The organism is Emticicia sp. 17c, from assembly GCF_037153985.1.
Classification (GTDB): domain Bacteria; phylum Bacteroidota; class Bacteroidia; order Cytophagales; family Spirosomataceae; genus Emticicia.
The window spans coordinates 173015-288357 of record NZ_JBBAYI010000005.1; the positions used below are offsets into that span (position 1 = coordinate 173015).

82 protein-coding genes and 1 CRISPR repeat array (2 of these 83 running past the window's edge) are annotated in these 115343 nt (G+C 44.9%); of the genes, 47 read left to right on the top strand and 35 right to left on the bottom strand.

Going from position 1 to position 115343, the window contains the following annotated elements:
- The 3 genes from WAA15_RS12160 to WAA15_RS12170 form a co-directional block, all read left to right on the top strand.
- Positions 1-576, top strand: the 3' end of a protein-coding gene (locus tag WAA15_RS12160; protein WP_337043032.1) for a metallophosphoesterase family protein. It extends 645 nt beyond the left edge of the window; the window shows 576 of its 1221 coding nt (coding positions 646-1221); the start codon falls outside the window, past its left edge; its stop codon occupies positions 574-576.
- Positions 577-597: 21 nt separating this feature from the next.
- Positions 598-3246, top strand: a complete 2649-nt coding sequence (locus tag WAA15_RS12165) for an SMC family ATPase (protein WP_337043033.1) — start codon at positions 598-600, stop codon at positions 3244-3246.
- Positions 3247-3346: 100 nt separating this feature from the next.
- Positions 3347-4801: a S41 family peptidase gene (locus WAA15_RS12170; protein ID WP_337043034.1), complete on the top strand. Its 1455-nt coding sequence runs from the start codon at positions 3347-3349 to the stop codon at positions 4799-4801.
- Positions 4802-4918: 117 nt separating this feature from the next.
- On the opposite strand, the gene hemC is transcribed toward WAA15_RS12170, so the two are convergent.
- The 3 genes from hemC to WAA15_RS12185 all read right to left on the bottom strand — a co-directional run bounded on the left by hemC (position 4919) and on the right by WAA15_RS12185 (position 8328).
- Positions 4919-5863 carry a hydroxymethylbilane synthase gene (hemC, locus tag WAA15_RS12175; RefSeq protein WP_337043035.1) on the bottom strand — a complete coding sequence of 315 codons (945 nt, stop codon included), beginning with the start codon at positions 5861-5863 and terminating at the stop codon, positions 4919-4921.
- A gap of 163 nt (positions 5864-6026) precedes the next feature.
- Positions 6027-7124 carry a DNA polymerase III subunit delta' gene (holB, locus tag WAA15_RS12180; protein ID WP_337043036.1) on the bottom strand — a complete coding sequence of 366 codons (1098 nt, stop codon included), beginning with the start codon at positions 7122-7124 and terminating at the stop codon, positions 6027-6029.
- 22 nt (positions 7125-7146) lie between these two features.
- On the bottom strand, positions 7147-8328 hold the full coding sequence (locus tag WAA15_RS12185; RefSeq protein ID WP_337043037.1) for a putative sugar nucleotidyl transferase: 1182 nt from the start codon (positions 8326-8328) through the stop codon (positions 7147-7149).
- A gap of 276 nt (positions 8329-8604) precedes the next feature.
- On the opposite strand from WAA15_RS12185, the gene WAA15_RS12190 reads away from it, so the two are divergent.
- Positions 8605-9483, top strand: coding sequence for an SDR family oxidoreductase (locus tag WAA15_RS12190; RefSeq protein ID WP_337043038.1), 879 nt, complete (start codon positions 8605-8607; stop codon positions 9481-9483).
- On the opposite strand, the gene WAA15_RS12195 is transcribed toward WAA15_RS12190, so the two are convergent.
- Positions 9480-10883: a serine hydrolase gene (locus WAA15_RS12195; RefSeq protein ID WP_337043039.1), complete on the bottom strand. Its 1404-nt coding sequence runs from the start codon at positions 10881-10883 to the stop codon at positions 9480-9482. The genes WAA15_RS12190 and WAA15_RS12195 overlap by 4 nt on opposite strands.
- A 183-nt stretch (positions 10884-11066) precedes the next feature.
- On the opposite strand from WAA15_RS12195, the gene WAA15_RS12200 reads away from it, so the two are divergent.
- Positions 11067-11504 carry a thioredoxin family protein gene (locus WAA15_RS12200; RefSeq protein WP_337043040.1) on the top strand — a complete coding sequence of 146 codons (438 nt, stop codon included), beginning with the start codon at positions 11067-11069 and terminating at the stop codon, positions 11502-11504.
- 64 nt (positions 11505-11568) lie between these two features.
- Here the strand turns inward: WAA15_RS12200 and WAA15_RS12205 are convergent, their stop codons facing one another.
- The 3 genes from WAA15_RS12205 to WAA15_RS12215 all read right to left on the bottom strand — a co-directional run bounded on the left by WAA15_RS12205 (position 11569) and on the right by WAA15_RS12215 (position 14900).
- A complete protein-coding gene (locus tag WAA15_RS12205; protein WP_337043041.1) occupies positions 11569-12774 on the bottom strand; it encodes an RsmB/NOP family class I SAM-dependent RNA methyltransferase in 1206 nt (401 codons plus the stop codon).
- A 184-nt stretch (positions 12775-12958) separates the two neighbouring features.
- Positions 12959-13654, bottom strand: coding sequence for a hypothetical protein (locus WAA15_RS12210; RefSeq protein ID WP_337043042.1), 696 nt, complete (start codon positions 13652-13654; stop codon positions 12959-12961).
- A gap of 136 nt (positions 13655-13790) precedes the next feature.
- Positions 13791-14900 (bottom strand): hypothetical protein, encoded by a 1110-nt coding sequence (locus WAA15_RS12215; RefSeq protein ID WP_337043043.1) that lies wholly within the window; start codon positions 14898-14900, stop codon positions 13791-13793.
- Positions 14901-15429: 529 nt separating this feature from the next.
- On the opposite strand from WAA15_RS12215, the gene rpoB reads away from it, so the two are divergent.
- The 3 genes from rpoB to WAA15_RS12230 all read left to right on the top strand — a co-directional run bounded on the left by rpoB (position 15430) and on the right by WAA15_RS12230 (position 24537).
- Positions 15430-19287 carry a DNA-directed RNA polymerase subunit beta gene (gene rpoB, locus WAA15_RS12220; RefSeq protein WP_337043044.1) on the top strand — a complete coding sequence of 1286 codons (3858 nt, stop codon included), beginning with the start codon at positions 15430-15432 and terminating at the stop codon, positions 19285-19287.
- 83 nt (positions 19288-19370) lie between these two features.
- Positions 19371-23687 carry a DNA-directed RNA polymerase subunit beta' gene (gene rpoC, locus WAA15_RS12225; protein ID WP_337043045.1) on the top strand — a complete coding sequence of 1439 codons (4317 nt, stop codon included), beginning with the start codon at positions 19371-19373 and terminating at the stop codon, positions 23685-23687.
- A gap of 292 nt (positions 23688-23979) precedes the next feature.
- Entirely contained in the window at positions 23980-24537 is a 558-nt protein-coding gene (locus WAA15_RS12230; RefSeq protein ID WP_337043046.1) for a fasciclin domain-containing protein, read from the top strand.
- 72 nt (positions 24538-24609) lie between these two features.
- On the opposite strand, the gene WAA15_RS12235 is transcribed toward WAA15_RS12230, so the two are convergent.
- Positions 24610-25113, bottom strand: coding sequence for a methylated-DNA--[protein]-cysteine S-methyltransferase (locus WAA15_RS12235; protein ID WP_337043047.1), 504 nt, complete (start codon positions 25111-25113; stop codon positions 24610-24612).
- A gap of 145 nt (positions 25114-25258) precedes the next feature.
- On the bottom strand, positions 25259-28585 hold the full coding sequence (gene secA / locus WAA15_RS12240) for a preprotein translocase subunit SecA (RefSeq protein WP_337043048.1): 3327 nt from the start codon (positions 28583-28585) through the stop codon (positions 25259-25261).
- A 309-nt stretch (positions 28586-28894) separates the two neighbouring features.
- Here secA and WAA15_RS12245 point away from each other — a divergent pair, with 309 nt between their 5' ends.
- The 3 genes from WAA15_RS12245 to WAA15_RS12255 all read left to right on the top strand — a co-directional run bounded on the left by WAA15_RS12245 (position 28895) and on the right by WAA15_RS12255 (position 33382).
- On the top strand, positions 28895-31816 hold the full coding sequence (locus WAA15_RS12245) for an FAD-binding and (Fe-S)-binding domain-containing protein (protein ID WP_337043049.1): 2922 nt from the start codon (positions 28895-28897) through the stop codon (positions 31814-31816).
- A gap of 405 nt (positions 31817-32221) precedes the next feature.
- Positions 32222-32782: a hypothetical protein gene (locus WAA15_RS12250; protein WP_337043050.1), complete on the top strand. Its 561-nt coding sequence runs from the start codon at positions 32222-32224 to the stop codon at positions 32780-32782.
- 225 nt (positions 32783-33007) lie between these two features.
- Positions 33008-33382 (top strand): hypothetical protein, encoded by a 375-nt coding sequence (locus tag WAA15_RS12255; RefSeq protein ID WP_337043051.1) that lies wholly within the window; start codon positions 33008-33010, stop codon positions 33380-33382.
- A 252-nt stretch (positions 33383-33634) separates the two neighbouring features.
- Here WAA15_RS12255 and WAA15_RS12260 read toward each other — a convergent pair whose 3' ends face one another.
- The 3 genes from WAA15_RS12260 to WAA15_RS12270 all read right to left on the bottom strand — a co-directional run bounded on the left by WAA15_RS12260 (position 33635) and on the right by WAA15_RS12270 (position 37458).
- Positions 33635-34609, bottom strand: a complete 975-nt coding sequence (locus WAA15_RS12260; RefSeq protein WP_337043052.1) for an aldo/keto reductase — start codon at positions 34607-34609, stop codon at positions 33635-33637.
- A gap of 80 nt (positions 34610-34689) precedes the next feature.
- Positions 34690-35259 carry a Crp/Fnr family transcriptional regulator gene (locus WAA15_RS12265; protein WP_337043053.1) on the bottom strand — a complete coding sequence of 190 codons (570 nt, stop codon included), beginning with the start codon at positions 35257-35259 and terminating at the stop codon, positions 34690-34692.
- A 282-nt stretch (positions 35260-35541) separates the two neighbouring features.
- A complete protein-coding gene (locus WAA15_RS12270) occupies positions 35542-37458 on the bottom strand; it encodes a RecQ family ATP-dependent DNA helicase (protein ID WP_337043054.1) in 1917 nt (638 codons plus the stop codon).
- 278 nt (positions 37459-37736) lie between these two features.
- Here WAA15_RS12270 and WAA15_RS12275 point away from each other — a divergent pair, with 278 nt between their 5' ends.
- The gene (locus tag WAA15_RS12275) at positions 37737-40430 is read left to right on the top strand and encodes a T9SS type A sorting domain-containing protein (protein ID WP_337043055.1); all 2694 of its coding nucleotides are present in this window, start codon (positions 37737-37739) and stop codon (positions 40428-40430) included.
- A gap of 127 nt (positions 40431-40557) precedes the next feature.
- Here WAA15_RS12275 and WAA15_RS12280 read toward each other — a convergent pair whose 3' ends face one another.
- Positions 40558-41052 carry a DinB family protein gene (locus WAA15_RS12280; RefSeq protein WP_337043056.1) on the bottom strand — a complete coding sequence of 165 codons (495 nt, stop codon included), beginning with the start codon at positions 41050-41052 and terminating at the stop codon, positions 40558-40560.
- 54 nt (positions 41053-41106) lie between these two features.
- Here WAA15_RS12280 and WAA15_RS12285 point away from each other — a divergent pair, with 54 nt between their 5' ends.
- From WAA15_RS12285 to WAA15_RS12330, 10 genes are all read left to right on the top strand, one after another.
- Positions 41107-41262, top strand: a complete 156-nt coding sequence (locus WAA15_RS12285; RefSeq protein WP_337043057.1) for a hypothetical protein — start codon at positions 41107-41109, stop codon at positions 41260-41262.
- Between the two features lie 138 nt (positions 41263-41400).
- A complete protein-coding gene (locus tag WAA15_RS12290; protein WP_337043058.1) occupies positions 41401-42705 on the top strand; it encodes a D-alanyl-D-alanine carboxypeptidase/D-alanyl-D-alanine-endopeptidase in 1305 nt (434 codons plus the stop codon).
- Between the two features lie 123 nt (positions 42706-42828).
- A complete protein-coding gene (locus WAA15_RS12295) occupies positions 42829-43281 on the top strand; it encodes a hypothetical protein (protein WP_337043059.1) in 453 nt (150 codons plus the stop codon).
- 450 nt (positions 43282-43731) lie between these two features.
- The gene (locus tag WAA15_RS12300) at positions 43732-44148 is read left to right on the top strand and encodes a hypothetical protein (RefSeq protein ID WP_337043060.1); all 417 of its coding nucleotides are present in this window, start codon (positions 43732-43734) and stop codon (positions 44146-44148) included.
- A gap of 261 nt (positions 44149-44409) precedes the next feature.
- Entirely contained in the window at positions 44410-45492 is a 1083-nt protein-coding gene (locus tag WAA15_RS12305) for an efflux RND transporter periplasmic adaptor subunit (protein ID WP_337043061.1), read from the top strand.
- Positions 45493-45506: 14 nt separating this feature from the next.
- Positions 45507-48665, top strand: coding sequence for an efflux RND transporter permease subunit (locus WAA15_RS12310; protein WP_337043062.1), 3159 nt, complete (start codon positions 45507-45509; stop codon positions 48663-48665).
- Positions 48666-48668: 3 nt separating this feature from the next.
- A complete protein-coding gene (locus WAA15_RS12315; RefSeq protein ID WP_337043063.1) occupies positions 48669-50105 on the top strand; it encodes a TolC family protein in 1437 nt (478 codons plus the stop codon).
- 315 nt (positions 50106-50420) lie between these two features.
- On the top strand, positions 50421-50573 hold the full coding sequence (locus tag WAA15_RS12320) for a hypothetical protein (protein WP_337043064.1): 153 nt from the start codon (positions 50421-50423) through the stop codon (positions 50571-50573).
- Positions 50574-50602: 29 nt separating this feature from the next.
- A complete protein-coding gene (locus WAA15_RS12325) occupies positions 50603-51127 on the top strand; it encodes a GNAT family N-acetyltransferase (protein ID WP_337043065.1) in 525 nt (174 codons plus the stop codon).
- 100 nt (positions 51128-51227) lie between these two features.
- On the top strand, positions 51228-54284 hold the full coding sequence (locus WAA15_RS12330) for a T9SS type A sorting domain-containing protein (RefSeq protein ID WP_337043066.1): 3057 nt from the start codon (positions 51228-51230) through the stop codon (positions 54282-54284).
- Between the two features lies 1 nt (position 54285).
- Here the strand turns inward: WAA15_RS12330 and WAA15_RS12335 are convergent, their stop codons facing one another.
- A complete protein-coding gene (locus tag WAA15_RS12335; protein WP_442892795.1) occupies positions 54286-55965 on the bottom strand; it encodes a GH39 family glycosyl hydrolase in 1680 nt (559 codons plus the stop codon).
- Positions 55886-56233: a hypothetical protein gene (locus WAA15_RS12340; protein WP_337043067.1), complete on the bottom strand. Its 348-nt coding sequence runs from the start codon at positions 56231-56233 to the stop codon at positions 55886-55888. The genes WAA15_RS12335 and WAA15_RS12340 overlap by 80 nt, the downstream gene beginning before the upstream one ends.
- A 39-nt stretch (positions 56234-56272) precedes the next feature.
- On the opposite strand from WAA15_RS12340, the gene WAA15_RS12345 reads away from it, so the two are divergent.
- A complete protein-coding gene (locus WAA15_RS12345) occupies positions 56273-56800 on the top strand; it encodes a histidine phosphatase family protein (RefSeq protein WP_337043068.1) in 528 nt (175 codons plus the stop codon).
- Positions 56801-56804: 4 nt separating this feature from the next.
- Here the strand turns inward: WAA15_RS12345 and WAA15_RS12350 are convergent, their stop codons facing one another.
- The 4 genes from WAA15_RS12350 to WAA15_RS12365 all read right to left on the bottom strand — a co-directional run bounded on the left by WAA15_RS12350 (position 56805) and on the right by WAA15_RS12365 (position 59144).
- A complete protein-coding gene (locus WAA15_RS12350; RefSeq protein WP_337043069.1) occupies positions 56805-57002 on the bottom strand; it encodes a hypothetical protein in 198 nt (65 codons plus the stop codon).
- Positions 57003-57045: 43 nt separating this feature from the next.
- Positions 57046-57888 carry a PIG-L deacetylase family protein gene (locus tag WAA15_RS12355; protein ID WP_337043070.1) on the bottom strand — a complete coding sequence of 281 codons (843 nt, stop codon included), beginning with the start codon at positions 57886-57888 and terminating at the stop codon, positions 57046-57048.
- Positions 57889-58005: 117 nt separating this feature from the next.
- The gene (locus WAA15_RS12360) at positions 58006-58701 is read right to left on the bottom strand and encodes a helix-turn-helix domain-containing protein (RefSeq protein WP_337043071.1); all 696 of its coding nucleotides are present in this window, start codon (positions 58699-58701) and stop codon (positions 58006-58008) included.
- 299 nt (positions 58702-59000) lie between these two features.
- Complete coding sequence (locus tag WAA15_RS12365; RefSeq protein WP_337043072.1) at positions 59001-59144, bottom strand: hypothetical protein; 144 nt, start codon at positions 59142-59144, stop codon at positions 59001-59003.
- Between the two features lie 15 nt (positions 59145-59159).
- Between WAA15_RS12365 and WAA15_RS12370 the strand changes: the two genes are divergently transcribed.
- The 11 genes from WAA15_RS12370 to WAA15_RS12420 all read left to right on the top strand — a co-directional run bounded on the left by WAA15_RS12370 (position 59160) and on the right by WAA15_RS12420 (position 66269).
- Positions 59160-59465 carry a hypothetical protein gene (locus tag WAA15_RS12370; RefSeq protein ID WP_337043073.1) on the top strand — a complete coding sequence of 102 codons (306 nt, stop codon included), beginning with the start codon at positions 59160-59162 and terminating at the stop codon, positions 59463-59465.
- Between the two features lie 397 nt (positions 59466-59862).
- Entirely contained in the window at positions 59863-60102 is a 240-nt protein-coding gene (locus tag WAA15_RS12375; RefSeq protein ID WP_337043074.1) for a hypothetical protein, read from the top strand.
- A 20-nt stretch (positions 60103-60122) separates the two neighbouring features.
- Positions 60123-60443, top strand: coding sequence for a recombinase RecT (locus tag WAA15_RS12380; RefSeq protein ID WP_337043172.1), 321 nt, complete (start codon positions 60123-60125; stop codon positions 60441-60443).
- A gap of 261 nt (positions 60444-60704) precedes the next feature.
- Entirely contained in the window at positions 60705-61337 is a 633-nt protein-coding gene (locus tag WAA15_RS12385) for a recombinase RecT (RefSeq protein WP_337043075.1), read from the top strand.
- Between the two features lie 15 nt (positions 61338-61352).
- Complete coding sequence (locus WAA15_RS12390; RefSeq protein WP_337043076.1) at positions 61353-61679, top strand: hypothetical protein; 327 nt, start codon at positions 61353-61355, stop codon at positions 61677-61679.
- Entirely contained in the window at positions 61676-61942 is a 267-nt protein-coding gene (locus tag WAA15_RS12395; RefSeq protein WP_337043077.1) for a hypothetical protein, read from the top strand. The genes WAA15_RS12390 and WAA15_RS12395 overlap by 4 nt, the downstream gene beginning before the upstream one ends.
- 66 nt (positions 61943-62008) lie before the next feature.
- Positions 62009-63667, top strand: coding sequence for a hypothetical protein (locus tag WAA15_RS12400; protein WP_337043078.1), 1659 nt, complete (start codon positions 62009-62011; stop codon positions 63665-63667).
- Between the two features lie 376 nt (positions 63668-64043).
- On the top strand, positions 64044-64526 hold the full coding sequence (locus WAA15_RS12405) for an AAA family ATPase (RefSeq protein WP_337043173.1): 483 nt from the start codon (positions 64044-64046) through the stop codon (positions 64524-64526).
- A 193-nt stretch (positions 64527-64719) separates the two neighbouring features.
- A complete protein-coding gene (locus WAA15_RS12410; protein ID WP_337043079.1) occupies positions 64720-64932 on the top strand; it encodes a hypothetical protein in 213 nt (70 codons plus the stop codon).
- 193 nt (positions 64933-65125) lie between these two features.
- Positions 65126-65806 carry a CRISPR-associated endonuclease Cas6 gene (locus WAA15_RS12415; protein ID WP_337043080.1) on the top strand — a complete coding sequence of 227 codons (681 nt, stop codon included), beginning with the start codon at positions 65126-65128 and terminating at the stop codon, positions 65804-65806.
- 154 nt (positions 65807-65960) lie between these two features.
- Complete coding sequence (locus WAA15_RS12420) at positions 65961-66269, top strand: CRISPR-associated endonuclease Cas1 (RefSeq protein WP_337043081.1); 309 nt, start codon at positions 65961-65963, stop codon at positions 66267-66269.
- Between the two features lie 400 nt (positions 66270-66669).
- Positions 66670-68618: a CRISPR direct-repeat array (repeat unit 37 nt; unit sequence CTTCAAAAGCATAATCCAACAAAACAAGGATTGAAAC).
- Between the two features lie 189 nt (positions 68619-68807).
- Here WAA15_RS12420 and WAA15_RS12425 read toward each other — a convergent pair.
- The 5 genes from WAA15_RS12425 to WAA15_RS12445 form a co-directional block, all read right to left on the bottom strand.
- On the bottom strand, positions 68808-69596 hold the full coding sequence (locus WAA15_RS12425; RefSeq protein WP_337043082.1) for a 3-keto-disaccharide hydrolase: 789 nt from the start codon (positions 69594-69596) through the stop codon (positions 68808-68810).
- Between the two features lie 283 nt (positions 69597-69879).
- On the bottom strand, positions 69880-70695 hold the full coding sequence (panB, locus tag WAA15_RS12430; protein ID WP_337043083.1) for a 3-methyl-2-oxobutanoate hydroxymethyltransferase: 816 nt from the start codon (positions 70693-70695) through the stop codon (positions 69880-69882).
- Positions 70696-70785: 90 nt separating this feature from the next.
- The gene (locus tag WAA15_RS12435; protein ID WP_337043084.1) at positions 70786-72063 is read right to left on the bottom strand and encodes a murein hydrolase activator EnvC family protein; all 1278 of its coding nucleotides are present in this window, start codon (positions 72061-72063) and stop codon (positions 70786-70788) included.
- Positions 72064-72079: 16 nt separating this feature from the next.
- Positions 72080-72916, bottom strand: a complete 837-nt coding sequence (locus tag WAA15_RS12440) for a DUF4292 domain-containing protein (RefSeq protein ID WP_337043085.1) — start codon at positions 72914-72916, stop codon at positions 72080-72082.
- 107 nt (positions 72917-73023) lie between these two features.
- The gene (locus WAA15_RS12445) at positions 73024-74748 is read right to left on the bottom strand and encodes a tetratricopeptide repeat protein (RefSeq protein ID WP_337043086.1); all 1725 of its coding nucleotides are present in this window, start codon (positions 74746-74748) and stop codon (positions 73024-73026) included.
- Positions 74749-74898: 150 nt separating this feature from the next.
- Here WAA15_RS12445 and WAA15_RS12450 point away from each other — a divergent pair, with 150 nt between their 5' ends.
- Both WAA15_RS12450 and WAA15_RS12455 read left to right on the top strand, forming a co-directional pair.
- Positions 74899-75042 carry a hypothetical protein gene (locus WAA15_RS12450; protein ID WP_337043087.1) on the top strand — a complete coding sequence of 48 codons (144 nt, stop codon included), beginning with the start codon at positions 74899-74901 and terminating at the stop codon, positions 75040-75042.
- Positions 75043-75077: 35 nt separating this feature from the next.
- Positions 75078-77123, top strand: coding sequence for a tetratricopeptide repeat protein (locus WAA15_RS12455; protein ID WP_337043088.1), 2046 nt, complete (start codon positions 75078-75080; stop codon positions 77121-77123).
- Here WAA15_RS12455 and WAA15_RS12460 read toward each other — a convergent pair.
- From WAA15_RS12460 to WAA15_RS12490, 7 genes are all read right to left on the bottom strand, one after another.
- Positions 77117-77950: an NAD(P)H-binding protein gene (locus tag WAA15_RS12460; protein WP_337043089.1), complete on the bottom strand. Its 834-nt coding sequence runs from the start codon at positions 77948-77950 to the stop codon at positions 77117-77119. The genes WAA15_RS12455 and WAA15_RS12460 overlap by 7 nt on opposite strands.
- A 331-nt stretch (positions 77951-78281) precedes the next feature.
- On the bottom strand, positions 78282-79787 hold the full coding sequence (locus WAA15_RS12465; RefSeq protein ID WP_337043090.1) for a lipopolysaccharide biosynthesis protein: 1506 nt from the start codon (positions 79785-79787) through the stop codon (positions 78282-78284).
- A 34-nt stretch (positions 79788-79821) separates the two neighbouring features.
- Positions 79822-83130, bottom strand: coding sequence for a VCBS repeat-containing protein (locus WAA15_RS12470; protein WP_337043091.1), 3309 nt, complete (start codon positions 83128-83130; stop codon positions 79822-79824).
- Between the two features lie 166 nt (positions 83131-83296).
- The gene (locus tag WAA15_RS12475; RefSeq protein WP_337043092.1) at positions 83297-86626 is read right to left on the bottom strand and encodes a VCBS repeat-containing protein; all 3330 of its coding nucleotides are present in this window, start codon (positions 86624-86626) and stop codon (positions 83297-83299) included.
- A complete protein-coding gene (locus WAA15_RS12480) occupies positions 86623-89985 on the bottom strand; it encodes a VCBS repeat-containing protein (RefSeq protein ID WP_337043093.1) in 3363 nt (1120 codons plus the stop codon). The genes WAA15_RS12475 and WAA15_RS12480 overlap by 4 nt, the downstream gene beginning before the upstream one ends.
- 93 nt (positions 89986-90078) lie before the next feature.
- Positions 90079-91554 carry a RagB/SusD family nutrient uptake outer membrane protein gene (locus WAA15_RS12485; RefSeq protein WP_337043094.1) on the bottom strand — a complete coding sequence of 492 codons (1476 nt, stop codon included), beginning with the start codon at positions 91552-91554 and terminating at the stop codon, positions 90079-90081.
- 50 nt (positions 91555-91604) lie between these two features.
- Positions 91605-94619 (bottom strand): SusC/RagA family TonB-linked outer membrane protein, encoded by a 3015-nt coding sequence (locus WAA15_RS12490; protein WP_337043095.1) that lies wholly within the window; start codon positions 94617-94619, stop codon positions 91605-91607.
- A 798-nt stretch (positions 94620-95417) separates the two neighbouring features.
- Between WAA15_RS12490 and WAA15_RS12495 the strand changes: the two genes are divergently transcribed.
- The 4 genes from WAA15_RS12495 to WAA15_RS12510 all read left to right on the top strand — a co-directional run bounded on the left by WAA15_RS12495 (position 95418) and on the right by WAA15_RS12510 (position 102446).
- Entirely contained in the window at positions 95418-98351 is a 2934-nt protein-coding gene (locus WAA15_RS12495) for an FAD-binding and (Fe-S)-binding domain-containing protein (protein ID WP_337043096.1), read from the top strand.
- A 450-nt stretch (positions 98352-98801) separates the two neighbouring features.
- Positions 98802-99326 carry a hypothetical protein gene (locus WAA15_RS12500; protein ID WP_337043097.1) on the top strand — a complete coding sequence of 175 codons (525 nt, stop codon included), beginning with the start codon at positions 98802-98804 and terminating at the stop codon, positions 99324-99326.
- Positions 99327-99693: 367 nt separating this feature from the next.
- Positions 99694-100785: an alpha/beta hydrolase gene (locus WAA15_RS12505; protein ID WP_337043098.1), complete on the top strand. Its 1092-nt coding sequence runs from the start codon at positions 99694-99696 to the stop codon at positions 100783-100785.
- Positions 100786-100943: 158 nt separating this feature from the next.
- Positions 100944-102446 carry a leucyl aminopeptidase family protein gene (locus tag WAA15_RS12510; protein WP_337043099.1) on the top strand — a complete coding sequence of 501 codons (1503 nt, stop codon included), beginning with the start codon at positions 100944-100946 and terminating at the stop codon, positions 102444-102446.
- Here WAA15_RS12510 and WAA15_RS12515 read toward each other — a convergent pair.
- Entirely contained in the window at positions 102397-103128 is a 732-nt protein-coding gene (locus WAA15_RS12515; RefSeq protein ID WP_337043100.1) for an RloB family protein, read from the bottom strand. The two genes, WAA15_RS12510 and WAA15_RS12515, sit on opposite strands and share 50 nt — an antisense overlap.
- A complete protein-coding gene (locus WAA15_RS12520; RefSeq protein WP_337043101.1) occupies positions 103112-104479 on the bottom strand; it encodes an AAA family ATPase in 1368 nt (455 codons plus the stop codon). The genes WAA15_RS12515 and WAA15_RS12520 overlap by 17 nt, the downstream gene beginning before the upstream one ends.
- A 180-nt stretch (positions 104480-104659) precedes the next feature.
- On the opposite strand from WAA15_RS12520, the gene WAA15_RS12525 reads away from it, so the two are divergent.
- The 3 genes from WAA15_RS12525 to WAA15_RS12535 all read left to right on the top strand — a co-directional run bounded on the left by WAA15_RS12525 (position 104660) and on the right by WAA15_RS12535 (position 109177).
- Positions 104660-106177: a serine hydrolase gene (locus WAA15_RS12525; RefSeq protein ID WP_337043102.1), complete on the top strand. Its 1518-nt coding sequence runs from the start codon at positions 104660-104662 to the stop codon at positions 106175-106177.
- Between the two features lie 195 nt (positions 106178-106372).
- Entirely contained in the window at positions 106373-106759 is a 387-nt protein-coding gene (locus tag WAA15_RS12530) for a BlaI/MecI/CopY family transcriptional regulator (RefSeq protein ID WP_337043103.1), read from the top strand.
- Positions 106760-106798: 39 nt separating this feature from the next.
- Complete coding sequence (locus tag WAA15_RS12535) at positions 106799-109177, top strand: M56 family metallopeptidase (protein WP_337043104.1); 2379 nt, start codon at positions 106799-106801, stop codon at positions 109175-109177.
- 101 nt (positions 109178-109278) lie between these two features.
- Here the strand turns inward: WAA15_RS12535 and WAA15_RS12540 are convergent, their stop codons facing one another.
- Positions 109279-110268 (bottom strand): aldo/keto reductase, encoded by a 990-nt coding sequence (locus WAA15_RS12540; protein WP_337043105.1) that lies wholly within the window; start codon positions 110266-110268, stop codon positions 109279-109281.
- A 750-nt stretch (positions 110269-111018) separates the two neighbouring features.
- On the opposite strand from WAA15_RS12540, the gene WAA15_RS12545 reads away from it, so the two are divergent.
- Complete coding sequence (locus WAA15_RS12545) at positions 111019-112764, top strand: DUF262 domain-containing protein (protein ID WP_337043106.1); 1746 nt, start codon at positions 111019-111021, stop codon at positions 112762-112764.
- Between the two features lie 110 nt (positions 112765-112874).
- On the opposite strand, the gene WAA15_RS12550 is transcribed toward WAA15_RS12545, so the two are convergent.
- Positions 112875-113780, bottom strand: a complete 906-nt coding sequence (locus tag WAA15_RS12550) for an OmpA/MotB family protein (protein WP_337043107.1) — start codon at positions 113778-113780, stop codon at positions 112875-112877.
- A gap of 8 nt (positions 113781-113788) precedes the next feature.
- Here WAA15_RS12550 and WAA15_RS12555 point away from each other — a divergent pair, with 8 nt between their 5' ends.
- The 3 genes from WAA15_RS12555 to WAA15_RS12565 form a co-directional block, all read left to right on the top strand.
- Complete coding sequence (locus WAA15_RS12555) at positions 113789-114193, top strand: hypothetical protein (protein ID WP_337043108.1); 405 nt, start codon at positions 113789-113791, stop codon at positions 114191-114193.
- Positions 114193-115098: a helix-turn-helix domain-containing protein gene (locus tag WAA15_RS12560; protein ID WP_337043109.1), complete on the top strand. Its 906-nt coding sequence runs from the start codon at positions 114193-114195 to the stop codon at positions 115096-115098. The genes WAA15_RS12555 and WAA15_RS12560 overlap by 1 nt, the downstream gene beginning before the upstream one ends.
- A gap of 119 nt (positions 115099-115217) precedes the next feature.
- On the top strand, positions 115218-115343 hold the beginning of the coding sequence (locus WAA15_RS12565) for a crotonase/enoyl-CoA hydratase family protein (protein ID WP_337043110.1). 657 nt of this gene lie beyond the right edge of the window; 126 of the gene's 783 nt are visible here — the first part of the coding sequence; its start codon is at positions 115218-115220; its stop codon lies beyond the right edge, outside the window.

Below are 115343 nucleotides of genomic sequence, written 5' to 3' on the forward strand. Positions count from 1 at the left end.
ATTCTGCACATTGGCGGGGCGTCGGTTATTTACTCCGAAAACATACCAAAGGGGCTGCACTATGTAGCTTTAGGGCATTTGCACAGGTATCAGACAATTGATACCGAGCCTTGCCCCGTGGTGTATTCGAGTAGCCCGCTGGCGTATAGTTTTTCAGAAGCTAACCAAACCAAATATGTAGTACTGCTCGAAACCGCCGCAGGGCAGTTGCTGAGCCACAAACCCATTGCCTTGCAGAAAGGAAGAGTACTACTGAAAAAGAAATTCGATACCATCGATGCCGCCCTTGTGTGGCTGGCCGAAAACCCCCACGCGCTGGTTCAGCTAACAATGGTTTCAAACAAATACCTTGAAGCAACAGATAAAAAACGCCTGCTGGATGCCCACGACGGGCTTATACAGATTATTCCTGAAATAAAGAATCTGGGCGATGATGACCCCCACAGCCCTAAACTTGACCTTTCATTAGGGCTTGAGAAACTGTTTGAAGAGTATTTCAGAAGCAAAAAAGGGCAGGAGGTTCCGCAAGACCTGCTATTGCTGCTGAAAGAAGTGCTGGCCGAAGGAGAAGAATAAAATGCTTAACCCAGAACAACCATGATTCCGCAATATCTTAAAATAAAAGGGCTTTACTCGTATAAACACCAACAGGAAATTGACTTTAATAACCTGACAAGCGCGGCTTTGTTTGGTATTTTCGGGTCGGTGGGTAGTGGTAAGTCGTCAATTCTGGAAGCCATTATGTTTGCCCTCTACGGCGACACCGAACGGCTGAACAAATCGGGCGATGAGCGTTATTATAACATGACCAACCTCAGTTCGGACGATTTAATGATTGATTTTACGTGTCTGGCCGGAAAAGAAGACACCCGTTACAGGTTTGTGGTACAGGGCCGCAGAAATAGCCGGAACTTCAGGGATGTAAAGGTTGAAAGAAAGGTTTACCAATGGATGGACGACAACTGGAGCCCCATTATGACCGAAGATGTAGCCGAAAAAGTTATAGGGCTAAACTACGAGAATTTCCGCCGGACGGTTATTATTCCACAAGGAAATTTTCAGGAGTTTATCGAACTGAAAGGCAGAGAACGCTCTGAAATGATGAAGGTTTTGTTTGGTCTTGAAAAGTTTGATTTGGCCGAAAAAAACAAACGGCTGGCCGAGCGTAACATTCTGGCCTTAGAAAGCATACACGGGCAATTGATGAATTTGGGCGAAGCAACCCCCGAAATGATTGCCCAGAAAGAACACGAGCTAAAGCTCACCAAAGAGTTAATCAGAGAGGTAGAGGCAGCCCTTGTGCAACAGCGCAATGAAGAAAAACAGCAGGACGAACTCCTGAAACTTTTTACGAACCTTAACCACACCACCCAGAAACTGGATTTGCTGCAAGAAAAACAGAACTGGTTTAAAATGCGTGAGGAAAAACTGAAACTTTACGAACAATGTGTGCTTAATTTTAAGTCGTTGTTTGAACAGAAACAGGCCAGAGAGAAAGAACATCAGCAGGTAAAAACCGAAATTGCCCGAAATCAGGCATTGCTTGAGCAAAATCAGGTGCGCTTGCAGAACATGGTGAGCGAACTGGAAAAAGTAAGACCCTACTACGATAAACGCGACGAGTACCAGCTGAAATCTCAAGAGCTTAAACGCCTGAAAGACCTCAAAAAACTTGAGCAGGAAAGCGCAAGCCTGCAAGACCGCATCAGGAACGGGGCAGTGGTACTGAAAGAAAAAGAAGCCCTGATTCAGCACCTTTTGAACGAGAAGCAACTGCAAGAAAAACAACTCGAACAACGCAAAGCCGACCTCATAACCCAGCAAACAGAGCATAAACTGCAAGACGAACTGGTGCATTTGCAGGTGCAGAAGTCGTTACAGAAATTTGCCGATGCCCTCAAAGATAACGAGCCTTGCCCGCTGTGTGGGTCGGTGCATCATCCGGCCATTTTAAGTTCTGACGAAGACTTCGATACCAAAATAAAAGCCCTGATGGCTAAAAAAGAAGGTATCAGAACCGAACTGGAACAGGCCGAAAAACACATTAAACAGCTAGGCAAAACAATAGACGACCACACGCAGGAAAAAACCGAGAAATTCGAGAAGGCTTTAGCTCGCTTTACTGAGCAAATGGCGGGCTTCGATGCCCAGAAACAACTCTTGTTAGGGCAGTTACAGGTATTCAGGTGGGAGGATTTCGCCGAAAAGAGTATCGAAGAAATTGACGAACAACAACGCAAAACAGATAACGATTACCGGAAAATTGTTGAAACCTTTACCCGACTTGACAAAGACCACCGCGAACTGGAAGGCAGCATAAAAACCACACAAGGAAGCCAGCAAACCCTGCTCAATAGCCTTAACGCACACACCCATGCGTTGGCACAAATGCAACAGGAAATAGATGCTCAGCTTGGCAAGGTGGGGTTTGGCACGGAAGAGGAGGTCTGGAATGTGTTAAGGCAAAACCTTGTGATTGAAACCGAACGCAACGAAATACAGGCTTACCAGACCGACTTGCAGGCTACCCGCCAGATGCTGGAGCAACTCACAAAAGATGCCGCCAGTAAGGTGTACGAACCCGAAAAACACGCTTTACTGAAAGAAGGCATTAAAGCCAACGAAACCAGATTCAATGGCTTGAAGAAGGAGGAAGGAAGCCTCGAAAATGAAATTCAGAAAGGAAAAGAAAACCTGAAAAGCAAAGAAAAACTTTTGCAGGAAAAACAAAGGCTCGAAATCAGGAAAGAGAACCTTGAAACCTTACAGAAACTTTTCAAGGCTAATGGGTTTGTTGATTTCGTGTCGAGTATTTATCTGAAAAACCTGTCGAATGCGGCCAACGAGCGGTTCCACCGCATGACACGCCACCAGTTACACCTCGAAGTAAACGCCGATAACGATTTTGAAGTGCGCGACCTGCTCAATGGCGGCAAAACCCGTTTGCTCAAAACATTGTCGGGCGGGCAGAAATTTCAGGCGGCTTTGTCGCTGGCACTGGCATTGGCCGATAATATCCATAACAGGGTGCAATCGAGGCATAATTTCTTCTTTCTGGATGAAGGTTTCGGCTCGCTCGACCGTGATTCTCTGCAAATTGTTTTTGAAACGCTCAAATCGCTTCGGAAAGAAAACCGTATTGTAGGCATTATTTCACACGTTGACGAACTACAACAGGAAATACAGACCTTCCTGAAAATAGAAAATACCGACGAAGGCAGCCGTGTATTTACAAGCTGGCAATAATTTTAGGCACGATTTTGGTAAATGCTTCTGAGAACAGGCAAGCCCTGACACAAACCCATCTCTGAAAGCAGGGCAATTGGCCTGCCAATATCTGAAACCAATGAAAAACATAGTATTTGCTTTCTTGTTTTTGCTTAGTAGCTCCGTGTTTTCGCAGCAGGCGTGTGTCTGTTCGCAAAATTTCGACTTCGCATATCAGAAAATAAAAGACAATTACGCTGGCTGGGCCGATAAAGTAAGACCCGATAATCAGGCAGCTTTTAATAAACTTACTGCCGACACAAAAGAAGCCGCCAAAGGTATTTCCAACGAGTGGGACTGCTTCTTTCTGTTAAAAAAATGGTTCGATTTCTTTCAGGATGGCCATTTGTTTATTACGCCAATTTCTCCTTACAGCATTAAAGAATCACCGCAGGTAATTGCCCAGCGCGTAGCCAAGGCGGCGGCGGTTCCGTTTAACGAAATCAGTTTTGCCAGTTATCTTAAAACCAATAGTGCTGCGCTTGGTAGCATAGAGGGTATCTGGGAGAGCGACGACCAAGCGTATAGGGTGGGTATTATAAAAGACAAGAAAAATGCCAATAAATATCTGGGTTTTCTGCTGACCGATAAAGACGCTGACTGGAAGGCCGGAAAGGTAAAATTCGAGTTGCTGCAAGTGGCTCCGTTGCGTTATAGCACCACTTATTATTATGCCGACTTCTCGGCAGAAACAACGCTTACCCGCGAGGTAAAAAACGTGCTGGTACTGGAAAACATTTATAAGTTCAGTAAGGTTTTGCCCATTCCTACCGAGGTGGCCACTGAAGAAGACGTGGTGCAACGAATTGCCGATTACAGGGTTGAAAAGCTCGATAACGAAACGGCACTGGTAGTATTGCCTCCGTTTACGTTAGTTAATGGCCCCGAATACGTGAAAGACATGATTCAGAAGAGCCGTCAGATACTGGAAACATCGCCCAACCTGATTATTGACCTGCGAAATAACCCCGGCGGCGACGATGCCGTGTATGAGCCTTTGTTTCCGTATATCAATACCAGCCCTGTGGTGCGGAAAGGTGGGGTTTTCAGGGCAACTTATGAAAACATTGTGTCGGTGCGGCACGAACTGGAAGCTATACAGGGGTATCCGGGTTATAAAGAACGCCTCACCCCGAAACTACAAATGATATTGAGTACAATGGGTGCTAATCAGGGGAAATTCGTGAGTGGCCCCGATAAGGAGTTTCCGGCGGGGAATTTGGCAGGGAACCCCAAAAAAGTAGCCTTTATTGTGAATAAAAATACGGCTAGCACCGCCGAGCAGTTTGTACTGGAAGCCAAACAAAGTAAAAAAACGATAGTATTTGGCGAAAACACCAAAGGCTTGGCCGATTACATTGAAGTGCGCGACTGGGGAATGCCTTGCTATGGCTGGCGGGTGGCTTATGCGTTGGCTAAAAGCCCACGTTTGCCACAAAATCCGATTGATAACGTGGGTATCGGCCCCGACGTGAAAATTACCGAAAAAGAAGCCGATTGGGTTGAATTTGTCAGGAATTATATAAAAAAGTAAAGGTGTATTTTGCAAATGGCTTCTGCCTGACCTTGTTACGATAAGGTTGAGCAGAAGCCATTTTATTAGTAACCTGTGAAAACGAAAGCGTTACCCTCTCGGTGGGGTGGCAAGGTTTTAGTTGCCAAGATTCTCCCGAATCCCTTTCAGGATTTCTGTTCCGCCGTTAGCCAATACGTTTTCGGCTATTTTTACGCCCAATGCTTCGGGGTCGTCGATGGCATCTTCTTCAATTACTTTAATGAGTTTTTGTCCGTCAAGGCTAATAAGCCCCGCGGTCATTTTCAGGTGAAGCCCTCCGTTGGGGTTTTCTTCCAGCGTAGCCCGCCCAAACGACGGAATAGAACAACCACCTTGCAGTTTTTTCAGATAGGCACGTTCGGCCAGCAGGCACTTTTCGGTCTGGGCATCGTTTATGAGTATCCGTATCATGAGTTTTTTTTCTTCCGACAAACTTTTGGCGGCTTCAATGGCTACGCAGCCTTGCCCTACTGGTGATACAAACTCTGCCGATGGCAGGTGTTCAACAATGAGGTCGTTGTAGTGCATACGGTGTACGCCCGCATAAGCTAGTAGCAGGGCATCGCATTGGTTTTCTTCGAGCTTGCGCAGGCGTGTTTGCAGGTTGCCGCGCATATCAACAATTTTAATATGCGGGTAATAGTGCCTCAGCATGGCTACTCTACGCGTAGACGACGTGCCTACTACGAAGGTTTGGCCGCTTTGTAACGACAAGCCTTTGTTATAACTCAGCAGTACGTCGTCGGTTTGTTCGCGCTCGGTAAAGGCAATAATTTCGAGGTCTGCGGCTAGTTCAGACTGTAAGTCTTTGGCCGAATGAACCGCAATGTCGATGGCCCCGCTCCGAAGTTGGTCTTCGAGTTCTTCGGTAAAAACGCCTTTGCTGCCAATTTTCGACAAAGAGCGGTCGAGTATTTTATCGCCTTTGGTTTCTATGATAACAATTGCTGTTTCAATGCCTTTGGCTTTGAGTTTTTCTTCTACGTAGTAGGCTTGCCATAGAGCCAGTTTGCTGCCGCGTGTACCAATTTTTATTTTCATAGAGGCTTCGCTTTTTTAATTATAACAGGCACTTGCGGGTGCCATTTATACAATTGGCTTGTGCTTGCCGAATGCGGTGTGTTGATACATTGCTGTAAAACTCATTAGCCGGCACTCCAGACAAATAACAAGCCGTTGGGGTAATTTATTCAAACAAATTAATTTATTTCATGAGCCGCGCAATGATAAGCGAGATGTCGAGAAACACGATTTTGGCGCGTGCATTGCGTTCAATATGATAAAATGCTTCGCCGAGGGTGTCAATGATTTGCTCCAGATTATTCATGTTAATGGCTGTTGAAAACCGTTGTACAAACACCAGTTCGTCGTTTTCGAGCCTTATCAGGTTTTGGCCGCCGTTGCTGTACAGGAAAATCTCACGAAAAATACTGAGGCCATACTCAAGCAAACCTTTTTGTTGTTCTTTGCTGCGGGCATCGAACTCGTCGGCCATTGGCACCAGTTTTTGCAGGTTCAGGGCGTAGCACATACGCATCCAGTTGGCAAACCAAGCGTGGTCGGTGTCTTCGGCTTTTTCCAGAATTTCGAGTGCCTTGTGCATATTGCCTTCTGACAAAAACGCTATCTGGCGCGCCCGCTCTTGCGATACGTCTTTTGTGGCGAGGTACTGCACGAGTTCGTTCTCTGAAAACTTTCGGATAGCTACCCGTTGCGTGCGCGAAATAATGGTGGTCAGGAGGCGTTCCATGCTGCTTACCACGAGCAAAAACAGGGTTTGTTCGGGTGGTTCTTCCAGAATTTTCAGGAGGGCATTGGCGGTGGTGTTGTGCAGGTATTCGGCTTGCCAGATAATAACAATCTTGTAGCCCCCTTCGTACGACTTCAAGGCTAGTTTCTGAATTAACTGGCGGGCTTCTTCGGCCGGAATATTGCCTTGCTTTACGCCTATTTTTTCGAGCCAGTCAGACAAATTGCCGAAGGGTGTTTCTTTTACAAAACTCCGCCATTGGGCCATGAAGTTCTCGGAAAGCACACTTTTACCGCCGGCCGTCGGGAAAATATAAGTTACGTCGGGGTGGGCCAGTTTGCTCATTTTGAGGCAACTGGGGCATTTTCCGCAGGCGTCGTCGGCTTGTTTGTTTTCACAGTTAACATAAGTGGCATAGGCCAATGCTAAAGCCAGATTGGCTGTGCCTTCGCCCCCATGAAATAATTGTGCATGGGCCACATGGTTATTGGCTACCGTGCCGACGAGCGACTGTTTGATGTCTTGAAGACCTGTGATTTCACGAAAAAGCATGTGCAAAGGTAAGACTTTCCGTTCAAATTGACGCTTCCGACTCCTGAATGTATCGAAGAATTTGCAGGTCGGTATCGGTCAGGTGCTTGTTACGCCTTTTCATGGTTTCGTTAATAACCTGCGTGGCTTTTTCAAAGCGGTACGGCTCATAGGCGGTGTCGGCCCCTCCCCACCTGAACGAAGGCACGTGTTTGTCCTGAAAACCCGCCCCGAAAACATTTGCGCATACGCCTACCACCGTACCTGTGTTAAACATGGTGCTAATGCCTGCTTTGGTGTAGTCGCCCATGAAGAGGCCACAGAAAAGCTCTCCGCTTTTTTCGAGTTGGCGGGTGGCATAGCTGTATAGTTTTACTTCGGAGTAATCGTTTTTGAGGTTTGAATTATTGGTGTTTGCCCCCAGATTACACCATTCGCCAATGACCGAGTTGCCCAGAAACCCATCGTGTGCCTTGTTTGAATAGGCCGTCAGGATAGAGTTGCCTACCTCGCCGCCTGCGCGGCAAAAAGGCCCCAATGTGGTGTTGGCGCGCATTTTACTGCCCCACGCTACAATGCTGCCTTCGTCGGCCGAAAATGGGCCTATAATTACGGCTCCTTCCTGAATAGTGGCATTTTTGCCAATATACACCGGGCCGTTTTCGGCGTTAATGATAACGGCCTTGATGCTGGCCCCTTCTTCAACAAATACGTTTTCGGGCGCGTAGATACGCGTAAAGGGGTCGGTAATGGTTTGTGACTGCCGCCCTTTGGTTATAAGCTGGAAATCGGCCCGTATCTGGTCGCCGTTTTTGAGGTAGAGGTCGGGCAGGTGTTGTAAAATTACGGCCTCTTGCTGGCTGGCTTGGCTGCCTGTAAACTGGCTGTAATCGATAGGGAAACTGAGTTGGCGGCTGGTTTTAATGGCTAGCGGAACCTTGCCCGCCCACAGGATTTGGCCCTCGGTTAGGGCTTCAATTGCTGCCAGTATGCTGGCGGTAGGGCATAGGCCCCCGTTAATATAAATATTGGTGTTGGTGCTGGTTTGGGTAAACTTCTGTTGCAGGTAGTTTTCGGTGAGGTGCGAAAGTGGCTGGCCCAGTACTTTTTCCCATTTTTCCCTGATAGTTAAAATGCCGCATCTGATTTCGGCCACGGGCTTGGTAAAAGTAAAAGGTTTAAGCTGGTCTCGTAATTGTTTGTCATCAAAAAGAATGTAATTCATCTTATTTTCTTTAGTTTTTCCGACGGTAAAGATACAGAAAAAATAAAATTTCTATGGAAACTAAATTTCTGCGCCTGTGTAGTAACTTTGGCAGACAGACGAAAACAATATTGCCGTACCCAAAAGGATGGCGGTGTTTTTAATGTGTAGCCCCCTCTTGCCTGTTTAGCTTCTGTGGCTCAATAGTATCTTGGCAACTGATATTTCCTGCTTACTGGGCATAGCTTTACAGTATTTCAGTAGTTTCGAGTTTACGTTAATTTAAAAGCATATTCTATGAAAAATATAGTTGTTTTTGGTGCTACGGGCTTGCTTGGCAAACCTGTTACAAAGGCATTGATTGCCGCGGGTTTCAGGGTAACTGTTATGGCGCGCAACCCCGAGCTTGCCCGCGGGCTTTTTCCTGAGGCAAATGTAATTAAGGGCGATTTGAGTAAACCTGCCGAGGTAGCAACTGCCATGCAGGGGCAGGAGGCCGTTTTTATGAGCCTTTCGGTAACACAGACCGAGAAAGAAACCGACTGGCACGCCGAAGAACAGGGAATTGAAACAATTATTGAATTGGCTAAGCAAATGGATATTAAGCGGTTGCTTTATCTTTCGTCGCTGGTGCATTTGTATCAGGACATGGATAATTTCGATTGGTGGGTGTTCAGGCTGAAACGCAGGATTGTGAAGAAAATAAAGGAGTCGAAGATACCTTTTACTATTTTCTACCCGTCTACTTTTATGGAAAGTATTTTTTACCAATCCAAACAAGGAAGTATGATTGCTTTAGGCGGGGAGTCGAAATATCCGCTTTATTACATTGCTGCTGACGACTACGCCCGCCAAGTTGTGAATTCGCTTAAACTACTGAAAGACGAAAACCGTGAGTATGTTATACAAGGCCCGGAGGCTTTCAGGCAAGATGTAGCCGCCAAAGAGTTTATCAGGCATTATAGTAAACAAAAACTGCGCACCATGTGGGCGCCCATGTTCATGATGAAGCTGATGGGCTTTTTCAGCCAGAAATTTAACTATGGCTACCATATTGTAACGGCTCTGAACAATTACCCCGAAGAATTTGAAGCCACCCAGACATGGAAAGAGCTAGGCAAACCCCAAATAACGCTGAAAGAGTTTGCCGAGCGCATGAGCCAGCGTGAGGGCTAAAACAGGAGGTCGAACCCGATGGCCGATACTTCTTCGGCCGAGTTTGCTAACACTACTACGGCAGTCTGGTGTTCTTTATCGAACCCAACAAAAGTGCGGAAACCACCCGTACCACCCGAATGATGGTAAATAGTGAAGGCTTTCCGGCGGAGTAAGTTCCAGCCTAGCGCAACTACGTCTTTACCTTTGTCGAAAGTAATCTGATGGCTTAAATCAATGGCTTGTTGTAGGGTTTCGGGGGCTTCGGTCATGTTGGCCTGAAGATACCTGACAAGGTCGGTTACGGTTGAGCGTATACCGCCCGCACCTGCTAGTGTGTTAAGGTCCCATGCTGCAACGGCCTCGCCTTTTTCGTTGTAGCCTTGTGCGAAGTCGGCAGTGCGGTTGGCAGGTATGTCAATAAAGGTGTTACTGAGCATGAGGGGCTTACAGATTTTCTCATTCAGCAGGTTTTGGTAGGTAGTCTGGTGCTGTTGGGCCAGTATATTACCTAGCAAGCCAACGGCAAAGTTCGAGTAGTCGTAGGTAAGCCCTACTTCGCGGTAGGGTTTAAAATTTCTCAGGTAGGTATACATCCGTTGCAGGTCATAGTTTTTATAGGGGTTGTCGGCGGGGTCTCCTTTTTTATAGAGGTTAAATGGCAGGCGCGGAAAGCCCGACGTATGGTTGGCAAGGGTTTTCAGGGTGATGGGCCTGTCTTTATAAGCCATTGGTGGAATAGAGTCGGGCAGGTATTTGTTGATGGGGTCTTCGAGCGACATCCGGCCATTGGCTACTTCGTCGGCCAGCAGAATTGACGTAAATGTTTTGCTGATAGAGCCAATTTCAAACAGGGTTTTGTCGGCGTTGGGTAGTTGGTGGTTTCCTTGCCTGGTTTCGCCATAATTGTAAGTAAAGGTTTCACCGTCCTGCACAACGGCTATGGCAATGCCTACTGTATTTTTTAATTGTATGTAAAGCCTTGCGAGGCTGTCAACTTTCAGGTCGAGGGGGCTTTGCATGGGGTTGTCAGAGGCCACCTGATAATCTTTGTGGGGTTTGTCGGCCGTATATGGCTGAAACAACAGGCCCGAAATTTTGTTCTGGGTATCGAGGCTTAGAAAAATGTTCTGATTACTTTTTTCAAAGATACCTTTATAGAGGGCTGTGCCGTTGGTAATTTGTTTAAACTCGGAGGTTTTCCATTTGCCTAACTGCGAGTATAACATACCAATTACATGCTTTAGCTCCATTTCTGAGATTTCTTTCCGAAAAGATTCGCCCGTTAGGGTATAAATCTTTGTGCCATCGTTCTCATTAAAGGCTTTTTCGAGTAACACCCTCACAGAATCAATTTTTTGCTGGTTCGACTGCCCCAGTACCGCCAAAGGCAAGAGCAACAGCAAGAGTATTTTTTTCATAAGCGGTCAGATTAAGAGTAATTGTTTCGGGAGCCTAACGTTCGTATAGTGTTGGCACAAGTTAAAATAAAATTGTGTAATATACCTCTGGTTTTTAGATACAATTTGCTTTTTTTTGGGCTAAGAAACTAAATGTCAGAATTTTATCGTTAATGTTGTGTAAATTTCAAATTCTTTCGTACAATGAACAAAAAATTATTGATTACTACCCTTGCACTATTTATCGGGTTAGCAACCTTTGCGCAGCATAGTTCTTCAGGAATTAAATTTGAAGAAAAGGCTTCGTGGAAAGATATAGTTAAAAAAGCTAAAGCAGAGAAAAAACTTATTTTTATGGATGCCTATACTACATGGTGTGGGCCTTGCAAGATGCTTCAGGCGAGAGTGTTCCCGGATAAACAACTGGGCGAATATTTTAACCAGAACTTTGTGAATGCGGCTATTGATATGGAAAGCGACGAAGGGCTGAGGTTATCGAGCATTTATGAGGTAAGAGGCTACCCGACTTTGTTTTTTATTGATCCTAATAATGGCAAGGTGGTGCAATCAATTTTAGGATATACAGAAATTGACCAGTTATTAAGCACAGGCAAGCGTGTAGCTACCAAAAAGAAAAGCTAATGCCCTAATGCCTTTGCTGCATAAAAAAAGTAGTGCCGTAAACGCACTACTTTTTTTTGTGTGCTTAGCGGCGTTCGATGAGTGCCATATAGAAACCGTCGAAGCCATCTTGCGCGGGCGAGGTGCGTAGCTCTTTCAGGAGTGTGTATTCGGGGTTTTGTGCCAGAAAAGCCTGTACCTGTGTTTCGCTTTCGGAGGGCAGAATACTACAAGTGGCGTAGACCATCTTGCCGCCGTGTTTGAGCATTTTTGAGTAATTGGTGATGATTTCGCTCTGGGTTTTTCTGATTGTTTCCAGAAACTCCGGTTTGAGTTTCCACTTGGCATCGGGGTTGCGGCGCAATACCCCCAAGCCCGAACAGGGCACATCAAGCAGCAGGCGGTCGGCACTTTCGCGGAGCCTTTTAATGGTTTTGGTTTCGATGAGTTTGGTTTCTACGTTTCCGATACCATTGCGGCGGGCGCGGCGTTGGAGTTCCTGCAACTTGTAGTCTTCTACGTCTAGGGCAATAATGCGGCCTTTGTTTTGCATGAGTGTGGCCAAGTGCAATGTTTTGCCACCTGCCCCTGCGCAGGCATCAATTACGCGCATACCGGGCTGTACGTCTAGCAAAGGCGCAATTAGCTGGCTTCCGGCATCTTGAACTTCAAAGAGGCCGCCTTTAAAGGCTTCGGTTGCAAATACGTTGGCGCGTTTTTGTAGCACCAGTGCCTCGTTTACCTGAGCGAGGGTATCGGTTTCGATACCAATTTCATGGAGTTTTTTGCGTAAATCGGTTACGGTGGTTTTCAGGGTGTTGGCGCGTAGCACTACGGGGGCCTGTTTGTTCATGGCTTGTAGTTCGGCGTTCCAGTGGTTGCCTAGTTCTTGTTCGCCGAGGGTATCGAGCCAGTCGGGTACCGATTCTTTTATTTTTCTTATCTGTTGGGCTTCTTGCAGGCGGGCCGATATTTGTTTGGCATTTATGTGGCCAAACTCCTGCCAGTCGGGGAGTTTATCGCCTTGCAGCACACGCCACGCGGCAAATAGCTGCCAGAACTGGTCAGGCTCGGTAACGGTAATGCCCGAAAGCTGCGTTACGAATTTCAGTAGCCGCCACCAGCGGACAATCTCGTAGGTGTTTTCGGCAATGAAGGCGCGGTCGCGGCTGCCCCATTTTTTATTCGATTTCAATACGTATTCAATTACTTTGTCGGCCTGCCGGTTTTCTATAAAAATCTGCTGCAAGGCGTATACAATGGCTTCGACCAGTACGCGGTGATATTTCATGTGATGCTAACGGTGTTCTTAAAAAACACAAAGGTCAGGCTTTTTTGTGGGATGATGAAATGGCGGAGTGGATTTTCTTCATTATTTAAGGTAGGGTATTGCACAAATGGGCAATAGAATTGCCGATGCTGAGGGTTATAGGGTTAGCCCGCTTGCTACAAGTTAAGGTTGGGGGATGTATTTTCTACGGAGTCCAATTGTGTAACTTATATTTTGTTGTGTCGAGCTTGGAAACTGTTTTTTTGAATTTTATGTCCATATTTAGCCAAGTAAATAATGAGTCTGTTCGAGTTACTTTGGTAGAATCGTCTAAATCATAGGCTATATCTCTGTATAGAGTAACTATGTCAATTCTTGTGTCATTATTTAAATCTTTCAACCATGCGTCTTGTACAAAATACCAACCCTCGTCACCAAAAGCATCTGCTAAGCCATTGATGCCAATTATTTTTTTTAGCGAATTGTCCCAAATCAGTAAGTCAATTGCAGACTCTTCATATTGGCTTGGAGTTCGTATAATTAAACCTGTTTTTGTATTCGACAGTTTGAATTTAAAGCAGCTATAAAAGTGCGAAATTTTGTCGTTAACGGAAAACTTTGAGTTATTTTCAAAAGCCAATAATTTATAAAACCTTTGGTCAATAATTTTTCCTTTAAATTTATCTCCGTTTGTCAAGTCGTCGGGTGAATAAACATGTAAGTTTTCGGGCTCAATTTCTTCAAATAAATCTAAGAATTGTTTAGCGTTGTCAGCTTCTTGTTGTTGAGTAGCTAATTCTGGCGAGGTCTTGTTCTCGGTTGAATTTTGATTTGTACAAGCTACAAAAAAGTTCAATAGGGTAAGAAATGTAATTGTCTGTTTCACGGTTAATATAGCCATTAAAGGATGGGGTATTGTTGAAGTGGCAGATTTTTTAGCGCAAAAGGTCATTAAAAGCACAAAGCTAAAATCTTGTACTAAACTGTCTTAGAAGCACATAACCCGCCACTATTGCAAAACTGGTGTTATGCACAGTTTATTCTTTCGCACTCTCATAATATACGTAAACAGTTGCAATCTGTTTCCATCTATTGTTTTCAAGTATGTAGAAGCCAAAATCTAACTGAGTATAGTTAGTTCTATATCTTTTTTGGTCTAAATATAATGCTATTGCCCCATTACGAATATAAATTGGTTTTGAAAAGGTGTAAACTATTGAACACATATTCTTTTCCTTTTCGGTTGGTAAGTTTTCGGTTTTGTCAAAAGTTGGTTGAATCTCGCTTTGTTCTAAGCGCCTTGAATAAGGAAAAATATTTTCTTCCCATCTATAATTTTTCAATGATTCAAGTTCTTTTACCAAGTAATCTTGTTCTTCTTTGGAGATAGTAAATTTCTTTGCTTTGTTACCTTGGTAAAGGAAATGAAAGTCAAATGACTGATTCATACTGATTGCATTAATAGCTGAGTCTAATAGATTTGTTTCAACTTGTGCTGTGTAATACATTGAATCACATTCAAATCTTTCATGTTTCCACCGATAAACCCAATCGGAATAAGGATTTTCTATCAAATTATATTTGTTTTCAGGAATTTTTGCTTTTTCTGAATTTTCATTACTTGACTTAGCATTTTTGTTAATATAATGAAATGCTTCAATGCTTACTTTATCAAATCTCGCCTTTTTCTCTTGAAGTATTTTTTCTGCTTCCTTCAGCTGTGCTTCATTCAGGTATTGTCGAATCAAGTAACGAGTTGAAGTAGCATTAAAAACAGGGTCATATGCACCTGCAATTTCGGCCCAAACTAATGCGTTTATTTTTAATTTTTCATTATCAATCCCTTTTTGAAAGTAATAAATCGAAAGAAGTCCCATTGCCTTAGAGTTGTATTTTTCGGCTGAACGAATTAGGTACATTTCAGCTAAGGAATCGTTTTTTATATTAGATTCAGGATTTAAATAGCAAAAACCAATTACAAATTCAGCCATTGAGTCGCCTGATTCTGCAAAAGGTTTTAAGAATTTATATGCCTTTGTATAGTCTTTAGAGTCAAAAGCCTTTAATCCTTTTTCATAGTTATTGTTTTGGCAATATGAAAAAACTGATGTCAATAGGAATAAAAATGTCAAAAAGTATTGTCGCATCTGTGGGTCTTTAAATTGCACCTAATATACGAAAACTTTGTAGTGTTTTTTGCATTGTTTAGTATATTTCAGACATAAAATTAAGCTATTCTTGGCGTACTTTTAAATTGCCAGACATTCATCTTGAACATATAGCTTATATTTCATAAATATAATAGCCTGTTTAAAAAGAAGCTATTAACCATTGATTGAATCTCATACAAGCAACCCGATATAAATTTTTTTCAAACAAAGTGGCTATTCCTGCAACAAAAATTTGTTTTTTATGTTATTATTATGTAATTTCGCACCTTATTTAGCGATACTCTCTTAAAAACGCTTATCATTCATGAGATTTTTGTCCGATACACAACCTGTTTTACGTAGGGCAGTTGCACAGGGGCAAATATTTTCTTCACTACGAAATATATATTTTCAGCTTGTTTTATAGCCATAAGTACAGACTTCTTGTCAGGAGTGCGTGTCTGCTTGTCGCTAGTATTTAACAGTTGGAGCTTAAAAAAATTATAAACTTAAAACTTTCAAAGCCTTGAGTCTGACAGTAACCGGTAGAAAGAGTTTTGCAACGATTCATCCAGCTATTGATTATCCAGATTTTCTGGATGTTCAGGTAAAATCGTTTCAGGATTTTTTCCAGATTGACACACCAGCCGAAAGCCGCAAAAAAGAAGGGCTTTACAATGTGTTTGCTGAAAACTTCCCAATCGCCGATTCACGCGAGAACTACGTGTTGGAGTTTGTTGATTACACCATTGACCCGCCAAAATACTCAGTCGATGAGTGTATTGACAGAGGTTTAACGTATGCAGTGCCTTTAAAAGCCAAATTACGTTTAATTTGTAACGATGCCGACAACGAGGATTTCGAAACCATCGAGCAGGAGGTATTTCTGGGCAATATTCCTTATATGAACGAAAGAGGCTCTTTCGTTATCAACGGCGCGGAGCGCGTAATCGTGTCGCAATTACACCGCTCTCCGGGGGTATTCTTCTCTATGAGCAAGCATACAAACGGAACCAAATTATACTCGGCCCGTGTGATTCCGATGAAGGGTTCATGGATTGAGTTCTCAACAGACGTTAACAACGTGATGTATGCGTACATCGACCGTAAGAAAAAATTCCCCGTAACTACTTTGCTTCGTGCAATCGGTTTCGGTTCTGATAAAGAAATCCTGAACCTGTTTGGTCTTTCAGAAGAAATTCCGGGTACCAGAGATGCCTTGAAAAAGGCTATCGGCCGCCGCCTAGCTGCGCGTGTGTTGAGAACCTGGACCGAGGACTTCGTAGACGAAGATACAGGTGAGGTGGTATCAATTGACCGTAACGAGGTAATTCTTGAGCGTGACTCGCTTATTACCGAGGGTGACATTGATATTATTCTGGGTACAGAACAGAAGTCGGTTATCTTACACCGCGAAGACGCTAACGTGTCGGAGTTTAATATCATTTATAATACACTACAACGCGATAGCTCAAACTCTGAAAAAGAAGCCGTTGAGCAGATTTATCGCCAGTTGCGTAACACCGAAGCACCTGATGAAGCAACAGCCCGCGAAATTATTCAGGGTTTGTTCTTCTCCGACAAACGTTATGATTTAGGAGAAGTAGGCCGCTACCGTGTAAACACCAAACTTAGCTTAACAACGCCACTTGAAACAGGTGTGTTAACAACTGAAGACATTGTTGAAATTGTTAAGTTCTTAATTAGCCTTATTAACTCTAAGGCGGTAGTCGATGACATCGACCACCTTTCGAACCGTCGTGTTCGTACCGTAGGCGAGCAGTTATATGCGCAATTCGGTGTGGGTCTGGCTCGTATGGCGCGTACTATCAAAGAACGTATGAACGTACGTGATAACGAAGATTTCAAACCAGTCGATTTGATTAATGCCCGTACGCTTTCGTCGGTTATTAACTCATTCTTTGGTACCAACCAGCTATCACAGTTCATGGACCAAACCAACCCATTGGCCGAAATTACGCACAAACGTCGGATGTCGGCACTAGGGCCGGGTGGTCTAAGCCGTGAGCGCGCCGGTTTCGAGGTTCGTGACGTACACTATACGCACTATGGCCGTTTGTGTACCATTGAAACACCCGAAGGGCCAAACATCGGTCTGATTTCGTCGCTTTGTACGTATGCCAAAATCAACAGCATGGGCTTCATTGAAACCCCATACCTGAAAATTGAAAATGGTAAACTAACCAACGAACTGGTTTATTTAACTGCCGAAGAAGAAGATGGTAAAAATATTGCCATGGCTACGGCAGACGTAGATAAAGACGGTAATTTCTCGGTTGATACATTGAAATGTCGTTACGAAGGGGACTTCCCGATGAAAACGCCTGATTCAATCGACTACATGGATATTGCCTCAAACCAGATTGTATCGGTAGCTGCATCGTTGATTCCGTTCATCGAACACGATGACGCCAACCGTGCCCTGATGGGTTCAAATATGCAACGCCAGGCCGTACCATTGTTACGCCCTGAAGCACCAATTGTAGGTACAGGTCTGGAAGGCCGTCTGGCTCGTGACTCGCGTACCCTTGTAGTGGCAGAAGAAGACGGAGTGGTTGAATTTGTTGATGCCAATGTGATTAAGGTTCGTTATAACTGGACCAAAGAGCAATCGTTGGTGAGCTTCGATTCAAACCTTACTACTTATGAATTAATTAAGCATCGTCGTACCAACCAAGATACCTGTATCAATATCCGTCCGATTGTATTGAAAGGACAGGAAGTGAAAAAAGGCCAGATTCTGGTAGAAGGCTATGCCACACAAGGCGGTGAACTTGCACTAGGACGTAACCTTCTGGTTGCCTTCATGCCTTGGCAGGGGTATAACTTCGAGGATGCCATCGTAATCTCGGAAAGAGTAGTACGTGAAGATATCTTTACTTCTATTCATATTGAAGAATACGAACTGGAAGTACGTGATACCAAACGCGGTGAAGAAGAATTAACGGCTGAGATTCCGAACGTTTCGGAAGAAACCGTTAAAAACCTTGACGAAAACGGTATTGTACGCACCGGTACAAGAGTAAAAGAAGGCGATATTCTGATTGGTAAGATTACACCAAAAGGTGAGTCAGACCCAACACCAGAAGAAAAACTATTGCGCGCTATCTTTGGTGACAAAGCCGGCGACGTGAAAGATGCCTCTAAGAAAGCACCACCATCAATGGACGGTGTGATTATCGACACAAAATTATTCTCTCGCCCAAGCAAAGAAGAACGCTCGAAACACAAAGACGAGTTAAAAGCCCTGATGAAAAAACACAGCAAGGCTTTACTTGAACTACGTGAAAGAATGTTGGATAAATTGTTTGAATTGCTTGATGGTAAAACATCGGCAGGCGTGAAACATAAATTCGGTGATGAACTGATTTCGAAAGGTATGAAGTTTAACCGTTCGAACATCACCAATAACTTGTTCCCAGATAAAAACAATTACGTTGACGAAAGCCAGTATAATGTACCGGAAGAGGTAAACCTTTTGGGTGACGTGATTCTGGACGGCTGGACAGACGAGTACGAAACCAACAAACTGGTAGTAGCACTTTGTAAAAACTATCTGGCACGCCGTAGCGAAGTAATTGGCCGTTTCAAACGCGAAAGATTCGTGCTTGAAGTGGGCGACGAACTACCTGCGGGTATCGTGAAATTGGCGAAAGTATACATTGCCAAAAAACGTAAACTGAAAGTGGGTGATAAAATGGCGGGTCGTCACGGAAACAAAGGGGTTGTTGCCCGTATTGTACGTGATGAAGATATGCCTTTCCTTGCAGACGGAACCCCGATGGATATTGTGTTGAACCCACTAGGGGTACCTTCACGGATGAACATCGGTCAGCTATACGAGGTTGTGTTAGGGTTGGCGGGCCGTAAGTTAGGTCGTAAATATGCTACGCCAATCTTCGACGGTGCTACCGAACAACAGGTATCTGATGAGTTGAAAGAAGCAGGTTTACCACCATTTGGCCGTTCGCAGCTATACAATGGGTTAACAGGTGAGCCATTCGACCAGAAAGTAACGGTAGGTATCATGTACATGATGAAACTGGGCCACTTGGTTGATGACAAAATGCACGCCCGTTCGATTGGGCCATACTCACTTATTACGCAACAGCCGTTGGGTGGTAAAGCACAATTCGGTGGGCAGCGTTTCGGAGAGATGGAGGTTTGGGCGTTGGAGGCCTTCGGTGCGTCACATATCCTGCAAGAAATCCTGACTGTGAAGTCGGACGACGTAGTGGGCCGTGCCAAAGCATACGAAGCCATCGTGAAAGGCGAAAACCTTCCGAAAGCCAACATCCCTGAGTCGTTCAACGTATTAGTACACGAGTTGAGAGGCTTGGCACTTGAGATTACCTTGCAATAAGCAATAAAAAGGTGTGTGCCGGTTTAAAAAACAAGCACACACCACGATTTTAAAAAATCATTTTCACATCAATCATAAGGAAAATGTCTTTAAAGAAAAATAAAAAACTTAACAGCGACTTCAACAGCATTACCATCAGTTTGGCTTCACCGGAGTCAATCCTGGAAAGCTCGTTCGGAGAAGTAACACAGCCTGAAACCATTAACTACCGTACCTACAAACCAGAAATGGGCGGTTTGTTTTGTGAGCGTATCTTCGGGCCTGTGAAAGACTGGGAATGCCACTGTGGTAAATACAAACGTATTCGCTACAAAGGGATTATCTGCGACCGTTGCGGGGTAGAAGTAACCGAGAAAAAGGTTCGTCGTGAGCGTATGGGGCATATCGAATTGGTAGTGCCGGTTGCACATATCTGGTATTTCCGTAGTTTACCAAACAAAATCGGGTATTTATTAGGGATGTCGTCGAAGAAACTCGACCAAATTATTTACTACGAACGTTACGTGGTGGTACAGCCGGGTGTAAAAGCAGAAGATGGTATCTCTGCTAATGACTTCCTGACAGAAGAAGAGTATCTGGATATCGTTGACAAACTGCCAAGAGAAAACCAGATGCTTGACGATAAAGACCCTAACAAGTTTATTGCCAAGATGGGTGCAGAAGCATTGGAAATGATGCTTTCTCGTATTGACCTCGACAGCCTTTCGTATGATTTACGCCACGCAGCGGCTACTGATACTTCTCAACAACGTAAAGCTGAGGCTTTGAAACGTCTGAAAGTAGTGGAGGCCCTTCGTGATGCCAATACACGTATCGAAAATAAACCAGAGTGGATGGTTATCCGTATGGTTCCGGTTATTCCGCCAGAGTTACGCCCACTTGTACCTTTAGATGGTGGCCGTTTTGCAACTTCTGACCTGAACGACCTTTACCGCCGTGTGATTATCCGTAACAACCGTTTGAAACGCTTGTTGGAAATCAAGGCTCCTGAGGTAATCCTTCGTAACGAAAAACGTATGTTACAAGAGGCTGTCGATTCATTGTTCGACAACTCACGTAAAGTAAACGCCGTTCGTTCGGAAGGTAACCGTGCTTTGAAATCCCTTTCTGATATGTTGAAAGGTAAACAAGGCCGTTTCCGTCAGAACCTTTTGGGTAAACGTGTCGACTACTCTGGCCGTTCGGTAATTGTGGTAGGCCCAGAATTAAAACTACACGAGTGTGGTTTGCCTAAAGATATGGCAGCCGAGCTTTTCAAACCGTTTATTATCAGAAAACTGATTGAGCGCGGAATCGTGAAAACAGTGAAATCTGCTAAGAAAATCGTTGATAGAAAAGACGCCGTAGTGTGGGATATTCTTGAAAACGTTCTGAAAGGACACCCTGTTCTGCTAAACCGTGCCCCTACGCTTCACCGCTTGGGTATTCAGGCTTTCCAACCTAAATTGGTTGAGGGTAAGGCTATTCAATTGCACCCGCTTGTGTGTACGGCCTTCAACGCCGACTTTGACGGTGACCAGATGGCGGTACACGTACCACTTGGGCAGGAGGCTATCATGGAGGCATCTATCCTGATGCTTGCTTCGCATAACATCCTGAACCCTGCCAACGGTGCGCCAATTACGGTACCTTCGCAAGACATGGTGTTGGGTCTGTATTACGTAACGAAAGGAAAGGTATCATCAGAAGATGATAAAGTTCCGGGCGACGGAATGACATTCTACTCGGCAGAAGAAGTAATTATTGCGCTAAACGAAGGTAAAATCTCGAAACACGCACACATTAAATGCCGCGTAAAAGTAAAAGACGAAAACGGAGCTTTAGTTGATAAAGTTGTTAACACAGTAGCTGGCCGTATCCTATTTAACCAATGTGTGCCTGAAGAAGTAGGTTATCTGGACGAACTATTGACCAAGAAAAAACTTCAACAGTTGATTGGGCGCGTATTTAAAGAAGCCGGATATGCCCGTACAGCGAAATTCCTTGATGATATTAAAGAACTAGGATACCAGACGGCCTTCAGAGGTGGTTTGTCTATCGGTCTGGATAACATCATTGTACCAGAAGAAAAAACCAAGTTGATTCAGGATGCCAAAGCAGAAGTTGAAGAAGTACAAAACAACTATATGTTTGGTATTATTACAGAGCGTGAGCGTTACAACCAGATTATCGACATCTGGGGCCGTGTAAACACACGTATCCGTGAGGTATTGCTGAAACAATTAGAGTCAGACCAGAAAGGTTTCAACCCAATCTATATGATGATGCACTCAGGGGCGCGTGGTTCGCAAGAACAGGTGCGTCAGTTGGGTGGTATGCGTGGATTGATGGCGAAACCACAGAAAAATATTCAGGGTTCGGTGGGTGAAATCATCGAAAACCCAATCTTGTCAAACTTCAAAGAAGGTCTTGACGTACTAGAGTACTTTATCTCTACCCACGGTGCGCGTAAAGGTTTGGCCGATACCGCCCTGAAAACAGCCGATGCGGGTTATCTGACCCGTCGTCTGCACGATGTTGCTCAGGACGTAGTAGTGAACGAAGTAGACTGCGGTACGCTTCGTGGTATTCAGGTTTCGGCCTTGAAAGACAACGAAGATATCGTTGAGCCGTTATCAGAGCGTATCTTGGGCCGTACATCGGTTTATGATATTATTGACCCACTTACCAAGAAACTGATTGTGAAATCGGGTGAGGAAATCACAGAGGAAATTGCCGCTATCATTGACGACACCGCCATCGAAACGGTGGAAATCCGCTCGGCGTTAACCTGTGAAACACAAACAGGGGTTTGCTCGAAATGTTACGGACGTAACCTAGCCACAGGCCGCATGGCCGACATCGGTGAAGCAGTAGGGGTAATTGCCTCGCAGTCAATCGGTGAGCCGGGTACACAGCTTACACTTCGTACGTTCCACACAGGGGGTACTGCCCAAAACGTTGCTTCTGAGGCTAATATCAAGGCTAAATTTGCCGGTACTATCCAACTAGAAGAAATGCGTACGGTACAATCGCTTGACCGTGAAGGCAACGAAATTACCATTGTGTTGGGTCGTCGTGGTGAGATTCGTATCGTTGAAGAAGGAACCAACAATATCCTGATTACCAATAACGTACCTTACGGGGCTACGCTTGAAGTAAAAGACGGCGACAAAGTGAAGAAAGGTGACTCTCTTTGCCATTGGGACCAATTCAATGCCGTTATCCTTTCAGAGTTAGACGGTACTATCGAGTACGAAGCAATCGAGGAAAACATTACCTTTAAAGAAGAAGCCGATGAGCAAACCGGTTTCCGCGATAAAGTAATTATCGAGTCGAAAGACCGCTCGAAAAACCCTGCTATCGTTATCAGAAGCAATAATGGCGAAGAAGGTAAAGCCTACAACCTACCAGTAATGGCGCGTCTGACTGTTGAGAATGGTCAGCAAATCAAGGCGGGTCAGGTTCTGGCCAAGATTCCTCGTGCCATTAACATGAACCGCGATATTACCGGTGGTTTGCCTCGTGTAACCGAGTTATTTGAGGCACGTAACCCATCGAACCCAGCGGTTGTTTCTGAAATTGATGGTATTGTGCAGTACGGTTCTGTAAAACGTGGTAACCGTGAGATTTTCGTAGAAGCGAAAGATGGTGTTAAAATGAAATACATGGTGCCTTTATCAAAACTGATTCTGGTACAGGATGGGGACTTCGTGCTTGCGGGTGACCCACTGTCAGACGGGGCCATTACACCAGCCGATATTCTACGTATTAAAGGGCCTACCGCTGTACAAGAATACTTAGTAAACGAAGTACAGGCCGTTTATCGCCAACAAGGGGTGAAGATTTCAGACAAACACATCGAGGTAATTGTACGCCAGATGATGCAAAAAGTTGAAATCGTTGATTCGGGAGATACCTTATTCCTTGAATACCAAATGGTTGATAAATGGGTGGTTCGTGCGGCTAACGATAAAATCATGGATAAGAAAGTAGTAATGGATGCCGGTTCTTCTGATAAGTTTAAACCGGGCCAGATTATTACAGCACGTGAAATGCGCGACGAAAACAGCCGCCTGAAACGTGCCGACTTAGCCCAGCTTCAGGTACGTGATGCAATGCCGGCGGTGTCTCGTCCGACACTACAAGGTATCACCACGGCTTCGTTAGGTACTGAGTCGTTCATTTCTGCGGCATCGTTCCAGGAAACTACCAAAGTGTTGTCGGAGGCTGCCGTAAGAGGTAAGCGCGATATGCTTGAAGGTTTGAAAGAAAACGTTATCGTGGGTCACTTGATTCCGGCCGGAACAGGTAACCGTAGATATCAGAACATACTCGTAAACGGTAAAGGCGAAGCTGAAAGTGGCGGAGAGAAACGCCGCTCGCAAGAAAACGCCAAACAACGTAAAGAATATGTTTAATACAATTTAAGCGGTGGGCATTCGGGTTTCTTCGGGTGTTTGCTGATAGCTCCTCCCTGTCGTCAGATGGGGAGGAGTTTTTTTTTGCCCGCTCCGCACGGGGCTTGCTATACTGCATGGTTGCCCGCCCAAGCAACGTGGAAAAAACTCCCCACAACTAAGGGGTAGGTTTAGGACTTTTGCTTGTTTTTGGGCTTAAAACGTGCTGTTTTGCCTACTGGAACAGTTTCTTCACCTGTATTAGCGGGCTGTAAGGCTCACAAATAAAATATTCACATAAACTAACAAAAGCATGAAAACTATCTCATTATTATTAGTGTCTGCTTTGATTTCTTTCGGGACATACGCTCAGAACACAGGCGAAAGAAAAGTAATGGTTGGCGGTGGTGAAATGAGTTCTTATAAAAATGCCATGGCCAATGTAATGAACTCAGGCGACCACACAAGGCTTACGGCTGCTTTGCAGTCGGCGGGTTTGATACAAACGCTACAAGGCCCCGGGCCATTTACTATTTTTGCTCCTACTAACGAAGCCTTTAATAAAATAGGTGCTACACCTGCTAAACCAACATTAACAAAGGTATTGAAATATCATGTAATTGATGGGAAGTGGGACTCGAACGATTTAATGGCTGCCCTGAATGGTAACGGCGGGAGTATCTCGCTAAAAACCATGCAGGGGGGCTACCTGAAATTTTCGATGAACGGCGATAAAATTACCATTACAGATGAAAACGGTATGTCGGGGATGGTTACTGTAAAGGATATTTATCAGAGTAACGGGGTTGTGCACGTGGTTGATACGGTCATGATGCCGTTCGACAGCAAAAAATCGAAAATCAGTATGTAATAAGGCTAGAAGTCGGTTATAATAGTTGGTAGCAGTAGGGCATTTTTGGGTGCTTTACTGCTATTTTTTTGTTTAAAACAAGCTCAGTTGTTCTTGTCGGGGCAGGCTGCCTTCGTGTTGCAGGAGCCACTCTTTACGCCATAAGTCGCCGCCGTAGCCTACCAGTGTTTTGTCGGAGCCAATAACCCGATGGCAGGGCAGAATAATGGTAAGAGGGTTGTTGCCATTGGCAACGCCTACGGCCCTGATAGCCTTTTCGTTGCCGATTCGGCGCGATAACTCTAGGTAAGAAATAGTTTTGCCGTAAGGAATAGTCAGGAGGGTTTGCCAGACAAGCCGCTGGAAGTCGGTTCCGTGGGGGAGCAAGGGCAGGTCAAAATCTTTTAACTGGCCTTTAAAGTAGGCATCAAACTGCCTGATGGTTTCATCAATGATAGCCGAGGTTTCGGGGGTTTGCTGTAACTGGCGGCTGGGTTTTTTTTGTGCTTCCCGAAAAAGCACATGGGTCAGGTGCGTATCGGTGGCTATTATTTCAAGTGCTCCTAAGGGAGACTCATAATGTTTTATATAGGTCATACGGCGGGCTTCAATGGGTTTTGTTTAACGATACGCTTTGTTTGGGGCTTTATTGTTATACAAATTTTATGGGTATTTAGTTTAAAGCACAAAAGCCGCTGGTTGAGCGGCTTCTTGTGCTTGTAATATATAATAATGAATGAGGTTAATCAACCAATACGGCTTTGCCGCTGATAACGTCGTCTTCTACGTTTTTGTATTTTACCTCACGTTTTACTGTACCGTCTTTATACTGCACGCTTACGCGTTGGTTACGGTCGGCAATTTTCTGGGCACGGGCTGGCGTTACGGGGCGCGCGCCTGAGTCGGCACTGCCGCCTTCTTCGCTGGCTTTGTTGGTTTGTAGCTTCGGTTTTTCCTCGCGTATTGGTGCCGGATTTATTTGTTGGAAACGTAGCTCTGCTACATTGGCTTTCATGAGGAAGCTAACGGTGTCGGTATTTACCTTGTTCAGGAAGTTCTTGAAGAGTTCTACGGCTTCAAACTTATAAATCAACAATGGGTCTTTTTGCTCATAAGAGGCGTTCTGTACCGATTGTTTCAGGTCGTCCATGTCGCGCAGGTGTTCTTTCCATTCTTGGTCAATTACCGATAGCGAAATGTGTTTTTCTATTTCCTTGATAAGCTCGCGGCCATTGCTTTCTACGGCGTTTTTCAGGTTGCAGTAAAGGCCTATGTTCTGAGTGCCATCGCCAACAACGGCAATAAATTGCTCGTCGGTCATGGCGCGGCGGCCTTGCAGTACGTTTTCAAGCACCGGAACCATATTCTGGCAGATGGCCTCGTTTTTGGCTTTATAGACGCGTTCGGCCTGTTGATAGAGGCGGTCAACGAGTTTGCTGTTGCCTTTCGAGAACTCATTGCGTTCTATTTCGGGCTGAATAGCCAGTTTCTGGATACAACGTAGTTCAAATTCATCATAATTGCCTTCGGCGTTCATGACAAGATCGTTACAGGTATCGTACATGATATTGGCAATGTCGAGGGCCAGCCTGTCGCCGAAGAGGGCATTTTTACGGCGTTTATAGATGGTATCACGCTGAATATTCATTACGTCGTCATATTCAATGAGGCGTTTACGTGTACCAAAGTTATTTTCTTCTACTTTTTTCTGCGCTCTTTCAATAGAGTTGGTAATCATTGAGTGCTGAATTACCTCGCCTTCTTCCATACCCATGCGGTCCATTACTTTGGCGATACGGTCTGAGCCGAACATACGCATGAGTTGGTCTTCGAGTGAGACGAAGAACTGCGACGTGCCGGGGTCTCCCTGACGACCCGACCGGCCTCTTAGCTGGCGGTCAACGCGGCGGGAGTCGTGGCGTTCGGTACCGATAATAGCCAACCCTCCGGCATTTCGGCTGTCGGGTGTAAGTTTGATGTCGGTACCACGGCCGGCCATGTTGGTGGCAATGGTAACGGTGCCGGGTTTTCCGGCTTCGGCTACGATTTCGGCCTCACGTGCGTGTTGTTTGGCGTTCAGTACCTGATGCGGAACCTTCCGTAAGGTAAGTAGTTTGCTCAGGATTTCGGAGTTTTCGACCGATGTTGTCCCTACCAGTACCGGACGACCGATTTTTACCAGTTCGGTAATTTCCTCTACCACGGCGTTGTATTTTTCGCGCACGGTTTTGTAAACTTTATCTTCCTGGTCTTTACGGATAATTGGCCTGTTAGTAGGAATTGTAACTACATCGAGCTTATATATTTTCCAGAACTCGCCTGCTTCTGTTTCGGCAGTACCCGTCATACCCGCTAGTTTGTGGTACATACGGAAGTAGTTCTGAAGCGTAATGGTGGCATACGTTTGGGTTGAGTCTTCAACTTTTACGTTTTCTTTGGCTTCAACGGCTTGGTGAAGGCCGTCAGACCAACGGCGGCCATCCATGATACGGCCTGTTTGTTCGTCTACGATTAATACTTTGTTATCAAGCACCACGTATTCAACGTCTTTCTCGAACAAAGTATAGGCTTTCAGTAACTGGTTAACGGCATGGATGCGCTCGGCTTTCATGGAGTAGTCGCGGATGAGCTCATCTTTTTTCAGGATTTTATCCTGCTCGTTAAGGTCTGACTTTTCGATAGCTGCCAGGTCGACGCTCAGGTCGGGCATAATAAAGAAATTGTGGTCTTCGCTCTCACCTGCAAGGAAATCAAGCCCTTTATCGGTTAACTCTATCGAGTTATTTTTTTCTTCAATCGTGAAATAAAGCGGCGCGTTGGCTTCTGGCATCAGCTTCTGGTTTTCGGCCAGATAAATAGCTTCTGTTTCTTGCAGAATTTGTCTCATGCCTTGTTCTGACAGAAACTTAATTAACGGCTTGCTTTTAGGCAAACCACGAAACGCGCGGAACAACGCCAGCCCACCTTCTTTTTTATTACCTGCCGCAATTAGTTTTTTGGCTTCGTTGAGGTAGCTGTTCACAAGGGTTTTTTGTGCTTCTACAATGCGTAAGATACGTGGCTTGAGCGAAAGGAATAGTTCTTCGTCGCCGGTGCGAGACATAGGCCCACTGATAATGAGGGGCGTACGTGCGTCGTCAATCAGGACGGAGTCAACCTCATCGACCATTGCGTAGTGGTGTTCGCGTTGTACGAGTTCTTCGGGGTCGTTCACCATGTTGTCACGCAGGTAGTCAAAACCAAATTCGTTGTTGGTTCCGTAGGTAATACCTGCCTGATAAGCGGCACGGCGAGCGGCCGAGTTAGCGGGGTATTTATCGATACAGTCGCAGGTGATGCCGTTAAATTCAAAAACAGGCCCCATCCACTCCGAGTCACGGCGTGCGAGGTAGTCGTTCACGGTTACGATGTGTACGCCTTTGCCTGCCAGCGCATTCAGAAACGCCGGAAACGTTGCCACAAGGGTTTTACCCTCACCGGTAGCCATTTCCGAAATTTTGCCTTTATGCAGGGCTGCGCCACCAATTATCTGCACGTCATAGTGAACCATGTTCCAAGTAATGGTAGCACCAGCGGCCTGCCATTGGTTTTTCCAGATGGCTTTATCGCCCTCGATAGTGATATGCCCTTTTTTCATGGCCAGTTCGCGGTCGAGGTGCGTAGCTGTTACAACTATTTCGGTATTTTCGGTGAAACGGCGAGCGGTTTCTTTGACAATGGCGAAGGCTTTAGGCAGGATTTCGAGCAGAACAACTTCCAGTTCTTTGTTTCTTTCGAGTTTAAGGTCGTCAATTTTTTTGAAATTAACTTCTTTTTCATCGATTCCCATGTCGGGGTCTTGCTCAATAGCGGTCTTTATCTGGGCTATTTGTTGGTCGATATGAGAAAGTTTCTGCGCAATATATTCTTGTAGTTCTATTGTCTTTTGGCGAAACTCATCGTGGGAAAGACTCTGTAACTTAGCAAACTCCTCGTTTGTCAGCTTTACATAAGGTTGTAGTTCCTTATTGTCTTTGTCAGACTTTGTTCCAAAAATCTGTGTGATTCCCTTGGTTAAAAAATTCAACATCTGTATATCTTGTTCGTTAATTTCTGAGATAATATGAAATAATTGCTGTCAAATATCTTTCCAAATATGCAAAACCTGCCATTTTGTCAAAACGTAAATGGCTGAGGTTAAACTATTCTGGCTGAAAAGGCTACAAATTTAAGATTTTATGACACTTAAATAACTACAAAATTAGGGGAATATTGTTAATAAACTGCCAATGCCGGAGCATAATCATGAAATTTTAAAGTTTATTTAATTCTTTCTTTTCAGATACATAGCAAAAATGCCTTTTCTTCTTGTAATTTTAACCCAAAAAAACAAAACCCGATGTTTGAGTCATTGCTGAAAGCGTTTGAGGGAGAATTATACTTCAGAAATACCACTACCGACGAGGCCATCAGGGCCGTATATGCCACCGATGCCTCGGTGTATCAGGAAAAACCCCTTGCCGTTGCCTTACCCAAAAGTGTGCAGGATATACGCCAGTTAATCAGGTTTGCTCAGGAGAACGCCCTTACGCTGATACCACGTGCAGCCGGAACCTCGCTGGCCGGGCAGGTTGTGGGGCAGGGGCTGGTGGTTGATGTTTCAAAAAACTTTAGGCAGATTCTGGAAGTAAACCGCACTGAAAAATGGGTAAGGGTACAGCCCGGCGTAATCAGAGACGACCTGAACGCCCACCTGAAACCCTACGGGCTTATGTTCGGGCCGGAAACCTCGACCTCGAGCCGTGCCATGATTGGCGGCATGATTGGGAATAACTCCTGCGGGTTGCATTCTATTATATGGGGTAGCACCCGCGACAACCTGCTGGAAGTAACCGCCCTGCTGGCCGATGGCAGCCAAGCCGTTTTTGGAGCCATAACCGCCCACGAACTGCAAGAAAAATGCGCGCTGAATAATGCCGAAGGGGCTATTTACAGGCAGTTGAGTGCGCTCATTAACGATGCCGGCAATAGGGCGGCTATAAATGAGGGTTTCCCGAAAAAGAGCATTACCCGCCGCAACACGGGCTATGCCCTTGATATAATTGCAGATATGTGGCAGTTTGAGAAAGACCAGCCACTAAACCTGAGTAGTTTAATTGCTGGCTCGGAGGGTACGTTGTGCCTAGTAACCGAAGCCAAACTTAAACTGATTGATTTACCCCCCGCCCAAGCAGGCATGGTGGCCGTGCATACGATAAGCCTGCACGAAGCCCTACTGGCAAACCTGATTGCGCTCAGGCATGGGTGTGCGGCATCGGAACTGGTAGATGACTTTATTCTGGAGTTTACGAAAACCAACATCGAGCAATCGAAAAACAGGTTTTTTATTGAGGGTGGCCCGAAGGCGATTCTGATGGTTGAGTTTTTTGCCGAAACCGAGGCCGATATTCGGGAAAAAGCAGAAAAACTGATTGCCGAATTAAAGGCCAGCCAGCTAGGCTATGCCTACCCGATTTTATTGCAGGACGATGCCAAAAAAGCATGGGATGTGCGCAAAGGCGGGCTTGGCTTGTTAAGAAACCTGCCCGGCGATACGCAACCCGTTAACCTCATAGAAGATTGTGCCGTTGATGTGGCAGACCTGCCCGCTTATATTGCCGAACTAGAGGTGCTATTGAAAAACCACGGGGTGCAGTATTCGATGTACGCACACGCGGGTGCGGGCGAGTTGCACGTTGAGCCGATGATTAACCTGAAAAAATCGGAGGGGCAGCAGTTGTTCAGAACCATTCTGGCTGAAACGGCTGCGCTGGTAAAAAAATATGGAGGGTCGCTTTCGGGTGAGCATGGCGACGGACGTTTGCGGGGCGAGTTTATTCCGTTCATGATGGGCGAAAAAAACTATGCACTTTTCAGAGAAGTAAAACGGATTTTTGACCCTCAGGGGCTATTCAATCAAGGAAAAATTGTAGATACCCCACCCATGAACGCCTTCATGCGGTATGTGCCTGACCAACCTGTTGGGCTACCGACAACGGTTTTTGACTTTTCGGGGCAGGAGAATATGCTGCGGCTGGCAGAGAAATGCAGTGGCTCGGGCGATTGCCGCAAAACCGAAATAACGGGTGGTACTATGTGCCCCAGTTATATGGCTACCCGCAGCGAGCGCGACACCACCCGCGCAAGGGCTAATATTCTGCGCCAGTACCTGACCCAACCTGCGGCCAATAAGGTAGGCATGGAAGAAACCAAAGAGATTCTGGACTTGTGTTTGTCGTGCAAAGCCTGTAAGTCGGAATGCCCGTCGAGCGTGGATATTGCCAAAATGAAAGGCGAGTTTCTGCAATCGTATTATGACACAAACGGGGTTCCGTTCCGCTCAAAACTGATTGGTACTTTTACCAAACAAATGCGCTTGGCTATGCTGGCTCCGTGGGCATATAACTTTATTTTCAAGACCAACTTTACGCGCCGCATAGCCAACAGGGTTGTGGGGTTTCATCCTGAGCGTACCATGCCTTTGCTGCACAAGCAAACGCTCCGAAAATGGTATGAGCAGTCGGCCGAGGTGCGGGGCTTCAGGTCAGATAAAAAAGTATACCTGTTTTGTGACGAATTCACGAATTATAACGATGTGCGCATAGGCCAGCAACTGATATTGCTTTTACAGCAACTGGGCTATGAAGTTATTATACCTGCGCATACCGAAAGCGGACGAACGTATTTGTCGAAAGGGATGGTTCGGGAGGCGCAAAAAATAGCCATTCAGAATGTGAATAGGCTCAAAGAACTGGTTAAGGCCGAAACCCCGATTATTGGCATTGAGCCGTCGGCGATTCTGACATTGAAAGACGAGTACCTTGAGCTAGTGCCTGCCCATTTGCAGGAGGCTGCCCAACAGCTAGCCCAGCATACTTTTATATTTGAAGAATGGTTTGCCCGCGAGATAGACAGAGGCAATATTAAAAAAGAGGCTTTTTCGACCGAGAAAAGGCTCATAAAATTACACGGGCATTGCCACCAGAAGGCGTTGTCGTCGCTTACGCCTACCAAAAAGAGTTTATCGTTACCGGCCAATTATGAAGTACACCTGATTCCGTCGGGTTGTTGTGGCATGGCGGGGTCGTTCGGGTACGAAGCCGAACACTATGAGGTTTCGATGAAAATTGGTGAACTGGTGCTTTTTCCGACCGTCAGGAAACAGCCCGACGACGTAATTATTGCCGCCCCCGGCACTAGTTGCCGCCACCAGATAAAAGATGGCACAGGGCGCATAGCCCAGCATCCGGTCGAGATTCTGTACGAAGCACTTGTTAAGTAAAAAATAAACCTATGCGTTGCTTAATTGTTTTCATAGCATAGTGTTATTTTTTTCTACAAAAAAAACTTATTTTTAAATGCTTTATATTAGTTGCAATGTTTTTAATTATATAAAATTCTAAGGATATATATATGAATAGTTATTACTACCCAGCTTTGCTTCCTATAAGCACTTTAAATATATTCTTTTATGTACTCGGTATTATTGTTTTTATTCTACTAAAAGTTATTAACTTTTGTTTGGTATTTGGAATCTACTTTTCATGTTTAGAAACTAGAGAGAAGAAAGTAATAATTATTAGCTAAATTTATTCGGGATTATTTGTGCTATTGTAGATGCGTATACCTATGAGTCAGGATTATACTTAAAAATATAGATATATCTAACATTTAAATTATAATATACATGGGAAAAACATATAAAATTTTTGCTGCTATTCACTCAGAAGCTAGAAGTGGAGATGTATGGACATATGAAAAATTTATTCAAAGACCACGGCTCATTAAGATTAGTAGACCTAAATCTAATATTTACATAATAGTAACTTATAGACATATAGATGAAAATTTTGAAAGCATATATAATCCAGAAGAGACTAATCCAGAAGAGACTAATAAACAAGAGACTAATAAAGATGGGAGTATAAACAAAAAAAATTTAAATAAGAAGCTAAAGCGATACCGATTAACGCCTAACGCCTTGGTTATTGACAGCTATTATAAGACTAAGTTATTTTTAGAAAACCAGACAGAGGTAGAATTATGTGTTGTCCCCGTAAAAAGCTATCAATTTTGTTATCACATCAAATACTTATGGCAGCATCCAAATGATAGCATTAGGTTGGCCACTTACCTGTCAGTAGTTTCAATAGTTATTAGTCTTTTGCCAATTTCATACTTCCATGAATTAATACGTGATTTTTTTAAATTTCTAATCTCCTGTCTTTGTAGATGCTTTAATTCATGAATATGTTTTTATTGCTCTTATGGGGAAATATGTCGTAGTTTATTCTCTCATTTGGTAAACGCCAGATAGGAATGATATAAATCGTCGTCAGATAATGCTTTTAATATTTTCATAAGGAAGTAAAGGTTGTATTTATAATTATATCAATTGAACATCTGTATTCATATACAAAAAATTATCCGTTAAATTGTTACAAACAAGTATATCATTACTATTAATTAACGAATGAACATTTTAGAACAGCTTGAAGCGCAAGGCTATCAGGCCGAAGAAGTCAAAACTGCTTTTGAAACCCTCTTACTGGGTGTTGATTTTGAAGAAAAAATAAAGACAATCCAAAAGAAATGTGTTGTGTCGGTCGAACGGGCAGAAGAACTATTAATGCTGGCAGATAAACATCAGGAAGAACTGGGGCAATATTATCGTACGCCGTCAGACAAAAAAGGCGGGAGTGTTGCGTCAAAACTGGTATCGGCCGGATTGATTCTTATCGCCATTATTAAAATCCTGAATGGCAGGGGGCATATTTTAGATTATATTTTTGTACTGGCCGGAATCGGGCTGTTTATCTACGCTATTTTTTTTGAGGACAAAAAATGAGCCTATCTGTTATCAATAGGGCTTAATTGGGGGCAAGGTGTTAGGCGTTTATGTTATCGGTTGCTTGGTTCAAGTGGTGGAATCTGTTTTTCTTCGACATGATATTCTTTATGCTTTGCTATATGATACTGAATAAAAGTCGAGACTATTAACGCCATGCAAAGGTAGCCCCAGTGTTTCAGACCAAAAACGCTTGCCCCCGTTAGGCTAACCGCTGTTAGCGACTGTGTTTTTCAGCCGTGGTGTTACTGCTTATTTTCGGGCTGTGGCTTCTTGTATTTGTGCAGAGTAGCGTTCGCCAATAATATTGATTGTTGCCAAAGCCGCATTTATTTTGCTTAATTCGTCTGTTGTCAGACTGATGTTGGCAGAGCCGATGTTTTCTTGCAAACGATGCAATTTTGATGTACCCGGAATTGGAACAATAAATGGTTTCTGAGCCAACAACCAGCCCAATGCAATTTGCGCAGGCGTGGCATTTTTGGCTGTGGCGATGGAAACAACCAAATCGACTAATGCTTGGTTGGCTTCTCGGTTTTCTTTACTAAAACGTGGGGAAAAATTTCTTATGTCGTCTTTGTCGAGTTCAACGTTTGCGTTGATTGTTCCTGTTAAAAAGCCCTTGCCTAGCGGACTGAACGGAACAAAGCCAATTCCTAATTCTTCTAATGTAGCAATAATGCCTGTTTCGGGTGCGCGGTAAAACATCGAATACTCACTTTGCAAAGCCGTTACGGGCAAAACGGCATGCGCCTTTCTAATGATTTCGGCAGGTGCTTCCGACAAACCAAAGTGTTTTACTTTGCCTTGCCCGATTAAATCTTTTACGGTTCCTGCAACGTCTTCAATTGGCACGTTAGGGTCAAAACGATGTTGGTAAAACAAATCAATTACATCGGTTCGTAATCGTTTCAAAGATGCCTCGGCAGTGGCTTTTATGGTTTCGGGGCGGCTGTCTAGGCCCAATCTTACATTTCCGTCTTTGAAGCCGAATTTTGTTGCAATAACAACTTGGTTCCGAAATGGTTCAAGTGCCTCGCCAACCAACAATTCGTTTTCGCCATAGCCTTGTGCGGTGTCGAAAAACGTAATTCCGAGTTCGACGGCCGAACGAATCAGTTGTATGCTTTCTTGTTTGGTGGGTGCGTTTGGGAAACTCAAACCCATTGCCCCAAAACCTAGTGCAGACACTTCTAATGGGCTGTTTCCTAGTTTTCTTGATTTCATTTTTCTTGATTTTAAAATTTGCTGCTGCAAAGGTTGTTCAATAAAAAATGAAACCATTTGCCATTTGGCAAAAAGAGATTTTAGCGGATATTTTTTCTTATTCTGCTCAACGAAGATTGTGTAACTCCCAGATAAGAAGCAATGAACGACAATGGCACACGATTGACCAATGTCGGGAATTTTTCCATGAATTCAAGATAACGCGTAGTTGCATCCTGCGAAACTAATTCGCCTCGCCGTTCGATTTTTTCCCGATGATGTTTAGCCGTTATTTTTTGAATGATAGTGTCCCAGCCAATAATGGTTTCGGTAATTTCATTCCAATCATGTTTTGAAAAAACAAGCATTTTGCAGTCGGTAATTGCCGATAAATATTCGGAAGGCGTATAGATTTCGTCAATTGTGTTGCCCGATAAAATCAGGTGGTTTTCGTCAATAAAGTAGCGTGTAATTTCGTCGCCTTTGTTGTTGTAGTAAAAAACACGAATAACCCCCTCGGTTAGAAAACCAATTTGTTTCACTGTTTTTCCGGCTTCCCAATAGAATTCGTCTTTGCGAAGCACCAATTCCTTTGCTTTGCTTGTAATAAGGTCAATTTGTTGTTTGTTCAAATGACCAAATAGTAAAACGTAGTCAATAAATTTTTCCATTTGGCAAAGGTAGAAATAGTTTGTTGTCGGGTATTTGTCATTTGGCAAAAAGTGCTTGTGCTAAAGGTTTGTGGTTTTTTTCTAAAAGCCAGCAAAGCTATTGAGGTTTCACTATTAAAAAGGTGCGTATGCTTTTCAGAAAAAGCAGCTATGATGGTTGGCACGATACCAACGTACACAGAATATGAACAGGAAAACAGGTTGCAACCGCTTGCCCTGCCGAGGGGGCAAACGGCTTTTGGTACGGCCATTAATAAACAATAAGGCTACTTCTAAACGCCTTTATTGTTCCCAAAGGTTTTGTTTAGGTTGTAAAATACCTAGCTCAGAATACCATATTTCGTCGTTTTCAATCATCTGTCTGATTACTTCGGTAACGTAATCTTTGTTACTGAAAAAGTGGTAGTCGACAACGTTTTTAATATTTGCGGGTAGAATTTCCAGAATTTTCTGGCGGTATTTGGCGTAAATCTCCAGTGGTACTTCACGTTTTTTATGTTTGAGGCAATTATCGCATATTCCGCAGGTGGCTTCGGTCAGTTCGTCGAAATACTGTTGCAGGAACTGCATCCGGCAGCGGCGTTCTTCCAGTGTGTAGTCGTTTACGTAGCTGGCTTTTTCGAGGTCACGGGTTTTGCGTCTGTGCATTTCGGCCCTGTTAATGGGCAAGTGGTCTACGTCCTGCCGAGGGGTCAGGAAAGTAAGCTGCGGTTTATTTTTCTGTTTCTGATAGGTGGCAATGCCTATTTGATGCAGGTATTCGAGCATTTTTTCGACCTCGGTAGTGCTGGCAAAGAAATTCTTTGCGAGGGTGCTTTCCGAAATAATAGTGAAGTCGGTAAAAAGCACGCCGCCGTAGGTGCGTAAGAGCAACTTCGTGAATTTGTCGTAAGTGGGGTTTTTAATCTGGAAATTGTAAAGCTCATGGTTATCGACACGCAAACACAATTTGGAAGGGCTAAAGTAAGAGTCGCTTAGCTGGATAAGCCCTTCTTCTTCGAGTTTTTTCAGGGCGTTGTGGGTGTCGTTAGCCATTAGCCCGAAGGTTCCGATAAAATCCTGAAAATCGAAGTCATAGCTTTCAAAGTTTTCGCCACCTACGGCCAGTTTATAATAGTTAGCCAAAGCCTGATAGATTCTTTTCAGGTTTTCGACAGGCGGGTATTTATATTCTATTTGCCTGATGAGGTCTTCGGGGTCGGTCTTGAAATACAACAGAATGGCGTAGGCTTTCAGGCCGTCGCGTCCGGCGCGGCCCGCTTCCTGATAATAGGCTTCGAGGGTTTCGGGCAGGTCGAGGTGAATAACCGTGCGCACATCGGGTTTATCAATGCCCATACCGAAGGCGTTTGTGGCTACAATAACCCTGTTCTGGTTTTTTATCCATGCTTCCTGCTTCTTGAATCGTTCCTGCATAGATAAGCCTGCGTGGTAGAAATCGGCCCTGATTTTGTTTTCATTCAGCCAGTCGGCCACTTCTTTGGTGCGTTTGCGGGTGCGTACATACACAATTGACGACCCCGACACTTTTTGCAGGATATCGAACAGTTTGCGCTCTTTGCTGTCTTCGCAAAAGGCCGAATAAGAGATATTAGGGCGGGCAAAACTCTGCTGGAAAATCTGGGGTTTGCGTAAGTCGAGTTTTTGCTGAATATCAGCCTTTACGTCTTTGGTGGCGGTGGCTGTGAGGGCAATTACAGGCGCATGGGGGGCAAATTTCCGAAAGTCAGGAATCTTGAGGTAGGGCGGGCGGAAATCGTAGCCCCATTGTGATACACAGTGGGCTTCGTCGACCACCAGTAAGGCCACTTTCATGCGTTTGGTGCGCTCCTGCATGATTTCGGTCAGGAGGCGTTCGGGCGACACATACAAAAACTTGTAGTCGCCGTACACGAAGTTATCGAGGGTATAATCAATTTCGGTGCGGTGCATACCCGAATAAATAGCCGCCGCCCTGATTCCGCGGCGTTTGAGTTGCTCCACTTGGTCTTTCATGAGTGCCACCAGCGGCGTAATAACAATGCACACGCCTTCCATGATAAGGGCCGGAACCTGAAAGCAAACCGATTTGCCACCGCCGGTTGGCATAATGGCGAGGGTGTCGTTTCCGGCCAGAACCGAGCCGATGATTTCTTCCTGCAAAGGCCGGAACGAATCATATTGCCAATATTTATATAATATTTCTTTAGGTGCTTGCATCGTTCAAATCACAGTTTCCGTCTATGATGCAAAGATAAGCAGTTCGGCGGGTTAATCCGACACTTTCGTGTGCAGGAAAACCAACCTTAAAAGTAAATGCCGGAGGCTTCCTGAAAAAGCCGTGCTTAGGTGCATTGTTCCAATATTAGTTCAACAAAAACGTTATTATGTGCGGTAGAATTTCTACCTTGTAACAAATTTGTTTGCAACTTTAGCCAATTGATTTACGTATCTTTGTTAAGACCCCCCTGGTGTTCAGGAAATTGACTTTTATAATTATGAAAAAAATCTACATTTCTGGCTTGCTAATTTGCTTAGTGGTGTCAGTATTTGCTCAGAAAACAACCAAACTGCGCCCGCAGGACCTAGCCAAAAGCAACCCCGATAAAATTGAGTTTATGAAGGGGATAAAGATTATTTGCCCGGGCAATGTTGTTGATGCAAATACCTATGTGCCTTTTGCCAAAGAAGTAGAACAAGCCATTAAAAACAAAGCCAACCTTCGTGCTACGGCTAAATCGACATTTCTGGTAACTTATACGGGGTTTTCGCCGCAGGCGCAGCAAGCGTTTCAGTTGGCGGTCGACATCTGGTCGAACATCATCAGTTCGCCTGTGCCTATCCGCATTAATGCTGTGTGGCACCCTATTGATAGCGGTAATCAGCAAGGTACTATTCTGGGGCAGGCGAGTCCGGCAACATTTTCGAGGAATTTCCCCGGTCAGCAAAAAGCCGGAACGTGGTATCCGATTGCGCTGGCCGAAAAAATATCAGGTCAGGAGCTTAATTCCATTAATGAGTCTGACATCGACGCCGAGTTTAACAGTTCGGCCAACTGGTATCTGGGTACGGGTGTACCTAGCTCAAGCCAGTACGATTTTACGTCAGTAGTCTTGCACGAGCTATGCCACGGCTTAGGGTTTACGTCGTCGTTACGGTCAACGTCAACCACCACCACGGCTTCGTGGGGGTACGAAACCGGCTCACCGTTTATATTCGACCATTTCGTTCAGAACGGTACAGGCCAGCAACTGATTGACACTAAAAATTTTGCCAATCCGTCGTCGGCTTTGCGCCAGCAACTGGTAGGCAACAGCCTTTATTTTGCTAGCCCCATAGCGGCAGCCAATGGCACCGAAAAACCACGTTTGTATGCACCGCTTACGTATCAGGCGGGGTCGAGCACCTCTCACCTGAACGACCCAAGCTACCCTTCGGGCAACGAAAACTCATTAATGACCTCGACCGCCAGCCAGCGTGAGGTTATCCGTGACCCAGGCCCACTGGTACGAAACATATTTGCTGATATGGGCTGGTGGGGTACGTCGTTGTTACATACGCGTATCAAGAATATCGAAGCCGTCGTTAGCAGCGTAACGGTTACGGCTACTATCAAGAGTGATACGTCGATAACAGCGGGTAGTGCCAAAGTGTATTATACCGAAGACGACACCCTGATGGCCAACGCCAAAGCCATTGATTTGAAAAGAGTAGGCACAACCGACCAATACACGGCCGTGATTCCGGTATCGAGAGCCGGCGCGGTTATCAGGTATTATCTGGTAACGGAAGATGGCTACAAACGCCGCTACACCTCTCCGGCCGAAGCCCCTACGCGTGGCTATTATGGTTTCAGGGTTGGGGTTGAAGATAAATCGAAACCGTTTATTTCGTCTATTCCGTTAAATTTTATTTCGGGTAAAACCGTGCCTGATATTATTGCTAACGTTGACGACGACTACCAACATGGCATCGATACGGTGTATGTAGAGTATCTGGTAAACGGGCAAGCGCAGGCATCTGTGGGCCTGAAAAAATATAACCCTGCTACCGACGACCCTCAGTATTCGCAGGGGCAGCAGGATGCGTACGCGTATCTGGCCAAAGAGGTATTTAAAAACCTGAAAGTAGGCGACCGCGTGCTGTATAGGGTAGTGGCCGTTGATAAATCGAAAAATAAGAATGTGGGCATTTTACCTGCCTACATGAATACCCCCGGAGTAAATGTTGAGCCAACGCCTGATTACTTTGAATTTGTGGTAACCGAACTGAAATCGCAAACACCGGTGCAGACTTACTCGAACGACTTTAACTCACCTACCGATGATTTTGCTACCATAGGCGGGTGGGGTGTGGCACAACCCAATGGCTTTAGTAACGGAGCTTTGCACTCGGCGCACCCTTATAAAAACGGAGGCGACGAAAATCTGGAAGCAAACACGATAGCCATGTTGCTCAGACCTATCGAACTGAAAGCACAGAAAGACTCGGCTACGATTATTTTTGACGAAGTAGTGCTGGTAGAACCGGGCGAAAACGGAATTGCCTTTGGCGACTTGGGTTTCTACGACTACGTGGTGGTGGAAGGCTCTTACGACGGTGGTATTTCGTGGGTGCCGTTTGAAGATGGCTACGATGCTTCGGCTAATTCGGATTGGCTACGTACCTTTAATAGTAGCTCGGCTACGGGTACTGTGGTGGCTTCGGACGGAACTATCATTAACAGCAAGGACTCGAAGGCACTGGGTAGCTCGGCGTTGTATCGGAGCAGAACCGTAAAAATGCTTAACAGCGGCGATTTCGTGGCCGGAGATGTGGTGCTGATTCGGTTCAGGCTGTATTCCGACGAACTGGCGTATGGTTGGGGTTGGGCTATCGACAACCTGAAAATTCAGCTTCCGGGGCCGCCGCCTGTGTTGGCTGTTGAGCCTACGCTCGATAAAACCCTTACGTTGGCACCAAACCCTGCCCCTGACGAAATCCAGATTATAACCGATTTGGCCAAGCCGGGTCGGGTAAGAATGGAAGTGATTAGTGCCAGTGGTAAAAAAATAATGGAAAGAGACTACCTAACGGATATTCCGACGTTTTATCAGAAGATAGACGTAAGCACCCTAAGCGCAGGTACGTATCTGGTGCGTTTGCATACCGAAAACGGCACCGTTGTTAAACGATTTGTAGTAAGCAGGTAATACTGCCAAACATAGTATATTGTGTAAGGCTGCCCGAAGTGCTTCGGGTAGCCTTATTTTTTTGGGCTGGCTTGATTTTTCTTTAGTAATGAAAGAAGTCAGGAAGTTTGAATACAAAATTGGCAGATTAATCCTGATTTTTCTTTAATAAAAAGGCCAGTTGCCCCCGATGGTAACTTAAATGATTGGTACGGCTCAAAAGCACATTCAGGCGGTTACGTTGTGGCTCATGCGCGAAATTCTCTTCCGAAATACTGCCGTGGCGTGTAAACCACTCGTCGGCAGGTAGGGCGTTATAATGCGCCAGCAATTTATTGTTTACTTCGTTCCATTGGCTTTTTAGTTGCTCAGCGGGTGGCAGCGTCTCTGTTGTTTTATCGGCAGCTTCAATAAAAACAGGGCGTAGCTCAGGATACAACGCTTCTTCAAAACGCAAGAGCGGCAACATGGCATCGTGTACGGCTACCAGATGCCCCAGCAGGTAAATGCCTCTGTTTCTGTTGGGGGCTACTTCTTGCAGCAGGTCATCGGTCGAAAGTTTGTCGAGTACGCTATTAAAAGCGTTTACTTGTTGTTGCCAGTTGTTAATAGCTACATTTACAGACATCTCAAGGTTGTTCATCAGTTTATTTGTTAAGATTATTACCAGTATTGTATTTAATAGTTATGCTCAGGTGTGCTAACAGGTGAAGTGTGGCGGCAGGGCTTGCCCAATAGCTGTGCCGATAACACAGTGTCAGAGGCAAAACGGAACAAACCACTAAATAGTTTCTTTGCCGAAGTTACGGGCGCGGCAAGCGTAACCCCGCAGCATAAGCGGTTGTGTTTTTGAAATGCCCCTTACAATAAACCCGGAAACGGGTTATTATGCGAGTTAGGCCGCATAAAATGGGCAGAATAATAGATTTCTTGCCTAGAAAGGTTGCAAGTTTTAAGAATGTTGGAGTAAATTCACGAAAAAAATAACTTTATGCAGAAGATTGTTGTACTAGCCCTTTTGGCTTTCGTTGGAATTTCATGCCATACTCAGCGTTCGTTATCAACTAAAAAGCCGTATGCTACCCTGATTGACACCTCGGCGGTATTTGCCCATAACTTTACGGGCATGGCCATTTATGATGTGGCGCAAAAAAAGACTCTTTTTGAAAGAAATGCCGACCGGTACTTTACCCCTGCCTCGAACACCAAACTATTTACTTTTTATGCCTGCCTGAAAACGCTGGGCGATTCGATTCCGGCTTTGCGCTATACTATTAAAAATGATACCCTGACCTTCTGGGGAACGGGCGACCCTACTTTTTTTCATCCTGATTTAAAAAATACCAGAACTTTCGACTTCCTGAAAAGCCATAAAGCCAGTAAATACTTTTATTTTTCGGATGGCAATTTCGGTAATCAGCCTATGGGCGACGGCTGGGCTTGGGACGACTACAACGATTATTACTCGGCCGAGATGGCAGCCCTGCCCATGTATGGCAATGTGGTGCGCGTAAAAGTGGCGCAAGGTAATTTAATTACACAGCCTGTTATTTTTGAAAACAGTTTCTATAAAAAAGACGAAGGCAGCAACGTTGTGCGGATTCCGGCCGATAACGTGTTTTTATTACCTAAAGCCCTGCTGCAAAAAAACAGCTACCAACAGGATGTTCCGTTCAAGACCTCGACGGGCCTAACCCAGCAATTACTGATTGATACCCTCCGTAAAAACGTAAGCCTGCTGCACGTGCCTGTGGCAAAAGAGGCAAAAACCCTTTACAGTATGCCCTCGGAAGATGTGTACCGCCTCATGATGCAGGAAAGCGATAATATGCTGGCCGAACACCTGCTGCTGCTTTGTGGGGCTACCCTGAAAGACTCGCTTAGCTCGGCTTTTACCATTAAAACCATTACAGAAAAATATTTGCAGGATTTACCCGACAAACCCAAGTGGGTTGATGGCTCGGGGTTGTCGCGGTATAACCTCTTTACGCCGCGCTCAATTGTGAAGCTGCTCGAAAAAATAAGTGCCGAATTGCCCGCCCAGAAACTGTATTCGGTTTTGCCAGTAGGGGGGCAGTCAGGAACCTTGAAGAATGGCTATAAAAACACCGAAAAGCCGTTTATTTTTGCCAAAACAGGCTCGTTGGGTGGGGTGTATAACCTGAGCGGGTATCTGGTTACCAAAAAAGGCAAAACCCTGATTGTGAGTTTCATGAACAATAACTTTAACCAATCAACCACCAGTATTCGTAAGGAAGTAGAGAAAATCCTGACGTGGATTTACGAAAACCAGTAGGTGTTTGGGCCGTATCCAGAATTTTCGTTGACGGATTGTTGTCTTTTCAGACCGATTGTTTGTTAATTTGTAAAAGTAGTAGCCAAAGGCTGCTTGTTTAATCGAAATAAAGCCCCTGAAATAATGATACATACCCTTAAAACCCTGCCGAAACTCATAAGCCTGATAGTTGTGATGCTGGTGCTGGTAAACTGTTCGGACAAATACAAGAAAGTACCCGACGATAAATTTGTGGGGCTGTGGGAGCTAAAGGGGCGGTCGATGTTTGAGGGGATGCAGGTACGAATCGAAAAAAATGGCAACAGCCTTGTGGGCAAAATAGCGAAGCTGAACGACAACAAAATTATTAATATGTTTATGAGTGAGAACGACGTGTGGGTGGCCGACATCGCACGGCGGTCGAACTTCGAGTTTAAACTTACCGAGAAAAAAGTAGCCAAAGACTTGTTTTCTTTATATGGCTTGTCGACATCGCAGGAGTATAAAGCACAGTTCATTGACGACAACACCTTCGGGCTGGCCCTTGAAAGCTCAGACCCCCTCCAGTCAAAAATTCTCTACAAAAGAATCGAGTAAATAGGCAGGTTTAAGTAAAAATTAAGCCATTTGTGCGGGTTTACGCAACCCGCGGGTGGCTGCTATGCCCCTTGTTTATTTTTGCCTCCGAAACGCCAACCTTGTAAAGTACAATTCAGGGTTTTGCTGGCAGGGTGGTTGTGGCGGTTTTTGCCCGATTGTTACCTTTTTTTTATTATATTTTCTTCTGGCGGTTGGGCAGTTAAATTTTTTATTTTCAGAGTTTTACCTGTTTCTGGTTTGTTCCTGACCACGGTCAGGTACTATTTGGTGGTGTGGGTGGGGCGGTTGAAGCACTATTGAGTTTAAACGGTTTTTTTATAAAAATTGGTTTAATACACTTTTTTATGGTTTAATTATAAAAACGAAATAAAAAATTTATGATTTTAATCAGATTTTAAGATGGAATTTATGCTTTCCTAATCAACTTAAGGTATTTTTGTCAGTAGAATGGTAAACGGACTAAAAAAATATCATCTGTTTCTGTGGATTTTCTTATTGAGTGCTGGTTCTCAACTGTTCGCGCACACACACAGGATAACCTCGGCTTTTTCTTTACTGGATAACACCGGAGAAGAGCCAACAGTTGCCTGCACCCAACAAAATACCTCAACACCGCCAGATGTAATTTATAGCACGCCCGAAAAAATAGGTCTGCTCTTTGGCACGCGCGAGGCAGAAATTGAAGAAGAAGATAACTCGGACGACGACGACGACCACCACAAAACATCCGACAGCGGCCAGTCGGCTCTTCTTTTAGGCAGGCAGCATTCTTTCAATACCTTTCAGGCATCGGCTTTTTATAACCACTCCTTATCTCATTTTCCCAATAAATTGTTTATGGTATTTTGTGTGTACATTATATGATGTAACACCCCAAGAGGTGAGCATTACCCTTGTTTTCCTATACCACTAAACACTACGAAGTACTGCAAGTAAATTTTTTAAACAGCTTTTATGCAAGTTTTGGTCTGCAGGTAGGCTTTGTACTTATACTCAATCAATAATAAATCTTAAGCGTAAGAGAGTAATAGGCTAAGGGGTGTAAAAGCCTTTCTGGATCCGGTATTATCTTACCTTATCCACTCTCAGTTTTTAGGTATTATTAATCTCTAAAAAAAGCTAGTTATGAAGAAAATTCTCATGCTTGTGGGCCTGTGCGCTTTACTATTTAACGCAAGCTGTAAATCCGAAGAAAAAGAAGAAAAGAAAGAAGACACCAAACTATTGGTTACCACGCCACTTAGAAAGGACACTACCATTACTATCGACTACGTATCTCAGATTCGCTCAATTCAGCATATCGAGATGCGCGCGTTGGAGCGTGGCTATTTGAGTAAAATCTATGTTGATGAAGGGCAGTTAGTAAAGAAAGGGCAGCTTATGTTCCAGATTCTGCCTGTACAGTATCAGGCCGAGTTGCAGAAAGCACAGGCCGAAGCCAATTATGCTGAGTTGGAATACAAAAACACCAAAGCATTGGCCGATAGCAACATTGTATCAAAAAACGAACTGGCACTGGCAAAAGCTAAACTCGAAAAAGCCAAAGCCGAAGTGCAGGTGGCACAAGTGCATTTGGGCTTTACCGAAATCAAAGCACCGTTTGATGGTATCATGGACCACTTCTATGTGCGGGAAGGTAGCCTTTTGTCGGAAGGCGATTTGCTGACGATTCTGTCAGACAACAGTAAAATGTGGGTGTACTTTAACGTACCAGAGGCCGAGTACCTCAATTACAGAAGCGGTGCTAATAAAAACCCAATGAAAGTAAGACTCCGTATGGCTAACCACGAGATATTTCCGTATCCGGGCATAGTTGAAACCATTGAAGCCGATTTTAACAACGAAACGGGTAATATTGCTTTCAGGGCTACATTCCCGAACCCTAACAGGCTCTTGAGACACGGCGAAACAGGCAATATCATGGTTGATAAACCATTGAAAAACGCCCTGATAATTCCGCAGAAAGCTACGTTTGAGATTCTGGACAAAAAATATGTTTTTGTTGTAGACGACAAGAGCGTGGTAAAACAACGGCAAATCAATATTCTGGCTGAAATGCAAGATTTATATGCTATCAGCGATGGGTTGGCAGAAAATGAGAAAATACTCCTTGAAGGCTTACGTAAAGTGCATAACAACGATAAAATCTCGTATCGCTTTGAAAAGCCCGAATCGGTATTTACACATTTAAAAGTTTACGCTGAATAAATCGACTTAGCACTATGTTTAATAAATTCATACAAAGGCCAGTACTAGCTATTATTCTGTCGCTGGCAATTATTTTCATGGGGGGCTTGGTTATTAACACGCTTCCCAAATCGCAGTTCCCCGAAATTTCGCCGCCAATGGTAATTGTGCGGGCGTCGTATCCGGGTGCGAGTGCGCACGTGTTGGTAACATCCGTGCTGATTCCGATGGAGCAGGCCATTAACGGGGTGCCGGGCATGAAGTACATGACCTCCGACGCCACCAGTGCCGGTGAAGCCAACATTCAGATTGTGTTTAACCTCGGAACCGACCCCGACCAAGCGGTGGTAAACGTAAACAACCGTATTGCGCAGGTCTTGAACCGTTTGCCTATATTAGTACAGCGCGAGGGGGTTATTGTAAACCGCCAGATGCCTAATATGCTTATGTATGTGAACCTTTACAGCAAAGACAAGAACGCCGACATGAAGTTCCTGTTCAACTTTGCGGGGGTAAATATGTTGCCTGAGTTACAACGTATTAACGGGGTAGGGCAGGCGAGTATCTTGGGTAGTAGGCAGTATGCCATGCGTATCTGGCTTAAGCCCGACCGTATGCGTGCCTATAATATTGGTACCGAAGACGTAATGGAGGCCCTGAACGAGCAAAGTGTGATTGGGTCGCCGGGCCGGATTGGCCGAAGCGACGGGATGCGCTCGCAGTCGCTTGAATATGTATTAACGTATCAGGGGCGTTTCAGTAAACCCGAACAGTACGAAGACGTAATTGTGCGGGCCAACTCGAACGGGGAGATTATCCGCCTCAAAGATATTGCCGACGTAAAACTGGGTAGCGAGTATTACGATATTTACTCGAACCTGAACAATTATCCTTCGGCGGCTATCATGCTGAAACAAACCTATGGTAGTAACGCAACCGAGGTAATTAAAGAAGTAAAAGCCAAACTTGACCAACTGAAGGCGAGTTCGTTCCCGCCGGGTATGGACTACGAAATCAGTTATGACGTTTCTAACTTCCTTGATGCCTCTATCGAAAAAGTATTGCATACGCTCGTTGAAGCCTTCGTGCTGGTGGCGTTGGTGGTGTTTATCTTCTTGGGCGACTGGCGTTCGACACTTATTCCGACACTTGCCGTGCCGGTGTCGTTGGTGGGGGCGTTTATCTTCATGCAGATATTCGGGCTTACCATTAACCTTATTACGCTCTTTGCCCTTGTATTAGCCATTGGTATTGTGGTCGATAACGCCATTGTGGTGGTGGAGGCCGTCCATGCCAAAATGGAAGAGGCGCATCTGTCGCCCTATAATGCGGTAAAAGAAGTATTGGGCGAAATCAGCGGAGCCGTAATTGCCATTACCTTGTTAATGACGGCCGTGTTTGTGCCGGTGGCGTTCATGACTGGCCCTGTTGGGGTGTTTTACAGGCAGTTCTCTATCACGATGGCCACGTCAATCGTGTTGTCGGGTTTAGTGGCGCTTACCCTTACGCCGGTGCTTTGTATCATGATTCTGCGTAACCCGCACGAGCATCCGAAGAAAAAAACATGGCTTAATAAAGGTATCGATGCCTTTAACCACGGTTTCGAGAAAGTAACAGGCAAATATGCCAGTTTTCTGCGTGCCATTGTAAGCCGCCGCTTAGTAACGTTTGTGATGCTGATAGGGTTTTGTGCGGGTATTTTTGGGGTAACGAAGGTGTTGCCATCAGGCTTTATTCCGTCGGAAGACCAGGGGATGATTTACGCCATTATTCAGACCCCTCCGGGTTCGACACTCGAAAGAACCAACGACGTAGCCCGTAAATTGCAGGAAATATGCGAACACGTAGACGGCGTGAAGTCGGTGTCGGCACTGGCAGGGTACGAGGTATTAACCGAAGGGCGGGGGTCAAACGCCGGAACCTGTTTAATTAACCTTAAAGACTGGTCGGAACGGAAACACAACGTACAGGAAATTATTGAAGAGCTTGAAGAAAAGAGCCACGAAATTCCGGGTGCGGTTATTGAGTTCTTCGACCCTCCGGCTGTGCCAGGGTATGGTGCTGCGGGTGGTTTCTCGCTCCAGTTGCTTGATAAAACCAACTCCGGCGACTACAAACAGCTTGAGGAAGTAAACGCCGAGTTTATGAAAGAACTTGGCAAGCGCAAAGAGCTAACAGGTTTGTTTACGTTCTTTAGTGCCAACTACCCTCAGTACGAACTCGAAATTGATAACGAAGTAGCCATGCAGAAGGGTGTATCTATCGGTAAAGCCATGGATAACCTCTCTATCCTGATAGGTAGTAGTTATGAGTTGGGCTTTATCAGGTTCGGGCGTTTCTTTAAAGTGTTTGTGCAGGCATCGCCTGAGTACCGCAAACTACCAGAAGATGTGCTGAACCTCTACGTGAAAAACGACCACGGCGAAATGGTTCCTTACTCGGCTTTCATGAAGATTAAGAAAACTCAGGGTCCAAACGAAATTAACCGTTATAATATGTACGCTACGGCGGCCATCAGAGGGGCTCCTGCGAAGGGGTACAGTAGTGGTGAGGCCATCGAAATTATCAAAGACGTAGCCAAAAAGACGCTTCCGAGAGGGTTTGATATTGACTGGGGCGGGTTGTCGAAAGATGAGGTTGCCCGCGGAAACGAAGCGTTTGTGATTTTCATTATCGTGTTAATTTTTGCCTACATGGTATTAGCTGCCCAGTACGAAAGTTTCATTATTCCGCTAGCGGTTATTTTGTCGCTTCCTGCGGGGGTATTCGGGTCTTTTATGCTGATTAAAGCAATGGGCTTGGCCAACGACATTTACGCACAGGTAGGGTTAGTAATGCTTGTGGGGCTATTAGGGAAAAACGCCGTATTGATTGTGGAGTTTGCGATTCAGAAGAATCAGCAGGGAGCTACCATCTTCGAGGCGGCTATTGAAGGGGCAAAAGTACGTTTCCGCCCTATCCTGATGACCTCCTTCGCCTTCATTGCGGGGCTAATTCCGCTGGTGGTTGCTACTGGCCCTGGGGCTATTGGTAACCGTACAATTGGAGCTTCGGCATTGGGTGGTATGCTACTTGGAACGGTATTCGGGGTAATTATTATTCCGGGCTTATACTATGTTTTCGCCAAGCTGGCAGAAGGACGCAAGCTGATTAAAGATGAAGATTTTGAACCACTATCTGAAGAAATTAAATAGCGTATGTCTAAACGAATCATAAACCAATGCCTAGGAGTAGCTTTCCTGGGGTGGTGCCTTTCGGCTTGTACAGTGCCTGTTAAATTGGTCGAGAAAAACGCTAATAAAAGTACGCCTGAGAGTTACAACAACTCTCAGGATTCTACCAATTCGGCTAAAACCAAGTGGAAAGAGTTTTTTACTGACCCAAATCTGGCAAGCCTTATCGAAACAGCCCTGACCAATAATCAGGAGTTGAACATTACCTTGCAGGAAATTGAAATCTCACAGAACGAAATCAGTGCCCGCAAAGGGGAGTACCTGCCCTTTGTACGCTTAGGCGGTGGCGCGGGTTTCGAGAAGGTGTCGAGATACACCAGCAAGGGCGCAAGCGACGATATGTCGGAGATACGCCCGGGTAAACGTACCCCTGAAATACTGCCTGATGCCTACATAGGGGCCTTTGCCAGTTGGGAGGTCGATATCTGGCATAAACTCCGCAATGCCCGCAAAGTAGCCGTAGCCAATTATCTGGCCAGTATTGAAGGCAAAAACTTTCTGGTTACCAATATCGTAGGCGAAATTGCCAATTCATACTATGAGCTTATGGCGCTCGACAACCAGCTTGATATCATCAGACGCAACATTCAGATTCTGAACAACGCCCTGAGCATTATCAAACAAGAAAAAGAAGCTGCCAAAGTAACCGAACTAGCCGTGCGCAGATTCGAGGCCGAGGTGTTTAAAATCCAGAGCCTTCAGTATGAAATTCAACAGAAAATTGTTGAAACCGAAAACCGCATCAATTTCCTTGTGGGGCGTTTTCCGCAGCCGGTGCAACGTAGCTCTCAGCAGTTTGCGGCACTGGTGCCAACAAAAATATATGCGGGGCTGCCTGCCCAGTTATTACAAAACCGCCCTGACATAAGACAGGCTGAGTTGAAACTGGAAGCCGCCAAGATAGACGTAACCGTGGCAAGAGCCAACTTTTATCCGTCGCTTGGGCTTTCGGCATCGTTAGGTATCCGGTCGTTTAATCCGTTGTTGTTTGTGAATATACCGCAGGCTTTGCTGACCTCTCTGGCCGGCGACCTGATGGGGCCATTGATTAACAAAAACGCCATTATTGCCACTTATAAAAATGCCAATGCCAAGCAGATTCAGGCGGTGTATGATTATGAGCGTGCTGTTCTGAAAGCCTATATTGAAGTAGCCAACCAGTTGTCGAACATCGATAATCTGGAGAAAAACTACAACATGAAAAATAATGAGGTAGATGCCCTGACGAAATCGACAGAGATTTCACTGAAATTGTTTACTTCGGCCCGCGCCGACTACATGGAGGTGTTATTGACCCAACGCGATGTGTTAGAGGCCAGAATGGAACTTATCGAAACCCGTATGCAGCAAATGAATGCGCTGGTAAATGCGTATAAAGCCTTAGGTGGCGGCTGGAACTAAGCCAAACCCAAACCAATAGTTTAAACGCCGTTAGTGATGTTGAAAATCATTAACGGCGTTTTTTTGTTGCGGGCGATTGGCGCAGTGCATACGTTTAATGATGATTTAAGATTTTGTCAGGCAAACGAAAGTATTTAATGGGTATTTTAATTGTGAAGACCGTAAAAATAAATGTCGGTTATTTGCTTGACATTACCATGGCAATATTGCTACCTTTGGTTTGTTATTTTAAACCAAATTAGTTTAGATTACGTTTATTAATCAGTATTTCAGACAAGTTTTGTCTTTCACTCAAAGGTAATTAAAAACAATTTTATGGCAAAACCAATTAAAGAAACTCCAATTTTAAGGGGAAATGATGCTGAAAAGTTTACTAAAGAAAACGAAAAAGCAAAGAAAATATCAAAGGAGTTAAACGCAAGAATGGAATCAAATTTCAATAAATTAAATGCTATTGCGAAGTTTTAATGAATTTCAATAATTTTAGTTTAATAAGATTGACCGAAGGGCATTTTATTAAACCATTTGACTGTGACGACGAAGATTTAAATGATTTTTTGGCTAATGATTCTAAAGTTTATATGCGTGAGTTATTAGCAGTAACATACATCTTAGAAAGCGACGCTGAAACTGTCGCTTTTTTTAGTTTAGCTAACGATAAGATAAGCCTTGAGTCGGAACCGAATAGAGATAAAACAATCTGGAACAGGTTTAAAAAGCATATATTCCCGAAAAATAATAATAAAAGGAAAATGCGGAGTTTTCCTGCAATGAAAATAGGTAGATTGGCTGTAAATAAAAATTACAAAGGATACGGAGTAGGAACATTAATTCTGGACTACCTAAAGAAAATGTTTATTGATAACAACAGAACAGGGTGCAAGTTTATTACTGTTGATGCTTACAGAAAATCGTTAGGGTTTTACGAGAAAAACCAATTCCGTTACCTGACAGATTCAGACAAAGATGATGATACGCGGTTAATGTATTTTAACCTTACAGATATTTTGAATACTGAATAAATTCGTCTGTGAACGAATGAAACTTTAGGCACGTAAAAAAGCATTTTATGTGCCTCTTCTTCAATTTTTTTTTGGGATTACTAATTGTTATGACTAAAATATGAATAAACTTCTACTGCTTGTTTTTCTTGCTGTTATTTCTTCTTACCTGACTTATGCACAGGAACAGGTGCCGGCTGTTGAATGGATAGAGCCTTATGGCGGCGGCACGCGTGGCGGCAGCATTGCTACTTTTGCAGGGCCGAATGTGTTGTTTGCCTTAGTGAAATCGCAGAATACCAATAGTGGTTCGGCGAACCTGAGCAAGTTTACGGCCGATGGGCGCGTAAACGATAAGTTTCTCCTTAACGATGGTGGTTCGAGTGGTGCGCCGTTTATTAATCAGTATGCTTCGCAGGATGGCGGCGTGCTGATATACCTGTATAACTATGGCTACCTTCGGAAATACGATGCCAACCTGAACTTATCATGGGAACGGGCGTTTAATTTCAATATACAGAATGCCACCGCTACGTTGTCGAACGGGTTTTATGTGTTGGCCCTGACTTATTCTTCTGGCCCTACGCTTGCAGAAATAAAAAGGCTGAAAAGCGATGGCAGCATAGAGTGGTCGGTGAGTTTGTCGGCTTTTTCAAATAATATTACTGATATTCAGACTACGAGCGACGACGGCGTTATTGTCACAAGCCCCGTAGGAATAAGAAAGTATTCATCAACAGGGCAGTTGGTGTGGTCGAATAGCAGTGTGTTGGATGGCTACCAGCTTGTAACGGTCGATGCCTCCAGAATTTACCTCCTTACCAGTAATAGCAGCGTGCGCAGGGTTGTTCAGCTTAATACCAGCACAGGCAGCACGGTATGGGCAGTGAATTTTAATACAGAAACGATTGTCGACTTTGAAAAAACCTCTGACAACGGCTGTGTGCTGAGTACCAACACCGGCCTTTACAAGTTTACGGCTTCGGGAAGCCAGCAATGGAAAAATACGAGTTTCAGCACGGCTAAAATTACGACTACTATCGACGAAAAAATATTTGTGCTTAAAAACAACGCCATTACCAAGCTGACACTCAACAATGAGTTTCGGTGGACAAAGACCTTTAACAGCGATTATTATCTTGTGCAGGATGTAAACGGCGCATCTGACATGGGCTTGTACGTGTCGGCCATGAAAACCACCTCCAGTAATATCCCTTATTTTGTGCTGCTCAAACTGGCTTCTTCTGACACCCCCTGCAAAACCAGTTTTGATATTATAGGCAACGAGGCTACTTACTGCAAGATAGGCAACGCGGCGTTTTCGGCTAGGCTGGGCAATGTGCCTATGGAGTATATGACCTACCTGACTAGCTTTGATTTTCAATGGAACCGCAACGGCTCGCCTGTGCCAGGGGCTACAAGCTATGCTTATACGGCTACACAAACGGGTAATTATAGCCTGACGGTACGGCAACAGGGTTGTGAAGGAACCACCCGCGGGATTCAGATAAACGTAGAAAACGATACGCCACCTGTAATTGAACCCGAAAAAAACCAGATTTGCCGCGGCACACCCGTTAGCCTGAACGCACGAGGCTGCGACGGCGGCACGGTGGTGTGGTCGACAGGGGCAAGGGGCAACCAGATTCAGGTTTCGCCGCAGGCCACAACTGCCTATAACGCTTTCTGCGAAAAGGTAGTCAATAACGAGCTTTGCCAGAGTTTTACGAGTAGCAATGTTACCATTACGGTGCTGAGTTCGTCGAACCTGAAAATTAATGAATTGCTTGGCAAAAAAGAATTTTGTGAAAACAGCAGTACAGAGCTAACACCGAGTGTGTCGGGCGGGGCGTTGCCCTTTACGTATATCTGGACAAAAAATTCGGCCAATGTGTCGTTCAACCCAACGTTGTTGGTCAATCAGGAAGGCGAATATGCCCTACGCATTGTAGATAACATCGGGTGTTCGTATGAAACGGGGGCCGTGCGTATCAGCAAAGTGGCTAATCCGGCCAGCCCTGTGGTAAATGCTCCGGCCAATACTACCATTTGTGAGGGCGGCAGCGTAATACTCACAACCGATACTAAAGAGAGCGGGTATCAGTGGGTGCTTAACAACGCCAATATCAATGGGGCTGTTAGCCAGTTTTACACGGCTACTGCGCCCGGTAATTACCAGTTGAAAGTTATTAATGCCAACGGCTGTGCAAGTATTTCGTCAAACACAATATTTGTTAATAGTTCTACTTTAAAAATTAATAGTATTGGCGGAAACCTGAACTTTTGCGAGAATACTTCGACCAGACTAGTGCCTGAGTTGAGCGGCGGGGTAAGCCCGTATACGTATCAATGGACAAAAAACAACGCTAATCTTGCGCAAAATGCCAGTATTGATGTAACACAAGAAGGCACGTATGTACTGGCCGTGAGCGATAATCTGGGGTGTGTGGTGAGGTCTGGCAATCTGATTGTGAAGCAACTGGCCAGCCCTGCGGCTCCGGTTATATCGGCTTCGTCAGGGACCGAAATCTGTGTAAATGGCAGCGTGATACTCACAACCACCAACAAAGAAAACGCGTATCAATGGCTGTTAAACAACACGGCCATTAATGGCGCAACCAACCAGTTTTATACGGCTACGGCCTCGGGTAGTTATCAGTTAAAGGTAAGTAATGCCGATGGGTGTTCGGCTATTTCGACCAATGCCATTACGGTTACACAGATAATTATTCCGCAGCCTGTTATTAGCCAGATGAACGATACGTTAATATCGAGTGCGAGCCTCGGCAACAGGTGGTTCCTGAACGGAAACGATTTACAGCTAAACACCCAGAAAATAAAATTTACCGACATTGGCAATTATGAGGTAAAAGTAATTGACCGTGGTTGCGAAAGTGCGGTGTCGACGGTTTTCAGACCTACGGTATTGGCTAACGAAGCTCCACAGGTGGGTATAAGCATATACCCCAACCCAACTACCGACAAGGTAACTGTGGAGTCGGCGAGGGTATTTGGCTACCAGTTATTAAATGCCAAAGGGCAGCTACTGGGGCAGTCGGGTAGCGGGCAATACCAGCATATCATCGACCTGAGCCACCTATCGGCGGGTAGTTATCTGTTGCTGATACAAGAGGCCACGGGGCAGCACTTTGCCAGAAAAATTATTGTAAACCGCTAGTTTACCAGTCGAATTTCAGTAACGAAACCCCCTGCCGCGGCAACTGAACGTTTAGTTGCAGGGTGCTGCCGGTGGTGTTAAGGTAAACCGGCGAGGTAAGGAGGCTTAGTTGTCCGGCTTTTTCAAGCTGGGTAATTTGTTCGGGTGTTGGGTTTTCGGGCGACCCCATCTTTTTCCATAGCTCGTAGGCATTGCTGTTTTCATTATCGATGCGGTAATGGTGCAGCCTGACCCTTGTGGCAGGCAAGCCTGTAAGCGTTAGGGCTATGTGTGCGTCGGGGGCTTGGAGGTCGTCGTCGTGATAATGCCAGAGCATTACGGCTGCCGAGCGGGTATCTTTGCTGGCAAGGGCGTTTATGTCGGCATAGGGGCCTCTCACGCTTGAGTCTCGCACGGTTATAAAATCATATTTCTGATTGCCCGTTACGGCCACTCTTTGCCCGGCCATCATGCCGAACATCCTGAAAACATTCAGCACGGGTTTGTCGATACCATTAGTGGCGAGGTCGCGGAAGCCATAAAAATAAGGTTGGTTCTCGAACTCGAACGACCAGCTTACGGCCGCTTTGAGGTTTACCTTGTGGTAGTCGGCAAGGGCATATTTACGGGCAAACGATGCCGCCGTATAGCTCGAGTACATAGTGCCGTTGCGGTAGGCATTCTGTGGGTTGGTTTTCATGCCACAGGCGGCGCAACCTTCGGGGTCCGACTCCCCAATGATGATTGGCAGGTGCTTGAGTGTCGGAAACGATGCCACAATTCTGAAACCTTCCGAAATATCTCTCAGTTGTGTACCCATGTTCATCTGCACGTGGCCGTCTACGATTTTGGGCGCACCTTTGGCATGAAACGAAATAAAATCGAGCGGGGAGCCTATTTTGTTGGTGGCATAATTACGGCCCGAAACACAATGTTTCAGAAAAGTTTGCAGAAACTCCGCTGCTTTGTTCCAACTGGGGCCGGTGGTTTCGGGGCCACCTATTTTAATGGTAGGCAAGGCACGCTTGGCGGCATCGGCCGTGAAGTCGTACAGTTGGCAGTATTCGTCAACGGTTCCTTTCCAGTAGCCAATGTTTGGTTCGTTCCAGAGTTCCCAATACCAGCTTTCTACTTCTTTCTTGCCGTAGCGTTCTACCGAATGCCTTACCCACTGGTATACCAGTTCGGCCCATTTTTTATAGTCTTTAGGTGGGTAGGCCCAGCCTTTGTAAATATCGTTATAGGGCATTCCGGGTTTCCAGTGGTGTTCGTAGGGTTGGGGGTGTGTCGAAAGTGCCTCTGGCATGAAACTAAACTGCGCCAGTGGTTTAATGCCCCGTTCGAGGTAGGTATCAAAAATCTTGTCAACAATAGTCCAGTCGTAGATGGGGTTACCTTTTTCGTCTTCGGTATAAACGTTGGTTGACCCCCACTTGAGTGTGAGGGTATCATGCCCTGAGGTGAGCAGGTTATGCGCCCTGAAATAGACCGGCACGGGGCTCATGGCCGAGAGTTCGGACAATAGTTTTTTGCCGTCACGCATATAGGCATAGTTAGGTTCGTCGGCTCCGAACCACGCCCACATGGGGGTCATGTCGCCTACTTTTTTGTTGAAATCAACCTCAATAATGGTTTGGGTGGTCTGGGCAAGAACCACAAGGCTCATCAAAGCCCCAATGCTTGCCAATAGGATTTTTTTCATGGAGTAGTAATGCTGAATAGATACCCACAAATGTAACCAAAAGCAGGGGTTTATGAAAGGGCTTGCAAGCACTACTTGGCGGTGTTTGCGCCCCAAGAATCATTTCCTGAATGATGCGCCCAAGCAAGCGGTAATATTGGGTAGGGGCGTATTCAACCAGTGCATCATGGCCTCTCTGAAACCCCCATAACGCCCGATACTCCCCCCGTTTGTGGGGTGGTAACGAATAATCTGCCCACAAAATTTTTATTTTATAGAGGTTTGCCAATACCTTTGCTGCCCGTAAAGTACTGGCAAATTAGTAAACATGAAAATAGGATTAGTAAGGCATTTTAAGGTAGCACAGCCACTACCTAAAGGTTTTTTGATTGACTTTGATACCCTGAGCAATTGGTTTGATAAATATGATGAGGCCGACGTGGTTACAGCCACCGTTGATATGCGCAACATTGCATGGCAGAAATGTTATGCAAGCTCAATGAGCAGGGCTACCAAAACGGCTCGGCATATTTATGAGGGGCCTATACATACACATGACGACCTGCGGGAAATTAACGTACTTGGCCTCATGAACAAGGCGCGTAAATTGCCAATTATGGTGTGGGCCTTAATAATTAAACGAAAAACCTTTACACGCAACGCTGTTTCGGTTGAGGCGCGCGATAAACTGAACGCCTTTGTTGATACGCTACTACAACAGCAAGAACAGGAAATTCTGGTAGTGAGCCACGGCTTTGTGATGATGTTTCTGCAAAAAGCCCTCACAGCCCGTGGTTTTAGTGGCGAAACGTTCGGGAATCCGGCCAATGGGAAGGTATATGTTTTTGAGAAATAACGCGCTACTGGTTTTTGTATCGGTGGCTTAATACGGATAAAATCACCAGCGTTATGAGGAGTAACAGGGCGATGGTTCCGAAGGAAATATCCGTTTTTTGCGGAATCTTATGCCCTGAACCATGAATCCCGAGCCAAGCAAATAAAGTTAGTGCCAGCAAAATGTTACAAATTACTTGAGCTACTTTTATGCGTATTTTCATATTAATTAGCTTTTACCACGCAGGTGCATGGTGCAAAAAACCTTTATTTTACTTCTGAAAAATATTCTTTGTCGAAAATACGGTAATAAATCCAGACAGGAATTTTGTCGAAATAGGGCTGCATATCGTTAAAAGTAGGCCGCTGCGACACGTGCAGCAGCATGGCTTGTTTCTTGAACGCACCCACAGCACTTATTTTAATGGCCATTGTGGGCGTAGGCAAGGTGGCATTCTTGCTGAAATTCCGCTTGAAGCTCGCCGAAATCTTCTTGGCGGTTTCAATCATGGGTTTGGGCAGGGTTACCTGATACAACTTCTTTACCGGAAAACCCTCGGAGCCTTTTTCGGCCAGAAAAATCTCTTTCGTGTATTGGGCTATCAGTCGGTGGTCGGGGTGGCCGTAAAGCCCTATCACGTCGTCATAGGTAATTAGCACCGTAGGCTGGTAGCGGGCTATTTTCTGGCGGATAACTTTCTTGAGGGTGTCGGGCGGTAGCAGGCTGATGCCGCTATCGGCGAAGTCAAGAATCTCCTGATTATCGACCCCTAGCAGTTGCCCCACTGCACGTAGCTCTTTCTCGCGGATTTTGGCCAGTGCGGTTTTCTTTTTGAGGGGGTCGGTTTCCTGCACCAGTCCGTTGGTTCCTCCGGCTTCGCCGTGCGTAAAAGTAATGAGGCTCGTTTCGATACCCTGTTGGTCGAGCAGCTTGAGGGTTCCTGCGCTGGTGATTTCGTCGTCGGGGTGCGGAAAAATAAACATCACCTTCTGGCCCGAAAACCCTTCGGCCATCGGCACGGAGTCGTCCTGCAATTGGCTACGGAGGTAAAAAAACAAGCCTGCCACTACAAGCAGGAGTATCACAAGGGCATACACAAGTTTTTTCATGAGGGTATGGGGTTGAGGGTGCTACAACAGCAGGGTAAAGATACCATTTTTAAATGGCTGGCGTATATAACAAGGCGGGAAAGATAAGCCCGCCTTGCTGCAAGGAGTTAAAATGCCCTAGAAGGTGCGCTTAACTACCTTGAAAATCTTGTTAATATCGTTGAGGCACAGGTTAAAATCGCAGTATTCGGGGCTATCGTTGCGGCTATGGCAGGTAATGGTGGCGGTTTCGCGGTCGAAAGCCACAATGTCTTTAAACAGAATATTGCGGCGGGTAATAATTATCCAGCCAAAGCGCGAGTCGCCAAAGCCATCCATCCATAAATCCATGGGCATTTCTTTGCCCAGCACGGTGGCGCGGTCGGGGGTGTCATCAATACGGCCGCCGTTCATGCTATCGCCCGAAATCCGAAAGGCCAGAAAATTGCCTTTGTCTATTTTGTCAATCACAAAAGGCACTTTTTCTTCAAAATGAAACGCGCCCGCTTCGCCGAAGTCGTCGAGGTAGCGGGCGTGTGCTTCAACGGTCAGCAGGGGTACTTCCAGCACAAGACCGCCTTCGTTGGTTCGGGTAAATCTGTTTCCGTTGTTATCTATATAGGCGCCGTCGTTGCCGGCTTTTTTGTAGTTCAGAAAAACCTCCCTGATGGTTTTCTCGGCAAGGCTCGACACCTTCCTGTCGCCACTTTCCCATAGCTGCACGGCTCTCATCGAAACGCCAACAAGTTCGGCGAACTCCGTTTGTGAGAGCTTATTTTTCTTGCGGAAACTTCTGATTTCGTTTCCTGTGATTGGAGGTATGCCGATAGTCATGGGGATGTCACGTTAAAAAAATAAAGAAAATATTTGAAATTTATTTGGATAATACGAACAAGTTCGTTATTTTTGTTCATGATTTATGAATAAGTATGTTTTTCACAACAAAAATACGCAAAATATGTAATTGTGCAAGTACTTTTTTTATAGATTCAAAAATGAACATCGCTAGCACCTGAATCCACACAACATCAGCCTGTTAGCTACCCACCACCCCGATGTTCAGGCGTGTTTATTGCTTGGGTAATTTTATAAAGCCTGCGTGTAAAGCGGGCAGTTATGTTCGAGAAGTTTTGTTACATATACTCATTGGCGCAGGGGTTTTGCCTCCTCACAACTAAGGCCCGCGCAACTGAGTATATGCCCGCAAAACGGGGCAGCAATGCCTGTGGTGCAAACCACCTGTTAGTTTTATCAACAACCACATACGGAATAATCATAAGGTAGGCTGCCTGATGAATATACCCACGCAACTTTGTTTGCTGCAACTAAAAATTAATAACTGGGCAGAAATGGCCCTGCTGATTAACAACGAATTTGAACCTGCCCCCGATGGCTTCGGCTGTGTTGTTCGGGGAGACAGGCTGGTGTGCAGCTACCTGAACGGCTACGATACCGACAAGGGCGATGCCTACACACCCGCAGGCGAAATGCCCCTGCTGGCAGATGTATCGCTGAGGTTTTCGGATACAACCACGGCTACGGAGGTGTACAGGCACATTCAGTATTCGGTCGATAAAGCACTGGCTACTGGCCTGTAATGGCCGCGGGTTTATGCCCGCAGGCAGTAAAAATGACAAATGTTTAACACAAAGCCTGTTTTGCCTTGCAGGCAGGCATTACCAATGATTTTAAAGTTATGTTTCATAGTTTGGGGTTAGAAATAAACAATGTACCGGAAAGCCTCCTTCAGTTTTTGGAGGAGCTTTTTTAAACCACACACTAACACCCGCATGAGCCACACAGTGGGGCCTGTGCCTGTACAAATACAAGCACTGGCCGTATGGCACAACTCATAACATAGTATACATATTTTAAGAGGAAAGTAAAAACCATAAACCCTCCTTCTGCTAGAAGGAGGTGTTTTTTAGCCTCGGCACTGATACACACCCAACCACTAAAAAACCTTGTTTGTTCAACTAAAACCACATACTAAACATGGCTTTCGGAGCGTTTCATATAAACCTACTATCAGTAATATTGTGTTTGGTGGCAAGCCTTGTGTTTATTCTGGTTTTTGCCGTTAAGCCAAAGTCGAGCCAGCAATATTATTATCAGATTAGCAAGCATAAAACTTATGACGAGAAAACCCCCTGGGAACTCTTCTGGCTGGCCATTGGCATTATTGGCAGCGTAGGGGCGGTTCTGATGGGTGTCTATCAGTTTACACGGGTGTAAGCCCATTTATATAATCCCAAATTAACAAGTTAAACAAAGTTATGTCAGAACAGGTAACAACCGCGCGGCAGAGCGCAAAAGACTTTTTCGAGAGGGGTTCGGTCAGGCAGAAGTTTGAAGAACTACTCGGAAAAAAAGCGCCGGCTTTTATTACGTCGGTGTTGCAGATTGTAGCCAGCAACGAGCTGCTTAAACGCGCCGACCCCACCAGCGTGTACCATGCCGCCGCCACCGCCGCCACGCTCGATTTGCCCCTTAACAACAACTTGGGCTTTGCCTATCTTGTGCCTTATAACGACAAAAAAAGCGGCAGGCAACTGGCTCAGTTTCAGATTGGGTAAACTTTTTGCCCACTATGCTAGCAATAGTATAGTTAAACCTCGTGAACCATCCGGTAAATGGGTGTCTATGCAAATAGGCTAACGGTGAAACCCGCCCGACAACCAAAACGGGTAATACCGTGCTTTATACAAAGGGCAAAAATGTATGAAGTGTAGAGACTAACTGCGGTGAGTGTAGCAGTGTAGAGGTGAGTTTACCACACCCCCAAGCGCGAGGCTTCCCGCTCTTCAGGAAGGGAAGAAGAGATAGTCCGACCCGCAATGATGGTAAAATTGTGGATGCCCGATAAAGGTTTCAAACAACTGGCTATCAGAAGTGGCCAATACCAGACCCTCGATGCCAAAATTGTGTATGAAGGCCAGAAAATTGACGATAACTCTTTTCAGGGGTTTCATTTTGACTGGTCACAGAAATTGAGCGACAGAATTATAGGCTATGCCAGTAATTTCAGGTTACTGAATGGCTACGAGAGTACCTTCTATATGGATGCCGAGGCAGTGCATAAGCATGGCAAAAGGTACTCGCAGACGTTTAAAAACGGAAAAGGTTTATGGGCCGAGGATTTCGACAAGATGGCACTCAAGACAGTAACCAAATTGCACCTTAACAGTGGTGACGCGCCGCTGTCGGTCGAAATGCAGAAGGCCGTTATTACCGACCAGTCGGTTATTCATAACGAAGAAGGTACAGAAGTGGAATACATTGACAACCAGCCCGACCTCGCCGATAGCGAGGAGGCCAACAAAGAACGCGAATGGTATCGTATGCTTGATTTTATCGTGAACGCCCAGAGCATTGAACAACTGGAGCTTATTGACGAACACGTGTATGATTTTGGCCTTGTTGAGGCCTACGAAAACCGTAAAAAAGAACTATTTGCCTATGCTAAATAGCCATAGAGGGAAGCAATGACCGCCAGACAGCCCATTGCCCTCCCGACATTTTTGTTTCATGAGTTTTTTGTGAACAGGCGCACAGGTATCAATGTGCGTATAAGGGTATCCGTTTGCTGTGACTATCTTGTCTGTTTACTTTTTTTCCTGACGTTACCGGCCTCGTACCGGCGGGGAACTGTTCGTGTTTTTTCGGAGGGAAACCCCCACGGCTGCCCGAAACAACACCGAACACCCCCGCCGTGCCAGAGGCAAACTGCCCTGCAAGCACCCAACAACAATTCTTCAGTTAATCCATTCATCTATTTTACGGCGCATAGCCGCATTGATTTATTATTATGACACGAGAAATGACCAATTACCAGAAAGCCGAAAACTACGAGACTCTGGTTAACCGCGAGGTGCGCATCACCCAGCACAACAACATTGATATTATTGGCAAAGTAACCGAAGTGGTGTATGACCGAAACCGCCTCGATAAAATCAATATCGAGCAGCACATCTTATGCCCCGAATTTGTAGGGCGTATCATGAAAGACACCAAACCTATGGTAGCCACCGTATATGTGCGCAATATTGGCGCAATTGATGTGCTTGATGAATAACCATAACTTACACACGGCGTTTCAAACAAAACAACAAGAATCTGATACCCAAAAACTGCAAGCACAATGAATTATATCGAAATCATGAATCATTTCTGGCGCGTAGAAGAAACCGCTCAATTTACGGGCTGGGAAACCAAATTGTTTTTTTATCTGGTAAAAACAGCCAACAGCTTGGGCTGGATTACCGAGTTCTGGCATTCTGACGCAAGGGTGTCGGCCAATGTTGGTATGAGTACAAACACCCTTAAAACATCCAGAAATCGGTTAAAACAATTCGGGTTGATTGCCTTTCGGGAGGGTGGCCACGGCCGTGGCGACAAAACCAAGTATCAGATTCTGCCCCCTAAGCCGTTGCCCAAAACTCTGCCCGCCCAACGCACAGCCAAAGCCGCTGCCAGTGCCGTAACCGACCCCAAAAGTTGTGAGCCAAAGCTGCCCGACACCAGCCCCGAAGCCGAACGGTTGGCGGCAGAAACACCACTAACTACCCCGAAAAGGTATCAGAATTTACCACCTGAGCAAGCAACAGATACAGAAAGGTGTCAGAATTTACTACCTGAGCAGGCAACAGATACAGAAAGGTATCAGAATTTACTACCTGAGCAGGCAACAGAGGCAAAAAGGTGTCAGAATTTACTACCTGAGCAGGCAACAGATACAGAAAGGTATCAGAATTTACTACCTGAGCAGGCAACAGAGGCAAAAAGGTGTCAGAATTTACTACCTGAGCAGGCAACAGATACAGAAAGGTATCAGAATTTACTACCTGAGCAGGCAACAGAGGCAAAAAGGTGTCAGAATTTACTACCTGAGCAGGCAACAGATACAGAAAGGTATCAGAATTTACTACCTGAGCAGGCAACAGATACAGAAAGGTGTCAACCATTAATACCTAATGTAGCACCTAATTTGATATCTAACCTGACCCCTAACCTAGACCCACTATATAAAAGAAAAGAAAAAAAAATAAATAATATTTCTACTACTACAAACAGCGAAAAAATTTATGTTTTTGAAAAAGAAGAAACGCAGATACAGGAAATCGAGACGACGCAAAATGACAATGTTTCAATATTTTCAGAATTTACTGAAAAAAATTCCGTATTTACTTGTCAGGCTGATTCGCAGATTTTAGAGAAAAGGGGTGTTTCATATTTTTCAGAAAAAAATGAAAATACTATTCCGTTGCAATTAGCTGAGGCAGAAAGCCACGTTATTTCAGATAAAATAAATTATTCAGAAAAAATAATTAATTCAGAAAATTCAGTTTGTTCTGAAAAAAACACAAAATCGGTGCGGTCGGGGGTGCGCCTAAAGCCCGATATAGCGGCAAAGCTCGCCAAAAAGGGCTTAAACATGAGCAAAGAGGCTTTCAGAACCGATTTACTGATGAGTGAAGCCTGCAAAATGGCTGCCAAAAGCCATTATATCTCTTTACAAGATTATCCACAGCTTGTGGATAACTTTGTTGAGACCAAGTTCGGGCTAGGCAAGCAGGACGAATGGAACAACCTCAACGATGCCCGCGCGCATTTTATCTACTGGACACCCTACTACAAAAACTACATAATGAACCATGATAGAAGACGCTATACCCCGACGACCACCACAGGCCGCCACATTGTCGAACAACGGAAGTTCGATAACTCAGTCGTTAAGTCAGATGCCTATGGGGTCTTACGCCGAGTTTCGGGAAAAGGAGTACAAACCTTTGCTGGATAAAATCTTTGAGGTTATTTACCCCATTTTGTCTACAAACGAGCATACCGCCCCACTGAACGATGCCCTGCGGCGGGAGTTTGTGCAATTGCTGGCCGATAAACTTACGAGCGAGTTTTTCGGGAAATCGTTCGACTTCCTGAAGAAGCAGCAAAAAAACGAGGCTATCGAAATGGCACAACGGCAGGTTGAGTTTCGGGAGGCGCGCATTAAAGCCATGCGTGGCGTTGGGCTGGCCGATTTCAAGGGCCGGATACTCATAAGCCTCGATGCTCTCGTGAAAGAGCGTAACCCCATGCGCAAGTTCATGCTCGATGCCTATTGTATCAGGGCTTTTGAGCTTTGCCTGAGCTATTTCCATGCGCCATCGGCCAGTGTCATGGACCGCAACAAGGGTATTTGCCTGCTGGGGCCTGTCGGAACGGGCAAATCGACCCTGCTGACGGCCTTCAAGGATAACCCCTTTGCGTCGTTCAGGATTGTGAAAGCACAGGATATTGTAGATAGTTACATCAATAACCCTGAGCAAACAATCAGGAAGATACTTTCGGAAAAACCCTTAACCGACGACGAAAACATCTATGGTTTCAGTAAATACGACGTGCTGATTGAAGAATTGGGGCGCGAGCAACTTTCGGTCATTGTGCGGGGCGATTCCTTCAAAACCACGCCCATAAACGTAATGGAGCGCGTCCTGATGGAACTCTACGACACGCCCAACATAAGAGTCCACCTGATTTCAAACGCCGAAACGCCCGAAAAACTGGCCTTGCTCTACGGCGAGGCCGCCGCCAGCCGCGTGTATGATATGTTTAACGTTATTACCCTTGACCCTAAAGCCCCCAACAGGCGTTTCGGCTGATTGTGGGTATTATACCTTATAATAAATAATGATTGCATCGAATAATTATTTTTTCAATATTTACGGCCCTTGAATTTGTTAAGCCAAACCCTCAGATTGCTGTGATGAAAAACTACATTCTTGTTATTTGCATGGCCTGTATAAGGGCTAGTGACTGCATACTTTGTAATAAAAATCTGAACTGAAAACACCTATGCTACAAACACTAATTAATATAGGAAAAGAAATAAGTAAGGGCCGCGATGAATGGGATGACATCATAGATACCCCTGCTATCTCAAATGAAAAGGGTTTCAGGCTTTATGCTGCCGAAATGCTTTTCGACATTGATGAAAACACTATCGTATTCGATGCTAATTCATTAAGAGAATATAGCGAAGAAATTATCAAAAGAAGAGTTCGATAAACACTATAAAAGAGATTTTCATCAGCACATCATTGCAGTGCCAAAGTATTATTGTGAGGCATTACAAGATTTCAATATGACTATTGATAACCTGAAAATTGCTCAAAAAAACGATTATGACCCCAATACTGGTTTCATTCGTCAAACAAAATCAGATGTAAAGTACAAACATCAAGCCCTATTTTTTTAGCCCATGCCAAAATCAACCATCAATATAACCAGAATCACGTTTCCAGAAATCAGCCTCAACGTGCGTGATGCCCATAAACTAAGAGGCTACTTCGGTAATTTATTTGCCGAACACGCCCCCATTCTCAGCAATCATTTTGATGACGGAAAACTCCGCTACAAATACCCCGAAGTGCAATATAAAGTAATTGAGCGCGTGCCAACACTCATCGGAATAGGAGAGGGCGGTAACCTGATGATTGAATTGTTTATGAAAATCAATCAGTTAGTTATTAACGGCCAAACCTTTGAGGTCTACAACAAAAACATAGCCCGCCAAACCTATACAATTGGAATTGATGAGGATTTACACCGTTATCGGTTTGAAACCCTCTGGATGGCCCTCAACCAAGACAACTACCCCAAGTACATCAATGCCGAATCGGAAAACGAACAAAAGGCCTTGCTAAAAAACAATCTCATTTCGCATATTCTGGCATTCTATAAAGGCATAGGACTTTTTCTTGAACCTCACGAACGCATCATGGCACAAATAAAGGTTTCGGAGCGTGAAACCCAATTTAAAAGCAAAAGTATGCTAGCCTTTGCCGGCGAATTTACCACTAACGCCCTCCTGCCCGACGGCATAGGCATCGGCAAGTCGCCCTCCAGAGGCTTCGGTACAATCAAGAAAATTGACAGTTAATACCACAAGGCCAACCCAAACACACTCAGCACACCACCGCCGAGCCAGTGGTTGGGTTAGTTTTGAGCGTGTAGCACACCGCATCCATAATTGTATATTCATTGAAACACTTTTGACACAAAGCTGACTAAAACAACCATTTTTATAATAAAAGATGCAAATATTTCTGAATTCCTACGGTATTTATCTGCACATCAAAGATGATATGTTCGAGATTAGAGTTCCTGTAAAAGACAGCGAACCCACCAAAACACATATTGCAGCCCATAAAGTTACTTCGTTTGTAATGACAACCTCGGCAGCACTAAGCACCGATGCCATACGGCTGGCACTCAAAAATAACATTGATATTATCTTCACCCACGCCAACTGGCATCCGATGGGCAGAGTTTGGCATAGCAAACTACGAAACCTACAAAACCCAGCTATTTTGTTACGTATGGTTAATAGAAGAAAACTTTAACTGCAAAGTAGAAAAAGGTTTTTTGGTTTATACAAGAAGCAATAACAAATTGGTAGCAGTCGAAGTAAGAGATTCCGACAACAGTTGGTCAAAGAATGTGCAAACGCAATAGCAACAATAATAGATAAAATTTGTATCCGAAGGCAACGAAATACAAACAAAGATGCTTAAATTGCACCTATAAGAATGTTTGCACCCAGTAATTCTGATTTCCGACCGATAATTTATTTTAAGACAGATAAAAATGGGCTACAAGTGTTTGACTATCAGTATTTTAAGTTTACGGAAAAAGTCAAAAAACAGCCCGGAAATGTTCTCTGACATATTGTAAAATGACAAAAATAACAAATCATATTTGCTCCGAATTCGTTAGTTATCAATGTTTTAGCATACCTAACGGCTTCAAAAGCAAAATCTAACAAAACAAGGATTGAAACCCAATTATAGCACCTTGTTCTGCATCGCTCGCCACCTTCAAAAGCATAATCCAACAAAACAAGGATTGAAACTTTTCATTGCTTAGTGTATTATAGACACTTGCAATGAACTTCAAAAGCATAATCCAACAAAACAAGGATTGAAACGAAACTCTTGTGAAATTCCAAATAGTGTTTTTCTTTCCTTCAAAAGCATAATCCAACAAAACAAGGATTGAAACAATTATACTCCTCAGTGCATAAATACGCCTCTTGTACTTCAAAAGCATAATCCAACAAAACAAGGATTGAAACCGTCAGTATTTTGTACGGCCGTACCAAACAAGTAGTCTTCAAAAGCATAATCCAACAAAACAAGGATTGAAACTCGTCCTCAGCCGTGGCAATAAATTCACCATATTTTGCTTCAAAAGCATAATCCAACAAAACAAGGATTGAAACTCATTTTCACAATTATTTCAGACGTTCTAACCGCCTCTTCAAAAGCATAATCCAACAAAACAAGGATTGAAACAAACTATTAGGCGTTCGATTAAATGACAAAATTTCTCTTCAAAAGCATAATCCAACAAAACAAGGATTGAAACTTTGAAAGGATATATCGCCTTTGCGATATTGCTCTATCTTCAAAAGCATAATCCAACAAAACAAGGATTGAAACTAAAAACTGATGTTATGGAAAAGATAATTGAAAAAGACTTCAAAAGCATAATCCAACAAAACAAGGATTGAAACGGTGTTTTTTTTGCATATTTGTATTACATGTTTAATGCTTCAAAAGCATAATCCAACAAAACAAGGATTGAAACTCTTTACTCCATTTAACATCGTAGGAAGCCAATCTTTCTTCAAAAGCATAATCCAACAAAACAAGGATTGAAACTATACTCAATGTATTCAAGAGGTATGGCTTCGTATGTACTTCAAAAGCATAATCCAACAAAACAAGGATTGAAACTTTCACCATTAAATCTCTGTATAACTCCAGATGTGTCTTCAAAAGCAAAATCCAACAAAACAAGGATTGAAACTGGTCTACGTTGCTTACATTTTGCTTGCCTTCTTTCTTCAAAAGCAAAATCCAACAAAACAAGGATTGAAACAATTTAAGTAGTCGCAAAGATGTAATCCAGTTACACATCTTCAAAAGCAAAATCCAACAAAACAAGGATTGAAACTATACTACATGAATATGCAAATCACCCATGTTATCCTTCAAAAGCATAATCCAACAAAACAAGGATTGAAACATTCTCTATCTACGTATTTGTCGATATTATCGAATTCTTCAAAAGCATAATCCAACAAAACAAGGATTGAAACCGAATGGTAAGAAGGATTCATATTTTGACCAAGAACTCTTCAAAAGCAAAATCCAACAAAACAAGGATTGAAACTATAACAATCCATACATAGCAACAATCGGCGGCAAAAACTTCAAAAGCAAAATCCAACAAAACAAGGATTGAAACGGTTGCCCCGCTCCATCGCCAAACCATGCGGTACTAACTTCAAAAGCAAAATCCAACAAAACAAGGATTGAAACACCTTTGTAGTTGTCAACCCTAACGAAGTACTATTCTTCAAAAGCAAAATCCAACAAAACAAGGATTGAAACATTATTATAATCAGCCTATCAGTAAAATCATAAGACTTCAAAAGCATAATCCAACAAAACAAGGATTGAAACAATAGGGTATATAAGATTTTTCAAGAGGGGTCTTTAACTTCAAAAGCAAAATCCAACAAAACAAGGATTGAAACAAACCTAAAACTTCTATTCTGCCAGTGCGTTTGTGCCTTCAAAAGCAAAATCCAACAAAACAAGGATTGAAACATCCCATGAGCACGACTTAAATACATCAATACTTTTTCCTTCAAAAGCATAATCCAACAAAACAAGGGTTGGGCGACGGAGGTAGGCCTGATGGTAGTTTTGGCAGCTTCTATTAAGGTGGGGTAAGACCCTCAGCGGCTTTGTATGTGCAGCATAGTTATGTAGGGTAGTTGGTGTGTTGTTGGAGCCACCCCAACGCATATAAACACCAATGCCACCGCCGAAGCCGTGGCATTGGTGCTACAAATATATTTCAATGGGGTATTATAGTCTTCTAATCCAGATGTTTCTGAACTGGGTTTTGTTACCGTGGTCTTGTAGGTGCAATACATCTTCGCCGTGTGCTTCGGGGTAAAGGTGTAAGCCTATGTAGTTGGTAAGCCCCAGAATGGTGGTGTTGTTCTGGATTACTACACCGTTGTGTAACACTGTAATGCGTGCGGGGTAGTCGAGGCGGCCATCTGGTTTGAAACGCGGAGCCGTATAAATTACGTCGTAGGTGTTCCACTCAAGCGGGCTGCGGGTTACGTTTACCAACGGAGCCGCATCTTTATATATACTTCCGGCCTGACCATTGCGGTAAGTACGGTTCTGGTAAGAATCTAACACTTGTAGCTCGTAGCGGTCCTGAAAGAACACCCCACTATTGCCACGGCCCTGGCCTGCACCTGCTACTGAGTCTGGCGCGCTCCATTCGATGTGCAACTGGCAGTCGCCGAATTTAAGTTTGGTTTTGATGTCGCCGCTGCGGGGTACTACCTCCATAACACCGTTAACAATTTTCCATTTGGCAGGGCTGCCGTCTTTGGCACTTACCCATTGCGATAAATCTTTTCCGTCGAAAAGCACAATAGCGTCAGAAGGGGCATCGGCGTTGGTTTTGCCCGGTGTTACTACCACTACTTCAGGGTTCCAGATTTCGGTCATTTCTGGTTTCATAGGCATTGGCGAAACCTCTGGCGGTGTAGATGGATTTTTGGTCTGGGCTTGAGCATTTACGCCGATTAACACGGCAAGAGCAAACGATGAGGCTAAAATCTGTATTTTTTTCATCTTGGTAAATAAGGTTGAATGTTACTGTGTCTACCAACCCGCAAAGGCATATATACGCCAATGCAATAGCCGTAGATTCAGACTGCAAGCTACAAGTTTTTTAAAAAGATTAGGTCAAAAATTTAAGAAAATTTATTCGGAACAGCGTTTTGGCAACATATTTCCGGCCCTGCACGGGTTTGCTCCTAAAGCCACCAGACTGGGCTTGATGCCAGAAAAACAAAAAAAACGTGCAAGCCTCCGTTTCGGACGGGCCTGCACGTTTTACCCTGCCAACAGGGTTTTAATAAGATTCTTTCTCGTTGGGGAAATCGGCCGATTTTACGTCTTTGGCGTAATTCATGACGGCCTCGGTCATGACGGTGTGGAGGTCGGCATAACGGCGCAGAAAACGTGGCGAAAACTCCTTGTTAATGCCCAGCATATCATGCACCACCAGAATCTGCCCGTCGCAATGCGGGCCAGCCCCAATGCCGATGGTCGGGATACTGACGCTCTCGGTTACTTTTTTGGCCAGTTCGGCCGGAATTTTCTCTAGTACTACCCCAAAGCAGCCCACTTCGTCGAGCATTCTGGCGTTTTCAATCAGTTGGGCGGCTTCTTCTTCTTCCTTCGCCCGAACGGCATACGTACCAAATTTATAGATTGATTGCGGCGTAAGCCCCAGATGCCCCATAACCGGAATGCCCGCGCTCAGGATACGCACAATTGATTCTTTCACTTCGATGCCTCCTTCGAGCTTCACGGCGTGGCCGCCTGATTCTTTCATGATACGGATAGCCGACCGCAGGGCTTCGGACGAATTGCCCTGATAAGACCCAAAGGGGAGGTCGACCACCACCAGCGCGCGTTTAACGGCTTTTACTACGGCTTGTGCGTGGTATATCATGTTATCGACGGTAATGGGGAGGGTGGTTTCATGCCCCGCCATTACGTTTGAGGCCGAGTCGCCCACCAGAATCACTTCTACGCCTGCGCCATCTACAATTTTGGCCATCGAGTAGTCGTAAGAAGTAAGGCAGGCAATTTTTTCGCCTTTGCGTTTTAGCTCTTGAAGCGTGTGAGTAGTAATGCGTTTTATTTCAGAATGAGTTGACATATATAGGGGTGATTTATCTCGAATCAATAACAATGTTTTTACGGCTTGGGTTTCGGCCAAAGGCCACACAGCCGTTATTTAATGGAAGCATCAGCGCGGAACCAGCCAGCTTTCGGGGTTGAGCCTTTCGGTGTTGTGCCATATCTGGAAATTGATTTCGGTAGCTCCGCTCGATACGCCAGCAGTGCCAATGGTTTCTTTGGCTGCAATTTTTTGCCCCACCGAGGCAAAAACCTGATTTATATTGGCATATACCGTAAAGTATTCGCCGTGCTGAATAGTTACTACCTTGCCCAGCCCGGGTATTTCGGAGATGTCTTTCACGGTGCCGTCATACACCGCGCGCACAGTAGCATTTGAGGGGGTCTGGATGTCGATACCGTTATTATTAATTAGCACGCCATGTAGCACGGGGTGTTCTTTTACGCCGAAGCGGTCCGAGATAAACCCACGTTGCACAGGCCACGGCAAACGCGCCCGCGAAGCCCCAAACGAACGCCCCAGCGCGGTTTCTGCGCCGTCGAGATTCTCTGATTTTTTGGCGGGTTGTTTGGTTGGGCGGTTTTTGGCAATTTTGGCTTCTTGGTCCTGAAGTCGCTCGCGCTCTTTGTTCTTGCGTGATATTTCGCGGGCTACGATGTTGGCAATGAGGTTGTCGAGGCGGGTAACCGAGCGTTTCGATGCCTCAATTTCGGTTCGGAGGTCTGTTTCTTTCTTTGATAACTCGCCCACCATGGCTGTCTGGCGGGTTTTGAGGTCTTCAAGGTTTTTGGTTTCTACTACTTTGGCCGAAAGTATCCGTTTTTTGTCGGAGCGTTTGCCCTCAAGGTTACTTTGGCGTTCGCGCAGCAGGGCAGCCACCTTGTTCATCTGAATTACCTGCGCCTTGCGGTTTTCGGTGTATTGCTGCAAATATTTATACCGCATGAATAGCTCGTTGAACGACGAAGCCGAAAACAGGAAACTCAGCTTGTTGAGCTTACCACTGTTTTTAGAAGCCGAGTAAAGCATGGCGGCGTATTCTTTCTGTAATTGTTGCAGTTTGGTTTCAAGCCCTTCTTTGGCACTCACGATGTCCTGCATTTCCATGTCGATGAGGTCAATATCCTGCTCCATGAGGTTAATTTGCTCTTCCTGCGACGAAATCTGTTCTTTAATGGCTTTAATATTGCCAACCGTTACTTCCTTTTGTGCCTGTGCGTTTTCGAGGGCTTTTTTGGTTTCGGCAATTTTTTCCAGATTCCGTTTTTTTTCGTTTTCCAGTTGGGCGCGTGTTTTTTTAGTACGCTGGCCGTAGGCTGGCGCACCCGTCAGGAGTGAAGCAAACAAGCACGTGAGCAACAGATATGTGAGTTTTTTTAAGGGCATCAGCTACTGGTTTGGGCTATTTAGGCGAGTACCCCTTCGGAATACTGAAACTAAAGCCGGGGCTTTCGTCTAAAAAGTCGATTCTATTATGCTGCAAATTTATTAAAGTCTGCGCGGTTTTGTCATCTTTTGGGGCTTCAATCTTTGCCATGATTTCCTGCGGGAATAAAAAATTATTGATAGCCAGAAAATTACCGTAGTCAATTTGCATTTTGCTAGTGCCTGTGGCATCGGAGGCCATCAGTTTCTGCAATTTCAGGGTAGGCTCGGCTATGAAGTTTTCTATCTGCACAAAATCCTGTTTCTGCCTGATAGCAAAGCCGCCGTCTTGCTTCAATACCTCGTCGTTTTCGGTTTTCCTGACAGGCATATTGCCAATCAGTATCGACTGCACCAAGTCGTAGCTCAAATTAAAATTAAACTGCTTGCTAAGGGTGGCAAAATCGTACTTGTAGTAGTTGCGGTGCAGCCTGTCCAGAAAAATAACCGAGTCACGCGTGATAAGCCCACGGGCTACTTCCAGCCCTACGGCTACCGACAACCATATTTTATTGTCTTTTTCGATATGAACCGTCAGCGGAAACGACTGGCTGTCGTTGTCGGACGAATAATTGACTTTGGATTTTATTCTCAAAAACCTGAAATCGACCTCGGCAGGGTTTACATCTACTTTCGTGGCACTGGTAACCGTTCCGGTATTGCCCGCAGAAGGCACTTCCACCGGAGTGCCTGCCACCGGATTGCCTGCCACAGCCACGGAGTCGATAGCTGTTGTTTTGCTGATTTTGTTACGTTTACAGGAGGTAGTAAAAAGTACTGTAAAACAACTTATAGCCAGAATGAAATGACGCATATATGTGTGAGTTTAAAGTTTGCTTTGCACACCTCAGGCGGGCATTGCCAGCACCAAACGCTTGTCGGGGCAAATGTATCAACAGGGTTAAGCAGGTGAGGGGGGGCTTATTCAATTAACTGGCCCGATTGTATTTTCTTTTCTATGTTCAGACTATTCTCGCCCATCTGGCGGGCTTTTTTCCATTGTTCAAGAGCTTTGTCTTTTTCGCCTAGCTGAAAAAGCACATCGCCGTAATGTTCTACAATAGTACCACTCACGCCCGATGCCTGTTTAACGGCGCGCTCGAGCAACTCGCGGGCTTTCTGGTAATCTTTCATGGTATAAAGCACCCACGCGTGGGTGTCCAGGTAGGTAGCGTTGTTGCCCGCTTTTTGGGTTAGGCGGGTCGATAACTCCAGCGCACGGCTGAGTTTGTCTTTACGTAGCGACAAATAGTAGCTGTAATTGTTCAGCACGTGTTCGTTGTTGGGGTCGAGTTTCAGCACGGCTTCGTAGGCATCGTCCGACTTGCCGTATTGTCTGGCTTCGTTGTAGGCATCGCCCAGCAAGGCATTTACGTAGAGGCTAAGCTCGGCGTTATCCTGCGATAAATTACGGGCTTCTTCCAGCGCGGTAATGGCTTTTTCGTAATCTTTTTTGGTGAGGTTGGCCACACCGTTATGATACCAGAAAAAAGCCTGATTAGGGAAGTACTCAAGGGCTTCGTCAGAATGCTTGATGAGCATATCTGTTTCGTTGAGTTTCGAGTCTATTTCAATGATAGCCATCCAGACCTCAAACACCGACTTGTCGAACTCCGTCGATTTCAGGTAGTTTTCGCGGGCGGCGGTCATGTCGCCTTTTTTCATGAGCAGGTCGCCCAGCACCACATAGCCTTTGGCTTCTTTAGGGGCCTGTTTAATGAGTGCCTGCGTCATGCTAATGAGGTTCTGCTGTGTTTTTTCGCTTTTATCGTCTTGTGTCATGAGCAAATAGCTCGACAAAATCTTGAATTTCACGTCAGAGCCAAGATTCGGGTTCGCGAACGCCACCTGTAATTCTTGGCTACACTTGTCCATGTCGCCTTTTTTGCGGTAAATCTCGGCCAGCAAAACGTGTGCCTCGGCAAAGTCGGGGTTGCGTTTCAGCGAGTTTTCGAGCATTTTCAGGGCTTGGTCGTAGCGTTGGTTCGAAATCAGAATCTGCGCTTGTTGCACCACATATTCAGGTTCGGTGGGTTCGGAGGCAATCAGGCGGTCGCCTTCTTCAATGGCTTTTTCGAGTTTATTCTGTTTGAGGTAAATCAGTTGTTTCTGATGCGTGATTTCCTCGCTCATGCCAATGGTTTTTTCTATTTTGTTATAAACATCAACGGCATCGGAGTATTTATCCTGCATAATGTAGGCGTTCGATAAATCGAGGTAGTTGTCTACGTCAGTAGGGTATCTGTCGGCCAGTTTTTCAAACACCTGTGCGGCTTCCTTGTAGCGTTTTTGTTTGATATAGATTTCGCCCAGAAACTTCTTGTAAAACTTGTTGTCGTCGTCGGCTTTAGTGGCTTTTTCGCCGTAAGCCGTAGCGTTGGCAATATCGTTGGTAGCCAAGTAACACTTGGCTATCATGAAATAAGTGCCAGAGCTTGCCGGATTCAGTTCGGCTGCTTTCTTGAAGTGTATCAGGGCTTTGTCGTAGGTTTCGGCAATAAAGAATTTCATGCCATCGGTAAAAACGGCCTCGGCTTGTAGTTCTTTTTCAGAAATGGTGCCATCGGCTGCTTTTTTGTTTTTCTGCGCCAGCCCTGCAACGGGCAAACACAAAAACGCCCAGATTATGATTCGTGCTATTTTCATTCACAGATTGATTGTAGGTATTTTAACGCCCAAATGCCTCAGATATTGCCTGAGTAAAGGGCAACATTCTTGCCAAAGAATAATCAAAGTTCTTTAAATTATTGGACAATACAAAAAAAGAAACGGCCGAATTACGAAGCAAAGGGCCGAATGTGTTTCTGGCCTGATGAGCGGTTGCGCAAGCGGCCACCACGCCCTCAGGCGGGGCGTGTGCCTTTGGTGGGCTTTGCCAACAAGCTGCAAATGGTAGTTTGTGTTACTTATGCAGCTTTGCCTGTTGCTTTGGCAAGATAATTGGAATATTTTTGTAAACCTGATTAACCCCCGCGATGTCAAAACAGAAGTCTCAACCTAAAAAAAGTACGCCCTTACACACGGCGGCTGTACCTAAAACAGCCCCACAGGCCCGCCCTGAATATGGTTTTTCGATACCCGAAAAATGGGTGCCTGCCATACTGGCCCTGCTGGTTTTGCTGAGTTATGTTCCGGTCTGGCAAAATTCTTTTGTCTGGGACGACAAACCCTACATTACCCTGAACGAGTTGGTAAAAAATTTCGATATTAAAGGCATTTTTACCGAATACGTGGTGGGTAACTACCATCCGTTTACGGTCTTGACACTGGCCGTTGAGTACGCCCTCGTAAAAGACCAGACGTGGCTCTACCATCTGGACAACCTCGTGCTGCATATCCTGAATAGCTGGCTGGTGTTCAGGCTCATACAAAAACTAAACGGCAATAGCCTTGTTTCGTTGGTTACGGCGGTGCTGTTTGCCATTCATCCGCTGCACGTAGAGTCGGTGGCGTGGGCAGCCGAGCGTAAAGATGTGCTGTATACACTGTTTTTGTTGTTGTCGTTCTGGTATTACCTTCGTTTTGACGAAACCCGCAAAATGGGTCTCTATGTGGTGTCGGTGCTGTTGTTTGTGGCCTCGTGTTTGTCGAAGGGTATGGCCGTGGTGTTGCCCGCCCTTTTGCTGGTTACCGACTACTGCCTGCTTAAAAAGCCGCTGAGTTTCAGACTGTTAATTAACAAGATTCCGTATTTTATTATAACGCTGGTGTTTGCGTATCTGGCCACACACGCCCAGAAAGATGCCGGAGCCGATGCCACAACGGTTATTGGCGGCTCATATACTACCGGCGAGCGCGTACTGCTTACGGCCTACGCTTTTTGTTTTTATTGGGTAAAAACCCTGTTGCCGTATCCGTTGTATCCGTTTTATCCTTACCCCAACAAACTCACGGGGGGGCTTCCGGCTGTTTATTCGCTGGCCTTGCTGGGGCTGCTGGGGCTGGTGGCGGCACTTGTGTGGTTTGGCCGGAAAGATAAACGCATCTGGTGGGCAGGGGCGTTTTTCCTGATAGCCATTTCGACCGTCTTGCAGATATTACCTGTGGGGAGCGCACTCGTGGCCGACCGCTATTATTACCTGTCGTCGATAGGGCCGCTGTTTCTGGTGGGCTTGCTGGTAAATAAATTTTATGCTGCCTCCAAAAGTGCCTTTACGGGTTTTGTGGTGGTGGCAGCGGTGCTGTGTGTAATGACCTTCCTGCAAACAGGCAAATGGAAAAACGAACTGGTGCTTTTTACGGGGGCTGAAAAGGCTTTCCCGAACGATGCCATGGTGCTGAGTAACCTGGGGTGGTATTACCTCGACCACAAGGAGTTTCCGACGGCGAAACAATACCTGATGCGCGCCGATGACGGCGGCTTTAAAAATGCCGACGTATGCCGCACCATTGGGTCGATGTTTCTGGATGAAGGCGACACCCAGACAGCCCTGAAATATTTTGAAAAAGCCACGCAATACCTGCCGAAATCGAACCGCACAAACTGGCTCTTTGCCACGGCTTATTACCGCCTTAACGATTTTGCCAATGCCAATAAATATTATAAGCTGACGCTCGACACCGAACCTGATAATGCTGAATACTGGACTTCTTACGGGTTGTCGTTGATGGGTGGCGGCAATACTGCCGAAGCACGCAAGGCTTTCAAACAGGCTTTACGTATAAAACCCGATTATTGGGATGCCGCGCTCAATTATGCGTTTTCGTACCGGAAAGAAGGGGATTTCGAGCAGGAGGTAAAAGAACTCGACAAACTCATCAGCAAAGCTCCGGCGTATTTGCCCGCTTACAAAAACATAGGGGTTACTTACACAGACCTGAAACTGGACGACAAAGCCGTTGAGTATTGGGTAAAAGCCGCCATCAGGGATTCGACCGGAGACTTTGATTATAATATCGGTATTAACTACGCCAACCGCCAGAACATCGAGGTTGCCAAGCAGTGGTACATCAAGGCCGCAGCCAAAGGCAACCAGAATGCCAGAGCTATTCTGAAAAAGAACGGTGTGGCGGGTTATTGAGGTTTCTGATAGAAAAAATCGAGCGGGTTTTCGTAAATAAACCGATACGCCGACTCGGCCAGCCATTTTTTCGGACTTACTATCTTGTAGGGCTGTGGCTCAGGCTGGCTAACAAATTCGGGCATTTCGTAGCCTAGCTCCTGACAGTTACGGGCGTAGATTTCTTTACGCAGCGGATGAACCGGTGAAACAATATTGAAGGTCTGGTTCCAGAGCTGACGCTCAATAACAGTTTCGATGATTTGAACCACATCGTCGCGATGAATATAATTAACCGGAATGTCGCCAGTGGTTAGCCCTTTCCAGCCTGAAAAATACTTGGCCGGAATGCGGTCGTAGCCCATTAAGCCCGCTGCCCGCAGAATAGTGGCAGGTAAAGGGTAGTTTCGTATGAGGTTTTCGGCTTTCAGCATGGTAGGGCTGGCAGAAGCCTCAGGCGTTTGCACGTCTTCTTCTGCTACTTCGCGGTTCAGGTCGGGGTAAACCGAGGTCGAACTCACATAAATAATATTCCTGACACCCGACGTTTCCAGTACTTGTAGCAAATTGGCTATCTGTTCTACGTGGGCATCGGTTTTCTGCAAGCTGATTCGGGGCGGAATATTGATGATAAGCACATCCGTATCGAGAAAGTTATCCACATATTCACATTCTACCTGTGGATTAATCCGCATCAGGTAAGGTTCAATGCCATTTTCCTGCAAAAGAGGCAGTTTTTCGGGGTGCGTAGTGGTTCCTTTTACCAGATACCCTTTGGCCGACAAATATTTGCCGAGTGGCAAGCCCAGCCATCCACAGCCTACAATGCTTATTTTTATGGGGTTCATTAGTGGGGAGAAACAAGAGTTTGAAAAATTATATGTTGTATCTGGGGCAAATATAATAGCATAGCGTGAAAGTATTGCGGTCAATAGTGCTGTTTACTCCAACAAAATCGTGCAGTTGAAGCAAGAATAAACAGAGCCAAAGCCACAAGGTATTATACGAATTGTGTAGTAAATTGGGTTGTGTTCTTAAATGTATGATGGCATTTGATTGAAATAGAAAAAGAATAATTTCACCAAAAACCATTGAATAGTGAGTTTCTTTGAAAATTTGCGGGGCGGCCCGTGCGTTAGTGCGACTTTGCAACCCTTGCAGGGGGCCATACAAAAGCCCCTACATTTTAAAGAATTTTTTCAGCCCCAGACTTTTGCGCTCGGTAAATACAATCACAAACAGAAACAGGAGGCTGAGCATGATATGGAACGGAATAGAAAGATAAGGATTCTCGATTTTTATCTGCCATGAAGCAAAAATCAACACGCCTGCCCCTATAAGATAGACCATAACACGACCAATTTCGTACGGAATTGGGTAGTATTTTTCGCCTAGCAGGTAGCACAGCACCATCATCACGAACGACGAAACGGCAAACGTAATGGCACAGCCTACATAACCCATGCGCGGAATAAGTATGAGGTTCAGCACAACGGTTATGAACATTCCGACGAAGGTCAGAACGGTTCCGAAATAGGTGCGGTCGCTGAGTTTAAACCAGATTGACATATTCTGATACACGCCAATAAACAAATTGGCCAACAACAAAATAGGCACAACCACAATGCCAGAGCGGTAGCTTTTGCCCAGAATAAGGCTGATGAGGTCGATGTTGAGGCTTACACCCACCCAGATAACGACACACGCAATGGTAAACCACTTGGTGGCTAGGGCTATCATAGACGGCGAGTTTTTATCTTCGGCTTTCGAGAAAAAGAAAGGGTCGGCGGCGTATCGGTAAGCCTGCACCACCAGCAACATAAATATAGATAATTTATATACGTTGGCGTAGACACTGAAGGCATCGTCGGTAGATAAGCCTTTATAAAAGCCTTCGGGCAGTATCTCGCGGAACATGATGCGGTCGGCTACCTGATTAACGGCTCCGGCCAGCCCCATTATCAGCAGCGGGTAGGCATATATCAGAATCGGCTTGAACTTCTGGAAGTTGAAGGTAAACCTGAAACCCACAAACTCGCGCCAGAGTAGCAGAATGGTGGCAAGGCTAGCAATAAAATTGGCCCAGACAATGTAATCAGGCCCTATTTTAGGGTTATAAAAAAATGCGGCGAAGGGTTTCCATTCGGGCAGAAATACACCATCGTAGATGTATTTGCAGAACATCAGATAAAAAATGTTAAGCCCGATATTAATAAAAATATTAGCCAGACGAATAGCCACAAATTTTTTGGCGCGGTTTTCGGCCCTGAGTTTTACGAAAGCAATGGCGGCAACGGCATCGGTAGCCAGAATGATAGAAAACCAGACAATGAGGCGTTCTTTACCCGGAAACCCCATTGCGTTGATGATAGGCGTAGCAAAAAAGTAAATAACGCCTGAGAAAATAACGCTACTCAGAATAATATAAGACAAAATAAGGTTGTAGTACTCCTGCCGGTTTTCTTTCTTGCTGGCATAGCGGAAAAAAGCCGTTTCCATACCATACGTATAGATGATATTGAGCAGAATAACATAAATATAAAGCTGGTTGTTGTCGGCGAGCAAGCGTTGTTGATGAAAAACACGGGTATGCACGGCTACGAGAAGCCAGTTCAGGAATCGCCCGACAATACTACTGATACCGTAAAGGGCGGTATCGCCTGCCAATTTTTTTACTACACTCATGTTTCAGTTTCAGGGAAAATCGGGTATTGCACTGCTAAAACCCGATTACTTGTGCTTTGTCGTTATTTTTTGCCAAAATTAGCATATTTTTCTTAGCTCCCCTGACAATTTTCATCCGGCGTACCTGTCCGTTGCTGAAAAAGCCCGTATCTTTTGGTTTCAGCACTTCAAATTGCCCTTTGCCTTTGCCATGCAGCACCAAGCCATGATTACTGTCGTAACGGCCAATCTCGGGCAAAACATCGTAGAAGTTTCCGGTTAGCAGAATATCAGGGTTTTTGTCGTTGTCGTAGTCGCAGACCTCAATGCCAAAAACGGGCGAAAACTGCACTTCAATGGGCAGGGCTACCATAGTAAAGTTACCTTTGCCATCGTTAATGAAGAAGGATGTCTGCGGGTTTACCACTGATTTCTCAATCATGCCCTCTTTTTGTTCGCTGGTAAAGATTTCGTCTACCGATTTATTGGCGTAGTCTTTATGGTACACAAAACGCTCTTTAATGGAAGGAATGGTTCGTTGCAAATCGGGTTTTTGCATAAGCGGAACCAGTTTGCCATTGTTATAGACGCAAATCAGTTGCTCAACCAGCCCGTTTTTATCGAAATCGTTTATGCAGAGGGTGGCGGGTTGCGCTTTTGAGGCCGTCAGTTTTGAATTAAGCCCTAAATTCCCGACGATAAAATCTTGGTCGCCGTCGTTGTCGATGTCGGCGATTTTAATGGTGTTCCACCAGCCCGCCGAATCAGGAATAGGGGCAGGAGCAGCCAGTTTACCTTGCTTGTTTTTCAGTATCGAAACGGGCATCCAGTCGCCCACCAGCACGAGGTCCGTCCAGCCGTCGTTATCGATGTCGGTCCATGCGGCATCAGTAATCATGCCCACTTCGCCCAGACTTTCGGCGGTGAATACACCTTTGCCGTTGTTGCGTAAAAGAAAACTTTCGGGGCTTTTGCCATACTGCGCGCTTATCATGCGTGAGCCTACGAATAAGTCGAGGTCGCCGTCTTTATCAAAATCATGGGCGGTTACACACGCCGTGTTTTCGAGGAGGTTGGGCAGGTTGTTGCTCAACGAAAAATTACCCTTGCCGTCGTTGAGGTAGAGCCTGTCGGCCAGTAGCGGGTTTCCTTTCAGAAACTCGTTGCCGCCCGTGGCTACGTAGAGGTCGAGGTCGCCGTCTGAATCGGCATCAAAAAAAAACGCGGCTACTTCGTCGGCATGGGGAGTCTGGGCAAAAACCGCCTGATTAGACACCCTGAAAGTGCCGGCAGGTGTTTGCAGGAACAATTTTCCGGTAGTGTCGGTAGCTGCGCCCAGATACACATCTTCCAGCCCGTCGGCGTTTACGTCGCCCACCGCTAATGCAGGCCCCTGCCGTGAGAACAACTGTTTCAGGGTGGCATCGCGGTTATAATCAACAAAATCGTTTTCGGTGTGGGTGTAGTTCAGGGCTGTCTGGCCCGTTATGTCGGCAAAGTATTGTTTAAGCCGAGTAGGGGCAAAGCTAACGGTCTGGGTAGCGTTTTTTTGTTCGAGTACTAGCTCGGTATTGGCCTTTGGGTTTTTAATGACCTGTTTTTTGTCGTTCTGCCAGATAACGGCCAGCGAGTCGATATTGGGGTTGTTGTCAAGCCCGAAAATCAGGATGTGGTCGCTCGACGACTGAAACCCATGATTAGGCATTGACTGCAAATACTGGGTTTTGCCTTGCTGGTAGAGGTAGACCTTTGCGCCTATGCCGAAGGCATTGTGGGTGTTGCCTTTCAGGTTGATGCGCAAGTAATGCTTTTTGAGTTTTTCGATGGTGTTGTTCCGAAACACCGACACGGGCATATTGTTGTTATTAATGACGAGGTCGAGGTCGCCGTCGTTGTCGAGGTCGCCATAGGCCGCTCCGTTTGAAAAACCCGGTTCGCCCAGCCCCCAGTCGGCGGCTTTGTTTTCAAATTTCAGGTTTCCCCGATTATGAAAGGCATAGTTGGCAATGGGCTGCGACGGCATTTTTTCGACCATCTTGTTAATATTGGGCCGGCCGTTGCGGTCGAGCATTTGCGGAATGGTGTTTTTATCGGCCAGAAAACTGATAAAGTCTTGGTCGGTAAGGTCATGAATGATGCCATTGGCTACGAAAATATCTTTCAGGCCATCGTTATCCATGTCGAAGACCAAAGCCCCCCAACTCCAGTCGGTAGCATGAATACCCGCAAGTGCGGCTACCTCGCTAAAGAGCGGTGTGCCGTTGTGGTTTTCGCCGTTGTTGAGTTGTAGTGTATTGCGTGTATACTGGTGGTAAAAATCGCGTTCTTCCTTGATTTTTTCGAGTTCGTAGCTTTCAAAAGTAGAAGTAGTTTTGAGGCGGTAGTCGTCGTTTGGGAGCATATCAGTAACGAAGATGTCCAGATTGCCATCATTGTTAATGTCGGCGATGTCGGCTCCCATAGAGTTGAGGCTCGTATGCCCCATTGATTCTTCGACGACCTCCTTAAAGGTGCCGTTTTTCTGGTTAATATAGAGGTAGTCACGTTCGTAGAAATCGTTTGAGATGTAAATATCGAGCCAGTTGTCGTTATTTACGTCTCCGACCGTGATACCCAACCCGAAGCCTATCACGCTGCCATAGATACCTGCCTGCTGGCTTACGTCGGTGAATTTATTGTTGTCGTTACGAAAGAGCTTATGCCCGCCGAAGGGGTCGCGCTGGCTGCGCAGGTTTTCGTACTGTAATTTGTTTACCTGAATAAAGCTGTTGTTGAGCAGGTAGCAGTCGAGGTCGCCGTCGCGGTCATAATCAAAAAAAGCGGCGTGTGTAGAGTAGCCCCCATCAAAAAGGCCGTATTCTTTAGCCATTTCCTTGAACGACGGAATACCATTCCGTCCTACGCCCTGATTAATAAACAACTCGTTGCCGCGCGTATCGTTGCGCAGTTCGCCCGAATTACAGACGTAAATATCGAGCAGGCCGTCGCCGTTCACATCGGCAAAAGTTACGCCCGTACTCCAGGCTTTTGTGCCGCCCACGCCCGCTTCGCGGGTTATATCCTGAAACTGGAAAGACTCACCGTTTTGAGTTCCTTTATTGAGGTAGAGCTTGTTTTCGCCCTGATTGGCCGTCAGGTAAATATCGGCGTAGCCATCGTTATTAATATCACCTATGGCCACACCCGCCCCATTATAGAAGTTGCGGTAATTGATGATATTCATTTCGGGAGTATCCTCTATTTTATTCATGAAGTCGATACCCGTCTGAGAGGCATCGAGCGCATCGAACAGTGTATCATGAGAACTATTCCTGCATGAAACCAGACAAACGATAAAAGCGAAATAAACGAAAGACTTTCCCATTGAAATAAATACACAACACTTATGAAAACCCTGCCGCCTGCCCAATAGAAAAACTGTAAGGCAGGGCCGCCAACTGACCAGTAAAATTAGCAATAGAAATCGGTTTTCGGTACAGTTGCATCAGATAACCGAGATAATACTGTACAAAGGCGGCCCAACTAGCGTTTTAAGGCAGGCGTTTGAAAACCTGCATTTTATCGTTATTACGCAAAACAAAATACAGCGGGCCTTTAGGCGTGTTAACGATTTTGATGTCGCGCACATCGCCCTCCTGAAGAAAACCAGTATCAGTCGGCACCAGCGGCGTGAAATCGCCTTTGCCATTGCCCTGCAAGATAAGCCCGTAAGAAGCATCATAACGCGCCTGATACATATTAGCCCCGTAGAAGTTGCCGCCAATGAGCACATCGAGGTTGCCGTCGGCGTTGACATCTTCGGTACGAAGCACCATAATTTTTGATACCTGCGCCAAGCGCGGCAAAGGTTTCAGTTTAAAGGTCTTGTTGCCGAGGTTTTCGAGATAAACCGATTCAAAGGTATTCACAATTTTTTCGTCGGCCCCGTCGAGGTCTTTTTTACTAAAAATCTGGTCGAGCGTTTTGCCGGAGAAATCTTTGTAATCGACATATTTTTTATTGATAATACCCGGAATCTGTTTGCCCAGTTCGTCTTTGCCATTCACGGTATACCAGTCGTCGCCGCGGTTATAAGCCAGAATATGCTCTTTAGCCTTGTTGTCGTCGAAGTCTTTGGTGAGCATTTTAAGCTGGCCGCCTTCCTGCTTGCGGAACTTGGTATTGGTTCCGAGATTTCCGACCACGAAGTCGATGTCGCCATCCTTGTCAAAGTCTCCGGCGGTAATGCTCGCCCAGAAACCCGTAAAGTTGCCCAGTTGAGAGTCGATGAGCTTAAACTTGCCCTTGTTGTTTTCAAACATCCGAATCGGCATCCAGTCGCCAACCACAGTCAGGTCAAGGTCGCCGTCATTGTCGAAGTCGGCCCATACGGCATCTGTAATCATGCCCGCTTTTCGGAGTTCGGGCGCAAGCGTAGCCGTGGCGTCAGAGAATTTACCTTTGCCGTTATTAAGCAGCAGGTAAGAGTTAGGAGTTTCGCCGTACTGATACCCAACCACACGCCCACCCACAAAGAGGTCGAGGTCGCCGTCTTTATCAAAATCACAAGCCCTTACGCAAGCCTTGTTGTCGAACATAGGCGGCAGCGCGTCGGTCGATTTAGTAAAGTTTCCTTTGCCATCGTTCAGGTAAAGGCGGTCGAGGAGTTCGGGCATTTTGTCGTAGAAATCGTTTCCGCCCGATACCACATATAAATCAAGGTCTTTGTCGTTGTCGGCATCGAAGAAAAGCGCGTCTACGTCTTCAAATATAGAGTCGGCCTTGAAGATGGGCTGCAAACTTTGTTTAAAGCCGTTAGGTGTTTGCAGGTAAAGCTCACCGGCCTGATATTTGGCTCCGCCCACGTAGAAATCGTCAAGGCCGTCGCCGTTTACGTCGCCTACGGCCATTTTAGGGCCTTCGATAGAAACCTTGAACGGAATGAGCGACTCGCGGGTGAAATCGAAATAAATGTTTTCTTTATGCACAAACGGAATGTTGGTGGCCGCCGTAATGTTTTCAAAAACAGGTTTTTGTTTATGAATAAAGTCGTAGTTTTTACCGTCGAGGCGGGCGTTGTTCTGGTCTAGCACCAGTAGTTTGTTGGTAGCCGGATTAGTAATTACCTCCATTTGCTGGTTTTCCCAGATAACAATGAGGGAATCGACCTTAGCCGTTTTGCCGATACCAAACAGCAGCGAAGGCTCAACCGAACTCATGAAGCCCCGCGTAGGCATTAACTGTTGCAGTTGCTCGCCCTCGGTGGTTTTCAGAATAACTTTTGCCCCCACGCCAAAGGTATTTTTGTTGTTGCCTTTCAGCTTTACTTTTACGTAGTTGTTGCCCAGTTTTTCGCGGCTGTTGTTGAGGTAAATACCCGCTTGTTCGTTCAGGTTATTGGTAATGAGGTCGAGGTCGCCGTCGTTGTCGAGGTCGGCGTAGGTGCTTCCGTTGGCTACGTTGGCTTCTTCAAAGCCCCACTCAAGCGATTTATCCTGAAACCGAAGCTCTTTGGTTCCTTTATAAAGGTAGTTGTGCCACTTGCCGCTAGGCATTTTGTCGATGGCCTTCTGGTCGAGTTCATGAGAGGTGGGCAGGTTGTAGTGCAGCGAATCGCTCATGATAAACTTGAGGTAGTCGAGGTCATTAGGGCGGCGGAGAATACCGTTAGAAACGAAAATATCCTTGATGCCGTCGCCGTCGTAATCGGCCATGAGGGTGCTCCAACTCCAGTCGGTAGCGGCTACGCCAGCCATAGGGGCGATGTCGCTGAAACGCTGCCCGCCCATGCTCAGTTGCAAGCAGTTGCGGCTGTATTGGTTAAAATACCCGAATTGCAGTTTATAGAGGTAGATGTCGAGCGGGTCTTCTCCGACCGACGATTTTTCAACTTTTTCATCTTCGGGGTACATATCGAGCGTCATGATGTCCTGAAAACCATCGTTGTTAATATCGGCGATGTCGGACCCCATCGAAAAGCGGCTCAGGTGCGTAAAATGCTCCTTAATGGCTTCTTTGAAAGTGCCGTTTTTCTGGTTAATGTAGTAGTAATCATCCTCGTGGAAATCGTTACTTACGTAAATATCGAGCCAGCCGTCGTTGTCAACATCGGCTACCGAAATACCCAGCCCGTAGCCCATTGCGGCCTGATAAATGCCGGCTTCTTTGCTTACATCCTTAAACTTGCCGTTGTCGTTACGGAAGAGGTAGTCTCCGGCTTCGTTGTCTTTGAGCATACGGGTGTTTACGCGGTCATAAGAGCGGGTGTTATGCACGGCATGGTTAAGCAGGTAGCAGTCGAGGTCGCCGTCTTTGTCGTAGTCGAAAAACGCGGCCTGTGTGGCAAAGCCTGTGAAATCGAGGCCGTACTCGCTGGCTTTTTCGGTAAAGGTAAGGTCGCCGTTGTTGATGTAAAGCTCGTTTGAGCCTTCAAGCCCTTTGTAGTTAGCCACGGCACAGACGTAGATGTCGAGCAGGCCGTCGCCGTTTACGTCGGCCATTGTTACGCCGGTTTTCCAGTCAGACAGGCCGCCAATGCCGGCTTTGTCAGAGATGTCTTCAAATTCAACGGGCGAGCCATTGGTTTTGCCTTTATTGAGGTAGAGTTTGTTTTTGCCCTGATTAGAAACAAAGAACAAATCGACGAGGCCGTCGTTATTGATGTCGCCCGCGGCTACGCCTCCACCGTTATAGAAATAGAGGTAGTCGAGGATATTGAAGTTTTCGGTTTCGGTGATAGTATTGGCAAAATCGACTTTCGTTTGTGCAGACGAGAGTTTGTCAAAAAGTTTGATACTATCGGTTTTCTTGGGTTGGTTGCATGAACTGATAACCAGCACAGCCATGCTGGTTATGCTTAATAGTTTAATTACTGATTTCATTTTTGCTGCTTTTTAAAACTAAATACCTGTGCTTTGTCGTTGTTTTTGGCTAAGACCAGCACTTGCCCACTTCCAGCAGGGTTGTTTGATGCTGTTTTTACTTTTTGCATTTTTCGGACTTGTCCGAGGGTTCTGAAGCCTGACTGGTCGGGTTTCAGCGTTCTGAATTCGCCTTTTCCTTTGCCTTCCAGTATTAGCCCATAGTTGGCATCGAAACGCCCCCATTCAGGCAGTACGTCGAAGAAGTTTCCGGCCAGTGCAATATCAAGCACGCCGTCGTTATTGAAATCACCTGTTTCGATAGCAAACACGGGCGACAACTGCGCTTCCATTGGCAGGGCTTTCAGGGTAAAGTTGCCTTTGCCGTCGTTGATAAGGAAAGAGGTTTGCGTATTGGTAATCTGTTTCCGAACCACGCCTTTGAGTTGTTCAGGCGTAAAGATTTCCTCAAGGGTTTTATTGGCGTAGTCGGTATATTTCACAAACTTCTTTTTAATGATAGGCAAAGCCCGCTGAAGCTCGCCTTTCAGCACCATCGGGTAGGTGTTGCCGTCTTCGGTGAGGCAAGAGATAATTTGCTCGGTTGAGCCGTTGTGGTCAAAATCGTTAATATCCATAAACGCCGGATGCTCGGCAGTGGCTTTTAGTTTGGTGTTTTGGCCCATGTTGCCCACAATGAAGTCGATGTCGCCATCGCCGTCAATATCGGCAGGTTTGAGGGTATTCCAGAGGCCCTCCGAGTTGGCAATGGTTTCTTTGAGTTGCAGGGTTCGGCCGCGGTCGTTTCTGAAAACCACAATACCGCCCCAGTCTTGGGTCACGATGAGGTCAGGGAAGCCGTCTTTGTCGATGTCGACCCATTCGGCGTCGGTTACCATGCCGAGGTCATTAATTTGTGGCATGAAGCGTTTCGAGAGGTTCTTGAAACCGCCCGTGCCATCGTTGATGTACAGGTTGCTATGGGGGCTGAGGCCATACTGACCTGAAATCATTCTTGAACCTACAAAGAGGTCGAGGTCTCCGTCTTTATCGAAATCGGCGGCGGCTACGCACGAACCGTTTTCGTTGATAGGAGGGAAGCGGATGTCACGTTTGAAATTGCCTTTGCCATCGTTTAAGTAAAGTAAATCGTGCAGTTCGGGGGCATTGGGTTCAAACTCGTTGCTACCTGTTACGATGAAGAGGTCGAGGTCGCCGTCTTTGTCGGCATCAAAAAAGAGGGCATCGACGTTTTCGGTGGTGGTATCGAAAGCAAAGTCGGGCTGTGTTGATTCAACGAAGCGTCCGTTTTTTTGCTGGATATACAGTTTTTTTGCTTGCCCTGCGGCTCCGCCGAAGTAAATATCCTCGAGGCCGTCGCCGTTTACATCGCCTACGGCCATGGCGGGGCCTTGTGTTGATAGTTTCTGTTTCAGTAGCACGTCGCGGTCATAATCGACGAAGTTGCTTTCCTGATGCAGGTAGTCGAGCGTGGTAGTGGTGATGTCGGTAAAGAGCAACGATTTTGCCATCGGAACGGGTTTGTATACCTGTGTGGCATTTTTGTAGTCGAGGGTCAGGATACCGTCGGCTTTGGGGTTGGCAAGTAGCTGCATTTTATCGTCAGGCCAGACTATTCTCAGCGAGTCGATGGCAGGTATTTGCCCCAAGCCAAAAACCATCTGGTGGTCGCTTGATGACTGAAACCCGCGGTTAGGCATTTGTTGTAAAACTTTTTGCGAACCTTGCTGGTAAACGGTAATGGTAGCACCGATGCCGTTAAGGTTTTTGGCGGTTCCTTTGAGCCTCAGAATCAGGTAATGGTTTTTGGTGGTTTCGGAGGTTTTGTTTTTATAGACCGACAGCGGCGCGTTTACGTTGTTGACGACGAGGTCGAGGTCGCCGTCGTTGTCGAGGTCGCCATAGGCAGAGCCATTCGAGAACCCTGGCCCTTCGAGGCCCCAGCGTTTTACTACGTTGGTAAATTGCAGGTTGCCGTTGTTTTTATAGGCGTAGTTAGGAATGGGTACTGACGAGATTTTATCGGTAAATTCTTTGTAGTCAAATTTTTTGCCTTCGAGCATCTGCTGCATGGTGTTGCGGTCTCCGAGAAACTCGACGAAGTCTTGGTCGGTGAGGTCTTTGGCAATACCGTTTGCCACGAAGATGTCTTTGAGGCCATCGTTATCCATATCGAATATAAGCGCGCCCCAACTCCAGTCGGTGGCGTGTACGCCCGAAAACTCGCCGATTTCGCTAAAGGTTCCGTCGCCGTTGTTGAGGTGGAGCATATTACGCATATACTGGTGCCAGAAACCACGTTTCTGTTTCATTTCGGAGAGGTTGTAGCTTTCAAACACGCTGGTGGTTTTGAGGCGGCGGTCGTTGGCGGGTAGCATATCGGTAACGAAGATGTCGAGGTTGCCATCGTTGTTAATATCGGCGATGTCGGCCCCCATTGAGCTAAGGCTGATATGCGGCATTTCGTTTTCGATGTCTTCTTTGAAAGTGCCGTTTTTCTGGTTTATGTAGAGGTAATCGCGTTCGTAGAAATCATTGGAGATGTAGATGTCGAGCCAGTTGTCGTTGTTTACGTCTCCGATGGTAATGCCTAAGCCAAAGCCAATTAAACTGCCGTAAATGCCGGCTTGCTCGCTTACGTCGGTAAATTTCAGCGTGCCTTTTTCGCTATCGTTTCTGAATAGTTTATGCCCTCCGAGGCGGTCGCGTTCGTTGCGGAGGTTCATGTAGCCCAGCCTGTCGATGGGTGTGAAGCTATTATTAAGGAGGTACATATCGAGGTCGCCGTCGCGGTCATAATCAAAAAAAGCGGCGTGGGTCGAGAACCCGCCATCTTCAAGACCTACTTCACGGGCCATTTCCTTGAACGACGGAATACCATTCCGTCCTACGCCCTGATTGACGTACAACTGGTTGCCGCGTTGGTCCTGACTACCCGAGTTACAAACATAGATATCAAGCAGGCCATCGCCGTTTACATCGGCAAAAGTAACACCCGTAGACCAGAACTTTTTGCCCACAATGCCTGCCTGTTTAGATACGTCCTCGAACTTGAACGAGGAGCCATCTTTCACCCCTTTGTTGAGGTAAAGTTTGTTATCTTCAAAATTAGAAGTAACGAAAATATCGGAGAACCCATCGTTGTTTACGTCGCCGATGGCTACGCCACCGCCGTTATAAAAGTTACGATAGTTAAAAATGTTAAATTCTTTTTTCTCTAGACTTCTGTTGACAAAGTCGATACCCGTTTCAGAAGCCGGAACAGACTCAAACAGTGTGTCGCCGTCTTCTTCCTGCTGGTTTTTCCGGCAAGAGAATAGCGCATAGGTACAAACGAGAATCAGGAGTATTTTTTTCATCGGAATAGGTTAAAAAGCCAGCGTCTTGGTCTGGTAGCTGTAAAATAAAAAGGCAGACCACCCTGGATCTGCCTTTTTTAATCTTATTGATTATTAATACCCAGGATTTTGTTTTAATGCTGGGTTTGCATCGATACGAGGTTGAGGAATCGGGAACAACTCTTTGTTTTTATCCGTATTCTTCATGAATTTTCTTTCTTTAGAATAAACCCCGAAACGAATCATGTCGTTACGTCTCCAGCCTTCCCAAGCAAGCTCGCGGCCTCTTTCAGCAAGAATAGCGTCAGCAGTAAGGGTTGTTAGTGGAGCCACACCAGAACGGGTTCTGATAGTGTTAACGTCGGCCAATGCTTCAGCAGTTTTACCTAGTCTGAAAGCCGCCTCAGCTCTTACCAGAATGGCATCAGCCAGACGGAACACAACGAAGTCGTTGCTTTGGTCGCCGTTAGGGTTATTTCTTTGAATCTCATATTTTTGCGAACGAGCACCCGCTACCTGAAACTCAGGGTCGGCGTCGGTCATCTGGTCTTTATTGAAATCAGTAATGAAAGCCAGAGGCTGGTTTTTAGCATCAGTTAGCGGAGTACCGTCAGCCGCATATTGCTGGCCAGTTAACCACATTTTGATACGTGCATCTTTAGGGTCAAAAGAGTTATAGAACTCAGCTAAAGTACAGAAACCATTCCACGGAGCGTTACCTAAGTTATAAGTACGTTGGTTAGCATAGTGAAGGGTTCTCATCTGGAAGTTCATACCACCTGCTTTGAAGTTATCGTAAGGAATATTCCAGATACTTTCAGTTGAGCCTTGGTTCTGAACCGCGAAGTTTTCGAGCGTGCTGGCTGTTAGCGTATAAGCGTTAGCCGATTTGATAACCTTGTTAATGGTATCATACGCTTTTTGCCATTCTGGTGTGCCTTTGTATACACCGGCATTGAGGTATAATTTAGCCAGAAGCATATTGGCTACGTCCTGATTGATACGGCTATATACTTTACCTGCGTTAAGGTTCGGAATAACCGCTGTTAGTTCAGACTCGATAAAAGCGTATACTTCTGCACGGGTTTTAGTACCGGCGTTTGAGCTGGCATCGGTTACGATAGGTACGTTACCGAACATATCAATAGCCATGAAGTAATAAAAAGCACGAATAGCGCGAAGCTCGTCAACGGCTTTCTGATTACTTTTTACCACCTGCATTAACTGGTTTACCTGTGAGATATTACCAAAAATGAAACCCCATGCGTTGTTGATTGGTGAGTGTTGCGCGGTGTAAGTATGGCGCGAGTACGCCAGCCAGTCACCGTTGTCGAACCAGTCACCCCCACGAGTAGGCACAATCAACTCATCGGTTGTAGCTTCACTTGGGTTAAACCAGTTGTCGGTCATGCCTCTCAGGCCACCATAGGCAGGCCCAAGAACGGCCGCAATCTGGTCGTCAGTTTTAGGGAAATTACCGTCATCAATGATTGAACTATACACTGGTTCTGTTAGGTCAGTACAAGACTGCAAGCCTAGTAAACTAAGTGCTGATACAGAAAGTACTTTTATTATATTTTGTCTTTTCATTTGATTATTATTTTATAAGTCAGTCTTATTTTAAAAATAAAGATTAGCTATTAGAACGAAAGATTAATACCTGCTGTGATACCACGAGTTTTGTAATAAGTTTCGCGCACGTCAATACCCGGAGCTCTTTGGTTGTCTCCGTCTACTTTTAACGCCTGACTGATTTCAGGGTCTACACCTGAGTATTTAGTAAACAATAATAAGTTATTACCAGCAATGTAAATACGTGCTCTTCTTAACACGCCTAAGTTAGCAGGTAGTGTATACCCTAACGAAGCGTTGTTTACACGCAAATAGTTACCAGATTCAACGTAGTAGTCCATCGGGATAGTTGCCGAGTCGTTGATTGGTGAAGTAAGCGCAGATTTAAGTGCGTTCGATTCAGCAATACGGCCATCTTGTCTTCCTAACAACAATTGGTTAGTGTTCATGATTTTAGCACCCAAGTTGCTTGTTAGTTGGAACTGGAAGTCGAATCTTTTGTAAGTAAAGCTGTTGGTTAACCCACCTACGAAGAACGGGTTCGGGTCACCTAGGTAATCTCTGTCACCGGCACTTGGCTCAACGGTTCCGTTGTTGTCAAGGTCTTTGAACACATATTTACCATTTTCGATTTTAGCAACTCTTGCACCGTAGAACACACCCACAGGGTAACCAGCCTGTAATACCGAGAAGTTAACGGCAGAAGTACCTCTGATATTGCTACCCAAGTTGGTAGTCAGGAATATCTGGTTCTGAGCCTTGAACAAGTCGTTCGATAAGCTGATAACCTTGTTTTTGTTGAATGAACCTGCAAATGTTGAGCTGAAAGTGAAATCTTTTTTATCAATCCATTGGTAAGTTAACGAGATTTCAACCCCTTTGTTTTGCATACTACCTACGTTAGCAAGGATAGTCGGGTAGATGTATCCTTTTTCTTGAGGTGCATTTACTACATATAACAAGTCTTTTGTTTTACGAGTATACCAGTCGATATTACCGGTTAGTTTTGATTTCCACAGAGCGAAGTCAATACCAGCACCGTAGTTTTCGTTTACTTCCCATTTCAGGTTAGGGTTAGCATTACCCTGAATAGCATAAGAAGGCAAGAAATCGTTAAGTGTAGCATCGTAGTAAGTACCACTTGGGCCATAGAAACCTCTTGAACGTAACGGAGAGATACCTTCTGAGTTACCAGTTCTACCCCAGCTTACACGAAGTTTCAAGTTATCAACAGTTGGGTTTCCTTTCAGGAATGCCTCTTCGCTAAGTGTCCAACCTACTGAAACCGACGGGAAGAAACCCCATTTGTTGTTATCCCCGAATTTAGTAGAACCGTCACGACGCATATTTACAGTAGCGAAATACTTGTTCATTAAGCTATACTGCACACGACCTAAAAACGAAATAAGTTTGTATTCGTTTTTGTAAGAACCCAAAAGGTTCGGGTTGCTTCTGATACCCAAGCCAGAACCGAGGTTATCGGCACCGAAAATATCAGTCAGGAAGTTATTGTTAGAAGCACCGAAGCCTTCAGAAACAACATCCTGATAAGTATAACCCGCCAATACATTCAGGTTACTGTTTGAAGTAATAGCTTTAGAGTAGTTCAGGGTAGTTTCCAACTGTTTGTCGGTTACGGCATCCAGACCTCTTGAAGCAGCATTACCACCTACTGTACGTAGTAGGTTGTCAGGCGTAGAATGAGCGTAGTAGCTTGAGTTTTTATTTTGTGTACGTAAAGTTCCGCTCACGTTCAACACTAAACCATCAATAATAGTATAACCAGCCTGAGTATTGAAAAGAAGGTCTTGAAGTTTTTCTTTTTGAGTAGTATTCTCAATCAATGCCAACGGGTTAAAGTTAGCAAATGTACCCGGTATCTGGAAATAAGTACCATTCTGGTTATAAACAGGGTCGGTTGGGCGCATATTCATGGCAAAACCGATAGCTCTGTCTTGTGCAATGTTTGCATCAGCCTGCGAAGCCGAAACGTTGAATTTCATTAATAATTTGCCGTTCATGCCTTTAGCATCAAGGTTTAAACGACCATTCAAACGCGCTTTGCTTGAACCCAACAACGTACCAACTTGGTCAAGATAACCAACCGAAGCTCTGTATGAGAAGTTTTCAGAACCACCCGAAACACCCAAGTTATGGTTTTGAGTCATGGCAGTACGTGTAATAACTTTCATCCAGTCGGTGTTAGCACCGTTATCATCAAAAGGTTGGTTGTATTTCTGAGCAGCTTGTCTGAACTCGGCAGCATTAAGCAGGTCAGGTCTTTGTGCAATTGTTTCACTACCAACATATCCGTTATAATCTACGGTAGTAGCACCTGCTTTACCTCTTTTGGTAGAAATCAGGATAACCCCGTTAGCACCTCTTGAACCATAAATAGCAGCCGAAGAAGCATCTCTTAGTACGTCCATCGTCAGGATGTCCTCAGGAGCAATGTTCTCGATAGGCGCGCCAATCACCCCATCAATTACATAAAGTGGCTCACTACCTGCACTCAACGACCCCGTACCACGTAGGCGTACAGTTGGGCGGGCGTTAGGGTTACCGCTACTTTGTGTAATTACCAAACCAGCAACTTTACCTTGTGCCGCAGCAAGTGGGTTAGTTACTACCCCTGCGTTAAAATCGCGGCTACTTAAACTTGTTACTGTACCCGAAATTTCTTTTCTCTTCTGAGTACCATAACCAACAACAACAACTTCTTCTAGTGCTTTAGAGTCGTCTAAAAGCGTTACATCAACAACTGTTTTGTTGCCAAGCGCAACTTCTTGCGTTTGCATACCTACAAAACTGAATACTAGGGTAGCATTTTTTGAAACACCCGGAAGTTTGTATGTACCATCAACGTTTGTCTGAGTACCTTTTGTAGTACCTTTCTCTTGCACAGTTACACCTGGCAGGCCAGTTCCATCAGTACCTTTTACAGTTCCTGTAACTGTTACGTCCTGAGCCATTACCGTAAATGTGAATGATGTTAGCAACATTGCAGCAAGGGTGAAAACATACTTTTTCACACTAGCCAATAGCCGCCCAGAGGGGCGACCCACTTGGTAGGAATTCATCATAGGTTGTAATTAAAGTGAGTTAATAAATTTTCGTAAAAACTTGTTTATCAGACATTTGCACTACCATTTCGACACCCCCTTTTTGCACTATTATTGGAATATGCCGTGAATATATAGAACATTACTGCTAATTAACTTTCAAAACTACAAAAAGAAATATTTAAAGTCCAAAAAAATGCGTTAAAAATTCAGTAAAACGCCAAAAAAAACTGATGAAAATTGTACAAAACCCATAGTATATTGATTTTTACAGTAATTTTTGCTGCCTTTGGCACGTATTATTTATCGGTTTATGGCTAAATGACAAAAAAATATAACAGAAGTGCACTTCCACAACCCCCTGTGGCCCTGCGCCCAAAGCCCGCTCACGGCAGGTATTTACTAGCCGGCCACTTGCCCCAACATTAAAAAACTCCTATCGGCTCAGGGGGGCATCAGGCTACATTTCGGGGCTTTTCTGGTGCTGCAATCGTTTTAAACCAGTTTTATGGCCACAGGGCTGCATATTGGAATAATACCAAATCATAAAACCCACACTACCGCCTTCGGTTGCCCTGCAAAAATCAATGGCTTGGTACAAAATGCTAAAAAATAATTGGTAATCTGCTGACATTTAGAGCTTTGTAAAAATCATTTTTGCCAAAATATTGTTTCAATTTCAGGCACATAAATGCCCCATTTATGGCATCTGGTAAAATAATTCTTTTGTACTTTTTAAATAATTTATTCGGTAGATTATTTAATTTTGGAGTCTTCTTTAAAAATGAGTACAGGATATAAAATTTGAATTGACAGATAATGCTTGATGACCAACTGAAACAGCTTGCCCAGACACTAGAAGGCGAACTTCATTACGATAAAGTCATGCGGACACTCTATGCTACCGATGCCTCGGCCTACCGTGAGATGCCGCTGGCGGTGGCTATTCCGAAAAATGAATCTGACCTGCAAAAACTTATATCCTTTGCCCAAGATAACCATACGTCGCTGATTCCGCGCACGGCCGGAACCTCGCTGGCCGGGCAGGTAGTCGGGAGCGGCATCGTGGTAGATGTCTCAAGAACTTTTACAAAAATTCTGGAACTCAACAAGGCCGAAAACTGGGTAAGAGTACAACCCGGCGTTGTGCGCGACGAACTGAATATGTTTCTGAAAGAGCACGGGCTGTTTTTTGGGCCGGAGACCTCAACCGCCAACCGCGCCATGATAGGCGGCATGGTGGGCAATAACTCGTGCGGGTCTAACTCGGTTGTATATGGCTCAACGCGTAACCACCTGCTCGAAGTAAAAGGCTACCTGAGCGATGGCTCTTATGTTACTTTTAAAGACCTGAGCTTGGCCGAATTTGAAGCAAAATGCAAAACCGCCGATACCACCCTCGAAGGCCGCATTTACCAACATATTAACCGTGTGTTGAGCAACGGAGAGGTACAGGACGAAATCAGAAACGAGTTTCCGAAAAGAAGCATCGAACGCCGCAACACCGGCTATGCCATTGACGAACTACTCGAAACCGAAGTGTTTACCCCTGCTTCGGAGGCCCCTTTCAATTTCTGTAAACTCATTGCGGGGTCAGAAGGAACCCTGATTTTCCTGACAGAAATAAAACTGCACGTAAACCCGCTGCCGCCACGCTTTGCGGGGCTGGTGTGTGTGCATTTTAATTCGATTGATGAATCGCTACGGGCCAACCTCATTGCCCTTAAATATAAGCCTTCGGCCGTTGAACTGATTGACCACTACATTCTGGAATGTACCAAAGAAAACAAGGAACAACGCCAGAACCGTTTCTTTGTACAGGGCGACCCGGGCGCAATTCTGGTAGTAGAACTTGCCCGTGACTCGATGGAGGAAGTCAGACAACTGGCTGCCGACATGGAAGCCGAAATGCGCGCCAGTGGGCTGGGGTATCATTTTCCGGTGCTTTTTGGGGAAGATACCAAAAAAATATGGACACTCCGAAAAGCCGGACTAGGCTTGTTGTCGAACCTGCCGGGCGACGAAAAAGCCGTGGCCGTTATTGAAGATACCGCCGTTGATGTAAACGATTTGCCTGAGTTTATCAGGGAGTTTAACGAGGTGCTGGCAAAAAACAATATGTCGTCGGTGCATTATGCACACGCCGGTTCGGGCGAAATCCACCTGCGCCCCATTATTAACCTCAAAACGCAGGAAGGCCACCGCCAGTTCAGGCTCATTGCCGAGGAGATTTCGACACTCGTAAAAAAATATAAAGGCTCGCTATCGGGCGAGCATGGCGACGGCCGCCTGAGAGGGGAGTTTATACGCCAGCAAATTGGTGAAAAAAACTACCAGCTCATTAAAGAACTGAAACAGGTCTGGGACCCTCAGCATATTTTTAACCCCAACAAGATTGTTGACACTCCACCGATGGATAAGTTTCTGCGCTACGAAGCAGGGCAGCAAACCCCTGAGCTACAAACGGTGTTCAGGTTCAGCAACCAGACAATTCTGCAACACGCCGAGCAATGTAACGGCTCGGGCGATTGCCGCAAAACCGAGCTTAGCGGGGGCACTATGTGCCCTAGTTACATGGCTACCCGTAACGAGAAAGACACCACCCGCGCCAGAGCCAACATTCTGCGCGAGGTGCTTACACGCTCCGAGAAACTGAACCGCTTCGATAGCAAAGAGGTAAAAGAAGTAATGGACTTGTGCCTTGTGTGTAAAGGCTGTAAATCAGAATGCCCCTCGAACGTAGACGTTGCCAAGCTGAAAATGGAGTTTCTGCAACACTACAACGAAGAACACGGCGTGCCGTTGCGTTCGTGGCTTATAGGCAACTATGCCAAAATGAGTAACCTTGCCTCTTATGTGCCGTGGGCCTATAACCTTATTTTTGATAACGCGCCGCTTCGGAAAATAGCCAACAAAGTAGTAGGGTTTCACCCCGACCGCACCATGCCGCTATTGCAGAAAGATACCCTCAGAAAATGGTATCAGAAGCACATCGGTAAAAACAGCAATGCCAACGCCACCAGAAAGGTGTACTTGTTTTGTGATGAATTTACGAATTATAACGATGTCGAAATCGGGAAGAAAACCATATTTCTGTTACAGAAACTAGGCTATGAGGTTATTATTCCGACCCATGTTGATGCCGGCAGGGCTTACCTCTCGAAAGGGATGCTGAAAGAAGCGCAAAAACTGGCTAACAAAAACGTAAGCCTGCTGAAAGACCTCATTACAGAAGAAACCCCGCTGATAGGCGTGGAGCCGTCGGCCATTCTGACGTTCAGAGACGAATACCCCGACTTGGTAACCGACCAACTGCTGCCACACGCCCAAGCACTGGCTAAAAATGCGCTACTGGTTGATGAGTTCATTGCCCGCGAAATAGACAAGGGGAATATCAGCAAGGCGAGCTTCACGACCGAGAAAAGGCTAATAAAACTACATGGGCATTGCCAGCAAAAAGCGGTGGCTTCGTTAACACCCACCAAAAAGATGCTCTCGTTGCCAGCCAATTACGAAGTACACCTGATTCCGTCGGGCTGTTGTGGCATGGCGGGGTCGTTCGGGTATGAAGAAGAGCATTTCGATATTTCGATGAAAATCGGTGAACTGGTGCTTTTCCCGACCGTCAGGAAACAAGCCGACGACGTAATTATTGCAGCCCCCGGCACTAGTTGCCGCCACCAGATACACGACGGAACCGGCCGCACGGCCCAACATCCGGTCGAGATTCTGTGGGATGCCCTGCAAAAGTAATGGTGTAGCGCACTTGGTGTGGTGAGTAAATATACTCTGAAAGTTAAGGTACATTCTTCTCCCTATCTGGCTGATTTTTTATATTCCGCCGGATAGGGGCAATCATTTATGCAATCTCATAAGTATAGGTGCAAAGCATTTCTTTAATAGCTTTCTCTTGAATAATAGTATTACGTCTATTTCATGTTTAATAATAAATATGAGCTAATCATATTCAAAATACTCAAACGTGCTTCGACCTCTTTTAGTAGGTATGAGTTTTTATAAATTTTGTATCTTTAATTATTCTTATCTAAATCTTCAATTCTTCTTTTTTGTCGATATTTCTCGCGTCAGAAATGCCAAATGACGCATTTGAGGCAACTTCAGTAAATTTATTTGCCAATAACAAAACTTCTATTTACTATTGAGTATGAAATATTATTTCCCCTTTAAAAATTAAGTTTTGCTATGAAAAAAAATATGATAGTGTTTTTTTTATGTTTACTTATTTCAAATTCTCTATTTTGTCAGACTCTAGCTATAAAAGACTTGATAAAAAAGATGACTTGTGAAAAATTTGAATGCTTTAATGATTTTGTTATTAATAAAGGTTTTAGTTTTTCTAAATCAGAAAGGTTTAGTTTGTCAAAAAAAAATTCAGGAATCTATTATTCATATATATCAGACTCTAATTTTACAGCAACGAAAAATAAAGGCGTAACTACAAGAAATACAGTTACAATATATTTTCTTGACGATGGTACAACTAGAATATCATTTAGTACAAGTGTTAGTAAATATTATCAGACATTTCTAAATGAAATTAAATCTTTAAATTATTTGTCGACTGGTTCGGCACCTATGACTGATGGAGTTATTGTTACTTACTCAAGTAAAACAATAAAAGATTATGATATTACTGTAACAACTTCAGTCGGAAAATTGCAAGACATGAAATATAATATTTATATATTAATGATAGATAAGATATAAATATCTTTGACTAAGAATAAGCCATTGAAGGTATACACAGACCTGTGTTTGGGGTTAGCTCAAAGTGAGTTTTTTCAAACCAATCCAGTTGTACGAAGGTAATACCTAATGTAAATAACCCTTTCAGAATTGCTATTAATCATTAAATTTGCTCCGTAATTTAACTTAACAGGTAAGCAGGGTTCGGCTAGCCGAATATGATTTTTCAAAGAATTACCCGCCTCACCTCATCTGCACAAGTGTTTGATTCCCAACTGATTCCCACATTAAAAATGAACTTTTTTTTGAACTCAAACATACAAAAGAAAGTTTTCTTATGTATGTTTGAGGCTTTTTCGGATAGTAATTTAGTACACCCAAAGTAAAAATGAGTAATCGTACGTTATTAAGTTTTGAGTTAGCAACCCCAATTGAGGACGACAGACCCGTTTACCTTGCCGGAAATTTTTGTGACTGGTACCCCGATTTATCGGAGTTTGAAATGGAAAAGGTAAGCAAAGGAAAATATAAATTCAGTTTTTCGCCAGATAAAAAACTCCCCGAAACCATAGAGTATAAATACACACGCGGTGGCTGGGATTTCGTAGAGCTTGATTCATACGGCAACTCGTCGGCCAACCGTATTGTCAGTAAAAAACAAGGGAGTATCAAAGACTTCGTACCTTTCTGGCGGCAAGATGGCTCTACGGCTTCGGTGCCCAAACTCATGCCTAAAGTACAGGTTGTTGCCGAAGAATTTGCTATTCCGCAGTTAGGCAAAACGCGCGCCATTCATATTTTGTTGCCGCATGATTATGACAAACAAACCGATAAGCGGTATCCGGTTTTATATATGCAGGATGCCCAGAACCTCTTTGGCGAAGGTTCAGGCTATGGCAACTGGGAAATCGACAAACGTTTGTCGTTACTGGCCAAACAGGGCAAAGCTGATTTGATAGTAGTAGCCATTGACCACGGCGATAAAGACCGTTTCAGAGAGTATTCGCCCTACACGGTCGAGAAAAAAGGCAAAGGGCTGGGCATGAAATATGCCAATTTTATTGTGCGTACCTTAAAACCCTACATCGATGCCAATTTCCGTACCAAACCCGAAGCCCAGTTTACGGGCATAGGCGGCAGTTCGATGGGTGGGCTTATCAGCCTCTATGCGGGGCTTATGTACCCCGAAACCATTGGGCGATTAATGGTTTTTTCGCCGTCTTTGTGGGTGTCTGACAAAATCTATTTCGATATAACCGAGTTTTTTAGCCCTGTCAGTTCAAAAATATACTTGTATGGTGGGGGCAAAGAAAGCGCAACCATGATTCCGGGTATCAGACGTATAAAAGAAACCATCGGAAGCCAGCACTGGGACAACAGCAAGATAGACGTAAAGCTATCGCTCGATTCAAAAGGAGAACACAGCGAAAAACGCTGGGGTCAGGAGTTCTCAAAAGCCGTAGAGTGGTTGTTTTACTAGGCACGCATAAGGCTCCGGTAACAACAGGCACGCGCAAGGTGCTAAACTTCTCGCCAGATACTTGTTTATTCAGTTTATTTGTTCAATCTTGAACAGCTTTTAGGGCTGTGGGGTAGTTTGTTGCCCTGTACCAATAGCCATATATAAATTTTAAGTGTATGAAAATCAATATTTCTTCGCAACTTCCTGTATCGCAAACTACTTCGCCAATTGCCGCACGGGTTATGGTTTATCCGTTCATTGCTAACGAAAAACTACCCGAACAACTGGCACGTGTTGCGCGCCAGGCAGGGCTTGTGGCCGAAACCTTGCAGCAGGATTTCAAAGCAGGGTTGAAAGAAACCCTCGCGTTGTATCCGTCCAGAAAAGGATTTGATAAAATATATCTCATAGGGCTGGGTAAGAACCCTCAACCCGCCGATTTCACCCGTGTGTTCCGTTCGTTTTTCTACCAGAACAAGAAAAAACTACCCGCCACTGTGTATCTGTACCTCAAAACAGCCAAACTCGAAAACGCCATTGAATACATCGTGAACGGGGTTTGTCTGGCCAGATACGAAATAGGCGTTTTTAAAACCGATGCCCAACAAGGCACCGATTTTTTCGAGACCGACACCGCGCTTGATATACTGGTAGCCGAGAAGAATATCGGGAAGGCACAGTTACAGGCCACCGCAGGCGAGCAAATGGCCAACACCCAAAGCCGTATTATGACATTGGTTGATGCCCCTGCTAACAAGAAATATCCAGAAAAAATAGCCGAATTTGCCCTGAAATCGGGCGAAATGTACGGCTTCGATGTAAAGGTGTTCGACCAGAAACAGTGCGAGGCATTAGGTTTAGGGGCTTTGCTGGCCGTAGGCAAAGGCAGCACCGAAAACCCCGTGCGCTTTATTGTGATGGAATACAACCTTTCGGCAATGGCCCAAAAGCCCCTCAAAAAAATAGGGCTGGTGGGCAAAGGTGTTACGTTCGATACGGGCGGGGTGTCAATCAAAGGCGCAGGTAGCATGAGCTACATGAAGTCGGATATGGGCGGCGCGGGCGCGGTATTGGGTGCTATGGAAATGGCCGCTAAATTGCAACTGCCCGTGCATCTGATTGGCGTAATTCCGGCCACTGAAAACTGTGTGGATGGCAATTCGCTGAAACCAAGCGATGTGATTCATACCTACTCAGGCAAAACCATTGAGGTTATAGACACCGACGCAGAAGGACGCATTATTCTGGCCGACGGACTAGCCTACCTCAAGAAAAACTATGAACCTGACGTGATGATTGACCTCGCTACGCTTACAGGCAACTGTATTGCCGCGCTGGGTTACAAAGCCGCCGGCTTGCTCTCGAACAACGACCAACTGGCGCAGCAACTGCTCGAAACAGGGCAGGCCACCGGAGAAAAACTATGGCGTTTACCCCTCTGGGACGACTACAAGGACATGATGAAATCAGATATTGCCGATGTAAAGAACCTTTCGTCATTGCCCATTGCCGGAGCCATTACCGCCGCCAAGTTTCTGGAAGTATTTATTGACGAACACCCCAACTGGGCGCATCTGGACATCGCCGGTATGGCCTTTGGCGACTCCGAATATGGCTCCATGAAATCGGCTACGGCGTTTGGTGTGCGCCTCCTGACCGACTGGATGCGGGGGTTGTAAAATTAGCGGATGATTGATTCAGAGTATTACTGAATTTTTCTTTTATTTTCCCAATTGCGAGTATATGCTGCGCTAACCTGAATACCTCCGTTGTTGCAATGTCAGGAAACCCATGTTCATTCTGCTGAAAATGCTGCTCAGCATTTACTATTGCGGTCTGAATAAGCAGCGGGTGCTTTCGGGTGTCAAAACCTCCCGAAAATACCTTTCCTAGATGTTCTTTCCATTTATTCGGAACCTCTATTTCATCAAAAGTTGGTTTTGTACTTTCCTGATGGTAATAGAGCCACACTTCAAAGCAAGGGTTACTTTGCGCTACTCCCCAGTTTTTCTCTTTACAGTTTTGTCGTACTTCAACAAGGGCGTTTTTCCTGCTATCGAATTTGTCTCTATCGGTATCTAGTACAATCCAGACATTATCTTGGTCTGGCCGGTAATCATAAAGCGGCTTTGGGTTATCTTCTGTTTTTATCAGCGATTCTTCTGCGAGTTTGAGCAAACCCGAAGGCGAGTTGTCTTCGGTTCCATCAAGTTTATAGATAACAAGATTCAACCGCGAATCGATTCCCTCAAAATATTTAAAATAATTATACTCTCGGTCTTTACCCTCGCAGAATATATAAATCTTGGCAGCACTCATATCGGGTTCTTCGCGCTTAAAAAGCCTATTCCTGAGTAACATAGTTATGCCAGTTTAAGTCCTGCAAATTTCCCAAAAACGGAATCCCCCCATAACGACCGCTTAAATATCCTTTCTGGATATCAATGGTTTTATGTTCTTTAAATGCACTCAGCGAATACATATCTGTGCTGCCTGTGTTGTCTTTTTCAGTAAACCATATTTCGTCTGTTCTGAAAATGGCTTGGTCGAGCAAGTTTGATTCATGAGTAGTAAATATCAGTTGCCCTTTTGTAAGCGTATCCATCGAGAATTTTTTTATCAGTTCCCTTATCAGTAAAGGATGCAGGCTTCTTTCTATTTCATCAATCACAAAAACTCTTTTTTGGTTTACCAAATCATTAAAGGCTGGTACGAAATCCAGTAAACGAATAGTGCCGTCTGACTCCTCTTCTAAATCGAAAAAAACCGAGGTGTCATTACTTCCGGTATGTTCAATTTGTAGTGTTTTAACATATAGCTGGTTGTTTTCAGCAACCAGACTAATTTCATTTTGATTTGCTATATTGAAACGTGCCACTTTTTCCTGATTCTCTCTCAGTTGTTCAAATATTTCTTTAAAATCATTGATGTTATCTTTGCCGAAGAAATCTTCGGCTTTTTCGGTTTGCACTTTTACACCCTTTATGCCGATATTAAACGAGTGCATGATATTATTGGTGAAGATATTCAAAGCGGAATCTTGCTCCAGATGAATAGCCAAAGCACCGGGTTTAGAATGTGGGGCAATAATTGTTAAACCTTCCTCAAACCAGTTATAGGCCTTTTTTACAATTTGTAAATCTTTATTGTCTCGGTTGGCAAGCAACTTTATTACTGGCTTGTTAGGCCTCACAAACTCTTGTAATAAAACTTCCTTGAGAATTCTGTTTTTTTCCTGTTTTTCAAATTTTTCAGGGAAATTGATAGTAGTATTGCCTTCTTTATCAGTTTTTCTTTCAAATATGAGTGTGTCTCTTTTTGTTCCCAAGCCCGACTGGTACAATTCTTCTGTTAAAATAATTCCGTCTGATATCTCCACACCATAGTAAAAAGCAGTCTCTTCAAATATAAACTCAACTACAATCAATTGCGGGGTGTCTGATTTGTTTTCCTGAAACTTGAATTGCCCGTTTTTTAATTTTGTAGGTATTTGCTCTTTAGTTACCAGATATTGTAACATACCCAAACAATGCACCAGATTCGACTTCCCTGTGCCATTTGCACCATATATGGCAGATAGTTTGAGATACTCAAAATTCTGGAATTTATAAATATGGTCTTTAAGCGTACCAAGCCGAGTATTGGGCAATAAGTGAAATTCTCGTTGGAGTCCAAAAGATAATATATTGTTTATGGCAATTCTTACTAGCATAGCGTGAAATTTTCACGAAAATAGCACTTTTTTTCTGAGAATCAAACTTTGAGTTAGTTATATTGAAAGCATCACTGGTTTTCCAGAAAAAAATTCAGATTTATTAGCCGAGAACTGAAAACAATTGGCAGAATAATGCTGCTTTTTTCTTATTTTTGGTCATAACCTAAACCAACGCTGATGAAAAACATTGCCCTGTTATTACTCCTGCTGGTTTGCGCTCCGGCCATTGCACAAAACAAAAAAACAAAAGCCGTTGCCACGCCCGATACCCTTCAAAACCTTGATGCCTTTGTGAACAAAATGCTGGCCGAATGGAACGTGCCCGGCACAGCCCTTTGTATCGTAAAAAACGGTAAGCTGCTCTATGCCAAAGGCTATGGCGTAAAAGACCTTAAAACCAAAGCCCCTGTAACTAACCAGACGCTGTTTGGCATTGCCTCTTGCTCCAAATCATTTACGGCGGCTTGTCTGGCTATTCTGGCCGACGAAGGCAAGCTGGACTGGAACAAGCCCGTAAAAGACTATATGCCTGATTTTCAGTTGCATGACGAGTACGCCACCCGAACCCTCACAGCCCGCGACTTGGTTTCGCACCGTTCGGGGCTTCCGCGCCACGATTACCTGTGGGTGTCGGCCCCGCTGAACCGCAACGAGCTATTCGACCGCCTGAAATACCTGCCCCTCAACAAGCCTGTATATGCACAATACCAATACAATAACCTTATGTACATGGCCGCTGGCGTGCTGATTGAGCGGCTGTCGGGCAAAAGCTGGGAGGCATTCGTGCGCGAGAAAATCCTCGACCCTATCGGCATGAAAACAACCGCCCTGACCTACCCCGAAATGTTTAAAAATACCGACTACGCCCTTTCGTATGACGACGAAAAGAACCCCGAAAAAGAAGCCGGCTTTGATAGCAACGTAGATGCCATCGGGCCGGCTGGCGCAATAAAAGCCAACGTAAGCGAAATGGCCAACTGGCTTATGCTGCAACTCAATAAAGGCAAAGCAGGCGGTAAAGTAATTGTGTCAGAAAAAAACCTGAACGAAAACCACACGCCGTGGGCGGTAGTGCAACCCGCCGAGGCCAAGTATCCTGAACTGGGCTTTAGCACCTACGGCATGGGCTGGACACTCAACACTTACCGCGGGCATCAGCGGCGGCAGCATGGCGGTTCTATCGAAGGGTATCGCTCACAAATGACCGTTTTCCCGAACGATAATCTGGCCGTTTTTATTACCACCAACACCGGAGCCGTAGGGTATAATTTTGTAAGTACCATTACCAATTATATTGCCGATACGTATCTCGAAAAAAATATTATTGACTGGAACAGCCGTTTCAGGAAAGATTTTCTGGAAGCCAGAGAAAAAACAGCAAAAACCAAAGCCGAAAACGAAAACCAACGGCAGAAAGATACCCACCCTACCCACGCACTGGCCAACTACGTGGGTGTGTACGAGCATCCGGCGTATGGCTCGCTCAACCTCATGCTCGATGCCGATGCCCTCAAAGCGGAGTTCCATACCGAAAAAATTAGCCTGAGGCATTACCACTACGATATTTTTGAAGGACAGGGCGACTGGGAGGGAATCAAGTTTAAATTCCTGATGAATGCCAAAGGAGACATTGACCGCGTTTCGCTCGAAATGCCCGCCGCCGCTATGGACATCGAAATGAAAAAGAAACAGTAGGCTTCTGGCTCTTTATGCTTCTTTATAAAACGCTGTAAATCAGCGTTTTTTTGTTAAAATAAGTTAATTCGGTTTTATCTACGAAAATTTTCGTAATAAAATTTGGAAGTAATATTTTTTTTCTACTACATTTGTTACGAAATATTTCGTAGATGTTCTGCTCAGATAATCTGATACAATTAAAGTTTAATAATTATGGAAAAGCATACGCCTATAAAACCCACGGAGTCGGAGCTTGAAATCTTGCAGATTTTATGGGCTTTAGGAAAAGCCACCGTCAGGCAAGTAAACGATGAGTTATCGAAAACCCGCGAGGTTGGTTATACAACTACCCTCAAGCTCATGCAGATTATGTTTGAAAAACAACTCGTAAGCCGTACCGACGAAGGCCGCTACCATGTGTACGAGGCCGTCGTAAGCGAAGAATCGACCCAGCATTTGCTGCTCGACAAGTTCATTGATGCCACCTTTCGGGGGTCGGCCACCAAAATGGTAATGCAGGCACTCGGCAACCAGCAGGTGAGCAAACAGGAACTCGACGAAATCAGGAAGCTGCTCGATAACATTGAAAAAGCACAGTAAGCTATTACTAAAAATCTTAAAACTGTTTTATTAAAAATTATGAAAAAGCTATTTGACTTTACTACCGGAATGAATCTTTCTGAAAACCTGAGTTCTGCGCTAGGCTGGACCCTCATCCACTCGTTGTGGCAGGGGGTAGTAATTGTGCTGGCATTCAGTGTGTTACGTTATTTTTTCAAGAGTTCTCATGCCCGTTACTGGCAGGGTATCGGGGCTTTAGGCTTGCAGTTTGTGGGGGCCGTAGCTACCTTCCTGCTAGTATACGAACCCGCCGAAAAATCACTGGCCGACAAACCCAAATTTATGCCCTTGTTTATGCAGAACACAGCCACCAACCTCGACACCGTGTCGGTATTTGCTGCGGGCAAGTTGTCGTTCATACAACAGGTAGAGTTGTTTCTGCAACGTAACCTCGACACCATCGTGTTGTTCTGGGTGATTGGGGCAAGCATTTTGCTGATTCGGTTGGTTATTGGCTTTGTGTATGTGCAAAAACTGAAAGTACAACAGGTGAATCCGGTTGCGCAGGAGGTTCAGGCTTTAATGCAACGCCTGCAAGCCAGAATCAACCTCAATAAGCCCATCAGATTACTGGAGTCGGCCAGAGCCGCCGTACCGATGACAATCGGCTGGATAAAACCCATCATTCTTTTGCCTGTGGGTATTATGGCAGGCCTAACCACTACCCAGCTTGAGGCCGTTCTGGCCCACGAGCTAGCCCACATTAAACGTTACGACTACCTCATTAATATATTCCAGAGTGTGGTCGAAATCCTGTTCTTCTATCATCCTGCTACGTGGTTTATCTCGGCGCAGGTGCGCGACGAACGCGAAAACTGCTGTGATGATTTCGCCGTGAACGTCTGTGGCGACAGGCTCGTGCTGGCCAAAGCACTTACGCAAGTGGCTACGTATCAGCATCAGCCACGGCTGGCGATGGCCTTCGGCGCAAAACGCCAGACTTTCATGGACAGAATCAAGCGCATTGTTGGTATCAACGACTCAAAACCTATGAGTTATAGCAACTGGGCAGTATTTGTCGGGATGATTCTGGTGGTAGCAGTAGGAATTGCCTACGGGCAAGAAAGAGTTGCCAAAAACGAGCAGCAAAAAGCCAACAAACTCAGAGCCGCTCAAAAGCAGTATGATTTCTACTTTTTTGAAAAAGATAAAAAGAACGTAGGCGTATATAAAAATCAGGCAGGCGAAATTGTAAAAGTACTCGTTGATGGCAAAGAACTGAAAGGCGAAGCGTTTACCCAGATGAAAGACTTCGCGCTTGATTTCCTGAATACCAAAGGGGCCAACTTTGCCGTAGTGCCGGGCATAGTTGAGCAGGAAATGGAAGACGTAAAAGCACAGTTTTTCTTTAACCCTACCTATGTGGGCGATACCTCAAAACTGGAGGTAGTAGAGCGGGAAATGGAGCAACTCGGAAAAGAAATGGAAAAATACAGTCAGGAAATAGACAAACAAAGCAAGTTGATTGAGGATAAATACGGCAAGGTTATGGAACGCCACGACAAAGAAATGGAACTCGTTTACAGCAAGATGCGCGCCCCACAAAGAAAAATAGAGGGTATTGCCATTGAAATGCAGGAGTTGAGGTTGTCTATGCAAAAACTGGAATACCAGTATCGTGACAGCAAAATGCCTGCCGAGGCCGAACAAAAAATGCGTAATTTCGAGAAAAAAGAGCGCGAACTTGAAAACCAGATGAGGCTAGCCGAAGAAGATATGCACAAGGTAGAAGCCGAAATGTTAGCCGTTCAGCAAAAAATGCAGCGTTTGCAAAACCCCATGGACAGTATGCACAGATCCATGGAACGCTACCACCGACCTATGGACAGCCTGGGGCGTTTGATGGAAGAAAAAGGAAAAATAATTGAAAAACTGGCCAGAGAAGAAGAAGCCCGTTTCAAGAAAGAACTAGGCGAACTATCGGAAATACTACTCAAAGATGGCCTCATTAAAGACAAAAAAGATTTTGAAATACGCCTGAAAGGTGAAAAACTCTTGATAAACCTTGAGCCGCAGCCACAGGCGGTGTATCAGAAAGTATGGGGCTGGATAAACAAAACATGGGGTAGCCGCCTGCGAAACATGAAAGATAAAAACTTCATGATTGAAGTACACGGCGAGCATATCAGTATCAGTACCTACGGCGAAGACGGTTCTATTAACCACCACATGGGGGCTTTGTTGCCACCTGTTCCGCCTGTATCACCCGTATCGCCGGCATCTCCCTTATCACCAGCATCACCAATGGCTGCGCCTGTTCCGCCTGTGCGGGTAGCAAGCCATAGTGTTTCGGCGGTAGTAGCACCAATGCCTCCAACACCAAAGGTATACGTTACACCGCTTTCAGTACCTAAACCTGCCATAGCCCCGAAACCACCCAGAGCATTTTTTTATTAAAATAAACGCTTCGGTTTCAGAACATGATACAAAAGCGGCTGCTTCAAACACTTTGAGGCAGCCGCTTTATTGTTACAGCCGTTTTATTGGCAATGTGGTTGTTATCGGTTCAGTGCCTGCATACTTGCAGCAGGGTAGCGGTCGCCGGCAGCCACGTTTTTAGGGGCAAGATTATTGATTTCGGCTAGTTCCTGCGCCGAAAGCGTCAGGTCAGCGGCGGCTATGTTTTCTTCCAGATACTTCACACGCTTAGTGCCGGGAATCGGCACAATGTCGTCGCCCTGAGCCATTACCCATGCCAAAGCCAGTTGCGAGGTAGTACAACCTTTTTCGTTAGCCAATTGCTTGATTTTATCTACAAGCCGGAGGTTTTTCTCAAAGTTTTCTCCCTGAAAACGTGGCGACATCCGCCTGAAATCGTTCGGGGCTAGGTCGTCAAAGGTTTTAATTTCTCCCGTCAGGAATCCCCTGCCTAAAGGGCTGTATGGCACAAAGCCAATGCCTAGTTCGCGGCAGGTCGGAATAATCTCGTCTTCCGGCTCGCGTGACCACAGCGAGTACTCCGTTTGCAAGGCACTCACCGGATGCACCGCCATAGCCTTACGAAGTGTAGCCGGCGATGCCTCCGACAAACCAATGTAGCGCACTTTTCCGGCCTTCACCAAATCGGCCATTGCGCCCACGGTTTCTTCAATAGGCACTTGGGGGTCAACACGGTGCAGGTAATATAAATCAATGGTATCAATACCCAGCCGTTGCAGGCTGTCGTCACAGGCTTTTTTACAATACTCGGCCGAGCCATTAAACCCGCGCACGGTAGGGTCGGTTGCGCTTCTGACAATCCCGAATTTGGTAGCCAGCACCACCTCGTTGCGGCGGTCTTTCAGTACCTTGCTCAGCAGAATTTCGTTCTTGAATGGCCCGTACATATCGGCGGTGTCGAGCAGGTTTATGCCCGCATCAATGGCCCGATGAATGGTTCGTAATGATTCGGCCTCATCGGTATCGCCATAAAATTCCGACATACCCATGCAGCCCAAGCCCATTTGAGAGGTTACAAGCCCCTGATTTCCTAGTTTGCGTTGTTTCATTTTTTAATGGAGTTGAAGTGAAAGAAATACCAACAGAGCATTATCAGGCGAAGCATATATCTTTCAGAAAAAAGATGCAGCGGGCAAATACCGCCTGCGGTGGGCTACTTCACAACGGGTATAATACTCGTCTCTTTAAATAAATAACAGTCGGGCGCAAAGCGTAAGTTCAGGGTTAATAAAATTTAATCTGTACCTATCAGGCAAAACAGGTATAAATGCTTGTTTTTGAAAACAGGTAATAATGCGCTTATGGTTAAACAAGAGCTTACCTACCTTTGTACACAACAAAGCTGGCAAGGCAAAACCAGACTCAAAAAAATGCCCTTAAATGAATTATATTGAAAGCACCTTGATTGAACCCAAAAACTGAAAAATAACTCTAGTGTATTTTCCCAAAAAGTTACCTTTAACATTGCTTGAAAAATAGTAAAACAAAACCCCATCAGGTTATTAATCTGATGGGGTTTATTGTATATATACAGTTGCTACAAAAGCTATATGCTATTTCAGGCTAGTTGTAGTTTGGGCAAACTAGATAAACACTACTTTGAAGTTAAAAAATGTGAATCAAGTAACTAAGCGCGTAAAGAAAAAATAAGATTTGAAAACTTTATAGTTTAATAAATCGGTAAAAAAAAAAGATTGGTTTAGTACAAATCAATCGTATATACGTATATTTGAAAAGTTAATAAGCAATATAAAAACTAATAACTTTTTTCTGTGCTAACAATATTATAAATTAACTATATGGGACAATTTAAAGATTTATCAATAAAAGATGTAATACAAGAAATTAATCAGAGTTATTTCCTACCAGATATACAAAGAGAGTACGTGTGGCTTAAAAAAGCCGAAGAAAAAAAAATTGAACAGCTTTTTGACTCTGTGTTAAGAGGTTACCCAATCAGCTCATTTCTTTTTTGGAAATTAAAAAAGACGGATATTGAAACGAATAGGGAAAATCGTGAGGAGCAGGATACAAATAAACTTAACTTTCAGCTATACAAGTTTCTTGAAAAATATGATGAACGTGAAGTTCACAACATCAAAATAGATATTGAACAAGTAAATTCTAATGACCTTTATATTGTTCTTGATGGGCAGCAAAGGCTAACCTCGTTGTATATAGGCCTCAAAGGAAGCAGAACATTGAAGCGTAAAAAAAGCTGGGCCGATAATCCGAATGCTTATGAGGAAAAAAAACTTTACTTAAACTTAAAGCACACGCCAAATTTTGAGAACCCAGAAGATAACTACGATTTTCAATTTTTAAAATATGAAGAATCATTAGTAAAAAATGATAGCCAGTTCTGGTTCAAGGTTGGAAATATTTTGGATAGGAAGGTAGGCGATATATATTCGTATATCACTGAAAATAATCTGAGTGGGCAAGAGGCTACAATCCTTACAGAATTAATGGATGTATTCTGTACACAAAAACAAATTTCTTATTTTGAAGAAACCGAAAAAAGTTTAGACAAAGTTCTGAAAATATTTATTCGTGTTAATAGTGGAGGAACTCAATTATCATATTCTGACTTATTGATGTCAATCCTGACGGCGAACTTTTCATCAGATATACGAGCTTTAATGAATAGGTTGGTTGATTCTTTAAAAGATGAAGGATTTGGCGTGATGGAAAGAGACCAGATTTTAAAAACCTGTTTAATATTAACAGAATGCCCACATATTTTTGCCTTGCGCAACTTTAGTAAAGCCAATATACATAAAATTGAAGATAACTGGGAAGAAATAACAAATCAAATATATTCAGCAATAGATATACTGAAAGAATTTGGTTATCGGAATAGGCTAACTTCTGCATACATTATTTCAGTAATAGCATTTTATTTGTTTAAGCATAAAAATATTTCGGAGGAAGATAAAAATGAGATGCTGAAATTTGTGAGATTGGCTCAAATAAAAAGCTATTTTTCGTCTTCATTAGATACTAAACTTGAGATTGTTAGTAAAGCAATAAAAAATAATAGCACTTTTAAAGGGGTAAATGTAGAGCTATTGAATAATCAGACTTATCCTTTATTCCTTTCGGAAGATGATATTGAACGAATGGTTGATTTACAATACGGCTCACTTGCACTTTTGCCAGTCTTACAGATTCTATACCCTCATTTAGATTACAAAAATTCATCTTTTCATATTGACCACATTTATCCAAAGTCTAAATTCAATGATAAAAATCTATTGCTAGATAAAAATTATATGGGAAAAGCTAACTATTTGTATAACCTTCAATTACTTCAGGGCGAAGAAAATAATACCAAAAGAGCGAAAGACCCAGAACTCTGGATGGCAGAAGAATTATCAGCAGATAAAATTGAGGAATATAAAATTAGAAATTATATAAAGCAAGATTTGAAGCTAGAATGGCAGAATATTGCTGATTTTGATAAATACAGAAGTGAAAAATTAGTAATTGAACTGAAAAGATTACTTCTCAACAAAGAAGTTCAAGCGTTAACAGAAGTATAGCTATGAATGCTAAAACCCATTTGTCAGCAATACTTTTAACTTTATATTATTACAAAAACAGGAGGGCTTCATAATAAAAGCCTTCCTGTTTTTATCTTTAACCCTAAGGCTTATTTATTTGAACTTAGCAAGTCGTAGAACTGGTTAAGTTTTGGCATCAGAATGATACGTGTACGGCGGTTGGTCGAACGGCCCTCGGCGGTATCATTGCTTGTCAGGATGTTATATTCTCCACGTCCGGCGGCAATTAACTTGTTAGGGTCTACTTTAAATTGTCCCTGCAAGGTACGCACAACCGAAGTAGCACGTTTCACACTTAAATCCCAGTTGTCCGAGATACACTCGTTTTTAATCGAAACGTTATCGGTGTACCCCTCAACCATTACTTCAAGCTCTGGTCTGGACTGGATAATCTGAGCAATTTTGCCTAGCACTTCGTTGGCTCGTGGCGAAATCTTGTAGCTACCACTGCTGAACAACATTTTGTCCGAAATGTTAATCATAACCACAGTTTTGTCAACCTTTACCTCAATGTCTTTATCGTCGATACCGTCTTTCAACACACGGGTAAGGTTAACAGCCAGAGCCAGATTAATCGAGTCGGCTTTAGTTCTGGCCGCGTGCAGGCGGTTAATGTACTGGTCTTTCTGTTGCAGTTGTGATAAAGTGTTATCAATGTTATCGTTGGCTGCTTTTGAAAGCACAGTCAGGTCACCCACTTGTTCCAGTTGGCGGTCGCGAACTTTTTTCAGGTCCGATAACTGGTCTCTTAAATCGTTCAATTGCTGGTCGCGTTGCTGAATAGTAACTTGTGCGGTTGCATTTTGCGTTTCTGCGGTTCGTTGGGCGGCCGCCAGGCGGTCTTTGTAATCTTGTACTTCATCGCCGCATTTAACTAAAGCGGTCTGTGATTGTTCATATTGGTTACGGAGTGCTACATACTTCTTTTTTGCTACGCAGGATACCATCGAAATAGCTGCAAAAAAGATTACCAGAGGTTTAACAAAAACTTTCATGAGATTGTGTGTTTTATTTGAACAATGCTTTCAGAATTTCCGAGCATCGGATGAATGAATATCTGCCTTCAATCGTTAAAAAACTATGCCAGAAAACGCACCAACATACAGCCCAGAAGCCCGTAAATAATAGGTTTTCAGGGCTTTTCGTAGAAAAGAAGCCCCAAACTACCGCCAGAACGCGCAAAGCAAACATACATCAGGCACTAGCCAGAGTGGAATATTTTCTACATTCTGAAATGTGGGCGCGGAATAAAAAATCTTTGCCACAGGCACGCATGAGCCTTGCACCTTCCGCCCATGAGGTTGTGGCAAGCCGCCCGATAACGACCCTTTACCCAAGCCTGTACAGGGGCTACATTTGTAGCTTTGCGTTTTTCTTTTTGGGGTTTTCTTCTAATTTTGTTACATGATGGAAAAACGGAGCATATCGAAAATCCCTTTGCTGAACCCCTCCCAGTTCGACGACTACATTTTTGCGAACTGGAAACCACGCGTTTCGGGCTTTTATGATAAATTCCATGTAGAGCGTATCGAAAACTACAAACAGCACCTGCGCATACCTCTGCAACCGCATCGGCGTTCGGTTTATTTCCTGATATTTATTACCAAAGGCATGGCTACCCGTAGCAAGGGGCTTACGCATTACGATGTGTGGCCGAACCACGTTTTTTGCTTACCCGCAGGCGAAATAACAGCCCTCGAGAGGGTCGACGACAACACCGAAGGATTTTATTGCCATTTTCTGCCCGAAATCTTCAACCAGTCGTTTATCAGAACCGATATTGCCAAAGATTTTCCGTTTTTTCAGTTTACCGGCGAGCCTATCGTAAAAGTGGCCGAGCCTGAGCGGGTAATCAAGCTGCTCGAAATTCTGGAAAGAGAATACAAACGCAACGACAACGACCGTTTCGACCTCATCCCGATGTATCTCTTAACCTTGCTTTCGGAGCTTAAACATTGGGCGCAGCCTGCCCAGCAACATACCAAAAACGCCGCCGCTTTTATTACACAACGCTACAAAAACGCCCTTACAGAGTTTATCTACGAAAAAAAATCGGTGCAGGAGTTCTCAGAATACCTCTCTATTTCGCCTAATCATCTGCACAAATGTGTGAAAGCTACGGTGGGGAAATCGGCCCACGAATTGCTCGAAGATATGCGGATTCTGGAAGCCAAAGTCTTACTCAAACAAACCTCCATGAGTGTGGCTGAAATAGCTTTTAAGATAGGCCGCTTCGACCCAAGCGATTTCAGTCGTTTTTTCAAAGCCAAGACATCCATGACTCCCCGACAATATCGCCAGTTTGAAAATTGATTGATTCTGCATAGTATCGGCTTTTTCTTGCCTACTAATATGGGGCCGCATTTGTTCAATTTTGTATGGTAAAATTTTTATATAAAATTGTATAAATAGGAGATATTGTGCATAAAGAAATGTTTTATTCGGACTTGCCCCAGTCGCTCAGTGTTGAGATTCGTAATGAAATACTTTTATTGGGGCTAAACAGGCCCGAAAAACGCAATGCCTTTAACGATGAGCTCATTTTGGGCATCGAAAAG

Coding starts and splice junctions, on each gene's coding strand:
- WAA15_RS12165 (WP_337043033.1), top strand. CDS start 598: ATGATTCCGCAATATCTTAAAATAAAAGGGCTTTACTCGTATAAACAC.
- WAA15_RS12170 (WP_337043034.1), top strand. CDS start 3,347: ATGAAAAACATAGTATTTGCTTTCTTGTTTTTGCTTAGTAGCTCCGTG.
- hemC (WP_337043035.1), bottom strand. CDS start 5,863: ATGAAAATAAAAATTGGTACACGCGGCAGCAAACTGGCTCTATGGCAA.
- holB (WP_337043036.1), bottom strand. CDS start 7,124: ATGCTTTTTCGTGAAATCACAGGTCTTCAAGACATCAAACAGTCGCTC.
- WAA15_RS12185 (WP_337043037.1), bottom strand. CDS start 8,328: ATGAATTACATTCTTTTTGATGACAAACAATTACGAGACCAGCTTAAA.
- WAA15_RS12190 (WP_337043038.1), top strand. CDS start 8,605: ATGAAAAATATAGTTGTTTTTGGTGCTACGGGCTTGCTTGGCAAACCT.
- WAA15_RS12195 (WP_337043039.1), bottom strand. CDS start 10,883: ATGAAAAAAATACTCTTGCTGTTGCTCTTGCCTTTGGCGGTACTGGGG.
- WAA15_RS12200 (WP_337043040.1), top strand. CDS start 11,067: ATGAACAAAAAATTATTGATTACTACCCTTGCACTATTTATCGGGTTA.
- WAA15_RS12205 (WP_337043041.1), bottom strand. CDS start 12,774: ATGAAATATCACCGCGTACTGGTCGAAGCCATTGTATACGCCTTGCAG.
- WAA15_RS12210 (WP_337043042.1), bottom strand. CDS start 13,654: ATGGCTATATTAACCGTGAAACAGACAATTACATTTCTTACCCTATTG.
- WAA15_RS12215 (WP_337043043.1), bottom strand. CDS start 14,900: ATGCGACAATACTTTTTGACATTTTTATTCCTATTGACATCAGTTTTT.
- rpoC (WP_337043045.1), top strand. CDS start 19,371: ATGTCTTTAAAGAAAAATAAAAAACTTAACAGCGACTTCAACAGCATT.
- WAA15_RS12230 (WP_337043046.1), top strand. CDS start 23,980: ATGAAAACTATCTCATTATTATTAGTGTCTGCTTTGATTTCTTTCGGG.
- WAA15_RS12235 (WP_337043047.1), bottom strand. CDS start 25,113: ATGACCTATATAAAACATTATGAGTCTCCCTTAGGAGCACTTGAAATA.
- secA (WP_337043048.1), bottom strand. CDS start 28,585: ATGTTGAATTTTTTAACCAAGGGAATCACACAGATTTTTGGAACAAAG.
- WAA15_RS12245 (WP_337043049.1), top strand. CDS start 28,895: ATGTTTGAGTCATTGCTGAAAGCGTTTGAGGGAGAATTATACTTCAGA.
- WAA15_RS12250 (WP_337043050.1), top strand. CDS start 32,222: ATGGGAAAAACATATAAAATTTTTGCTGCTATTCACTCAGAAGCTAGA.
- WAA15_RS12255 (WP_337043051.1), top strand. CDS start 33,008: ATGAACATTTTAGAACAGCTTGAAGCGCAAGGCTATCAGGCCGAAGAA.
- WAA15_RS12260 (WP_337043052.1), bottom strand. CDS start 34,609: ATGAAATCAAGAAAACTAGGAAACAGCCCATTAGAAGTGTCTGCACTA.
- WAA15_RS12265 (WP_337043053.1), bottom strand. CDS start 35,259: ATGGAAAAATTTATTGACTACGTTTTACTATTTGGTCATTTGAACAAA.
- WAA15_RS12270 (WP_337043054.1), bottom strand. CDS start 37,458: ATGCAAGCACCTAAAGAAATATTATATAAATATTGGCAATATGATTCG.
- WAA15_RS12275 (WP_337043055.1), top strand. CDS start 37,737: ATGAAAAAAATCTACATTTCTGGCTTGCTAATTTGCTTAGTGGTGTCA.
- WAA15_RS12280 (WP_337043056.1), bottom strand. CDS start 41,052: ATGAACAACCTTGAGATGTCTGTAAATGTAGCTATTAACAACTGGCAA.
- WAA15_RS12290 (WP_337043058.1), top strand. CDS start 41,401: ATGCAGAAGATTGTTGTACTAGCCCTTTTGGCTTTCGTTGGAATTTCA.
- WAA15_RS12295 (WP_337043059.1), top strand. CDS start 42,829: ATGATACATACCCTTAAAACCCTGCCGAAACTCATAAGCCTGATAGTT.
- WAA15_RS12300 (WP_337043060.1), top strand. CDS start 43,732: ATGGTAAACGGACTAAAAAAATATCATCTGTTTCTGTGGATTTTCTTA.
- WAA15_RS12305 (WP_337043061.1), top strand. CDS start 44,410: ATGAAGAAAATTCTCATGCTTGTGGGCCTGTGCGCTTTACTATTTAAC.
- WAA15_RS12310 (WP_337043062.1), top strand. CDS start 45,507: ATGTTTAATAAATTCATACAAAGGCCAGTACTAGCTATTATTCTGTCG.
- WAA15_RS12315 (WP_337043063.1), top strand. CDS start 48,669: ATGTCTAAACGAATCATAAACCAATGCCTAGGAGTAGCTTTCCTGGGG.
- WAA15_RS12320 (WP_337043064.1), top strand. CDS start 50,421: ATGGCAAAACCAATTAAAGAAACTCCAATTTTAAGGGGAAATGATGCT.
- WAA15_RS12330 (WP_337043066.1), top strand. CDS start 51,228: ATGAATAAACTTCTACTGCTTGTTTTTCTTGCTGTTATTTCTTCTTAC.
- WAA15_RS12335 (WP_442892795.1), bottom strand. CDS start 55,965: ATGAAAAAAATCCTATTGGCAAGCATTGGGGCTTTGATGAGCCTTGTG.
- WAA15_RS12345 (WP_337043068.1), top strand. CDS start 56,273: ATGAAAATAGGATTAGTAAGGCATTTTAAGGTAGCACAGCCACTACCT.
- WAA15_RS12350 (WP_337043069.1), bottom strand. CDS start 57,002: ATGAAAATACGCATAAAAGTAGCTCAAGTAATTTGTAACATTTTGCTG.
- WAA15_RS12355 (WP_337043070.1), bottom strand. CDS start 57,888: ATGAAAAAACTTGTGTATGCCCTTGTGATACTCCTGCTTGTAGTGGCA.
- WAA15_RS12360 (WP_337043071.1), bottom strand. CDS start 58,701: ATGACTATCGGCATACCTCCAATCACAGGAAACGAAATCAGAAGTTTC.
- WAA15_RS12365 (WP_337043072.1), bottom strand. CDS start 59,144: ATGATTATTCCGTATGTGGTTGTTGATAAAACTAACAGGTGGTTTGCA.
- WAA15_RS12370 (WP_337043073.1), top strand. CDS start 59,160: ATGAATATACCCACGCAACTTTGTTTGCTGCAACTAAAAATTAATAAC.
- WAA15_RS12375 (WP_337043074.1), top strand. CDS start 59,863: ATGGCTTTCGGAGCGTTTCATATAAACCTACTATCAGTAATATTGTGT.
- WAA15_RS12385 (WP_337043075.1), top strand. CDS start 60,705: ATGATGGTAAAATTGTGGATGCCCGATAAAGGTTTCAAACAACTGGCT.
- WAA15_RS12390 (WP_337043076.1), top strand. CDS start 61,353: ATGACCGCCAGACAGCCCATTGCCCTCCCGACATTTTTGTTTCATGAG.
- WAA15_RS12395 (WP_337043077.1), top strand. CDS start 61,676: ATGACACGAGAAATGACCAATTACCAGAAAGCCGAAAACTACGAGACT.
- WAA15_RS12400 (WP_337043078.1), top strand. CDS start 62,009: ATGAATTATATCGAAATCATGAATCATTTCTGGCGCGTAGAAGAAACC.
- WAA15_RS12405 (WP_337043173.1), top strand. CDS start 64,044: ATGGACCGCAACAAGGGTATTTGCCTGCTGGGGCCTGTCGGAACGGGC.
- WAA15_RS12410 (WP_337043079.1), top strand. CDS start 64,720: ATGCTACAAACACTAATTAATATAGGAAAAGAAATAAGTAAGGGCCGC.
- WAA15_RS12415 (WP_337043080.1), top strand. CDS start 65,126: ATGCCAAAATCAACCATCAATATAACCAGAATCACGTTTCCAGAAATC.
- WAA15_RS12420 (WP_337043081.1), top strand. CDS start 65,961: ATGCAAATATTTCTGAATTCCTACGGTATTTATCTGCACATCAAAGAT.
- WAA15_RS12425 (WP_337043082.1), bottom strand. CDS start 69,596: ATGAAAAAAATACAGATTTTAGCCTCATCGTTTGCTCTTGCCGTGTTA.
- panB (WP_337043083.1), bottom strand. CDS start 70,695: ATGTCAACTCATTCTGAAATAAAACGCATTACTACTCACACGCTTCAA.
- WAA15_RS12435 (WP_337043084.1), bottom strand. CDS start 72,063: ATGCCCTTAAAAAAACTCACATATCTGTTGCTCACGTGCTTGTTTGCT.
- WAA15_RS12440 (WP_337043085.1), bottom strand. CDS start 72,916: ATGCGTCATTTCATTCTGGCTATAAGTTGTTTTACAGTACTTTTTACT.
- WAA15_RS12445 (WP_337043086.1), bottom strand. CDS start 74,748: ATGAAAATAGCACGAATCATAATCTGGGCGTTTTTGTGTTTGCCCGTT.
- WAA15_RS12450 (WP_337043087.1), top strand. CDS start 74,899: ATGTGTTTCTGGCCTGATGAGCGGTTGCGCAAGCGGCCACCACGCCCT.
- WAA15_RS12455 (WP_337043088.1), top strand. CDS start 75,078: ATGTCAAAACAGAAGTCTCAACCTAAAAAAAGTACGCCCTTACACACG.
- WAA15_RS12460 (WP_337043089.1), bottom strand. CDS start 77,950: ATGAACCCCATAAAAATAAGCATTGTAGGCTGTGGATGGCTGGGCTTG.
- WAA15_RS12465 (WP_337043090.1), bottom strand. CDS start 79,787: ATGAGTGTAGTAAAAAAATTGGCAGGCGATACCGCCCTTTACGGTATC.
- WAA15_RS12470 (WP_337043091.1), bottom strand. CDS start 83,130: ATGGGAAAGTCTTTCGTTTATTTCGCTTTTATCGTTTGTCTGGTTTCA.
- WAA15_RS12475 (WP_337043092.1), bottom strand. CDS start 86,626: ATGAAATCAGTAATTAAACTATTAAGCATAACCAGCATGGCTGTGCTG.
- WAA15_RS12480 (WP_337043093.1), bottom strand. CDS start 89,985: ATGAAAAAAATACTCCTGATTCTCGTTTGTACCTATGCGCTATTCTCT.
- WAA15_RS12485 (WP_337043094.1), bottom strand. CDS start 91,554: ATGAAAAGACAAAATATAATAAAAGTACTTTCTGTATCAGCACTTAGT.
- WAA15_RS12490 (WP_337043095.1), bottom strand. CDS start 94,619: ATGATGAATTCCTACCAAGTGGGTCGCCCCTCTGGGCGGCTATTGGCT.
- WAA15_RS12495 (WP_337043096.1), top strand. CDS start 95,418: ATGCTTGATGACCAACTGAAACAGCTTGCCCAGACACTAGAAGGCGAA.
- WAA15_RS12500 (WP_337043097.1), top strand. CDS start 98,802: ATGAAAAAAAATATGATAGTGTTTTTTTTATGTTTACTTATTTCAAAT.
- WAA15_RS12505 (WP_337043098.1), top strand. CDS start 99,694: ATGAGTAATCGTACGTTATTAAGTTTTGAGTTAGCAACCCCAATTGAG.
- WAA15_RS12510 (WP_337043099.1), top strand. CDS start 100,944: ATGAAAATCAATATTTCTTCGCAACTTCCTGTATCGCAAACTACTTCG.
- WAA15_RS12515 (WP_337043100.1), bottom strand. CDS start 103,128: ATGTTACTCAGGAATAGGCTTTTTAAGCGCGAAGAACCCGATATGAGT.
- WAA15_RS12520 (WP_337043101.1), bottom strand. CDS start 104,479: ATGCTAGTAAGAATTGCCATAAACAATATATTATCTTTTGGACTCCAA.
- WAA15_RS12525 (WP_337043102.1), top strand. CDS start 104,660: ATGAAAAACATTGCCCTGTTATTACTCCTGCTGGTTTGCGCTCCGGCC.
- WAA15_RS12530 (WP_337043103.1), top strand. CDS start 106,373: ATGGAAAAGCATACGCCTATAAAACCCACGGAGTCGGAGCTTGAAATC.
- WAA15_RS12535 (WP_337043104.1), top strand. CDS start 106,799: ATGAAAAAGCTATTTGACTTTACTACCGGAATGAATCTTTCTGAAAAC.
- WAA15_RS12540 (WP_337043105.1), bottom strand. CDS start 110,268: ATGAAACAACGCAAACTAGGAAATCAGGGGCTTGTAACCTCTCAAATG.
- WAA15_RS12545 (WP_337043106.1), top strand. CDS start 111,019: ATGGGACAATTTAAAGATTTATCAATAAAAGATGTAATACAAGAAATT.
- WAA15_RS12550 (WP_337043107.1), bottom strand. CDS start 113,780: ATGAAAGTTTTTGTTAAACCTCTGGTAATCTTTTTTGCAGCTATTTCG.
- WAA15_RS12560 (WP_337043109.1), top strand. CDS start 114,193: ATGGAAAAACGGAGCATATCGAAAATCCCTTTGCTGAACCCCTCCCAG.